The sequence below is a fragment of the Novosphingobium gossypii genome, from assembly GCF_050433305.1.
Taxonomy (GTDB): Bacteria; Pseudomonadota; Alphaproteobacteria; order Sphingomonadales; family Sphingomonadaceae; genus Novosphingobium; species Novosphingobium gossypii.
In genome coordinates, this window is record NZ_JBNPXM010000017.1 from 1 (window position 1) to 80,827 (window position 80,827).

The 80,827-nt window shown below is 65.2% G+C and carries 63 protein-coding genes and 1 pseudogene; 15 read left to right on the plus strand and 49 right to left on the minus strand.

Annotation, left to right across the window (positions count from 1 at the left end; translation table 11 throughout):
- Positions 1-395: 395 nt before the first annotated feature.
- From GGR40_RS20540 to GGR40_RS20550, 3 genes are all read right to left on the minus strand, one after another.
- Entirely contained in the window at positions 396-1,454 is a 1,059-nt protein-coding gene (locus GGR40_RS20540) for an LLM class flavin-dependent oxidoreductase (RefSeq protein WP_429278119.1), read from the minus strand.
- Positions 1,455-1,480: 26 nt separating this feature from the next.
- Positions 1,481-2,503 carry an alpha/beta fold hydrolase gene (locus GGR40_RS20545; RefSeq protein ID WP_429278120.1) on the minus strand — a complete coding sequence of 341 codons (1,023 nt, stop codon included), beginning with the start codon at positions 2,501-2,503 and terminating at the stop codon, positions 1,481-1,483.
- A 124-nt stretch (positions 2,504-2,627) separates the two neighbouring features.
- Complete coding sequence (locus GGR40_RS20550; protein ID WP_429278121.1) at positions 2,628-3,557, minus strand: LysR family transcriptional regulator; 930 nt, start codon at positions 3,555-3,557, stop codon at positions 2,628-2,630.
- An 80-nt stretch (positions 3,558-3,637) separates the two neighbouring features.
- Between GGR40_RS20550 and GGR40_RS20555 the strand changes: the two genes are divergently transcribed.
- Positions 3,638-6,097 (plus strand): TonB-dependent receptor, encoded by a 2,460-nt coding sequence (locus tag GGR40_RS20555; RefSeq protein ID WP_429278122.1) that lies wholly within the window; start codon positions 3,638-3,640, stop codon positions 6,095-6,097.
- Positions 6,098-6,201: 104 nt separating this feature from the next.
- Here the strand turns inward: GGR40_RS20555 and GGR40_RS20560 are convergent, their stop codons facing one another.
- Both GGR40_RS20560 and GGR40_RS20565 read right to left on the minus strand, forming a co-directional pair.
- On the minus strand, positions 6,202-7,230 hold the full coding sequence (locus GGR40_RS20560) for an alpha/beta fold hydrolase (RefSeq protein ID WP_429278123.1): 1,029 nt from the start codon (positions 7,228-7,230) through the stop codon (positions 6,202-6,204).
- Positions 7,231-7,332: 102 nt separating this feature from the next.
- On the minus strand, positions 7,333-8,217 hold the full coding sequence (locus GGR40_RS20565; protein WP_429278124.1) for a LysR family transcriptional regulator: 885 nt from the start codon (positions 8,215-8,217) through the stop codon (positions 7,333-7,335).
- A 224-nt stretch (positions 8,218-8,441) separates the two neighbouring features.
- Here GGR40_RS20565 and GGR40_RS20570 point away from each other — a divergent pair, with 224 nt between their 5' ends.
- Both GGR40_RS20570 and GGR40_RS20575 read left to right on the plus strand, forming a co-directional pair.
- Positions 8,442-9,734: an MFS transporter gene (locus GGR40_RS20570; protein ID WP_429278180.1), complete on the plus strand. Its 1,293-nt coding sequence runs from the start codon at positions 8,442-8,444 to the stop codon at positions 9,732-9,734.
- Between the two features lie 26 nt (positions 9,735-9,760).
- Positions 9,761-10,828: an LLM class flavin-dependent oxidoreductase gene (locus GGR40_RS20575; protein ID WP_429278125.1), complete on the plus strand. Its 1,068-nt coding sequence runs from the start codon at positions 9,761-9,763 to the stop codon at positions 10,826-10,828.
- Between the two features lie 485 nt (positions 10,829-11,313).
- On the opposite strand, the gene GGR40_RS20580 is transcribed toward GGR40_RS20575, so the two are convergent.
- From GGR40_RS20580 to GGR40_RS20590, 3 genes are all read right to left on the minus strand, one after another.
- Positions 11,314-12,351 (minus strand): IS110 family RNA-guided transposase, encoded by a 1,038-nt coding sequence (locus GGR40_RS20580; protein ID WP_429278126.1) that lies wholly within the window; start codon positions 12,349-12,351, stop codon positions 11,314-11,316.
- Between the two features lie 515 nt (positions 12,352-12,866).
- Complete coding sequence (locus GGR40_RS20585; protein ID WP_429278127.1) at positions 12,867-14,381, minus strand: S10 family serine carboxypeptidase-like protein; 1,515 nt, start codon at positions 14,379-14,381, stop codon at positions 12,867-12,869.
- Positions 14,382-14,412: 31 nt separating this feature from the next.
- Positions 14,413-15,651: an aminotransferase class V-fold PLP-dependent enzyme gene (locus GGR40_RS20590; RefSeq protein WP_429278128.1), complete on the minus strand. Its 1,239-nt coding sequence runs from the start codon at positions 15,649-15,651 to the stop codon at positions 14,413-14,415.
- A 178-nt stretch (positions 15,652-15,829) separates the two neighbouring features.
- Between GGR40_RS20590 and GGR40_RS20595 the strand changes: the two genes are divergently transcribed.
- From GGR40_RS20595 to GGR40_RS20615, 5 genes are all read left to right on the plus strand, one after another.
- Complete coding sequence (locus tag GGR40_RS20595) at positions 15,830-17,233, plus strand: S10 family serine carboxypeptidase-like protein (RefSeq protein WP_429278129.1); 1,404 nt, start codon at positions 15,830-15,832, stop codon at positions 17,231-17,233.
- Between the two features lie 170 nt (positions 17,234-17,403).
- Positions 17,404-20,454: a TonB-dependent receptor domain-containing protein gene (locus GGR40_RS20600; protein ID WP_429278130.1), complete on the plus strand. Its 3,051-nt coding sequence runs from the start codon at positions 17,404-17,406 to the stop codon at positions 20,452-20,454.
- A gap of 164 nt (positions 20,455-20,618) precedes the next feature.
- Positions 20,619-21,728, plus strand: a complete 1,110-nt coding sequence (locus GGR40_RS20605; RefSeq protein ID WP_429278131.1) for a pyridoxal phosphate-dependent aminotransferase — start codon at positions 20,619-20,621, stop codon at positions 21,726-21,728.
- A gap of 2 nt (positions 21,729-21,730) precedes the next feature.
- Positions 21,731-23,200: a S10 family peptidase gene (locus tag GGR40_RS20610; protein WP_429278132.1), complete on the plus strand. Its 1,470-nt coding sequence runs from the start codon at positions 21,731-21,733 to the stop codon at positions 23,198-23,200.
- Positions 23,197-24,495 (plus strand): APC family permease, encoded by a 1,299-nt coding sequence (locus GGR40_RS20615; protein WP_429278133.1) that lies wholly within the window; start codon positions 23,197-23,199, stop codon positions 24,493-24,495. Before GGR40_RS20610 ends, GGR40_RS20615 begins: the two co-directional genes overlap by 4 nt.
- Before the next feature lie 405 nt (positions 24,496-24,900).
- Here the strand turns inward: GGR40_RS20615 and GGR40_RS20620 are convergent, their stop codons facing one another.
- Both GGR40_RS20620 and GGR40_RS20625 read right to left on the minus strand, forming a co-directional pair.
- Complete coding sequence (locus tag GGR40_RS20620) at positions 24,901-26,979, minus strand: amidohydrolase family protein (protein WP_429278134.1); 2,079 nt, start codon at positions 26,977-26,979, stop codon at positions 24,901-24,903.
- A complete protein-coding gene (locus GGR40_RS20625) occupies positions 26,979-27,932 on the minus strand; it encodes an ornithine cyclodeaminase family protein (protein ID WP_429278135.1) in 954 nt (317 codons plus the stop codon). Before GGR40_RS20625 ends, GGR40_RS20620 begins: the two co-directional genes overlap by 1 nt.
- Positions 27,933-28,062: 130 nt before the next feature.
- On the opposite strand from GGR40_RS20625, the gene GGR40_RS20630 reads away from it, so the two are divergent.
- Positions 28,063-28,539 (plus strand): Lrp/AsnC family transcriptional regulator, encoded by a 477-nt coding sequence (locus tag GGR40_RS20630; protein WP_429278136.1) that lies wholly within the window; start codon positions 28,063-28,065, stop codon positions 28,537-28,539.
- A gap of 27 nt (positions 28,540-28,566) precedes the next feature.
- On the opposite strand, the gene GGR40_RS20635 is transcribed toward GGR40_RS20630, so the two are convergent.
- Together GGR40_RS20635 and GGR40_RS20640 are read right to left on the minus strand one after the other, a co-directional pair.
- Positions 28,567-28,761 carry an EamA family transporter gene (locus tag GGR40_RS20635; protein WP_429278137.1) on the minus strand — a complete coding sequence of 65 codons (195 nt, stop codon included), beginning with the start codon at positions 28,759-28,761 and terminating at the stop codon, positions 28,567-28,569.
- Between the two features lie 311 nt (positions 28,762-29,072).
- A pseudogene (locus GGR40_RS20640) lies at positions 29,073-29,606 on the minus strand (DMT family transporter); the annotation flags it as partial.
- Positions 29,607-29,626: 20 nt separating this feature from the next.
- On the opposite strand from GGR40_RS20640, the gene GGR40_RS20645 reads away from it, so the two are divergent.
- Both GGR40_RS20645 and GGR40_RS20650 read left to right on the plus strand, forming a co-directional pair.
- Positions 29,627-30,121 (plus strand): Lrp/AsnC family transcriptional regulator, encoded by a 495-nt coding sequence (locus GGR40_RS20645; RefSeq protein ID WP_429278138.1) that lies wholly within the window; start codon positions 29,627-29,629, stop codon positions 30,119-30,121.
- Positions 30,122-30,210: 89 nt separating this feature from the next.
- Positions 30,211-31,914: a M61 metallopeptidase family protein gene (locus tag GGR40_RS20650; protein ID WP_429278139.1), complete on the plus strand. Its 1,704-nt coding sequence runs from the start codon at positions 30,211-30,213 to the stop codon at positions 31,912-31,914.
- Positions 31,915-32,243: 329 nt separating this feature from the next.
- On the opposite strand, the gene GGR40_RS20655 is transcribed toward GGR40_RS20650, so the two are convergent.
- The 9 genes from GGR40_RS20655 to GGR40_RS20695 all read right to left on the minus strand — a co-directional run bounded on the left by GGR40_RS20655 (position 32,244) and on the right by GGR40_RS20695 (position 43,487).
- A complete protein-coding gene (locus tag GGR40_RS20655) occupies positions 32,244-33,539 on the minus strand; it encodes an MFS transporter (RefSeq protein WP_429278140.1) in 1,296 nt (431 codons plus the stop codon).
- 199 nt (positions 33,540-33,738) lie between these two features.
- A complete protein-coding gene (locus GGR40_RS20660; RefSeq protein WP_429278141.1) occupies positions 33,739-34,338 on the minus strand; it encodes a winged helix-turn-helix transcriptional regulator in 600 nt (199 codons plus the stop codon).
- Positions 34,335-35,711 carry an MATE family efflux transporter gene (locus GGR40_RS20665; RefSeq protein ID WP_429278142.1) on the minus strand — a complete coding sequence of 459 codons (1,377 nt, stop codon included), beginning with the start codon at positions 35,709-35,711 and terminating at the stop codon, positions 34,335-34,337. Before GGR40_RS20665 ends, GGR40_RS20660 begins: the two co-directional genes overlap by 4 nt.
- A gap of 50 nt (positions 35,712-35,761) precedes the next feature.
- Complete coding sequence (locus GGR40_RS20670; protein WP_429278143.1) at positions 35,762-36,949, minus strand: thiolase family protein; 1,188 nt, start codon at positions 36,947-36,949, stop codon at positions 35,762-35,764.
- Between the two features lie 24 nt (positions 36,950-36,973).
- Positions 36,974-37,954, minus strand: coding sequence for an aldo/keto reductase (locus tag GGR40_RS20675; RefSeq protein ID WP_429278144.1), 981 nt, complete (start codon positions 37,952-37,954; stop codon positions 36,974-36,976).
- 84 nt (positions 37,955-38,038) lie between these two features.
- Positions 38,039-38,458 (minus strand): MarR family winged helix-turn-helix transcriptional regulator, encoded by a 420-nt coding sequence (locus GGR40_RS20680; protein ID WP_429278145.1) that lies wholly within the window; start codon positions 38,456-38,458, stop codon positions 38,039-38,041.
- A 121-nt stretch (positions 38,459-38,579) separates the two neighbouring features.
- Entirely contained in the window at positions 38,580-41,687 is a 3,108-nt protein-coding gene (locus GGR40_RS20685) for an efflux RND transporter permease subunit (protein ID WP_429278146.1), read from the minus strand.
- Positions 41,684-42,634, minus strand: a complete 951-nt coding sequence (locus GGR40_RS20690) for an efflux RND transporter periplasmic adaptor subunit (RefSeq protein ID WP_429278147.1) — start codon at positions 42,632-42,634, stop codon at positions 41,684-41,686. Before GGR40_RS20690 ends, GGR40_RS20685 begins: the two co-directional genes overlap by 4 nt.
- A 229-nt stretch (positions 42,635-42,863) precedes the next feature.
- Positions 42,864-43,487 carry a TetR/AcrR family transcriptional regulator gene (locus GGR40_RS20695; RefSeq protein WP_429278148.1) on the minus strand — a complete coding sequence of 208 codons (624 nt, stop codon included), beginning with the start codon at positions 43,485-43,487 and terminating at the stop codon, positions 42,864-42,866.
- A 91-nt stretch (positions 43,488-43,578) separates the two neighbouring features.
- Between GGR40_RS20695 and GGR40_RS20700 the strand changes: the two genes are divergently transcribed.
- Positions 43,579-45,036, plus strand: coding sequence for an efflux transporter outer membrane subunit (locus tag GGR40_RS20700; RefSeq protein ID WP_429278149.1), 1,458 nt, complete (start codon positions 43,579-43,581; stop codon positions 45,034-45,036).
- A 412-nt stretch (positions 45,037-45,448) separates the two neighbouring features.
- Here the strand turns inward: GGR40_RS20700 and GGR40_RS20705 are convergent, their stop codons facing one another.
- From GGR40_RS20705 to GGR40_RS20715, 3 genes are all read right to left on the minus strand, one after another.
- Positions 45,449-46,699: a dicarboxylate/amino acid:cation symporter gene (locus GGR40_RS20705; RefSeq protein WP_429278150.1), complete on the minus strand. Its 1,251-nt coding sequence runs from the start codon at positions 46,697-46,699 to the stop codon at positions 45,449-45,451.
- A 92-nt stretch (positions 46,700-46,791) separates the two neighbouring features.
- Positions 46,792-48,255, minus strand: coding sequence for an amidohydrolase (locus GGR40_RS20710; protein WP_429278151.1), 1,464 nt, complete (start codon positions 48,253-48,255; stop codon positions 46,792-46,794).
- A gap of 81 nt (positions 48,256-48,336) precedes the next feature.
- Positions 48,337-50,670, minus strand: a complete 2,334-nt coding sequence (locus GGR40_RS20715) for a TonB-dependent receptor (protein ID WP_429278152.1) — start codon at positions 50,668-50,670, stop codon at positions 48,337-48,339.
- Positions 50,671-50,900: 230 nt separating this feature from the next.
- Between GGR40_RS20715 and GGR40_RS20720 the strand changes: the two genes are divergently transcribed.
- Positions 50,901-51,368: an RNA polymerase sigma factor gene (locus GGR40_RS20720; RefSeq protein WP_429278153.1), complete on the plus strand. Its 468-nt coding sequence runs from the start codon at positions 50,901-50,903 to the stop codon at positions 51,366-51,368.
- Positions 51,365-52,399: a FecR family protein gene (locus tag GGR40_RS20725; protein WP_429278154.1), complete on the plus strand. Its 1,035-nt coding sequence runs from the start codon at positions 51,365-51,367 to the stop codon at positions 52,397-52,399. Before GGR40_RS20720 ends, GGR40_RS20725 begins: the two co-directional genes overlap by 4 nt.
- 7 nt (positions 52,400-52,406) lie before the next feature.
- Here the strand turns inward: GGR40_RS20725 and GGR40_RS20730 are convergent, their stop codons facing one another.
- The 7 genes from GGR40_RS20730 to GGR40_RS20760 all read right to left on the minus strand — a co-directional run bounded on the left by GGR40_RS20730 (position 52,407) and on the right by GGR40_RS20760 (position 62,319).
- Positions 52,407-54,830 carry a TonB-dependent receptor gene (locus GGR40_RS20730; RefSeq protein WP_429278155.1) on the minus strand — a complete coding sequence of 808 codons (2,424 nt, stop codon included), beginning with the start codon at positions 54,828-54,830 and terminating at the stop codon, positions 52,407-52,409.
- Positions 54,831-55,168: 338 nt separating this feature from the next.
- The gene (locus GGR40_RS20735) at positions 55,169-55,513 is read right to left on the minus strand and encodes a hypothetical protein (protein WP_429278156.1); all 345 of its coding nucleotides are present in this window, start codon (positions 55,511-55,513) and stop codon (positions 55,169-55,171) included.
- Entirely contained in the window at positions 55,513-55,710 is a 198-nt protein-coding gene (locus GGR40_RS20740; protein ID WP_429278157.1) for a hypothetical protein, read from the minus strand. Before GGR40_RS20740 ends, GGR40_RS20735 begins: the two co-directional genes overlap by 1 nt.
- A gap of 151 nt (positions 55,711-55,861) precedes the next feature.
- Positions 55,862-56,980 (minus strand): purine nucleoside permease, encoded by a 1,119-nt coding sequence (locus GGR40_RS20745; RefSeq protein ID WP_429278158.1) that lies wholly within the window; start codon positions 56,978-56,980, stop codon positions 55,862-55,864.
- Between the two features lie 53 nt (positions 56,981-57,033).
- Entirely contained in the window at positions 57,034-59,499 is a 2,466-nt protein-coding gene (locus GGR40_RS20750; protein WP_429278159.1) for a TonB-dependent siderophore receptor, read from the minus strand.
- Between the two features lie 148 nt (positions 59,500-59,647).
- Entirely contained in the window at positions 59,648-61,177 is a 1,530-nt protein-coding gene (locus tag GGR40_RS20755; protein WP_429278160.1) for an adenosine deaminase family protein, read from the minus strand.
- Positions 61,174-62,319, minus strand: coding sequence for a purine nucleoside permease (locus GGR40_RS20760; protein WP_429278161.1), 1,146 nt, complete (start codon positions 62,317-62,319; stop codon positions 61,174-61,176). The genes GGR40_RS20755 and GGR40_RS20760 overlap by 4 nt, the downstream gene beginning before the upstream one ends.
- A 253-nt stretch (positions 62,320-62,572) precedes the next feature.
- Between GGR40_RS20760 and GGR40_RS20765 the strand changes: the two genes are divergently transcribed.
- Entirely contained in the window at positions 62,573-63,493 is a 921-nt protein-coding gene (locus GGR40_RS20765; RefSeq protein ID WP_429278162.1) for a LysR family transcriptional regulator, read from the plus strand.
- A 42-nt stretch (positions 63,494-63,535) separates the two neighbouring features.
- Here the strand turns inward: GGR40_RS20765 and GGR40_RS20770 are convergent, their stop codons facing one another.
- The 18 genes from GGR40_RS20770 to GGR40_RS20855 all read right to left on the minus strand — a co-directional run.
- Positions 63,536-63,715, minus strand: a complete 180-nt coding sequence (locus GGR40_RS20770; protein WP_429278163.1) for a DUF4269 domain-containing protein — start codon at positions 63,713-63,715, stop codon at positions 63,536-63,538.
- Positions 63,716-63,727: 12 nt separating this feature from the next.
- Positions 63,728-63,853 carry a hypothetical protein gene (locus tag GGR40_RS20775; protein ID WP_429278164.1) on the minus strand — a complete coding sequence of 42 codons (126 nt, stop codon included), beginning with the start codon at positions 63,851-63,853 and terminating at the stop codon, positions 63,728-63,730.
- A 253-nt stretch (positions 63,854-64,106) separates the two neighbouring features.
- Positions 64,107-65,375, minus strand: a complete 1,269-nt coding sequence (guaD, locus tag GGR40_RS20780; protein ID WP_429278165.1) for a guanine deaminase — start codon at positions 65,373-65,375, stop codon at positions 64,107-64,109.
- A 40-nt stretch (positions 65,376-65,415) separates the two neighbouring features.
- Complete coding sequence (gene xdhC / locus GGR40_RS20785; RefSeq protein WP_429278166.1) at positions 65,416-66,339, minus strand: xanthine dehydrogenase accessory protein XdhC; 924 nt, start codon at positions 66,337-66,339, stop codon at positions 65,416-65,418.
- On the minus strand, positions 66,336-68,642 hold the full coding sequence (gene xdhB, locus GGR40_RS20790; protein ID WP_429278167.1) for a xanthine dehydrogenase molybdopterin binding subunit: 2,307 nt from the start codon (positions 68,640-68,642) through the stop codon (positions 66,336-66,338). The genes xdhC and xdhB overlap by 4 nt, the downstream gene beginning before the upstream one ends.
- Positions 68,635-70,050: a xanthine dehydrogenase small subunit gene (gene xdhA / locus GGR40_RS20795; RefSeq protein WP_429278168.1), complete on the minus strand. Its 1,416-nt coding sequence runs from the start codon at positions 70,048-70,050 to the stop codon at positions 68,635-68,637. The genes xdhB and xdhA overlap by 8 nt, the downstream gene beginning before the upstream one ends.
- Before the next feature lie 7 nt (positions 70,051-70,057).
- Positions 70,058-70,390, minus strand: coding sequence for a hydroxyisourate hydrolase (gene uraH, locus GGR40_RS20800; protein WP_429278169.1), 333 nt, complete (start codon positions 70,388-70,390; stop codon positions 70,058-70,060).
- Positions 70,387-71,823: an FAD/NAD(P)-binding protein gene (locus tag GGR40_RS20805; protein ID WP_429278170.1), complete on the minus strand. Its 1,437-nt coding sequence runs from the start codon at positions 71,821-71,823 to the stop codon at positions 70,387-70,389. Before GGR40_RS20805 ends, uraH begins: the two co-directional genes overlap by 4 nt.
- The gene (gene uraD / locus GGR40_RS20810; protein WP_429278171.1) at positions 71,820-72,260 is read right to left on the minus strand and encodes a 2-oxo-4-hydroxy-4-carboxy-5-ureidoimidazoline decarboxylase; all 441 of its coding nucleotides are present in this window, start codon (positions 72,258-72,260) and stop codon (positions 71,820-71,822) included. Before uraD ends, GGR40_RS20805 begins: the two co-directional genes overlap by 4 nt.
- A complete protein-coding gene (gene hpxZ / locus GGR40_RS20815; protein ID WP_429278172.1) occupies positions 72,257-72,637 on the minus strand; it encodes an oxalurate catabolism protein HpxZ in 381 nt (126 codons plus the stop codon). Before hpxZ ends, uraD begins: the two co-directional genes overlap by 4 nt.
- A complete protein-coding gene (gene puuE / locus GGR40_RS20820) occupies positions 72,624-73,514 on the minus strand; it encodes an allantoinase PuuE (RefSeq protein WP_429278173.1) in 891 nt (296 codons plus the stop codon). The genes hpxZ and puuE overlap by 14 nt, the downstream gene beginning before the upstream one ends.
- The gene (locus tag GGR40_RS20825; RefSeq protein WP_429278181.1) at positions 73,511-74,692 is read right to left on the minus strand and encodes a pyridoxal-phosphate-dependent aminotransferase family protein; all 1,182 of its coding nucleotides are present in this window, start codon (positions 74,690-74,692) and stop codon (positions 73,511-73,513) included. The genes puuE and GGR40_RS20825 overlap by 4 nt, the downstream gene beginning before the upstream one ends.
- Before the next feature lie 43 nt (positions 74,693-74,735).
- A complete protein-coding gene (locus GGR40_RS20830; protein ID WP_429278174.1) occupies positions 74,736-75,998 on the minus strand; it encodes an allantoate amidohydrolase in 1,263 nt (420 codons plus the stop codon).
- A 31-nt stretch (positions 75,999-76,029) separates the two neighbouring features.
- Positions 76,030-77,607 (minus strand): gamma-glutamyltransferase family protein, encoded by a 1,578-nt coding sequence (locus GGR40_RS20835; RefSeq protein ID WP_429278175.1) that lies wholly within the window; start codon positions 77,605-77,607, stop codon positions 76,030-76,032.
- Positions 77,607-78,977, minus strand: a complete 1,371-nt coding sequence (locus GGR40_RS20840; RefSeq protein WP_429278176.1) for an NCS2 family permease — start codon at positions 78,975-78,977, stop codon at positions 77,607-77,609. Before GGR40_RS20840 ends, GGR40_RS20835 begins: the two co-directional genes overlap by 1 nt.
- Positions 78,974-80,305, minus strand: coding sequence for an AtzE family amidohydrolase (locus tag GGR40_RS20845; RefSeq protein WP_429278177.1), 1,332 nt, complete (start codon positions 80,303-80,305; stop codon positions 78,974-78,976). The genes GGR40_RS20840 and GGR40_RS20845 overlap by 4 nt, the downstream gene beginning before the upstream one ends.
- Positions 80,302-80,475 (minus strand): hypothetical protein, encoded by a 174-nt coding sequence (locus tag GGR40_RS20850; RefSeq protein WP_429278178.1) that lies wholly within the window; start codon positions 80,473-80,475, stop codon positions 80,302-80,304. Before GGR40_RS20850 ends, GGR40_RS20845 begins: the two co-directional genes overlap by 4 nt.
- Before the next feature lie 150 nt (positions 80,476-80,625).
- A partial coding sequence (locus GGR40_RS20855) for a hypothetical protein (protein WP_429278179.1) occupies positions 80,626-80,827 on the minus strand: 202 nt, incomplete at its 5' end.

The following is an 80,827-nucleotide window of genomic DNA, read 5'->3' on the forward strand; positions in this document are numbered from 1 at the left end:
ACGACCCTGCTCCCGGCATACAGCGATGGCGCCATGACGCTGAACATCAACTAGGCACAGAAAGGACTTGCTCTATGACGCGCGATTAGACGACCCTTCACCTTTTGTTGCCGTTCGACTGACAATTCTGCGCTCCTAAATGCGGTCAGTCAGCTTTGCGATTAGACATGCGCGGGCTCGGATGGATTCCGCCTTCTGGCCGCGGCCGCCCTATAACCGCGCCGTCGCTCAAACACATGATCGCGGTCTCTTATGAATGGCTGAACTTAAGCACCAAGCGCTTGCTTCCCGATCGAAGCTTGTTCGCCCTCAGCATCGGCGTTGCTTAGTAAGACGCCGGCTTGCCTCCCCTCCGGAATGCAACGGCGGAGATAGGGCATCCTACTGCGCAATGATCATGCGAAAGCTTCCCGCAGGCGCGGTATGAGTGACTGCCCCAGATACCGGGTATCTTCGATCGGCTCATAGCCGCTCAGGATGAAGCGGCTGATGCCTTGCGCACCATAGGCCATCAGCGCCTCGAATACCTGATCAATGCTGCCGATCAGGGAATTAATGGAGGGGCGACCGGTCGGCACCCGGCTCACACCGCTCCACATCCGGCCATCCAGGCTGTTGCGATTGGCATCGGCCAGGCCGCGCTCGATTGCTTGGCTGCGCGTTTCTCCAGGGAGAGTGAGAAAGCGCCCGTTGTCGACCACTTCTTCCATCAGTCGGCGCTGCATCGCATGTGCGCGTTCCCAGGCCTGCGCCTCCGTATCGGCAACAAGAACGCGGGTGGATATCAGGAAGTCCAGCGTGCGTCCGTACCGTGCGGCGGCGGCGCGCACGTCGGCGATCATTCCCCTGACCTGCCCGACCCCGACAGCCGGCAGTGCGTAGACATCGGCTACTTGCGCACCATGCTCCACGGCCACCGGGGACGAACCGCCCCAGAAGGTCGCTATATGCCCTGAAGTCGGACGGACGTGGGCAAAGGCGCCCTTAGCCTGATAGAACTCTCCATCGTGGTCGAAAGGTTCGGCTGACGACCATACCCTGCGCATCACGTCCACGTATTCGTGGCTGCGCCGATAGCGGACGTCCTTGGTCAGGAAATCGCCATCCGCCTGCATCTCGATGTCGTCGGCGCCGGTGATGATATGGACACCGCAGCGCCCGCCGCTCATCCGGTCGAGTATCGCGAACATGCGCGCAGCCATTGTTGGCGCTATGAAGCCCGGACGGTGCGCGATCATGAATGCCAGCTTCGTCGTCGCGGCTGCCGCCCACGTCGCGATTGGAAGGCTATCCGGTCGGTGCGCGCTGTTAGCGATGAGGACCCGGTCGAAACCGGCGTCTTCGTGGACCTTCGCGCAGTGGGCGATGAACTCCGGCTCGACTTCCTCGAAGCTCTTGGGGCGCAGGTCCGAGTACTCGTTCCAGTGCAGGATGCCGAGAATTTCACAGGCCATGATTTACTCGCTGCTGAAAGGGACGTCTATCGTTCGGAAGGAGGCGGCGCCTTGGGATGAACGGGCGTCACCGATTGCAGGTAGGCCAGCACGCTGTCCGCGAACCGTTCAGGCACTTCCAGCGGGGGATAGTGCCCAACATCGGGCATCATCAAAGTCGAGACTTGTGCGTGATGAAGGGCCTGCTGCAAGTCCGCTGCCTTTTTGGGGGGCAGGACCGGATCGCGCGCGCCCCACAACAGCAAGGTGGGTGCCGTGATCGCATCGAGCGCTTCCGCGACGCCTGCCGCGTCGTCCAGCGCTTCCACCATGGCGAGCCGGTCCGGCACCGGCTTTCGCCGGTTCATGTCATAGAATTGTGACAGCAATGCCGAAGAGGCCCGATCGGGTTCGCCGGTGTAAAAGCGGAAGAACGCCTGCCAATAGGATAGTGGGCGGTAGATCTTGCTCTTGCGTCCCTTCACGGGCGTCGACTGCGCGAGTTCGCGGGCAAGGTCGCGGCTGAGCGCAACGCCCTTGCCATCCGCCCGACCCATCGGCGTGTTGGACAGCACGAGGTGCTCGACCTTTTCGGGATGACGAGCGGCGAAGAAGAAAGCCGCGGCACCGCCGCTGGACACTCCCACCAAGGAAGCAGAGCGGACGCCCAGCTTGGTCAGCATCCTTTCCAGAACGATCACCGGGTAAAGCGGGCGGTCATAAAGCGTTTGCGGTGCAGGACCGGACAGTCCCATGTTCGGTTCGTCGTAGCGGATGACTCGATATCCCCTTGCCACCAGCCGAGGCGCTACATGGTCATAGGTCCGCAAAGATCCGCTGGACCCATGCAGAAGCACTATGACCGGACCCTTTCCCTCATCGATATAGTGAATGCGGGCATCTTCGATCTGGATGAAACGAGACTGCGGGAGGCGATAGCGTCTCTCCAGCTCGGCCTGTGTAAGATAGGCGGGCGACGGGGTTTGGGCAGCTGTCGCCGTGACGGGCAAAGACAGTCCTGCCATCAGCGCAAGGACGGGAAGGATATGCGGGAATGTCATTCGTCGCATTTGCTTTCATCTCCCTGCAGTCGGCCACGTCAGCCGATTAGGGAGCACGGAAAGCCGAGCGGTAATGAAAAGGTCGCTCGTGGCCATAGGTGGAATGCATGGCCTGCATTCGCGGTCCGAGCCGTTATGTGCCCGGAGCCATGCCCAGGGACAACTCGGTCCGGATCAACTCTGCAAGTTCGATCGCGATGGGCCGCAATGGCACGTCCGCACGATAGACCAGCCCGCAGGAGCGCAACAAAGGCATCCCTGGTACATCGAGCGCCCGCGTTCGGCTGCCTTTCATGTATTCTGCTGGCAGGACGCCCAGGTAATGTTCGGTTTCAATCATGGTGCGCATCATGGAAATGGAATCTGTCCGCAGTATCTGCGTCGGAAAGCCTGATCCACCGGCGGAGAACATGCGTCTGGCAGAGACGTCGGCATGATCGGAGTTGAGCACCACCCAAGGTTCGTGCACCAGACGATCGAAGCCGATCTGTCCCGCCACTCGGCTCAGCCGGTGATCAAAAGCCGCGTAAACGGCAGTCAGTGTGGTGAAAAGCCGTTCGAAAACGAGGCCTTTCTGCATGCGATCCAATGGCACCATCGCTGCCACAAGTTCGACCTTGCCTTCCATCATCATTGGCACAAGGTCCTCGATGAGGCCGGTCTTTAGGTGAATCGAGAGATTGGGTTGCCTGCTCGCGAATTTCGACAGGATGGGCGACATCATCAGTTCGGCCATATGGGTGCCGATACCTATGGTGATCTGGCCGCCAAGGCCTTTCGAAAGACGCGCAATTTCCGCCCGTGCATTATCTGCGCCTGCTGTCAGCGATTTGGCATATTCGTACAGTATCGAGCCGGCCACGGTCGCTGAAACGCCATTGTTACGGCGGATCAGAAGCGGTTCGCCAATGCTCTGTTCAAGCGCGTTCATGCTTCGGGTCAGGGCTGGCTGGGTCAGATGAACGGCTTTTGCAGCAGCAGAAAAGGACCGCTGATCCACAATGGCGATCAAGTGGCGCAATTGCCGCAGATCCATCAAGAACTCCTTGCTGGCCGCGCGCATGACAACCGGATCTTGCGCGAGAACGATAACTCGAAGTTATGGCCCCCCAATGAAAAGTCAATTGTGGCGGTTTTGACCCCATGACAGCCTCCCGCCAAGCCGCAAGATCGCGGTTAAGGCAAATTCAATCAGGGGGTCTCATGAGGAGATTTAAGCACCTAGCCGTCCATAATTTTGGCGCATGTACAACTACGGCTCTATTGGCCGCTGCATTATCACCGGCAGCGATGGCGCAAGTCGGCGCGGATCCGCAGGCGGAAAGCGGCACTGCCACCGATGGCGCGATCGTCGTAACTGCCCGCCGCCGTGAGGAAAAGCTGCTCGAAACGCCGGTCACGCTGTCGGTCATGTCAGCAGAGAACCTTGCCAAGCTGAACGTGCGCAACGTGCTGGACCTGCAAGCTTATACGCCCGGACTCTATGCTCAGCAGACAAGCTCTGGCCGCGTCGATCGCAGCTACAGCCAGATTACTATCCGCGGCGTCGCAGACCCGCTCAACCCCACGGTATCTGTCTTCCTTGATGGAACGCCGGTCAACTTTGACGTCATCAACAACCTTGGCAACGAAGTTTTACGTACCGAAGTGCTAAAGGGGCCGCAAAGCGCTGCATTCGGTCGGCAGTCCTTTGCGGGTGCCATCAACGTCGTGACCCGCGACCCCGGTGATGAGTTCAAGGGCGAAGTCGATGCGACCGTCGGCACGTATTCTCTTTATGACCTGCGTGCCAGCCTTGAAATACCAATCTCGGGCGATGCAGTGGCACTGCGCCTCGGCGGACGGATGTTCGGCCAGAACGGGCAGTACACCAATCCCTTCGACCAAAGCCGCCTGGGCGATCAGGAGACGCGGGTTGCCAGCGGCACTTTGGTAGTCAAACCCTTTGACGGACTGCGCCTGAAGGCATTCGGCATGTATCTGGAGGACAGCGACGGTGCGGGGCCAGGCGCGTTTTCCAGTCAGCGGCCCGTCAACACTTTCAACTGCAATGCTGGCGCGGCGCCAACGACGGTCAACAACTACTACTGCGGGAAAATCCCGCAGTTCCCGAGCAGTCAGCTTGGCCAGAATCCCGCGACGCCCGCCTTTATCAGCCAGGTCGTCAACAATTCGCTCGGCATCCTCAATCCGACGTACAAGGCGATCAACCAGCACGCCGGGCTTGAGCGCCGCGAGTTCGTGGGCAATCTGGGCATCGACTTCACCATTCCGGGGTCGGACATCGTGCTGTCTTCGCTAACCGGGTACAACAAGACCCGCTTCCAATCGAACCAGGACCTCGACGGTCGTGATACCAGCAGCCTTCCAAACAACATGGTGTCGACCATTCCGGGCTTCGTGAAGGACCCGTACATCAATTATCCAACCATGGCTATGTACCGGGAAGTCGCCGTCAGTCAGGAGTTCCGCATAACTTCTGGCGCGAACCAGCCATTCCGCTGGATGGCTGGCGTCAATTATTTCAATGTCGACAATCGCAGCTACACCGTTGCGCTTTATCCAAGCTCTATCCAGGTGTTCGGCGACGGTTCGCTCAATCGCCTGACGGACAAGAGCGTGTTCGGAAGCGCTTCCTACGACTTCTCATCACAGTTCACGCTGAACGTCGAGGGGCGTTACATTCAGGAGCAGCTCAAAGTCTTCTTCCGCAATCCCCAGACGCTGCGGACCAGTGGCAAGTATTCCCGCTTTGTGCCGCGCGTGTCGGCGCAGTACAAGTTCACTCCAGACCTGATGGGCTACGCAACTTACTCTCGCGGAATGAACAAGGGCGGATTCAACTTGTCGGTCCTGCCGCTCACGCCCGCTCAGCGGACTGAGCTTGAGCAGAAGTCGTCCGTCACTAACATCTACAGGCCTGCATTGATGGATAACTACGAGCTCGGCCTGAAGGGCGGCGTCGCCCGCCGGTTCACCTTCAGCGCTGCGGTCTTCTACGGAAAGTGGAAGGACCAGGCGATCACCAACACGGTGTCCGTAAGCAACACCGTCCCGGGGGCAGCGCCGATCTTCGTCGGCGTTACCCAGAACTCGGGCCGCAGCACGGTGAAGGGAGCCGAGATCGAGGGCAACTATCGCGCCACGGATCACCTGGACTTCAACTTCAATGCGGGCTACAACAAGGTTACGCTGAACACGACCATTCCGTGCGCCGCCTGCGTGGCGATCACCGGGCGGAACACGATCGCATCGGGGCAGCAGAACCCGGCGGCACCAGTGTTCACCAGCAACGTCGGTGCGGAATATTCGGGCGAGTTCGGTGCAGGCCATCGCTGGTTTGTCCGTGCGGACTATGCATACCGCAGCCGGATCTTCACCGATTACCAGAACATCGCCTGGATCGGCGATGCCAACCGGGTGAACATTCGTGGTGGCGTGACGCTTGGACAGTTCGACGTGCAGGTCTTCGTGAACAACGTGTTCAACGACGATGCCTATACCGGCGTCCAATCTACCACCAGCCTGCTGGGTGGCAATGCCGTCGTCCTTTCGATGCCGCTGAAGCGTAACGGCGGTCTGCGGGTGCGCACCAGCTTCTGATCGCGTCCCTCTGAGGGCTGTTTTCTGATTACCGGGAACAGCCCTGCTTCTTCATCGAGCGTGGCTGCAAATCGCCGGCGCGGCAGAGCAGGTTGCCGATAGCCTTATGGAGTATCGGCGGCTTTGCACTCTGGCGCGGCTTCGTTCTGAAACGCGTAGCCTGGGCCCGTCATGAAGTCTGCAAGGTCGCCCGCTGCCCGAGGGGCTTCCAGGGGAAGAAAATGCCCCGCGCCGGGATAAGCTATCAGGCGAGTTGGTGCCTTGGTTATAGTGGCCTGCACGCGGCAGGCGACGGACATTGGCAGCATCGAGCCTGCACCACCCCACAGGATCAAGGTCGGCACCCTGACGTCTGCAAGCTGGCCGCGGGTCTTGCGAGACCGCTGGCCATAATCGCGTGCTTCGAAGCGCAGACTTGACGTGAAGCGGTCCAGGGCCTGCGCGTTGCCGGGCTTGCGATGCATGTCGTAAGTCTCATCTATCAACTGGGGCGTCACCTTGGCGGGATCGGCGATGAGCCGATGCAGGAGATAGGAATAGAACGCGCGGGGCCGGTAAACCGGGCGGAAGACCCAGTTCTCCAGCTGCGCCATGTACCATGGGCTTTTGGGCTGGAGTTTTGGGGGTATCGGCACCAGCGGCGAATTGACCAACACCAGCCCCTCGATCTGATCCGGGTGTGCCAGCGCATAGCGCATCGATACAGCGCTGCCCGTCGATATGCCGCCGATAGCGAAAGTCTTCAGCCGATAATGCGCAGCGATCCCGGCAATAAGTTGCTCCACCCGTTGCGGGCTGTAGGCGCCCGAAGGGTCGGGGCCGGAGAGGCCATAAGGAGGCATGTCAAAGCGAATGACGCGCACTCGGCCCTTCATTCGCCTTACCCACGAATCCCAGATCCGTGCCGACTGGAAGTGTCCATGGACCAGCATCAGCACCGGCGCATCGCGCGGGCCGTCGTCCATGATGTGCAGTTCCACCCCGTCAATACGTACGTACCGTGACGATGGCTCCTGATACTTGGCCCGCAAGTCCTCCAGCGATATCGCGAACATGCCCGACCTGGCAGAGACTGCCAGTGCAATGACGGCGAGCAGTACAAGCCCGATACTACCGAAAATCCATCTGCGCATGCCCATACCCCCTTAGCTGGCGTTGATCCGATTATCGGCAGGCGCCTGCAGGCCGACCAATTGAAAATCCGACAAGGGCAATGCGTGAAACGTATGGCGTCACTATGCCAGGCCGCGTGTGATTTCTTCCAGCGAGAAGCGCAGCGCTCCGGTCATGTAGGCGCGGCGACGAGTGATCAGGCACAAGTCAGTGGTGATGGGCGGAATGTCTGTCTCCAGTTCCACCAAAACCTCATCGGCGGCCTGCTGATCTTCAACGCGCGTCATCATGATCAGCATGTCGCTTTCCAGCGCAATCATGCGCAACATGGTTGGGGCGACGCATCGCACGCGGATATTGCGAAAGACTTCCTCGCCGCCAAGCATCTGTCGGTAGTAATTGTCCGCCCCCGGCTGGTCGAGGATTGCCCAGGGCATGCATGCCAGCTCCTTGCGCGACACCTTGCCCTTGCGCGCGTAAGGATGCTCGGGCCGCACCATTACGGCCATGACGAGCTTCGCCACTGACTTGTAGCTCAGGTCGTGGACGTCAAGATCCGGGCGACCGAGATCGATGATCGCATCGAGTTCGCCGCGGCGCAATTTTGCCAGCTGAGAGTCCTGTACGTCATAATCCAGCGAAACGCGCAGGTCCTCTCGCAGCAGGGACAATCTGCCAATGCTGCGTGCCACTGGCGCCAGAAGCGCGCTCTCGCCCAAGCCCAGCCGGACATGACCCAGCCGTCCCGCCTTCATCGCCGACACATCGTCCTTGGCCTGCAACGTGCCGGCAATGATGCTGCGGGCATGCTCCGCAAAGGCTTCGCCGTAGCGCGTAGGCACCACGCCACCATGGCTTCTTTCCAGCAGATCGACCTTGAGCGTCAACTCCAGCATTCGAATACTACGCGAAAGCGTAGGCTGGGTGACGTTCTGGTCCCGCGCTGCCTGTGTCATCGACCCTGTATCTAGCGCTGCAAGGAAATGCCGCATCTGCCGCAACTGCATGGCCGCCTCCATAGAATTTCTGAATAGAGGAAGCGCTACATTGCATTGGCGCGCATAGCCCGGAACCTGCATCTGTTCGTCTGACAACCAAAGGAGGCGCGACAGGGATGCAGGGAAGTGGGACCGGCGCAGCAGCGGCAATCTCTACTGAACAGGGCATCAGTGCAGTCACGGTATCGGCGGGCGACCACGCGGCGGACGCGCCGCTGAGCCGGGGTCTGCAGATGGGCTGGGCTTTCGGCTCGGTCGGCAGCACGACGATCCTTTACGTCGTGAACGTCATGTTCCTCTACTTCATGGTGGCGCACCTGGGCATCGCACCTGCCATTGCAGGGTCGATCATGATGTTCGCACGCATATATGACGCCATCGCGGATCTGATGATCGGATACGGGAGCGATCGCACGAAAAGTCGCTGGGGTCGCAGGCGCCCCTGGATGGCGGCTGGCACATTGTTCGGTGCGATGGGCATGGCTGCCTTGTTCCTGCCCCCGCTGGCATCGGCATCGGGAGCTGTGACTGGCCAGATCGTCCTGGTACTGGTCCTGTTGTTCACCGGATATTCCACCTTTTCCATTCCCGCTTCCGCCATGGCGACCGAGATGACCACCAGCTACCAGGGCAGGACGTCCCTGATGGCTTACCGCACCTTCTTCATTCAGGTTGCAGGGCTGGTCGGCGCTTCGGCTGCGCCCGCAATGGTGGCCTGGGGCGGCGGGACCGGCAACGCCTATCTCGCCATGGGCATGGTGATGGCGGTGGTGGTTTTCGTAAGCATGGGAACCGCCGTGTTAACGACCTCTTCGGCCCGCGAGACCGTACGCACCGATCATGGCCTGCCCAGCAGCCAGCAGATCGTCAGCCTGCTTGGTAATCGGCCATTCCTCGTGCTCTTGGCGGTCAAGTTCTGCGGCTACATTGCCACAGCAGCCATGGGAGCTGCGGGCCTTTTCTTCATGCGCGACGTCGTGCAGCGCGGCGAGGCAGGCATGTCGCAATACGCCTTCATCAGCGCGATCACCGGCATGGCGTGCGTGCCGCTATGGCGCTTCATCGCGCGGCTCGGCCGTAAGGAGCACATTGCGACCGGCGCCTATCTTTTGCTTGCGACGACGAGCCTGAGCTGGGTCGTAGCCGGTCCCGCCGAAAGTGATGCGATCTTTTGGGCGCGCGCCGCCCTCACCGGGATCGCGACGACAGGCGGCCTGCTGATGGCCTTGTCGATGCTGCCGGACACCATCGAGCACGATTTTCATCGCACGGGCCTTCGGCGAGAAGGTGTTTATGCCGCGCTGTTCGAATTCTTCCAGAAAGGGGCCTTCGCCGTAGGCCCCTTCATCGTCGGGCTTTTTCTTAGCGCCAACGGGTATCGGGCTTCCACGGGTACCGCCATCGTGCAGGGACGCGATGCGGTCGACTCGGTGCGCCTGACCATGAGCGTGCTGCCTGCCCTGGCTTATGGCGCCTCAATCGTGCTGCTGCTCGGCTTCTATCGTTCCCCGCGATCCGAGGCCTGATCCTTTTCAACCAACAGGATATCTTCATGCCGATCGAAATTATCGGGACATTCAGCCATCGCGACTCATCGGAAAGCCATCCTGCGCCGATGGGGCAGGTTGATACCGACTTCATCCGAACCTTGACGCAGTCCTTCGAACGCAACGGTTTCGACCGCGTCCTGATCGCGCAGGCAGCAAGCTGGCCCGACGGCATCGTCTTCGCTTCGCACGTAGCCGCCTTCACCGAAAAATTGAAGTTCATGATCGCGCACCGTCCCGGCTTCATCGCTCCGACTATGGCCGCGCGCATGTTCGCCACGCTTGACAGGGTGAGCGAGGGGCGGGTAGGCGTTCACGTCATCTCTGCCCCTAGCGACACCGAAACGCAGGCCGACGGCGATTTCCTGACTCGAGACGAACGTCATTTGCGCAGTGGTGAGTACATCGAACTCATGCAGCGCGTATGGCGGGGCGAAACCTTCGATCACGAGGGTACATTCTTCCGCTTTCGTGGAGCGCACTCCGCCGTCATCCCGCAGCAGGACGAAGGGATACCGATCTTCTTCGGGGGTCTTTCGGAGAATGCCCTGACGGTGGCGGGCGCTCACGCAGATATCTATGCGTTCGGCGTCGACACTCTTGCGAACAGCGGTGCTTTGATCGACCGCGTCCGAAGTGAAGCCTCGCGCGCCGGTCGCGAGATCGACTTCTGCATGTCCACCCGCATAATCCTCGGTGAAACGGAAGAAGCCGCATGGGACAAGGCGGGCGAGGTCCTTGAGCAGGTGACGGCGTCCGTTGCGGACCTGGACCAACGTGGCCTGGCGCTCAGCACTCTTGGCAAGGCCGAACGGATCGAAGCGATGGCGGCTGAAGGCATGTTGCTGGACGACTGCTTGTGGATCGGCATTAACAAGGCGACCCGGTTTGAGAAAGCTGCAACAACGCTGGTGGGTACAGTGGAGCAGGTGTCAGATGCACTGATGCGCTACCATGCACTGGGGGTTCGCCGGTTCCTGATCAGCGGCTATTCTCTCCTCGACGATATCGTCGAGTTTGGCCGCACCCTCATCCCCGTCATGAGAGAAAAAGCGGAGAAAACATTCATCTAGGCCTAATCGGTCTTTTCGCCAGCGAGTTATCGATTCTTTTGCGACCGCTGAGGGATTAAATCCTTATACCTAGGTACGGAAGGTCCGTTATCCCGGCAGGTGGCGACCAGCTGGCGCCGTTCCGATGAGGAAGCAGCTATGTCCGCTCATGACCCTTGCAGCGGTTTCGACCGTCGACCCTTGTCGGTCATTCCGCCGCTGATTATGCGCTCCTAGGTGCGGACCGGCATCTGTGGATGGCTCCCGCGTTGCAAGTACAAATTGATGCTTGACGCTCGGTTGGTTGCAGTCATCTGTCCGGCCTGTTTTGCAGTCGGTAGAGACTGCTGGCCCTGATGGGGTTCGCGAGTTGGGTCCAATCAGCTTTGCAGGCTATTATGCCTCTGCCAGTCCTCGGGGTGTCCCAGCTCCCGGTCTGCCGGTATCGCCATCACATCGCATCGCGCTTACAACATCGTGAAGCTGATCTGCGTCAGCTAAGTCCGTTAGCCCTCTAATGCTGAGGCATGATGTGCTTGGTAGGTCTGACCGCGTGTCATGAGTGCCCATACGATGCGCGCCATCTTATTGGCCATAGCCACGGTCGCCACTCTTGCCGGCTTCCTCGCTAAGAGCGCAAGAAGGCGTGGATCTGCGGTCTGCGGTTTCGATTTGGCGTATCGGACCAGTGCGGTCGCGCCGATCACAAGCAACTGACGCAAATATTTGTCTCCCATTTTTGTGATCCGGCCGAGACGCTCTTTGCCGCCAGTCGAGTTCTGAAGCGGTGTCAGGCCAAGCCAGGCTGCAAACTGACGGCCTGATTTAAACTGGTGAGGGTCGGTAACGGACGCTGACAGGGCTGTAGCACCGATGGGTCCGATGCCTGGAATGGTGGACAACCGCCGCGCGACATCATCACTGCGTTGCAGAGCCGTGAGCGCCTTGTCGATTTCTCGAAGTCGAACATGGGTGTCGAGGGTTTGCTGAGACAGCATGGCGACGACCATCGTCGCCTCTGTCGGCAGACCTAAGTCAATCTCTCGATCGACAATTTGACGCCCCATGGACAGCGCCTTTTCAACACCTGCGGGAATCGCAATGCCAAACTCTGCGAGCGTGGCGCGTATCATGTTCACGAGTTGCGTCCGCTGCCCTACCAACAAACTCCGCGCGCGATGCAATGATAAAGCGGACTGCTGCTCGCGAGATTTAACAGCGACGAAGCGCATCGTGGGACGGGTTACGGCTTCGCAGATCGCCTCGACGTCGGCAGCATCGTTCTTGCCTCGTTTCACATAGGGTTTGACGTAGGCTGGCGGCATCAGACGTACCTTATGTCCAAGACCAACCAGTTCCCGCGCCCAATGATGCGACGTGCCGCATGCCTCAACTCCGACGAGACAGGGCGAAAGCTTGGCAAAGAACGGCAACAGCTGGGCACGGCGTAGCGTTTTGCGGACAAGCACATCACCTGCCGCATTAATGCCGTGAACTTGGAAAACATTCTTGGCCACATCCAGGCCGATCGTACTAATCTCCATGGCGGATGGCTCCTTTGCTCGGGTTTGCATGACAGCAACCCATCTTGGCACTTAGATGCCGTGAGCGGGAGCCATCCACCTCATCAGCTCTTCCCATTCAGAAAGCCTTGGACGGGCCGACCACGTCATAGCTGAAAGCCCGCTGCCTTGCGTTTGAAAGCCGCAACCGAACGGCAAATGTGGGCGCAAGGCGGCGATTGAGAGGTGTATCAAGCGACCGCGGGTATCCGACGCGTTGCAGCCGCTTTACCGTCGACTTTTATGAAACGCTTAGCAGCCGTTTTCAGCGCTCCAGGTGCGAACGGTCTGCAAACCTAGCCCTTCACCGGAAACCCTCTTAACTGGGACCGGCGTGGCCATTTACGATCGAAATGGTGACGAACATCCTACGCGCTTCTCGCGATCTAAGGCCATCTTCTGCCGGCATCCCGGAGGCTTCGGCGAAACGGGCAGAACTCCGCTCACTTGCTTACCTCCGGTGTGTCCGATTGATCGCCTATTCCTCAGGCGCCATGTTATTTCGATTGTTGAGACCTTAGCTTCAAGACAAAGCGATGTAGGTCGGCACTAAGATCGGCTAATCCCTTTTCATCCTCGAAAACGGAGTGCCCCGCCGCATAGTGCGCATACGTCACGCGATTGACTGGCACGCCGGCCTGCTCCAGCGCGAACTGCCCTGCATAGACTGGCGTGGTGATGTCGTAGAACCCGCCACCGGCGAAGACAATCAGGCCCGGTCGCGCTTCCATCGCCGCCTTCAGATAAGGCGCGAAGGACATCGCGCGATAACTGCCGCCATACTCCTTGTCCCAGTCCCACTTGAAATTGATGCCGAGGTTGAGGCTTCGATAGGCGCTCGGCGGCGCATAACGTAGCTCATCCTTGAGGTAGCTTTCGATCCCGGCGCTGGTGCCCGAGCCGAGCGACATCGACGGATCGTCGAACGGCGGGCGCAGGTTCGATTCCGCGATGGCGCGCGTCGCCCGGCCATCGAGCTGGCCGGTGCGCAGGCCCTTCTCAGCCAGCAGGTTCAGCATGAAGTCGTAGTTGTCGAGCCGCAGGTTCTTTGCGTCGATCGTCGCGGCGGGGATGCCAATCAACGCGGACATTCGCTCGGCAACCTGCCTGCGCTGGGCTTCCGGCAGCGACGGACCGCGCATCAGGGCGGAGGCATATTCGGTCTGGGCGAAGCTCAGCGCCTCGGCGTAGTGCTGGGCGACTGTGCGCCCTCCCCGGTCGATGGAGTCATGATACCAGGCGACGGCAGCGAAAGTTGGGAGGTGCATCGCTTCGGACAGCACCGGCCCGTCCGCATCGCCGATCGCGAGGGACAACAGTACGACGCCCGCAGGCAACGGCTTCTTCGCCTTCATGTCCTCGTTCAAGATCGCCAGCGCGCGCGAGGTGCCGTAGCTCTCGCCGACCAGCACGCGCGGGGAAGCGGTGCGGCCGTTGGCCTGCACCCATGCCTCGATCATCACCGAAACACCGCGAGCATCCCCGCCGACGCCCCAGTAGCCGGTGGCGTCCCGATTCTTCACCGGCATGCTTGCGCCCGTGCCGACCGGATCGATGAAGACGAGGTCGGCGATGTCGAGCATGCTGTGCGGGTTGTCCTCCAGATGCGCCGCATCACCCTTGCCGACCATGCGGCGAGGTCCCAGCGCCTGCATGTGCAGCGGCGAGGACGACGCGCCCGGCCCCCCGTTGAACACGAAGAGGATCGGGCGGGTTGCCGGGTCGCCCTTCACCTGCGCCACATAGGCATAGCTCACCGCCACCGCGACCGGCGCGCCGTCAGGCCCCGGCATCGGCAGTTCGGTGACGATGGCCTTGTAGGCCAGCTTGCGCCCTGCGATCTTCGCGGAGTGGTCAGTCACGACGACGCGGCTGGTCGCACTTTCACGCGAGACCATCGGCTCCATCGCGCGCAGGAACGCGGGCGACATCGGCGCATCGCCGTCCTGCGCGTGGGTCGCGATGGAGGTCGTCGCAAGGAGCATGGCAGCAATAACGGAGAAGTGGCGCATGGACGTTTCCTGCAAGAGCGGAGGATGAAGATCAGGCGCGCGGCAGCGCGGCGAGCAGGCGGTCGATGTCCTGTTCGTCGTTGAACACCGAAGGGCAGACCCGGAAGCGGTTGCGCGACAGGGTGATGCGCACGTTCGCGGCCTTCAGCGGCTCGGACAGCTTGGCATAGGCCCCCTCCAGCGCACAGGTGACGAGCGGCGTACGCGACCCTTCGGGAGTGGCGATGGCATAGCCCTTGTCCGCCAGCCCCTTGCGCAGCCGCGCCAGCAGCGGCAGGCGATGCGCCACCATCCGGTCTATGCCGAGGCCGAGGATGTAGTTCAGCGACCAGTCGAGCTGTGCTAGCACGGTATGCGAGCGGGTGCCGCCTGCGAACATCCCCTCCATGTCGCCGCGCGGCGTGGTGTCTGCGATGCTCTCGCCCGGCGGGTCGAAGGGATAGACATGCGGCGCGAACCCGGCGAGCTGGTAGTAGCCGAAATGGGTGCGCTTCAGCTTCTCGCGCAGATCGGCGCGAGCATAGAGGAAGCCCAGTCCGAAATCGCCCATGAGCCACTTGTAGCTGGCGCTCGCGGCGAAATCGACGCCGCTGGCGCGCACGTCGATGGGGATCGTGCCCGCCGCGTGGATGATGTCCGCATAGACGAGCGCGCCGCGCGCGTGGGCGATATCGCAGATGCGCTTCAGGTCGTGCTCGAACCCGTTGTAGGTCGATACGAGCGAGAGCGCGACGAGCCGCGTCCCCGACGTGATCGCCCGCTCGTAGGCCTCGACGGAGATGCGCCCGCCCTCGGGGCGGAGCCATGCCACGTTGACGCCCTGCCTCGCCAGTTCCTCGTAGAGATAGAACGAGCCGAAGAAGTGCAATGTATCGGTGACGATGCGCCCCCCGCCGCGCGGAAAGTCCAGGGCCTCGATCACCAGTTGCTCGCCCGCCGTGGTGCTCTGGACGAAGGCGAGTTCCTCCGGCGTCGCGTTGATGAGACGCGCGAAGTTCTCCTTCACGCGCTTCTCGACCTCGTCGGTGGGATAGTGCCCTTCCATGCCCACACGCTGGTCGAGATAGCGCTGCACGGCGGCGCGCGCACCCAGCGGGATCGGATGCATCGTGCCGCTGTCGAGATAGCCTGCCACGGACGGCGCAAAGGCGGCGCGGTCGGGGAACTGCACCGGCCTCGCAGCGACCGCCGCGCGTGCGGCGATCGGCACCATCGGCACCGCGCCCGCTACGGCCAGCACGCCGCGCCGTGTCATTCCTGTCGTTCTCATGCGCGCTTCCGTTTCCATCCTGATGCACACTAACCCGGTGTCGGCGAATAGATTTCACTTATGTTCGGCGCGGTGGGATGCGTTCGGATGCCCAAATCGTCCGAAACCACACGCCAACTGCGCATAAAAATGCCTCAGCCTCAAAGCTATCGTCTGCGCGAGATCCGGAGACCCGACGATGCTGCGACTGGCTGCAATTCCCGCCCTCATGATGGCCATGGCCGCACCCGCCCAGGTCGCACCCGCGTGCAAGGCGGATGCGGTCGAGACGCGGCACCATGCCGTGATCGGCGGCAGGCGCATCGACTATGCCGCCTGCGCGGGCACCCTGCCGGTCCGCAACCTCAAAGGCGAGGTGCGCGGGCGCGTGTTCTACACCGCCTATATCGCGCAGGGCCGCAAGCCGCGGCCACTCACATTCGTATGGAACGGAGGCCCCGGCGCGGACTCGCGGCTGCTGCATTTCCATGCACTCGGCCCCCGCGTGATCGCCAGGGGGCGCCTCGCCGACAATCCGGCAAGCCCGCTCGCGGTCAGCGATCTCGTCTTCGTCGATCCGATCGGCACGGGGTTCAGCCGAGCCGACACGCCGGACCATGCCGCTGATTTCTACGGCACACAGGCAGATATCGCCTCGATCGCCGGGTTCGTGACTGACTGGCGGAGCACCTACGGGCACACCGCCGCGCCGCTCTACCTCGCGGGGGAAAGCTTTGGCACCTGGCGCGCGGCGGGCGTGGCAGAGGCGCTGGTGTATACCGGCACGCCGGTCGCAGGCATCGCGCTGATCTCGGGCGGCATCCCGCTCGGCGACATGCCTGACCGGAACCTGATGCGCGCACTCTCGCTCGACAGCCGCATCGCCACCGCCCATGCGCTTGGACGCCTTGCACCGGGCACTGACCGCGCGAAAGTGCTGGCCGAGGCACGCCGGTGGGGGACGCAGGTCTATGCCCCCGCACTTGCCGCGCCCGATGCTTTGTCACCGGAGCAACGCGCCGCCGTGATCGCCGCGCTCGCCCGCTATCAGAGTCTCGATCCGGCCATCGTGGACGGCAAGACGCTGTGGGTCTCCCCGCGCCAGTTCCGCACCGCGCTGCTGGCGAAGGAGAAGAAGACGCTCGACACCTTCGACATGCGCCGCTCCGACCCTGATCCGGACGAGAAGGCGGAGAACGCGCTGGTGCTCAATTACTATCGCACAACGCTCGGCTACCGCGAGGGCAGCTATGCGGGGATCGACGCACCCGCATCGGATGCCGGAGCCGGGTGGCAATACGACCAGTCGCCGATCACGAAGGAGTCGCTCGCCCGCGCCATGGCCGGCGAAGGCCCGCCCAGCCCTTCGCAGCCGTGGACGCTGCGCGTGATGGAGAAGGCCCCCAAGCTGCGCACATGGGTGGCGGCGGGCCGGTTCGATTCCCTCAACAGCTGCGCAGGCAACGAAGCGACCATCGCGGCGCTGCCGAAGCCCGTCGCCACCCGTTTCGTGCTGCGCTGCTACGAAGGCGGGCACATGATGTATGAGGATGATCGCGAAACCCTTCGGTTCGGGCGTGAGTTTTCCGCGTTCCTCAATTGAGGCGCATAAATTTTGCACGTTAAAATGGATGCGCAACAAAAAACGCGCTAACGGGTGCGTCGACGCCGGTGCGAACGCAAAACTATTCCCGCGACCGCCGCTATCCTGACGGACAAGGAAACGCCGCGCCAATGCGGCGGCCTTCAGGGACAAATCCGGGGAATTCGGGCATGAAACTTCGCACGCAGACACGCACGCTTTTGGCTACAACCGCCCTTTCGGTCGCCGTGCTCGGTACGCCGGTCCACGCGCAGGATCTCGGCCCAGCAGCAGAGGCGGAGGCGGGCGTCGAGGGGGGCGAGGCCATCGTCGTCACCGGATCGCGCATCCGCCGCGCGCCCAACTCCGACGCTGCGCCGGTCCTTGAGGTCGGCCAGCAGCAGATCCTCGATCGCGGCTACGTCAGCGTCGCCGATGCCCTGAATGACCTGCCTTCCAACGTGCCGACGCTCAACCAGGCCGACGGTTCGGGCGAGTCGAGTGGCTCGGGCATCCAGTCGCCCAACCTCTTCGGCCTGGGTGCCGGACGCACACTGACCCTGCTCAACGGCCGCCGCATGGTGACGAGCAGCTCGGGCATCGGCGGTACCGACGGCGTAGGCGACGCGCAGGTCGATTCCAACATTCTGCCGCTCGGTCTGCTGGAGCGAGTCGAGGTCTATCAAGGCGGCGGTGCCGCGGTCTACGGTTCGGACGCGATCGCAGGCACGGTGAACTACATCCTCAAGAAGGACTTCACCGGCATCTTGCTGGACGGCCAGGCCGGTATCTCCGACCGGAACGACTATGGCACCCAGGCACTGCGTGGCACCGCAGGCTTCAATTTCGCCGAAGGTCGCGGCAACTTGGCGGTGGACGTCGGATGGTCGAAGAGCCCCTCGCTGCGCTTCGCCGACCGTCCGCTGTCGAATCTCGGCCGCCTGACGGTCTCGAACTCTGCCGATACCGGGCCCAGCGACGGTATCCCGTCGGTGAAGGAGATCTTCAACGCGGGCTTCTGGCCGTTCAACGGCAACGGCGTGATCTTCGTCGCGCCCGCACCGCCGCCGAATTTCCTGCTGCGCAACGGCGCGGGCAGCGCGCTCCAGTTCGGCACCGACGGCAGCGTCATCCCCTACAACCCCGGCACCATCCAGGGCATCCCCTTCGCGTCGAACGGCGAAGGCTTCCCCTATCAGGAACTGGCGGGCCTGCGCACCGGCGTCGAGCGCCTCACCGCCAACGCCATCGGCCACTACGACTTGACCGACCGCATCACCCTGTCGGCCGAGTTCCTCTACGCCAACACCAAGGGCCGCGAAATCCCGCAGGGCAACAGCCGCACCGTGCTGAACGGCGGCACGTATGCCGGGCCAATCTCGTTCACGATCAACAACGCCTTCCTGACCGACGAGGCCAAGGCCGCGCTGATCGCCGCCCGCCCCAGCTTCGCCAGTGGCGCGCCGCTGTTCCTGTCGAAGTACTTCTACGACCTCGTCCCCGATCCGGTGCAGACCTACAACACCGACACCTGGCGCGGCGCCCTGACGCTCGATGGCGAGTTCGACGTCGGCAGCCGCAACTTCTACTGGTCGGTCTCCGGTAGCTATGCCCGCGTTGATGGCAAGCAGCGCAGCTGGGAAGTCGTCAACAGCCGCTACAACAACGCGATCAACTCGGTCCTGTCCGGCGGACAGGCGGTCTGCGCCATCAACGCCGACGCCAGCACCGCCAACGACGACCCGAGTTGCGCGCCGATCAACCCGTTCGGTCGGGGCACCGTCAGCGATGCCGCGCGCAAGTACGTCAGCACCCGCGCCGGGCTCGACTGGACCAACGAACAGATCGACGTCCTCGCCACGCTGGGCGGCACACTGGTCTCCCTGCCTACGGGCGATGTGCAGTTCAGCGCTGCTTACGAGCACCGCGACGAGAAGGCCTCGTTCAGCCCGCTGCAGGCCAATCGTGACGGCGTGTTCGGCGACGGGTCGCAGCAGGTCGCCCAGTCCGGCAGCTACAACACCGACGAGCTTTCCGCCGAGCTGATCGTGCCGCTGATCGGTCGTGATTTCACGTTGCCGCTTGTCAAGCTGCTCGAATTCAAGGGAGCGTTCCGCTACGTCGACAACTCGTTCGCGGGCAAGGAGAACGTGTGGGATGCAGGCCTGCGCTGGGAAGTCACGGACGGCGTGACCCTGCGCGGATCGCGCAGCCGCAACTTCCGCGCGCCGACGCTGACGCAGCTTCTCGCGCCGACCAGCAGCACGATCAGCTCCGCCGGCTACGACCCGTGCGACGCGGACCGCATCAACGCGGGCGCCAACCCGACCGCGCGCCGCGCCAACTGCCTTGCGCTGTTCACCGCCAACCCCGGCTACGGCGTCGATCCTGATGGCACCGGCACTGGCCTGAGCGCGGCGGAACGTCTCGCCCGCTTCCAGAGCCCGGCGGAGAACTTCAACCGCACCAGCGTCACCACCGGCGGCAACCCGAACCTGCGCAACGAGATCTCGGACACGCTTACTTACGGCATCGTGCTCCAGCCGCGCTTCGTGCCCGGCCTCTCGATCAGCGCGGACCGCATCGAGATCGACCTGAAGGACGGCCTCTCGCCCTTCACGACGGAGGATTTCGCGGCAGCCTGCTTCGACGATCCGAACCCGTCGGACTCGGTGTGCGGCGCCTTCACTCGCCTTGCCGGGCCTGACGCGACGAGCATCGGCGGCACCATCGTTACCGGCACCACTACCACGTTCAACGCGGGCGTCGTCAAGTACCGGGGCGAGACCTATACGATCGACTACGCCTTCGCGCCGGGCGACCTGTTCGGCGGCAGCGATCTCGGCCGCCTGCGCCTGACCGCCAACGCCACGCACAACACGCTGCTCACCACCTCGGTGACGGGCACGACGTTCATCCGCACCGACGATACCTACCAAAGCCCCGAGTGGGTCGGTCGCTTCAATGCGGTGTGGGACAAGGGCCCGGTGCGCGTGAGCTACCAGCTCGACTACCTAGGCCGCACCCGCGCCGCCTATGACGCGACCATCGAGACGACGCCGAACCCGATCCTGAAGTCGAACATCGTTCACTCCATCTCGGCGCAGGTCGAGGCAGGGAACATGACCTTCCGGGCCGGTATCGACAACCTGACCGACAAGGCCCCGTCCTATCCGCAGATCGCCTATGGCGACATCCTCGGCCGCCGGTTCTTCCTTGGCGCGCGCATCAAACTGAAGTGACGCGCTTCGCCGCCCGGACGCCATGCCGGGCGGCGGTTCCCCATCCTGCATCGAACGGACGACAGACACCCCCCGCGATGACCCCGCCGGTGCCCTCCATACTCCCCCCCCTCCCCCCGGTCTCCGGCGAGGAGATCGGCTCGTACTCCCAGTGGGTACGCAAGGTGATCCGCGCAGTCCGGTCGGAGCGGAACCTGCTCGTCAGCCTGTTCGACAGCTCCGTGCCCGAGCCGGTGGACCTGCTGCGCCGGATCGTGATCGAGGAGTTCGCCGAGCCCGTAACCTCGCGCTACACTAGCGCTTTCAACGGCAACCCCTACGTCGTCGAGCAGCTCGCGCGGCGCTACGGCGTGCCGCAGGAGCGCGTGCTCTGCGCCACCGGCGCGACCGGGGCGCTGTCGCTGATCTACCGCGCGCTGGTGGGCCCCGGCGAATCCGTGCTGGTCGAAACGCCCGGCTTCGACCTGTTCCACACCATCGCGCAGACCAACCGCCTCGGCGTGGAGCAGTTCGCGCGCCGGGGTGACGGCTTCGCCATCGACCCAGACGAGGTCGCCGCGCGAATCACCCCGACGACCCGACTGATCGTACTGTCGAACCTCCATAACCCTTCTGGCATGGCGGTCGATCAGGACACTCTCCTTGCCATCGCCCGCATCGGCGAGGCGCGGGGCATTCATGTCGTCGTGGACGAAGTCTACGCCGCCTATGTCGATGCCGACGTGCGACCCGCCTCCGCCGTATCGCTCTCGCCCGCGATCATCGGGATCGACAGCCTGACCAAGTCCTATGGCCTCAGCACCCTGCGCTGCGGCTGGATCGTCGCCGACGAGGCCCCGATGCGCCGCATCCGTGCGCTGGCGGAGGAAACCGAGTTCGGCGTCTCGAACCTCGCTCACGCCGCCGCCGCGCTGGTGCTGGAGCGGCCCGAGCCGTTCGACACCTACCGCGACGAGATCATGCGCAAGGCGCGCCCGATCATCGAGAGCTACTACGCCCACTGGCGTGCCGAGGGTCTGGTGACGGGCGAACTGCCGCGCTTCGGCTGCATCGCCTTCCCGCGCCTCACCGGGATTGACGACACGATCGCCTTCTCCGAATGGCTCGCCGAGCGCTGCGGCGTGGTCGTCGCGCCGGGCGAATACTTCGGAGCGGCGGGGCACATCCGCATCGGCTTCGCCCGCGCACCGGCGGACGTGGACTACGGATTGCAGGCATTGACCGACGGGCTGGTACGCTACCGCGACCTGCTCGCAGCCAAGGGAACGAACTGAGCATGCGCATCTGCTGGCCCCTGACACTGGCAGCCATGCTGGCGAGCACATCGGTCGCCGCACACGAATCGCCTACGGTTGCGGCTAAGCTCGAAGGTCGCGCCGAGCAGACGATGAAGGTCGGCGGCAAGCGCCTTGCCTACACGGCGGAGGCGGGCACCTTCCCGGTATCGAGCGCGCCGGGCAAGACTGATGCTAGCGCGGGCTATGTCGCCTACGTGCGCAAAGGCGCGGCGGCGGACCGCCCCGTGCTGTTCGTGTTCAACGGCGGCCCCGGCGCGGCCTCGGCCTATCTGCAGATGGGTGCGCTCGGCCCGATGCGGGCGCATGTGCCGCAAGATCCCGCCGCGCCCTTGCCCGCCGGGCCCGAAGTCGCCGCCAACCCGGCCTCGCTTCTCGACGTGGCCGACCTCGTGTTCCTCGACCCGCCGGGCACCGGGTTCTCGGAGATCGCCATGGACGCGGACGCCACGTTCTACCAGTCGGTGAAGGGCGATGCCGACGCCGTGGCGCAGCTTGCCCGTGCCTGGCTGGCCGAGAACCGCCGCACGACCTCGCCGCTGTTCATCCTCGGCGAGAGTTACGGCACGATCCGCGCCGCCGCCATGGTGGACGCGCTCCATGCGCAGGATGCGGCGCTCAAGGTGCGCGGCGTGCTGCTGTTCGGGCAGGCGCTCAATATGATCGAGACGTCGCAGCGGCCCGACAACGTCGTGACCTATCCGGTCTCGCTGCCGACCCTCGCGGCGCTGGCCTGCTATCACCACAAGCGCCCCGCGCCCTGCGATCCCGCCGCGAGCGCGCAGGATGCCGCCGCGTTCGGCCCGGCCTATCTCGACGCGCTCTACAAGGGCCGTGTGCTGGACGAGGCTGCGCGCACGGCCGTCGCCGCGAAGCTGGCGGACCTCACCGGCATTCCGGCCGAGTTTTACCTCCAGCATGACCTGCGTATCTCCAAGGAGCGCTTCCGCGTCGAACTCCTCCGTACCGAGGGCAAGGTGCTGGGCCGCTACGACGCGCGCTACACCGCGCCGCGACCGGCAGATGCGGGCGAGATGGTCGGCCCCGATGCCTTCTCCGCCGTGTCGGACCTCTACGGCAAGGCCGTGATCGGCCAGCTTGCGAGCATCGGCGTCCAGAACCCCGAGCGTTACAAGGTGATTGCCCGCTTCCCCGGCGAATGGTCCTACGGCGCGGGTGACAGCCCGTTCAACGACTGGCCGTTCATGGCCCACCTCGAAGCCGCGATGGTCGCCGAGCCCAAGCTACGGCTCTTCGTCGGCACCGGTCTCTACGACTTGACGACGACGGTCGGCGCGGCGGACTACCTCTTCGCGCAGTCGGGCCTGACCGGCGACCGCTTCGTCAACTACCGCTATCCCGCCGGGCACGTCGCCTATTCGGACGACGAAAGCTGGCGCAATTTCGTGGCCGACATCCGCGCCTTCATCGCCGAGGGCGTGAAGCCGTGAGCGACGAAGGCAGTCTCGCCAAGGGCATCGACCTGTGGGGCGTCGTCGCGCTGGGCCTCGGCACGGCGGTCGGCGTCTCAATCTTCTCGGCCATCGCGCCCGCCACCGCCATCGCGGGACCGGCGATGCTGCTGTCGGTGCTGGTCGCGGCGCTGCCGATGTACCTCATCGCGGTGAGCTATGCCTTCCTCGGCTCCGCGCTGCCGATGTCGGGAGCGTCGTTCGCGTGGCCCGCGCGGTTCCTCCATCCCTCGCTCGGCTTCATCATCGGCTGGGCTCGGATCATCGCCAACATGGGGGCGATGGTGGTGCTGGCCCTCGTCCTCGTGCGCTACGGCTCGATGATCCTGCCGCTACCGGTCAAGCCCACGATGTTCGCGGTGCTGGTGCTGGCGCTGCTGGCCAACCTGTTCGGCGTCCACATCGCCGCGACCGTCCAGAAGTGGCTGCTCGGCGCGATGCTGATCCTATTCGCGGTGTTCATCGCCTGGGGCGGGAGCACGGCGGTCGACCTGTCGCGCCTTCAGCCCCTGTTTCCCAATGGCCTTCACGGCATGATCGCGGCGATGCCGCTGCTGATGGGCCTGTTCTTCGGCATCGAGGCCGCCACCGAAGCAGGCGCGGAAGTGGCGGACAGCCGCCGCGCCATCCCGCTCGGCATCGCGCTGTCGATCGGTTCGGCGACGCTGCTCTACCTTGCCGTCGGCTTCGTCGCGCTCGGCGTGATGGGCGCGCCTGCGCTCGGGGCCAGCGAGGCACCGATCCTCGATGCGGCCAAAGTCTTCATGGGTCCGATAGCGACGCCGCTGATCGTGTTGGCGGCAGTGCTGTCCATCGGCAAGTCGCTGAACGCCATGTTCGCGATGTTCAGCCGCAGCCTTTACGCGATGGGTACGGCGGGGATGCTGCCGTCCGCGCTGGGCCGCGTCCATCCGCGCTGGCAGACGCCGCACATTGCGCTGCTGGCGGTCTTCGCCATCGGCTGCGCGGGGCTGCTGCTGCCGATGGAACTGACCTTCCTGTTCCTTGCCGTGAACATCCCTAACTTGCTGAAGTACGCCAGCATCTGCCTTTCCGCCGCCCGCGTGGTGGAGCGGCACGACGACCTCTACGAAGCCGCCGCCTTCAAGTTCGCCCGCCCGACGATGCGCGCCTTCGCCTATGCGGGCGCGGCCTGCGCGCTGGCCCTCGCGCTGGTGGGGCTGGAAGCCGACTGGCGGCCCTATGCGCTACTCGGCGGCTGGGTACTGGCAGGCGCCGCGTTCCGCTGGCTCCATACCCGCGCCCAGGGCTGAGCCGGGCGAGAGGTTTACACGGTTTACACAGTCCAGAGGGAACACGCGTCGCCCTGAGGCCTGAATGTGCGCCTTGCACGCATAAGGCGACACATCGGGCGCACAAGGCGACACTCCCGGCGTACGAAGTGTCGCCTTGTGTAGTTCCGAGCGGGTCATGCACGGATGATACCCCGGCCGGGCTTCTGTATGAAAAAACCCGAGCCCCCTTTCGTCATTGCGAGCGCAGCGAAGCAATCCACGGTCGGCTCATGCCGCTGGATTGCTTCGCTGCGCTCGCAATGACGAAAGGGATGTGCAACGTACGGTCAACACCCCAACCGGAATGTCGGTGCGGGCCGTGAAATGCCCGCACCGACACCCGAACCGCCCTGCCCGATCACGCGGACAGGACGGTGGGACACCTCACAGAAATTCGTCGGCCGCGTCGTGGCTGTCGCCGCCGCTTGTGGTGGCGGAAGCGGGCTTTGCTATCGGCAGAGTGATCGCGGGGGCCTCGGCGAAGGGCTTCACGCCGAACGCCGGGTAGATCTCCGACGGGAAGTAGATCGTGCCGTCCTTCACCACCATGGCGATGCGGTGCAGTTCGGTAAGGTCGGCCAGCGGATTGCCCGGCAGCAGCAGGAAGTCCGCCCGCTTGCCACGTTCGATGGAACCCAGCTCCTGGTCGTTGCCCATGTAGCGCTCCGGCCCGATGGTGCCGATGCGCAGGACGTCGGCGGCGGGAATGCCCGCCTCGCCGTAGATCTCCAGCTCGCGGTGGACCGACAGGCCCGTGCCGTCGTCAGTGCCCGGCAGGAGCGTGACACCGCGATCGTGCAGCCGCTTGACCACGCGCTTCACCGCATCGAACGCGCCCTGATAGGCCGCATCGTCGCCCGGCGCCGTCAGCGGTGCGATGCCTTGGCGGCGACGGCGCTGGAGGCCAATCGGCAGATGATCGATGTAGCTCGCCACTGCCGGCGCGGGCTTGCCGTCGCGGCTGAGCATCAGCAGTTCGAGCGTCACCGCCGTGGGGTCGAGCGCGATGTGCTTCGCGACCATGGTGTCCAGCGTCGCCTTCACGCGCGGGATGTCGAGGTCCAGCCCCGCCGTGCGCCGCATTGCGGTAAGGCGCAGCGGGGTGCGGGTATCCTCCTTGATGTCGAGCACCCAGCCGAGCATCAGCTGGTTGATGTGGGTGATCTCGTCATAGCCCGCCGCGATCATCGCATCGGCATTGGTGAAGGCGGGGACGTGGCCGGTCAGCCCCATGCCCAGCCGCTTTGCCTCACGGGCGATGGCGGGCACCCACGCGGTGTTCATGCTGTTGTAGATCTTGATCTGCCAGTAGCCGCGCGCCGCATACCAGCGCACCGCGTCGAGCGCCGCCGCCTCGCTGTCCACCACGATGCCGTGGCGCGCCGAGTAGGGACTGCGGCCTTCGAGGAAGCCGTTGGCGGCGATGCGCGGCCCCGCAACCTCGCCCTTGCCGATGCGGTCGATCAGGCCGGGCAGGAAATCGTTGTGGTTGCCCATGTCGCGCACGGAGGTCACCCCCGCCGCGATGTAGAGCATCGCCGATTCCAGCCCGATGTGCGAATGCATGTCATGCAGGCCCGCGACCAGCGTGCCGCCCTCGCCGTCGATCAGCGCCTCCCCGAGAGTGGCGGGCTCGTCGAGCGGCTGGATGCCGGTGATCCGCCCGTGCGCGAAGACGACCGAGACCGGATCGCCCAGCTTGCCGCTTGCAGGATCGAACACCCGGACGTTGCGGATGCGCACCGGCGCATCGACATTATGGGCGAAGCGCTTCTGCAAGGCCGCGTAGCGCGCGGCGGTGAGGCTGGTGCCCAGTTCGTTGAGCGTGGGCACTTCCGCTTCGTGCCCTTCCCGCACCGTCGCGCCGCCGCTGTCGAGCGTGGCAAACAGTTCGCCCTTCGCGTCGAGCAGGATCATCTCAGGCGAAAGGTCGATGCCGCTGATCGAATAGGCCTGGTACTTGCCCTTGCCGATCGTCGCCGGGCCAAGCTTCTCGATGGCGAGTTCGCCGCCGGGCAACGCGGGCATCCGGCCGTCCGCGTCCTTGAGCAGCGCGCGGGCGTAGAGCCCCAGCGCCCACGGGCTCGCGTTCTGGCCGACGTAGAGCGCAGGACCGCTCGCCGCCGCCTGCTTCTCGCCCATGGAATCGGTCCAGCGAGCGGTGGCGCCATCGCGGGCGAAGCGTTCGTGGACTTCGCCGCCGAAGGTCGCCTTGCCGTCCAGCTCCCAGCGCAGCGGCAGCCCGTCGCGACCCAGCTCGATGCTTTCGCGCATGGTCGGGCCGCGGCCGTTGTTCTTGACGTCGTACTGGATGGTGACGCGGGTGCCCTGCACGTCGGCGTCGATGAAGCCGACCTTCTCGCCGTTGGAGACGACGCTGTAGCGCAGATGCTCGGCGTGGCCGGGAACGGCAACCAGCAGGGTCGAGGCGAACAGCGCGGCGCGCAGGGGCATACGGAACATCAGGCGAGCGAACTCTGGTAGAGGTGAGCGGCGGCGGCGAGGTCCTGCACCGCATGGCCGAGCGACTTGTAGACGGTGATGTCCCATTCGGAGCGGCGCCCCTTCACGCGGCCGAGCAGCACTTCGCCGATCTCCGCGACGATGTGCGTGTCGTCGATCAGGTCCTTCTCCCGTGCGACGATGAATTCGGCCGCCGCATCGAGCGCGGAGGCGCGGCTGTCGGCGACGTAGCGGCTGTTGACGACGAGCGCGCTGTCGACCTCGACCGGACCGGGACCGCTGGAGCCGACCAGATTGACGTGGACACCGCGCTTCAGCCACTCGCCTTTGAGCACCGGCTCCGACGCAGTGGTCAGGGTGCAGATCACGTCCGCCTCGCCCGCCGCCGCCGGCAGGTCGATCACGGCCTCGGCCTTGAGGTGGGCGTACTGCGCCGCTAGCGCCTCGGCCTTGTTCGGCGAGCGGCCCCAGATCAGCACCTGCTCGAAATCGCGCACCAGCGGCAGGGCCTTCAGATGCGTGTGCGCCTGCCCGCCGGTGCCGACGATCAGCAGCGTGCGCGCGTCCGACCGCGCCAGCGCATCGGTCGCCACGGCGGTCGCGGCGGCGGTGCGGATATGGGTGATCTCCTCGGCGTCGGCCACGCAGACCGGGCGGCCTTCCTCGGGCTCGAACAGCACGACAAGGCCTCGGTGACGCCGCGGGCCCAGCGAACGCGGATCGGCGAAGACGCTGATGGTCTTGGTGCCGAACATGTCGCGCTCGCCAAGCGCCCCGGGCATCTGGGCGAAGGTGCGACCCGGCCCCAGCGACAGCATCGTGCGCAGCAGCTGGCGCGTTTCCCCGCAGGACAGCGCCATCATCGCCTGGCGCACGACACGGATGCAATCGGGATAGGACAGCTTTTCGCGCACCGCCTCGCTGTCGAAGATCGTCAGCTCGTCGCGTTTCATCGGTGCCGTCCTTTCAATTCCCTGTGCGCACACGTTAGCCGCCGTTGCGGCGTAATGCTTGCCCGACTTCGCGCATTTGCCTAAGCTCGATGGCAATCCAATGCAGCGATGACAGGGATGACGCATAATCATGGCGGAAGCACTCGACCGGCTCGACCTCAAGATCCTCGACCGGCTGCAGATCGACGCCTCTGAATCGTCGAGCGAGATCGCCGAGCGAGTCGGCCTGTCGCAATCGCCCTGCTGGCGCCGCATCCAGCGGCTGAAGGAGGAAGGCTACATCAAGGCGCAGGTCGCCGTGCTGGACCGCGAGAAGTTCGGCGAAAGCATGTACATCTTCGCCCAGCTCAAGATGGGCCGCCTCAGCGACGAGGCGCGCGAGAGCTTCATCCGCGCGATCGAGGACATTCCCGAGATCACCGAGGCCTATACCCTGTTCGGCGAGATGGACGTGATGCTGAAAGTGCTCGCTCCCAGCATGGTCTGGTATCAGAACTTCACCTTCCGCCGCCTGCTGCGCTTGCCCGGCGTGGAGGACATCCGCTCCACCGCGACGCTGTCGGAGATGAAATGCACCCACCGGCTTCCGCTCCCTTCGGGGGCGTGAGCAAAGGGGAGAGGGTGCCCTTGTCGCCTAACGCCGCCTTCCCGACAGCACGAACCCTACGCCGACGAGGACGAACCCGCCCAGCCCGGCAAGGCTGATCCGTTCGCCGAGCAGGACCGCCGCAAACACGGTGCCGAATAACGGCATGAGGTAGAAGAACAGCCCCGCGCGCCCCGATCCGACCAGCGCGACGCCCCGGTTGAACAGGAAGAACGCCAGCACCGACGGTCCGAGCGCGAGGTAGCCGAGTGCCCCATTGCCCGCATATCGCCCAGCGGTAGCGGCGTGCCTGCGGCGATCTGGAACGGCAGCATCAGTACCGCGGCGGCGGCGAAGGAGAGGAACAAGAAGCTTGCCGGATGGATCGTCGGGCGACGGCGCAGCAGGGTCGCGTAGCAGGACTGCGAGAGCATCGCTGCCCCCGCCAGCAGCGTCCCCGCATTAAGCGCGCCGCCCGCGCCGGGCTTGGCCAGCACCACGAAGAGCACGCCGACCAGCGCGAAGGTCATCACGCCAAACTGCTGCATGCTGACCCGGTCGCGAAACAGCAGCACGCCGCAGGCGACGATGGCGGTGGGCATCGCCGACTGGACGAGCAGCGCCGATGTCGCGTCGGTCAGGCGCAGCGCCATGTAGGCCAGCGTGTTGCTCCCCGCGAGGCCGAGCGCGGCGAGCAGCAACAGGGCCAGCCAGCCCCGCCGCAGGACCGGAAGGTCGGCCCGCAGGTGCGGCCAGGCAAACGGCAGAGCGAGCGGCAGGGCCAGCGTCGAGCGCCAGAACGACAGGCTCACCGGCACCATTCCGGCAGGCAGCGCGCGGCCCAGCACGAAGTTGCTCGCCCACAGCGATGCGGCGAGCGTGAGCAGTAGATAGGGACGGTTCCAGAGCGCGGGCGCGGCGTCCGCCGGCGCATGGGCCTGCAACCGGAGCGTGTCGACCGGCATTGAATGGCTCTCTGTTAGGGAGTGCCACCATTCTACGCTGCACCGCACACAATTTCCGTGTGAACCGATGCCATTTCTCGGTGATATAGCACTACCAATGCATTTTAGTGGAATTATACGCATCGTCGTTGCAGGATGCTGCAATGCCCCGCTACCTCGACAGCTTCGATCTCCGGATTCTCGAATGCTGGCAAGAGCGCGGCGATATTGGGCCGGTGGAGATGAGCGAACTCGTCCACCTCTCCGCCTCGCAATGCTCACGCCGGATGCAGAGCCTGCGCGCGGCGGGGCACGTCTCTCGCATCTCCGCGGTGCTGCAGCCGGAGAAGCTGGGGATCGGCGTCAGTGCCTATGTGCTGGTCACGCTGCGCTCACACGAACCCGACTGGCTGGAGACGTTCAACCGCCGCATCGACGCGCTCGACGAAGTGCTCGAATGCCAATCGCTGACCGGGGAAGCGGACATCATCCTCAAGGTCGCCACGCGCGATCTTGCCAGCTTCAATACTCTGCTCGTGCGCGAACTCCTCGCCGCACCCGAGGTGGCGACCGCGCGGTCGAGCATCATCCTCGAAAACCTCAAGAGCACCACCGCCCTGCCGACACGCTTTGCGCGTGAAAAGCAGACACGCGCATAAATGATGCTCCGCAGCGCAACCGCGCGCGCCTCTACGCGACACCTTCGCCGGGTCTCGCCGATAGAGTGAGCAGCAGGAGGAGACCCGCCATGCCCGATCGCCGTATCGCCCTTTCCCTGCTCACCGCCCTGCCCGCACTGGCCTTCGCCCAGGCAGCAAGCGCCGCTCCGGAGCCTACGCTGCGCGTCACCCTCGCCCCCGCGAAGCCGGATGCGCAGCAGCACGTTCCCTACGTCGACGTGACGATGGTGGCGGAGGGCATGTCCCGCGCCGAGGGTGCGGCCCTTCTCCGCTTGCCCCTCGTCGCCAACACCGTCGTCACCAGCGGCGCCGCGATCACTGGCCTGACCGTGCGCGATGGTAAGGGCGCCCTCATCCCACGCATCGAGGATGTGGAGGAAGACGGCTCCAACCGAACCCGCTTTTGGCGCGCGCCGCGCGCCGTGGGTGGCGCACTGACCCTGCGCTATCGCGTCCCGATCGACGCCGCCGCGCCCCCGCTCGCGCTACCGCAATACGAGATGCGCACCGAACTCGGCGGCTTCTCGGCTGCGGGCAACGCCTTCCTGATACTCCCCGACGACGAGACCCCGCGCAAGACCAGCATCAAATGGGACTTTTCCGCCTACGGCGCCGGCGGCAAGGGCGCCTCCAGCCTCGGCGTGGGCGATGCGGCGAGCCGCACCGCACTGCCCTCAGGCAAGCTGGCTTCGATGTACTACATGGGCGGCCGACCGGGCATCTATCCGCCGGACAAGGACGGCTTCTTCGCTGCATGGCAAGGCGCGCCACCCTTCCCGATGGACCCGCTGATGACATGGGCCTCGGACCTGCATCGTTATTACGGCACGTTCTTCGGCTATGCCCCGCCCAGCTTCGGCGTGTTCGGCCGCACCAACCAACGTAATCCCGGCAGCGGCATCGGTCTGACTGAAAGCTTCGCATTCACGTTCAACCACACAACGAAGTCTGCTGACCTGCGCTCGCTGCTGGCGCATGAGATGCTCCACGCTTGGGTGAACTCGCTCGACGCCTCGATGGATACGGCGGGCGGGCTGGACAGGTCGTGGTTCGGAGAGGGGCTGGCAGTCCATTACCAGCGCCTGCTGCCCTACCGCGCAGCCCTAATCTCGGCCGAGGATTTCCTGGCGGACCTCAACGAGACGGCGGGCCGCTATTACACAAACATCAAGATCGCCGTGCCCAACGCCGATATCCCGGCGGGCTTCTGGCGCGACACCCGCATCCGCGTGCTGCCTTACGATCGCGGCTCGCTCTACTTCGCTGCCTCCGATGCGGCGATCCGCAAGGCCTCGGGCGGCAAGCGCTCGCTCGACGATCTGGTGCGCACGATGCTGGCCGAGCGCAGCGCCGGACGGCCGATGGACGAGGCGCTCTATCGCCGCCTGTTGAAGGCTGACCTCGGCGACGAAGGCCTCGCCGCCTTCGAGGCGATGCTGAAGGGTGGCACCGTGCTGCCGCCCTCGGACGCATTCGGCCCGCAATTCCGCCGCGTGGAAAAGCCGCTCAAGCGCTTCGACCTGGGTTTCGATCCCGCCTCGCTGCTGGCGAAGCCGAAGATTGTGAAGGGACTGATCCCCGGCTCAAACGCCGAGATCGCAGGGCTGCGAAACGGGGACGAAATTCTCAACACCTTCTCGCAGGACGGGCTACAGGGCGACCAGGAGGCATTCCTGACGCTGGACGTGAAGCGCGGCGAAGAGGAACTTCACCTGCGTTTCCAACCGCGCGGTGAGACGGTACTCGCCTATCAATGGGAAGCGGCGCGCTGATGACCCCAAGCAAGGCGGCGTTCCGATCGTCTACGTCCTTCTGTCTGATCCCGCCGGAAGGAGCTTACTTCTTCTTCCGGATGGGTTTTGAAAAGGAACGCAATTCAATCTGGTGGCTCGCCTTTTTGAAACAGCAGCGACGCCCGCCGACCCTATTCGGTCGCTCACAGTCAGATTCTAGATCCCCAAGTCCGGACGGTCTGGAATGCTGGCAGGCGGCGAACAACTCCGGTCACGTTGATGACCATCTGGAAGCGTCCAGAATCCGTCAAAAAGCGATCGTTCGTCAATCGCTGTGCGGTGGCCGGCTATTCTGGGCGAGCGCATATTTAAGCATCGGCGTACAACAGTTGATCGAGGTCGTCGCCGTCTGCGCTTCCTAAATTTCGGCTAAAGCCACCCATGAAAACAAGCGCCGCGAAGATGGCAAAGACACCGGCGAGCAGGAAGGCGGGCGTGTAGGTGCCGACCTGCTCGCGGATGATGCCTGCGCCTAAAGCCGCGACCGCGGCCCCTATCTGGTGAGCGACGAGAATCCAACCAAACACGATCGGCGCATCGCGCTCTCCGAAAGACTGGTTGGCGAGCTTGACGGTGGGTGGGACAGTAGCGATCCAATCAAGTCCGTAGAATACTGCAAAGATCGTCAGGCTGACGGTCCCAAAGTCTATGAACGGCAGCGCGATCAGCGAGAGCCCGCGCAGACCGTAATAACACGCTAGCAACCGCTTTGGATTGTAGCGATCGGTCAGCCAGCCCGAAGCAGTGGTGCCGATGAGGTCGAAGAACCCCATGAGGGATAGCAGACCTGCGGCAGCAACGGGAGCGATGCCATGATCGCCGCAAAACGCGATCATGTGCGTACCGACCAGGCCATTGGTGGTAAGTCCACAGACGAAGAAAGTGCCGGCAAGCACCCAGAAAACCGGGTGGCGGCCAGCCCTCATTAGCGCTTCGACCGCCAGCCATGGCGTTGCCGCTTGCTTCATCGGTTGAGAAGGAACGGTATTTCCCACCTCACCAAACCGCCGAACGCCGCGCTGCTCAGGGCGCTCGGGTACGAACATCATGACCAACGGAATCAGCGCAGCGCACCCTAAGCTGACCGCGAGCGCTACGGGCTTCCATGCGCCGCCTGCGGATAGCCAGGCCAGGAACGGCAGAAAAATGAGCGAACCTGTGGCAGTGCTTGCACTCAGCAAGCCCATGACGAGGCCCTGGCGTGTGGCGAACCAGCGATTGACTACAGCTGCTCCGAGAACGGACGCCACCGCGCCTGAGCCGATACCCGAAAGCACGCCCCAACTGAGCGTGTAATGCCAAGGTGCCGTCATCCACTGGCTGACGAAAGTCGACACGGCCATCAGGCCAAGGCCTGCGATCATGGTCCGCTTGATCCCAAAGCTCATCATGAGCGCCGCAGCGAAGGGGCCGACCAATCCATAGAGCAGGATGCCGAGCGCAGCTGAAAAGGAGATCGTCGCGCGATCCCATCCGAAATGCACTTCGAGCGGGATCATCATCACACCCGGCGCCGAGCGTAGTCCGGCAGAGAACAGAAGTGCAAAGAAAGTGATGGCGACGACAATCATCGCCGGGTGGAAGCGTCGGATAGAGGTGGTCATATTGTTGCTCGCGCAGGCAGTGCAGACTCGTGGCAGGTTGATCTATGCTCAGCGGCGTCCGTCATAGACATGCTGATATTTTCGCTCCCTGGCGCCGCGTAATGATGTCGTATAGCGGTTTGCGAGGTTTCTCGAACGAGAGCCCCGAGGCGACGCAGACCGATCAGGATACTGCGGCCATGATCGAGACTAGCAGAGGTCATGTCGCCTCGCTCCAGCGTTCCAGCACCTGTGCGATTACCTCGACGGCGGTATCGATCGCGGCCCGGTCAATTTGCCAATGGGTCATGCGACGCAGACGCCCGCCATAAGGACCGCTGGCCTTGATACCGGCAGATCCAAGCGCATCGACCACCGTGCCGGGATCCATTCCTGCTGGCAGTCCGTACCAAACCATGTCGATGTGGACGTCGTCCAGATCGACGACGAGCCCAGGAACCTCAGCCAACCTGCTCGCAAGATAGTGTGCGTTGGCATGATCGTCGCCAAGGCTGCCCTGCTCCAGTTCCCGCACGGATCTTACGACCCTGCGCAGCATCTGGCCCCGCATGGTCAATTTGTAGGCCCGTACTTCCGGCCGTGACGGTACCACCATCTCAATGAGCGCAAGCGCCTGCATCTCGGTCAGTCGCAGCGTCAGCATTTTCGCGCTGATACCCGGCAGCCGCCGCCGGATGTCGCTGAAACGCAGGGGCCCATTCGAAAGTGCATCGACAATGCGGAGCAGCCATCGCTTCTCGACGAGAGACAGGACATCTGCGGGATGTTCCCAGTGTTCGAAAGCCCTCTCCCGGATCATGCCCTGACCGCTTCGCCATCGGGACTGGCATCTTCTTCCCCAGCCCAGGGGCGCAGTCCCACGGGGATGAGAACCAGGAGACCGTATGCCGCCAGCGCCACGCTCATGCACACGAACAGGGCCGTGAGCGATCCGGTGTAGCGCAGGACGAGGAACCCTCCCCCCACCGCCACGATAAGCCGGGCGGTGGCGCCCGCAATCGGCCAGCGCAATCGCCCGGCAGCCTGCGACGCGAAATAGAGGGCAAGGCCGACACCGAAGAAGCCGTAGAACGGCCCAACCATGCGCAGATAGGCACTGCCGAGGCGCACGATCTGGGGGTCATGCGTAAACAGGCCCATCCACACCGCCGGAAAGGCGGCTGCGACGAGGCCGACCGTCTCCGACGCCACGAATGCCAAGGCCGCTCCCGTCAGCGCGATGCGGCGTGCGCAGGCGACCTGTCCCGCTCCCAGATTGGTGGCGACGAGCGCAATCAGCGGCGCGCCGATCCCGAACACGAGCGGGATCAGCAGGTACTCCAGGCGCACCCCGGTCCCGTACCCGGCCACCGCGGCCAGCCCCGCGCCCGAGGCGACGAGCGCCGTAGTCCCTGCGATAACGAGGTTCGTCTGCACCGAATTGAGCGCCGAAAGACCGCCCACGCGCAGCAGTCCGACGATCAGGTCGCGGCGCAGCCGCGCCCTCGCGAAACGGACGGGGTTGCGACCGCTCAGGATGTGCCACGCCATCGCCAGCGTACCCGCCGCGTAATAGACGACGAGCGCGGCGCCGCCCCCAGCGATGCCGAGCGCGGGAACCGGGCCGAAGCCGAAGATCAGCAGCGGCGAGACGGGGATCAGGAACAGCGCGCCGATGCACGTCACTAACGCGGGGAAGCGCATGTTGCCCGTCCCCCGGATCACGCTGGAAAGGCCGCTCATCAGCCACAGGAACACATTACCCGCGAAGACGACGTCCGAGTAAACGAGCGCGGCATGGAGGCTGGCGCCCTCCCCGCCCATCAGGCGGTATATGCGCTCGCCACCGAAGAGAAAGATCGCCGAGAACGCAAGGCCAAGCGCGACGTTGACGACCACGGCATGCAGCACGAGCGCGTCCGCCTCCATCTGCCTCTGACCGCCCAAAGCGCGTGCCACGGCCGACGATATGCTGCCGCCGAGGGCTCCAGCCGAGAACGTCGTCATCAGCATCAGCGCGGGGAATACGAGCGCCATGCCCGCCAGCGCGTCGGAACCCAGCTTCGCGACCCACCATGTCTCGATCAGGCCGGTCGACGCCTGCGTCAGCATGATGAGGACATTGGGCAGCGCCAGCCTCAGGATCATCGGCATGACCGGGGCATCGATCATCGCGCGGGTGCGCGCATCCATCTGCCGCACGGGGGACGGCATGGCAGTTTTCGGCAGGGCCGTCTGCACCGTCACAGCGCTTCCAGTGCGAGGGCGATGCCCTGCCCGCCGCCGATGCATAGCGTCACGATGCCCCGACGCAGGCCGTCGCGGCGCATGGAATGCAGCAGCCGCGTCGTCAGCACCGCGCCGGTCGCGCCGATCGGATGCCCATGAGCGATGGCCCCGCCCTCGACGTTGACGATGTCCTCGGGCAAGCTGAGTTCCTTGATGACCGCCAGCGGCACTACCGCGAAAGCCTCGTTGATCTCGACCCGCTCGACGTCGCCAAGGCTCCAGCCTGCGCGGTCCAGCGCCTGCCGCACGGCGGGGATCGGCCCTAGCCCGAACAGCCCCGGTTCGACCGCGGCGACGCCGTAGCCCGCCAGTCGCGCATAAGGCTCGACACCCGCGGCTTCGGCGAAGGCACGCTGCGCGACGACCACCGCGGCGGCCCCGCTGTTGAGGCCCGGCGCATTGCCCGCAGTGATTGTGCCGCCTTCCCGGAACGCGGGCTTAAGGCGGGCGAGTTTCTCCGCCGTCGTGTCCGGCCGGGGCGCCTCGTCGGCGGCGAACGCGATCTTGCCCGCCCTGCCGCCCGCGACTTCGAGCGCAAGGACCTCCGCATCGAACAGTCCGGCATCGCGCGCAGCGGCGAAGCGCTGCTGCGATCGCAGCGCGAAGCGGTCCTGCTCCTCGCGTCCGATCCCGGTAATGTCGATCAGCGTTTCGGTGTGCCAGCCCGAATGCTCGCCCGAGAAGGCATCGTGGAGCCCGTCGGTCAGCATGCTGTCGAATACCGCGCCCGGCCCCATGCGCAGACCCCAGCGCCCGCCTTCGAGCAGATAGGGCGCCCGGTCCATGTTCTCCATGCCGCCCGCGACCGCCGCCTCGATGCCGCCCATCGCGATTTCCTGCGCGGCGGAGAGGATCGCCTGCGCACCCGATCCGCACACGCGGTTGACGGTCAGCGCGGGAACCGAGACCGGCAGCCCGCCGCCAATCGCCGCCTGCCGCGCCGGGTTCATGCGGTTGCCCGCCTGGATGACATTACCCATGACGACCGAGCCCACGCGATCGGGCGTGAGCCCCGACCGATGCACGGCCTCGGCGATGACGGCAGCGCCGAGCGCCGTGGCAGAGGTGTCCTTCAGCGCTCCGTTGAAGGCGCCGATGGCGGTGCGCACCGGCTGCGCGAGCACGATTTCGGTACGGGACATGGCATTCACTCCGTTTGCTTGCAGTCAGGCGACAGCGGCTTCGCTGCGCCGCGGAGATGTGGGATCGAGCGCGCTGACCGCATCGAGGCGCGCGATCTGCTCAGGCGAAAGGACAAGGTCGACGGCGGCAAGATTGCTGCGCAACTGCTCCAGCGTGCGCGGGCCGATCAGCGGCACTGCACCATGCGTTCCGGCCCACGCGATGGCGACACGGTCGGCGGTCGTTCCCGCCTCCTCAGCCACCGCCAGCACGGAATCGAGCACAGCGGAGCGCTGGGCGCTGTTCTCCGGCTGGAAGACCCGACCGCCGAGCCCTTCGGCCCGGCCTGCCTCACCCTTGCGATACTTGCCGGTCAGCATCCCTCCGCCAAGCGGCGACCATGTGACCGCGCCCAGCCCGAGCGCCTTGACGGCGGGAAACAGGTCCGCCTCCGGCGCGCGGTGCACAAGGCTGTGTTCGAACTGCACGGCGGCCAGCGGCAGGCTGCGCGCGGCCTCCGCCAGCGTCACCGCCCGCGCGACGCGCCAGGCAGGGAAGTTGGAGAGCCCGGCGTAGAGAATCTTGCCTGCCCGCGCTAGATCGTCGAGCCCACGCAGGATCTCCTCCATAGGCGTCATCCCGTCGGGCTGGTGAACCCAGTAGAGATCGATGCGGTCGGTGCCGAGGCGCTGCAGACTGGCCTCCACCGAGGCGGCCACCGCCTTGCGGCTGTTGCCGAGGACGAGCCGCCCTGCATCGGGCGCCGCGCCCATGGTGAACTTGGAGGCTAGCAGGAAATCCTCGCGCCTGCCCTTAAGCATGCCGCCGAGAAGCTCCTCCGCCTCGCCGAACTGGTAGACGTCGGCGGTGTCGACGAAGTTGCCACCCGCATCCGCATAGGCGTTGAAGATCGCCTCGCTTTCGCGCGGATCGGCGCCGTGGCCCCAGCGGGTGCCAAAGTTGCCGGTGCCAAGCGCGATTTGCGCCACCTGCACGCCGGTGCGTCCGAATGTCCTGTACTGCATGGCGGTCTCCTGAAAATCGGAACTTGGGAAAAGTTATGTGTAATTGCACATTTTATCGCGCGGCGTTGCTGGCGGGCCGCATGGTCAGTCCTCGAAAGCGTATCTTTGCAGATCGTCGCGGAGCCGGGCAGCTTCCTGCGTGCCAACCTGCGTTTCGTAGGCCTCCTGCGCCGCCCGCCACAACGGCGCCGCCGCGGTCAGCCTGTCTCGCCCGGCTGCCGTCAGCGTCAGTACTATGCTGCGCATACCTTCGGGCTGATGCCGGTCGATCAGCCCTTCCGCCTCCAGCCGTGAGACGGCGCGCATCAACGTGGTGCGCTCCATCACCATGGCGTGCGCCAGTTCCGCGATCGTCATCGCCTCCCCCCGCGCGGTCACGGCGAGGATCGAGAACTGCGAGATCGATAGACCCGCCGGCGCAAGGTGCCGGTCGTACAGCCGCGTAAGCGCACGCGCGTGGCGGCGCGCGGCAAGGTTGTGGCAGGCGGAAGGTCCATCGGTCATGAGCGCGATGTAATGTGTAATTACACATGCACAAGGTATCTCTGGTAGGAACTTGTCTTTCGAAATGGTCGACCGAATGAACCCGCCCGGCCGCGTCTCGCTGACCGTCCGGGCCCCTCTTTCATGCCGGCAGGTGTACCTCCGGGCCCACTCGGTGCCGCTCAGTGCCGCTCTTCGGCGCGTCCGTCCGGATGCGGAACCAGATCGCGTAGAGGGCAGGCAGAAAGATCAGCGTAAGCACGGTTCCGCCCAGCGTTCCGCCGATCAGCGTGTAAGCCAGCGATCCCCAGAACACCGAGGTCGTGAGCGGAATGAACGCCAGGATCGCGGCGAGAGCGGTCAGGATCACCGGCCGCGCACGCTGCACGGTCGCCTCCACTACGGCATGGTATGGATCGAGCCCATCGGCCTCGTTGCTGTGGATTTGTCCGATCAGAATCAACGTGTTGCGCATCAGGATACCGGCCAGACCGATCAGCCCGAGGATAGCGTTGAAGCCGAACGGCTGGCCGAACAGCAGCAGCGTCGGCACCACGCCCACCAGTCCCAGCGGCGCGGTCGCCACCACCATCGCCATCGCCGAGAAACTGCGGACCTGGAAGATGATGACGGTCAGCATCAACGCGATCATGATAGGAAATACAGCCGCCAGCGCCGCATTCGCCTTGCCCGCTTCCTCGATCGCGCCCGCCGTATCGATGCGATAGCCGGGCGGAAGCTTGGCCTTCACCGGCGCCAGCGCCTTTTCCATTGCCATCGACACTTCCGGCGGCTGCAGCCCCTCCGCGATGTCCCCACGCACGGTGATCGTCGGCACCCGGTCCCGACGCCGCAGAATGGGATTTTCCATGCGGACTTCTAGACGACCGATCTGCGACACCGGCAAGTGCTGCCCCTCCGCACCGACGAGCGTGAACCCGCCGATTCGTGAGGGATCGAGCCGCTCTGCGCCGTTGCTGCGCGCCACGACATCGACAGTGCGAATATTTTCGCGCACCTGACTGACGGTGGTGCCGGTCAGGAAGAATTGCAGTTGCTCTGCAGCCTCCTGCGACGTTAGCCCCATTGCCCGCAGGCGATCCTGATCGAGCACGAAGTGCATCGTCGGCACCCGCTCGCCCCAATCGGTATTAACCTGCCGCATGTCGCCGCTCGCCTGCATCACCTGCTCGACTTCGGCGGCTATCTCCCGCACTTTGACGAGTTCCGGCCCGTTCACGCGGAATGCGACCGGGAACGGAGAGTACGGCCCGAACACCAGCTGCGTCGCACGAATCCGCGCTTCCGGGGCCAGCCCGTCCGCCGCCGCGCGCCGGATCCGGAGCTTCAATGCCTCGCGCGAGGCTTCATCCGGCGTACGGATCACGATCTTGGCGAACGAGGGATCCGGCAGTTCCGGGGCCATGGCCAGGAAGAAGCGCGGAGCGCCCTGCCCCACGTAAGCCGTGACGATCTGCGCCTCGGGCTGCTTGCGCAGCCATGCCTCGACCTTGGCGCTGGCGGCGCTGGTGCGCTCGATGCTGGTGCCTTCGGGCATCTGCACCTCTACCAGCACTTCGGGCCGATCCGAGGTCGGGAAGAACTGCTGCTTCACCGCGCCCATCCCGAACACGGCGATCACGAAGGCGCCGACGACAGCGCCCGCAACCGTCCACTTGCGCCGGATGACACCCGATAGGATGCGACGCAGGCGATTGTAGCGCGGGGTATCGTAGATGGCGTCGTGACCGCCCTTCACCCGCCCGATCTCGGGAAGCAGCTTGACGCCGAGATAGGGCGTGAAGGCGACCGCGACGATCCAAGAGGTGATCAGCGCGAAGCCGACGATCCAGAAGATGTTTCCGGCATACTCGCCCGCGCTGGACTTAGCGAAACCGACCGGCATCAGCCCGATCACGGTCACCAGCGTACCGCTCAGCATCGGCGCCGCGGTATGGCTCCAGGCATAGGTCGCGGCCTTTATGCGATCGAAGCCTTCCTCCATCTTCACCACCATCATCTCGATGGCGATGATCGCATCGTCGACGAGCAGGCCGAGCGCGAGGATCAGGGCCCCCAGCGTGATCCGGTCGAACTCGCGCCCGGTCGCCATCATGATGACGAACACCGTCGCCAGCGTCAGAGGCACGGCGGCGGCCACGACGATGCCTACACGCCAGCCCATGGAGATCAGGCACACCGCCATGACCACGGCGAGCGCGACGAAAAACTTGAGCATGAACTCACCGACTGCCTCCTGAATATTGACAGCCTGGTCGGTGACTTTGGTCAGCGAAAGGCCCAGCGGCAGTTCGGTGCCGATCTTGGAGACTTCCGCGTCGAGCGCCTTCCCGAGGGCCAGTCCGTTCCAGCGATCACGCTTGACGATACCGAGCAGCAGCGTCTGCTCGCCCTCGTGACGGACGATGAAGCTGGCAGGATCTTCGTAACCGCGCTTCACTTCGGCGATATCGGACAGGCGCCGCGTGCGGCCCTGCGTGACGATGGGGATAGCCCGGATCGCGTCGAGCCCGTCGAACGCGCCGTCGAGCCGCACCACGACCTGCGGCCCCTTCGCCTCGATCGAGCCTGCCGGTGTTACCAGATTCTGCGCGGCGAGGGCCGAGAGTATGTCGCGCGGATTGACGCCCAATGTCGCCAGACGTGCTTGCGAGAACTCGACAAAGATGCGTTCGGGGCGTTCGCCGACGATATTGACCTTTCGCACGCCGGGGACATGAAGCAGGCGCTGGCGCAGGGCCTCGGCCTCTCGGGCCAGAACGTGCAAGGGCTCCCCCCTAGCCTTGAGGGCATAGAGCGCGAAAGTGACGTCGGAATATTCGTCGTTGATCATAGGCCCGACGACGCCGCGCGGCAGCTTCGATGCCTCATCGACCAGCTTTTTGCGCGCCTGATAGAATTCTTCGGGTACATCGGCCGGTGGTGTCATATCCTTGAGCGTCAGCGTGGTGAAGGCAAGGCCGGGCCGCGTGAAGGTCTCGGAACGGTCGTACCATGAGAGTTCCTGCAGGCGCTTTTCCAGAGGCTCGGCGACCTGATCCTGCATCTCCTGCGCAGTGGCGCCCGGCCACGCGGTGACGACGGTCATGACCTTGACAGTGAAGGCGGGATCCTCCGCGCGGCCCAGGCTGAGGAAGGCTACCAAGCCGGCAATCGACAGTGCGATGATGAGAAACAGCGTGGTCGCCCGCTCACCGACGGCAAGAGCGGAAAGGTTGAAGCCGCTCATCGCGCTGCCATCCCACCCATGACGCGGACTTGCTCGCCATCGTGAAGCAGGTGCGCGCCCAGCGAGACGAAGCGCTCACCCGGTCGGACACCTCGGATCACGCGCACCGTCTCGCCACCGATCTCGGCGACCTGCACGGCTCGCCAACGGACCCGACTCGACTTATTGATTGTCCACACGCCCGGTCCTCGCCCCCGATCGTAAAGGGCACCGATCGGCACCTCGACACCGGACGATGCCCGGCCCCGCCCCAGATTTACCGTGACCGTAGAGCCGAGCGGGGCGCGAGCCGCAGCGCCATCGAGCACAAAACGCGCTTCGTATGTCCGGGTGCCCGGATCGGCGGCGTCAGACAACTGCCGCAACCGTGCAGTCGCCGTCGCGCCCTCGAACAGGCTGGCCTGCGCGGTGGAGCCGATGGACGGGCGCTGCGTTTCCGGCAGCGCGACCACCGCCTCGCGCGCACCGGCATGAGCAAGGCGAACCACGGGCTGGCCGGCACTGACGACCTGCCCCGGTTCGGCGAGCGTCTCGACCACCGTGCCATCGGCATCCGCGACAAGGACGGTATAACCGGCCTCGTTTCGTGACACCGAAGCCTGTGCTTCTATCGCGGCCAGCTGCGCCCTGGCTGCATCGGCATCGGCCTTGACCTTGTCGTAGGCCGATGCCGATACCGCGCCCGCGCCGACGAGATCACGATAGCGCCGCTCATCGGCAGCCGTGTGTAACGCAGCGGCGCGCGCAGCGCTCACGGATCCCTGAGACTGGCGCGCAGCCAGTACGTAGTCCGTTGCATCAATCCGCATCAACGGCTCACCACGACGCACCACCTGCCCGGTATCGACCAGGCGCACCACGACCTTTCCGGCAATGCGGAAGCCAAGGTCGCTCTGAACGCGCGAGGAGACCACTCCTGTGAAACTCTCTCCGTTGCCGTGGGCCATACCTGCAAGAGCTGTGCGTACGAGTGGCGGCTCGGTCCGGGGATCAGCTTCGGCATGACCGCATGCGGCGAGCATCAGAGGAAGTACAAGCGCCGCGACACGGGCGGCCGGATGGCGAAGGGAGATTGCGATAGCGGTCGACATGGCGAATCCTGCCTGAGGAAGTCAGGCCCGCAATTCTCATTCAAGTGACCATATTGTCAACTCGTCACAACGCACACGCCGCCTTTTATGGTGCGAGACTGCGCAGGACCAGGTTTACCACTTCGGTGGGGCCATCGGGCAGGCTGTCCAGCTTGTACTGAAGCATGACGGGGTTATGGAACGATTCCATCGCTTTCATGATGGCGCCGGCCGTCTCGTCCAGCGGCGTCTTGCGCTCGAACTCGCCGGCGGCGCGGCCTTCAGCCACGATCTCGCGGACCATCTGCTCCAGCGAGGCGCAATAGGCCTGGCACGAAGGCCACTGCTCGACCACGGAGTGAGTCGCAATCTCGTAGAGCTTCTGGTCGTCGAAGAACAACTCCGCGCTCGCGGTCACGATTGCCTTGAAGAATCGCCGCATTTTCTCGGTCGCAGGGCCGGCATCCGCGACCGCTGCCTGGGCCTGAGCCAGAAGGCGCTCCAGCGTCTTGGCGCAGATCGCCTGCCCGATCGCCTGCTTCGAATCGAAGAACTTGTAGACGTAGGCCTTTGAGAAACCGATCGCCTTGGCGAGGTCGGAAACTGTCGTCTTGTTGTAACCGTACCGGGAAAAGTGCGCTTCCGCGGCCTCCACGATCTGCTCGCGAATGGCGTGATCCCCAGGCCCGCGATGCCCGACGGCTAGCGTATCGAATGTCTCTTCAGTCATGACCGTGAAGATAGCGAATTGGTTCCCGATTGACAACGAGTGACCAATATGGGATATAAGTCACACCACTCATCCAGCCTGGATACCGCCCATGTTCTTGCGCGTCTGCGTCACCTTCTGCGCGCCGCTGGCGCTTGCCGGCTGCGCCGTCAGCCCCGATTATCATCGTCCGCAGTTCGCCCTGCCAGGCAAGTTCATCGGCTCGCCCGTCGTAGACCGGCCCATTGGAACGGAGGTTGGAACTGCCGATCTCACCCGCTGGTGGGACGGGTTCCATGATCCTCTTCTCAGCACCTTCGTGTCTCGCGCGCTCACGCAAAACCTCGACCTCGCTCAGGCCGTCGCACGGGCCGGCCAGGCGCGCGCGCAACTGGGAAGCGCGAACGCGGCGCTGCTGCCATCCGGCACCGCGACGGCCCAGGCGACCGCCGCACGCCAATCCAATAAAACCCCGCTCGGCCGCATTGCCAGCACCCAGCAGGGATACGACCGCGACGGCGAGCAGTACGAGGCAAATCTCGGCGCCAGCTGGGAGGTCGATCTGTTCGGGGGCCTGCGCCGCCGACGGGAGGCGGCACTGGCTGACTACCAGGCCGCCCTCGCCGGAACGTACGCAGCGCGTCTAATCGTCGAAACGCAGACGGCGGACAATTACGTTATCATCCGTGGTCTGCAGGCCCGGCTCGCGGTCGCACGCGATCAGGTCGAGACGCAGAGCCGTTTGCTGGGTACCGTGCGCCTGCAATACACAAAGGGCGTTGCGGCGGAATTACAGGTGCGGCAGGCCGAAGGGGCGCTCGCGCAAGTGGAAGCCACCCTCCCCGACCTTCAGGCCAATCTCGAACAGGCGATGAATGCTTTAGACGTGCTGCTGAGCGATGTGCCCGGCACGAACCGCCCACTGCTGGAGGCGGTACGGCCCGTCCCGCTGGCCCCTATGCTGGGCGATGCCGTGACACCGGCCGAACTGCTGCGTCGCCGTCCCGACGTGATCGTGGCCGAGCGCAGGCTGACGGCCAGCAACGCACGGATCGGCGCCGCTCTTGCCGAGTATTACCCGAGGCTCACTCTGTCCGGACTGCTGGGGACCGCCACGATGGGCACGTCCGGCCTGTTCACCGGCAATGCTCTCCAGGCCCAGAGTGCTGCCGGCCTGCGCTGGAGACTGTTCGACTTCGGCAGGATTGACGCCGAAGTCGCGCAAGCTCGCGGAGCCAAAGCAGAGCAGCTGGCCGCCTATCGCCTCGCCGTCCTGCGCGCCGCGCAGGACGTGGAAGACGCCCTGTCTGCACTGGCAGCGCGGCAGCGGCAACAGACCGTCCTGTCACGAGGCGAAGACTCGCTGGTGCGGGCTCGCACGGCATCGGCCGCCGCCTACAAAGGCGGCGTGGTCAGCCTCATCGAAGTGCTGGATGCCGATGCGCGGTTGCTTGCAACGCGCGATGCTCGGGTGCGCGCGCAAGTCGGTACTGCGCAGTCCGCGATCGCTTCATTCCGCGCGCTGGGCGGTGGCTGGGATCCTGAAGCGACCGCGTTGGCTGTCAGGTAGCCCAACAGTTCGTCTTCCTGCGCGATCACACCGTGGGCATACCCCGGCTAACCTTGACCTACATGAGCGTCGCTCGGACCCTGTCCTCTCTGCACCAGCAAGGTCGCCCAACGAAGCCGTTGTGCCCAGAGCAAACGACCCTTTCCAGCCGCTCAGCGCTCAAATTCCGCTACCCATGTGCAGACCTTCTGCTAATCCGGGAGGCCTCGATCAACCTTTACCGTTTACAGCCCCTGCAAGGAATGCCCAAATTCCGCTGGAAGCCATCATTCGGTGGCGACGATCGCTTCTATGGCCGCATGGCCCGAGTTATCGGTGAGTCAGAGCAGTTGGCCTTCGCCCGGGACCTTGCTGGACTTGTAGCGAGAGTAAAGTGCAGTCGAGCGGGCGCGGAGTTCTCCTCTCGTCTGTGCTAAACTGCGAATGCGCTCGCTGATCGTTCACCTTGGCGTTTAAGCTCCCACTTGCTGACCACCGCCGTCGCGATGGCATTGCCCAGTACGTTCGTGGCGGTGCGGCCCATGTCCATGAAGTGATCGACGGCAAGGATGAAGGCGATCCCTTCCACCGGCAGATCGAACTGCCCTAGCGTCGCCGCCACGACGACCAGCGACGCGCGCGGTACGGCGGCGATGCCCTTGCTTGTCACCATCAGCACCAGCAGGATCGTGATCTGCGTCATGATCGGAAGATCGATACCGTAAGCCTGCGCGATGAACAGCGTGGCGAAAGTGGCGTACATCATCGACCCGTCTAGGTTGAAGCTGTACCCCAGCGGCAGGATGAAGCTGTAGATGCGTCGGGGTACGCCGAACCGGTCAAGCTGCTCCAACATCTTCGGGTAGGCGGCCTCTGACGACGCGGTGGAGAAGGCCAGCAGCACCGGTTCGCGCACATGGCGCAGCAGCACGAATATCTGCCGCCCCAGAAACAGGCTCCCCGCGCAGATCAGCAGCAGCCATAGCGAACCCAGCGCGAGGTAGAACGATCCGACAAGCCTGCCGAACGTGGCCAGCACGCCGATCCCTTCGGTGGTCACCGCCGCTGCCAAGGCGCCGAATACGGCGAGCGGGGCCATTCGCATGACATAGCCGGTGACGGTCAGCATCATCTTCACCATCGCTTCGATCAGCGTGACGATGGGTTTGCCGTCCTCTCCGATCGCGGTAAGCGCTACGCCTACGAAGATCGAGAAGACCACGATCTGCAGGATCGAGTTCTCCGCCATCGCCTCCACCATGGACGTGGGGAAAACGTGCAGCACGAAGGCGCGGAAGTTCAGTGCCTGCGCATCAACCGCAGCCGCGCCGCCCGTGCGGACCAGATGCAGCCCTTCGCCCGGAGCCAGCAGGTTCACCAGAACAAGGCCCAGCGCCAGCGACAGGAGGCTGGCCGTCAGGAACCACGCCATTGCCCGCCCGCCTATGCGGCCCAGCGCTGTGCTGTCGCCCATATGTGCCATGCCTGCCACTAACGTGGAGAACACCAGCGGGGCGATGATCATCTTGATCAGATGCAGGAATACATCGGCAAGAAGGTGGAAGTAGCCCGCGACCTCCTTCGCCGTTTCGGGCATGTCGCCGACAAGCTGGTTTGCGGAAAATCCCGCGCAGACGCCGGAAACCATCCCGGCGACGATGAAAGTCGTCAGGCGACGTGACATAGGCAATTCTCTTCGGAAGAGGGGTGTTTAGAACCCCAAAAAAAGACCCGATTCCGCCGGAGTGGGCGGAACCGGGGTCAGGATGGGTCCGGTCAGTTCTTTGCGGCAGGGGCCTTGCGGTAATCCAGCGAAGGCGCCTTATCGCCGAGCAGCGAATGGTAGACGAAGTCCGCACCGCGCCGTTCGTCCAATTCCTTCTTCGCGGCGGCTAGCGTTTCAGGGCTTTGGAACAACTGGGCGGCAGTCAGGGCCAGAGTCTTGCTAGCAACTTCGGCGCCCTTGGTGCCGACGCTGGTGCCACTGGCGGCAACGGCCTGCCAGCTATGCGGCGGCGTGCCGGGCACCCAGGTGCCAGTCGAAAGGCCCGCGGTGGGCGTGGTGTAGCTGACGTCGCCGACATCGGTGGAGGCCGACATGATTTCGCCGCTGGAATAGGGTGCGACGCCCGATGCCTGCTTGCGGCCACCCTTGGGCAGCGTGGTGGCGATCTTGTCGATGAACGCCTGTTCCTCAGCCGTGTATGTGGGCAGCGGAACCTGCTTCAGGTTGTCGTACATCATGTGTCCCAGCGTATCGTTGGGCAACAGATCGAAGGTGCCGCCGATCTGGTCGTATTCCACGGTGGTGCCCGTGCCCAGCGCGGCGCCTTCAGCGGCCTTCCGCACGCGCTCCATGATATCGGCGACCTGCTGCTGGTCGGGGTGACGCACGTAGTAATAGACCTCTGCCGTATCCGGCACGACGTTGGGCGCTTTGCCGCCATCGGTGATGACGTAGTGAATGCGCGTTTCCTGCGGAACGTGTTCGCGCATCATGTTGACCATGTTGTCCATCGCCTCCACCCCATCGAGAGCGGAGCGACCACGCTCGGGCGCAGCGGCGGCGTGAGAGGCGAGGCCGTGGAAGCGAAACTTGGCGCTGACGTTGGCAAGGGCATGGCCCTGCATCGCGCTATAGCCGTCACCTGCGTGCCAGTGCAGCATGGCCGAGACGTCCTTGGTCAGACCCGAACGCACGAGGAAAACCTTGCCCGAACCGCCTTCTTCGGCGGGCGCGCCATAGACGCGCAACTCGCCCTTGATGCCGTGAGCGACCATCCAGTTCTTGGTGGCGATGGCCGCAGCCACCGAAGCCGCCCCGAACAGATTGTGGCCACAGGCATGACCGGCGATACCGTCGATCACGTGACGTTCCGGCCCTGCCGCCTGGGCAAGCCCCGGAAGAGCGTCGTATTCGGCCAAGATGCCGATGACCGGGCCGTCGCCGTACTTGTAGCTGGCGATGAAGGCGGTCGGCATTCCGGCGACACCGGCAGTCACCTTGAAGCCCGCAGCCTTCAGGTCCTTTTGCAACAGACCGGCGCTTTTCGTTTCCTGAAACCCGACTTCGGCCCAGGACCATATCTGCAACGCATTGCGCGCCATCGCGGGCGATCCGCGGTCGACTTCGGCAAGGATCGCCTTGCGGTCGGCGTCGGCCAGCGGTTCTGCCAGCGCGGGAGTGGCCGCCAGAAGTGCGGAAAGAGAAAGCAAGGCGGTACGAAGACGGGTTTTCATCGGGCTATATCCTCGTCGAAAGGGCACATCAAAGGAGTGCCTGCGCGGATCTCAAGGCGATTCGCGCAGGCAGTCAGGGGATCAACGCTTGCCGAAAGACATGCGCAGCTGGGCACCGAACACGCGCGGCTCGTTGTAGACGAGCGTGGTCGATGTCACCGAAGGCGTAACGACGCCACCGGCAGCAGCATAAGTCACGTCGAAGACGTTGCGCACGAAGAATCCCAGGTCGATGCCACGATCTTCAATGTTGTTGAAGTCCAGCTTCAGGTTGACGGTGTCGTAAGCCTTCTGGATGCCGTTGGTGTCCAGCGGGCGCTCCACGTACCAGACCTTGGTGCTGTGGAACCAGTTGGCGTTGAACACCATCTCGGCAAAGTTGCCCAGATAGGTTGCATAACGAGCGCCGCCGCCGATGGTCCACTTGGGCGTGTACGAGAACTTGTTGTTCACCGGGTTGTTGCCCAGCAGCGGGATGAAGGCCGTCGGCGCATCGTACTCGTCGTACTTGGCGTCGGTGTAGGCGCCGAAGCCGGACAGCGTGAAGCCGCTGGTCGGCGTGATCGAGAAGTCGAACTCGGTGCCCTTGATCGTCGCCTTGGCGGCATTGATGATCAGGCTTGCGGGGTCGTTGGCGGGGTTGCCGTCACCATCGAAGTCCGCGCCGGGGAAGATCGAGCGCTGGATGTTGTTATACTTGCTGGTGTAGGCCGCGATGTTGAAGCGACCCTTCACGCCGCCCAGTTCCCAGCTGCTCTTGATGCCCGCTTCGTAGTCGGTGACCTTTTCCGGCTGGAACGTCTCGAAACCGTCGAAGTAGGGCGACATGCCGCTCTGGTTGAACCCTGCCGAGCGGTAGCCGCGACGGTTGGTGATGTAGAGGAACAGGTCGTCATTGACCTTGTAGTCGAAGCCCAGCGTCCAGGTCGGGGCCTTGGAGCTTTCCGAACCGGTCTTGCCACCGCGCGTGGCGCAGGCGTCAGGGCCGATGCGATCCGCCGTGTCCAATGCCGCGACCGAGCAGCCGCTGGACTTGTCCCAGGTGTAGCGGAAGCCGCCGTTGAAGCGCAGACCTTCCACGAAACCGCCGAAGGCATAGCCGATCTGGCCGAACAGCGCCTTGCTGGTGGAGGTGTTGTAGTTTTCGTTGAAGGTGAAAGTGCGGCCCGGAATTACGGCGGAGTAAGTGGCGCTGCCGTTCACGCCGGTCGGGTCGCTCTTGAGGTAGAAGGCGCCCACGATCCAGTCCAGACGATCGTTCAGCAGCGATCCGAGGATCTGGAACTCGTTGGAAAGCTGTTCGACGTCGGTGCTGGAAACACCGTCATAGAGGCGCAGATATGTGCCATCCATGTCGCGGGCCGCTGCAACCTTGCTGCGGCGATAGCCGAAGATGTTCTTGAAGGTGACGTCACCCACTTCCAGTTCGGTGGTGTTGGCCACGCCCCAGAACGTGCGGTGCGAATAGGGAACGATGCTGGTGCTGACGTCGCGAACGCCTGCAGCCTGCTGTTCTGCAAATGCGATGTCGATGTCGCAACCGGCCACGCCGCAATCGAAGTACGGACGGTTCGCAGCCGTACGCGCAGTGCCGCCGCCGCTGACGGCAGGGTTCGGGTAGACGCCGTTGAGCACGGTGCCGGTGCCGTTTTCACGAGCGCGATACCAGTCGAACACGGTGGTGTTCTTCAGCCCGTCGACCGGCTCCAGCAGCAGCGAGGCGCGGAAGGCGTCGTTGTGGCGATCGTCAAGGTCGCCGCCGAGGCCGTGGTTCTTGGTGTAACCGTCACGGCGCGCGATCTGGCCTGCAACGCGCAGCGCTACGTGATCGTCTACGATCGGCAGGTTCACCGCGCCTTCAAAGGTCGTCTCGTTGTAGGAACCAAGCGTGATCTGGCCGTAGCCTGCAAGGTCGTAATCGGGCGCGACGGGGTACAGCAGCAGCGCGCCGCCCGTGGTGTTGCGGCCGAACAGGGTGCCCTGCGGACCCTTCAGCACCTGGATCGAGCTGATGTCGAACGTCGGCACGATGCTGCCCTCGTTCGGCAGCGGCACGTCGGCAAAGTACGTCACGACCGAAGGAGCCGACGCGCCTGCCGTCGCACGGCGCTGGCCGCGAATGACGATGGAGGGGGTATCGCGCGAGGTCTGCGGAGCGACGTTCAGGCCCGGCGTCGTGTACGTGAGGTCCTGCGTGCTGACGACGGCCTTTTCGCGCAGCATCTCGGAGTTGAACGCGGTCACCGAGACGGGGACGGTCTGGGCGCTTTCCTCACGGCGGCGTGCGGTGACGACGATATCGCCGCCGGGCTGGTCGAGCGATTGAGCCTGCGCTTCCGACTGGGCGTTGGCAGGCGTGGCGATGGCGAGAACGGTGGACGCGAGAAGCAGGGCCGACAGGCTGCGACAGGTCATTTTTTGTTACCCCATGTTTATGTCGACCTGTCCCTGATTTGCAGGCCGATACGAGCAAGACGCAGCCGATCGCGGATCATTCGCTTTGTATGAAAAAATATTCCGGGTGACGGCGATGGGGCGCGGCGGCTAAGGAAGCCGGGCATTCGACACGGAAGGCCGGACTCATTTTCTCGTTGCGCAGGACATCGCCGAACAGGCAGGAGCAGGCTCGTACCCACGCTCCGGACTTGTCTTCGCATGTGCCTGCCTTGCGCCGGTACATCGCCAAGCGCGCGCAGCCGGTGGATGTGGACGATCTGGTGCAGGACGTGCTGGTGCGCATGCATGTGCGCGGGCAGGCCGATCCCATCGCCAACGTGGAAGGCTATCTGTTTCAGGTCGCCGCCAGCGTTCTGACGGACCGCGCCCGCCGCGATACCGTGCGCCATCGCGGTGCCCATCACGAATTGACCGAAGCCTTCCATCCCATCGATGAACTGACGCCCGAGCGCGTGTTGCGCGGGCGTGAGGATGTGGACCGGCTGGCCAACGCGCTTGAGGAAATGCCCGAGATGACGCGCGATGCTTTCGTGCTCCATCGGTTCGAGGAAATGTCCTACGACGCGATCGGGGAGCATCTGGGCATCTCGACCAGCGCAGTGGGGCGCCACATCATGAAGGCCGTGCGCTTTCTGGCGGCGAGGGATCTGCCATGACCAAGGCGATAGACCCCCGGCCTTTCGACGCGCATGCGCTGGAAAAGATCGATTCCCCCGAAGCGACGGCTGCGGCCTATTTCAGTATCTTCCGTTCGCCCCGCGCGACGGAGCGGGATTACGAAGACTTCGAAAGCTGGCACGCCCGTGACGAGGCGAACCGTATCGCGTGGGCCAGCGTGGAGCGGGCGTGGGAAGGCTCTGCCGCGATGCGCACCGAGGCGCGCATTCTGGAAATCCGTGAGCGTGCACTGGCCAACCGCCGTGGCCGCAAGGCGTGGGTACGCCCTGCGATGGCGGCCTGTCTGGCGCTGGCGATGATGGGCGGCGTGGTGGCTGTTCAGCGGCACCGCGAAGCCTCTGCCCCGGTGGCGCAGGTGGTTGCCGACAGCCGTGTGATCTCAACCGGCGTAGGGCAGCAGAGCACGTTCCGCATGGCGGACGGCTCCGTGATCACCGCCAATACCGCCACCGCGCTGACCGTGGCGGAAAGCGATACGCGCCGCAGCACCACGATCCGCGAAGGCGAGGCATTCTTCGAAGTTGCCAAAAACCCGCGCAAGCCGTTCACGGTAATGGCAGGCGGAGTGATGGTGACGGCACTGGGCACCCAGTTCGCAGTGCGCTCGGTCGGGGGCAGGGTGGACGTAACGCTGGCCGAAGGGCACGTCCGCGTCGACATGCCCGCAGCCGATGGCCGCGCGGCGCAGTCCACGGTGTTACAGCCCGGACAGGAACTGGTCTGGAACGGTCGCAGCTATCGCACCGCCGCGGTGGAAGTGGAACGTCGGCTTGCATGGCGCAGCGGCGTCATCGATTTCGATCGCGTGCCGCTGGCGCAGGCCGTGGCGGAGATCAATCGCTACAGTCCGCAGGAGATCATCGTCTCCAGCCCGGCGATCGCCAGCCACCCCATCAGCGGCACTTTCCGCATCGGCGTGACGCGCGGTTTCCTTCAAAGTCTAGAACTGGCAGGGGTCGCGCGCGTGGAGAACGAAAGCGCTACCCGCGCGGAGCTTGTCGCGCCGTAAACGGCTTTCAGTCGAAATTGTAGCGAATGCGCAGCCCGATCGTGCGCGGCGGCCCCGGAATGATCGTCGCGGCTGTATAGGCCGGGTTCAGCGTACCGCCGCCGCTGGCGTAGAATCGGTTCGTCAGATTGCGCCCCCAAAGCTCGAAATCGACCGGAATTCCGCCGGGTCTGCGCCAGGTCACGCCGGCGCCTAATAGGCCGTAGGCGGATTGGCGGGCAAAGGCTTCGGTGGTTCGCTCGGCCAGGCGGACGCTGCTGACGTAGGCATAATCGGCGCTTATCCGAAGGCTACCTAGGGCATGCGGCAGCATCATCTCGTGCGACAGCGCCAGCGACCCGCTGAAGGACGGCGTGTAGGTAAACCGGTTGCGCAATGGATCGCTACCCAAAAGCGCCGTCAGAGCAGCAGGCGCATCGATCCGGGTGTAGCGCGGATCGATCCACGATCCTGTCAGTGTCAGACGAGTCCGTGCCCCCAGGTCGAATGAAAAATCACCGTCTAAGCCCAAGATCCGGGCATTGGCGCTATTGATGTAAAGCGTCAGCGGATCGGTCGCCAGATCGTCGTCGCCATCGAAATTGACGTCGGGAAACAGTGCGCGCTGCACGTCGTCATAAAGGCCTATGTAGCCCGCGACAGCATAGGAGCCGCTGATCCCGGCAAAGGTGAGACGCCCTTTCGCCCCCAGCTCGAAGTCGGTCAGCGTTTCCGGTTTGAAGGTCTGGAAACCCGCCAGCGTCCCACCCAGTGCAGGGGTATTGTAGCCACCGGAACGAAAAGCGCGGCGACTGGTGAGGTAGACGCTATGGTCCCCAAACTTGCGGGTCAGGGCCAAAGTCCAGGTCATTCGCCCCGACTGTGCCTGCGCGCTGGTGCCTCCTGCATCAAGGCATTCCCGTTCGGATAGCGGCGCGACGGTGGCGGATCGCAAGGCGCAGCCACTGCTCCGCTCTCCCGTATAGCGCAGCCCCACATCGGCGGTGGTATGCGCCGCTATCGGCATGGTGATCTGCCCGAAAATGGCAGCGCTGCGGAACGTCTGGTAACTGACCGCGTGCGACGGAGGGTTGTCTGGCCAGGTCAGGCGGGAGACGGTTTGGACCACCGGCCCGTCTGGCGCGCTCTCCAGATAGAAGGCTCCAGCAATGTAGCGCAATTTCCCGGTGTGCCCCTGAACCTGTAACTCCTCGGTCCATTGCCGCAATTGCGCGGAACTAACGGAATCATTGATCGAGAGCGGCGTCCCGTCGCCGTCGAGGGCATAACGCGTTCGGGTGCTGCGAATTCCGATGATGTTGCGGATCAGAAAATCGCCGTCGCCATATTCCGTCACGTTGCCGATGCCGCGAAACCGGCGCTGAAACGCAGGCGCGACGCTGGATTGAGACGTGCGCTGCCCCAGTGTTTTCTGCAGATCGAGGTAGCTGTCGATATCGCATGCCCCTCCCCCGCAATCGAAGTAGGGCGCGTTCTGCGCATTGCGAACGCTGCCGCCGCCGTAAACGCCGGCCAGGATCAGCGCAGCGCCCATCTCGTTGGCGTTCAGTAGATCGAACATTGTCGTCGAGCGCAACTGCCCTCCAGGGTCGAAGCGCAACACGGCGCGCATCGCGTCGCTGTGGATCGTATCAGTCCGTTCACCGAAACGCAGCCGCGTATAGCCATTTCGCCGCGCTCGCTGGCCAGAAATGCGCAAGGACAGACTTTGCGAGACGGAGCTTTCAGTCGCGCCCTCCAGCCGGTTTAGCCCGTAGTTTCCAGCCTCCCCTTCGATATAGGACGGCACGCCGGAACCAGGCTGAACCGACTTCAGCAGTACCGCTCCACTGGTTGCATTGCGGCCGAAAAGGGTGCCTTGCGGTCCTCGAAGGACTTCTGCCGATGCCATGTCGAACAAGGGCGACAGGGCAGCCTGATTGGGCAGGGGCGCTTCGTCCTGATAGACGACCAGCGGCAGGCGGTTCTCGTCGCTGATCGATCGGCGTTGGCCGCGCATCACCAGAAGCGGGGTGGCGCTGCTGGTCTGTCCGGTGGCAACGAAGCCGGGAGTGATCCGCGCCAGATCAGCCAGCGTCCGTACCGCGCCCTGTGCCAGCGCCGTTTTGTCGAGGTGAGTGGCCAGCAGCGGCACATCCAGATCGCGCTCCGGACGGCGACGTGCGGAAATGACGATTTCTGGTGCCATTTCGACCGGGGGCGAGGATATCCGCAGCGGTTTGCGCATACCCGGCTGGGCTTTGACGATCAGGTAGACGCCGGGGGCCACGACGCGGACAGTTAGCCCCATGCCTTTGATCATCTGGGCGAGCGCTTCGGCTGCCGGAATCTGGCCATGTACGGCGTGCGTGCGCCGCCGTTCTGCTCCCGGTGCACTCAGTAGGATTTCGATTCCCGCTTGCCGCCCCAGTATGGCGATCGCGCGGGACAACGGCTGCGCTGGGACATTCAGCTCAGGCGCTTGCGTTCGCGCGCTGATCCCTGACGAAGTAAGAACTGCGGCCGCACTGATGGCTTTCGCTACGCAAGCACGCAAACCGATGTCTTCCCGGCGATCAAATTATGGAACTTCCCTGTTAGCGCGAAGCTATCGGGTTTGCTGCCTTGCTTCAAGGTAAAGCCAATGCCGCAGGGAAAAAGCACTTTGGTTTTAACCGACTTTGTGCATTAGCTCTTGCCCGCTTTTCGCAACAAGGTGAACGCCGAGCGCCGTAATTGATGCTACCTGCGGCTTGCGATGCCGCTCACCGTCGGTCATCATCGCCCAGATCATGTGAGCAGGCCGATCAGCACCAAGGTCGTGGACCAGATGCCCGGCCCGAAAGTGTTCGCTCTCAGAGTCACGACCACCACCACGCCTGCCAGCAGCCAGGTTTTCCAGACTCCGAAGGCGGGCGTGCCGAAGGTTGGCACTTCGCTTGCGGCACACTGGATGCCGATCCGCATCAACGACAGCGCGATCATCAAAACCACCAATCCGGTAATTAGCAATGGCAGGGCAAGGCGGATGCGCCCCACGAACAGGCTGAGGAAGGCATCCAGGCCGCCGACCAGCGCCGCCCTCACCAGGCCCGCTATCACCTGCGGGCCCTGTCCCGCTACGATCAGGATCATCACCGGATGTAGCTGAAGCAGGTGCTGTGAACGAGCGACAGCCGCGCGCCGATCGCGGCCAAGCACAGGCCCAGCATCTGCAACAGCGTGGCGATGCCAGCGAGCAGCATGGCCGTCTGGATCAGGTAGACCATCTGCGGTGCTTCGCCCGATTTGAACCCGAACCCAGCGGCGCCGGCGATGATGATGCCGGGCATGATGTTGCTGACGAGCATCGCCAGCACAGCTGGATGCCCAGCGACACGGCGGTGACACACGCGGGAAGCCTGTACGGATCGCGCACCCGCAGGCCGGCGGGTCTCGGATGCGACCCTAGTTCACGCCCTGCGCCGTGCAGCGACGTGGCCATCAGGGCGTCGCGGCGGCGTAGCGGTCCCAGTTGCCCAGCAGTTCGTCGACCACCACTGAGCCTACGGTGTAGAGGTTCTCCACCGAAGCCTCCAGCCCGGCATACCCTTCGTTCTCGCGCAGCAGGTAGGTTGCGGCGTCGACATCCGGCGGGGGCATCGTGAAGTTGGAACCGGCACGCACCACCAGTACGCGGTCGCGGTCGGCGCGACCGATGTTGTCGAGGTAGGTCACCGCCTGCATCACGCCGGTGTCCTCCATCGCGGAGGTCACGAACTCGCCCTTGCCCTCGCTCCAGTAGCGGACCCAGTCGTTGGCCCAGTCGGTCAGCTTCTCGCCGTGCCAAAAGGTCATCGCCGAAAGCGTGTCACCCTCCAGTACGAAGGGCGGCTCTTGCGCACGGGGATAATCGGTGAACTTCGCGCGTTCCGCTGCGATGGCAGGGCTGTCGGGCAGCTCGACGTTCTTCGTGAGGTCGAAGGCCCATTTTTCAAGGCTGGGGTTTATCCGGTAGACTTCGCCGCTCGACGTGTCGGGCGTGCCCTTCATGTCGTTGGGCCCTCTGGTGTTGCGCGCGAAATATCCGGTCTTCCAGTCGGCGGGAATTTCCCGCGCGTCGATCTCGTGCGCCAGGTCCCCGTCGACGACGTAGCGCGCCCAGGCCACCGATCCGATCGACGCGTCTTCGGGGTCGATCCCGGCAATGCCCGCCACCAGCCAGTAGGACTTGTCTAAGGCGAACCGCTGGTCGAGGCCAAGGGCCATGATTGCGGCGGTGGACCGGGCCGTACCGACGCCCGTCACCATGCCCAGTACCTGCGTCTCGGGATTGTACCACAGATCGTGGAAGCCCTGCGGAAAGGGAATGCGCTGGGTCAGCCCGCGACGGGTCTTCCACAGCTGGAACTCTCCGGCAACGTCGCCTTCGTCCTGTCCGATCTCGAACAGGGACACGACGACGACCTTGACCGGCAACGGGTGAGCGCAGGCTGCCCCCGGATCGCAATCGGCCACAGAAGGGGCGGGCACCGGATCGGCAGCCGATGCCGCCACGGGCGTGAGCGCGCAAGCGGACACGAGGGTGCCCGCCAGAATTGTCGCGAGCGTCGGAAAGTGCATGGGATAACCTCTCATGATTGCGGGGCGCGAGGGGCCGCGCCCCGGTGCGTCTGTCAGAACTTGTAGGTGACCGAGCCCTGGAAGCTGCGTGGCAGCTCCGGCAGCACGATGGTTGCACCGAAGATGTCGGGGAAGTTGGCCCGGAAATACTTCTCGTTCGTGGCGTTCTTGACCACGGCGCGCAGCAGCCACGGGCCGGTTTCGTAGGACACCGAAAGGTCGACCTTGGTGTAACCCGGCAGCTTGATCGACTGGAACTGGCCGGAGTAGGTCGAGTCCACCTTCACCACGCTGGCGGCCAGTGCCAGCCCCATGTCGAAGGCGTAGGTGCCGGTCAGCGAGTAGAGATCGGTCGGGATGCCCGCGCGGCGCGACTTGCTGCCGGTGATCGGGTAGAGGCCCTGCAACTGCCCCCCGAACCACAGCGACTGGTCGGTGACGTTGACGAGATCGCCCGCGCCGAAGAAGCCGAACAGCGAACCGTTGGTGTCGGCGGTGATGTTGCGGACCTTCGTGCGGGTGTAGGCACCCGTCAGCAGCAGGTGATCGTTGACGGACCAGCGCGCCTCGGCCTCGAGCCCCCGGGTCTTGACCGCCTGGTTCACCGTAATCGACTGGCGGTTGTAGTCGGTGCGTTCCTGCTGGTAGACCGACACCGCCGCGTAAAGACGATCATCCAGGAACGATCCCTTGACGCCCGCTTCCTTCAGCTTCGTGGCCGAGATGAAGGTCTTGTCCCGGATCGCCTCGGCATAGACTTCGGCCCCCTGCCCGACAATCATAGTCGATTGGCGCGATATCGTGACATAGGGGATGATGCCGAAGGGCAGCTTGTACGAAGCACTGGCCGTCCACGACCATGCTCCATCGCTGCCGCTGGCCGAAGTGGCGCCAAGGCCCGCTACCGTTTCCGGAAGCATGTAGGCGGTCAGATAACGCGATTTCGCCTTGATGTGATCGTAGCGTCCGCCCGCCGTGATATCAAGGCCGAAGGCGAAATCGAGATCGACGAGCGCCGCGATAGACGTGTCGGTATAGTCGCCCTTCACATAGTTCGAATAGCCGCAGTCCGCCTCGGCGCCGGGCTTGCTGAAGTCGCAACGCGTGGCCAGCAGGCGTGACGACGCCGGGGTGTAGCCCTGCGTGAGGTCGACGCGGTTGAAGTATTCGAACGTGAAGTCGTCCGCATGTTCGAAATTGGTGTAGCGGATCGAGGGCGACACCTGAATCGAGAACTTGCCGGCGTCGGTCTGCAGATCGTACTGGGCGACGATTTTGTTTTCGAACACATAGGAATCATGGAATTGAGAGAACCCGTAGGCGTTCTCGTTCATGTTCTCGTAGCTGTCGTAGAACGCCTGGTTCTTGATCGAGAACGGGCCATCGTCCTTGAAGATGAGGTCGGCGTAAAGCGTGGTCGCCTTGTTGTGCAGGCCGTCGTCACGCCCGGTCAGCGTCTTCTTTCGGCTCAGCTTGGTGGTGCCGGTATTTTCCAGCGCAAGCTCGGGATAGGCGCTGGTCAGGCAGGCATCGGTGAACGAGGCGGGCGAAACGCCGCCGCCACCGCAGCCGAACGTGCCGAACACCGCAAGGCTGCCCACCTGGTTGCGGATCTCCCCTGCCGACATGTAGCCATCGCCGTTGCTGTCGAGAGACTGCGCGTTGCCCGTGATGTAGGTGCCGTTGTCGACCAGCGCCTGAGTCAGCCGGTTCCAACCGCCGTTCTGGACGCCCTTGTAGTTCTGGTACATGCCACCGAACTCAAGCCGCAGGCTGGGCGTGATGTCGGTGTCGAACGAGGCCTGCAGCACGTCGTTGCGAGTGGATACGTGGTCGTAATAGCTGCCGGAATCCTCGATTTCGGCAAAGACGCTGTAGCCGAACTCCTGCGTGCCGATCCGGCCTGGGCCGCGGATCTCGGCCTTGAGGTTGTTCTTCGACCAGCTGCCACCGGTATAGGTGATCTCGCCCTCGGGAGAGGACAGGTACGATCCGCCTTGCGCGCGTGCGGACTTCGGCACGAAGTTCATGTAGCCGCCGGTCTTGGACGGGCCGAAGATCGGCGAGGACGGGCCGCGCACGATGTCGATGCGTTCCGAAGCGCCGATCGGTGTGGGGTAGTTGCCCGGATTGTCCAGACGGCGCATACCTCGGTAGTAGACCTCGCCCGGAGTGCCGCGAATGTCCAGCGCGCCGCCGACGCCGAAGAAGGAGTTGGTGAACGTGCCGGGCGCCTGCGCGACAAGGTCGTAGATGTCGGTGATGCCGAAGCGCTCCATCTGCTCGGCACTGATCGAGGATGCGGAGCGGGGCGTTTCCACCAGCGTCTTGTCGAACCCGAACACGGTACCGACGTTCTCGATCGGAAGTGCACCCAGCGAGCCGGTGACGACGATTTCCTTGCCTTCCTCGGGTGTCTCTTCAGCGGCTACCTGCGCTAGGGCCGGCGTGGAAAGCGCGGTGCAGCAAAGCAGTGCGCCTGCAGCCATGACCGACCGGCGCGCGGTGAAACGGATCATTTCCCTCATGATTGTACCCCCTTGTTCCGGCGGAAGCGGCCCTGTCCGTTCCGCCGTGTGCTGTTGTGTCCCCCTTCCCGGCATCCTCTTTCAGTCTGTTCGGTGCACCGTTGCTTGACGGTCGCATCCACGGATCGCAGCGGGAAACTCAGTTCCCCCCTGCGCCCTGCTTGCTCCTGAACCGGTCCAGCGATTGCTCGAACCGGGTGAAGTTGGTTTCGAGACGCGCCTGCAGGCGGGCCTTCTCGTTTCTGGCAAGGAACGCCTTGCAGGCGCCAGCGGCGAAGTCCGTGGCGCACGGGGTCACTGGCTGGCCATGGCGGCGGCCTGCCCACAGGCTCTCGCCCGGAGCGAAGGCATATTCCAGGCTGTTGCGCGCCAGTTCCTTGAGATCGGTGTAATGCAGACCCTGCTGCTGCACGGCGCGGACATGTTCGTTGGTCATGTCCGAACGCAGGATGCCCTCGTCGTCGGTGGAGAGCATGACCGGCACGCCCATCGAGCGGTACAGATGCAGCGGGTGCACCCCGCCCTCAACTCCCAAGATCACCGCATTGCTGGTGAGGTTGATCTCCACCGCCACCCCTTCGCGCGCCATGCGGGCGAGGGTTTCGGGCGCGTCGAGTTCATACGCGATGCCCACACCGTGGCCGATGCGCCGGGCGCCTGCGGCCACCGCCTTGCCGATGTGATCCTCAAGATCCCTGGGCGGCACCAGCCCGAGCGCCAGTTCGCCTGCGTGCATGGTGACCTTGACGCCGGGGTACTTCGCTTCGAGGAAACGGAACATCGCCATGTGCAGGTCGTAGTCGCGCAGGGCGACGGGATCGTCCTCGGGCATGACGATGTTGACGCCGACGTAGCGCGGGTCCTTGTCCGCCAGCACGAACCCGGCCAGCATCGATCGCCACGCCCCCTGCGGCGGCAGTCCGCGCATGGCCGAATAGAGATAGCGCATCGCCACCCCGCACCCCGGATCGGCGGCCTTCGTCCCGCAGCCAAGGCGCTGCTTCGCGGCGGCTTCCTCGGCGTCGACTTCGGCCATGGCCGGGGCGACCAGCGCCTGAGCCGCGGGCAGGTCGCGCCGGTAGGCGGCGGCAAGGCCCTGCTCGTCCAGCGGCGCATCGGGGGCAGACAGCATGAACGGCGTCGTGCCGTCCGGATTGTGCATCAATTCGACGTAGAGCAGGTTGTTGCGCGCCGCGCTGGCAAAAGCATCGGCAAGCCAGCGCGCGTCCTCTCCATCGGCGGCGGGGCCGAACTTGCGGAAGCTGGAGAAGAACTGGTTGTGTCCCGAGACCAGTGCCGGGCCGACGCCCTTCTGGAAGCCGCGCGTCGAAATCGCGTCGATCAGCTTTGCATACGTGAACGGATCCTTCTCGGCCATCGGGCCGATCCGGAGCTCGACAGGGCATGGGCCCGGCACGATGCGGGTGATACCGGCGTCGGCGCACATCCCTTTGGCAGCGGCGACTTTCAGAATATCCTCGGCATAGGCCGACCCGCCCAGGTGATTGTGCAGGTCGCCGCCCTTGGGCATCGCCTGCAGGAACACGCGCAGTCGACCGGCGTTGCCCGCAACTTCGTCCAGCATGGCGGACGCCGCCGCCTCGTCCGCATGGGCGGGGGGTGCCAGAAGGGGCAGCGTCGTCAGCAGCGTGGAAAGCAGGCGTTTCACTCGACAGGTGCCTTGGGGATCGCGTTCTCGTACTTGTCCCAGTGCTTCAGCAGTTCGTGGACGACAGGCGCGCCGACCAGATAGTTGGCCTCGAACGCGGCTTTCTGGCCCGCACCTTCGTTGGCGACGCTGTCCACGGCGGCAATGCCCGGCGGCGGCATCGAGGGGTTCGAGCCGGTGCGCAGCACCATCACCCGGTCGGGATCGACCAGACCCTGCTTGGCCGCGATCAGGATCGAGCCCTGCTGGATCTGGCTTTCCATGTTGGTCATCGCGAAGCGGCCCTTGCCGCCGGTCCATAGTTTTACCCAGTCGCGCGCCCACTGCGTCCGGCCGGGGCCATGCCAGTAGCGCATCCCGCCCAGCGTCTCGCCCAGCAGCACGAACGGCGGCTTCTGCGCGTTGGGCCAACCCTTCCAGCGGGCACGATCGGCCTGCAGTTCGGGCGAATCCGGGATCTTCACGTCCTTGCTGAGCCCATAGGCCCAGTAGGCCAGTCCCTGGTTCAGTTCCGCCGACATCGCCAGCTTGCGCGTGTCGGTGAAGCCGGCGAAGTCCTCGGTCGCCTTGGGCAGCATGTTGGGCCGGTCGGCGCCGATGGCGAACAGGCCGTAGGGCCAGTCCTTCGGCACCTCGCGGTCGTCGAACTCGCGCAGCTTGTCGGCATCGACCACCCAGCGCGACCAGGCCGCACTGCCCACCGAGGCCAGTTGCGGATCGACGCCGGAAATGCCGGTGAACAGCCAGTACGTCTTCGTGAAATCGAAGCGCGGGTCCATCAGCAGCGCGGTCAGCTGGTCGGAAACGCTGCCTATCATCGTGTCCGGGCTGCCCCAGACGATGCCGTAGAGGCCGTCCCTGTTGCGCAGGAGCGGGTGCAGCGCCCCCTTGACCGGGATCACCTCGTCGAGATGCTCGCGCTCGGCCCAGGCCTGGAACTCTCCGGGGGCGTCGCCCTTGTCCTCGCCCGGCTCGAAAGTGGCAACGACGATGACCTTGACCGGAATCGGCGTGACTTTGGGCAATTCCGGCAACGGCGGCTCTGCCGCCACGGCAGCGGGGGCCAGCATTCCCGCAACGGCGGCAAGCGCCAGCGCACGCAGGGAAGCCCGGAAGGGCCGGCCGGATCGAATCGCAGTCATGTCTAAGTCAAACCCCGAGAAAATGGGGGCGCGCCGGCACCGAACTTGGTGGTTCAACCCATGCCGGCGCGCCCTTTGCCGAAAGTGCGCCTCTGCCGGTACGCGACTGCCCGGAAGGGAGAGATCGAGCACCCGCTTCCGGCGGATCGCACCTTTCGGTATTGCTCACTGTGGTAAGACACAGGAGATGGTGCTAGCAAACGCAATGAATCCCACACTGCGTTGCAGAAATTAGAGCAGGTCAGATTTCACCATGCCCGCCTTTTCCCGTTTCCTGCGCTATTTCATGGTTGTCGGTCGCCACGGTTCGATCCGCAAGGCGGCGGACGAACTGAACGTGTCGGCCTCTGCCATCGCGCGCCAGATCCTCAACGTCGAGGCGGACATCGGCACCCCCCTGTTCGAGCGGCTGCCCACGGGCCTGCGCCTGACCGCTGCCGGAGAGGTCATGATGGCGGCGGGCAACCGCTGGCAGAAGAACATGCAGGACGTGCGCGCCCAGATAGAGGATCTGCGCGGGTTGAAACGCGGCCACGTAGATTTCGCCATCATCGACGCGCTGGCCAAGGGCTACATCCCCGCGACCATCCGCTCCATCCAGCAGCGCTATCCCGGCATAACCGTTGGCGTGAAGGTCCAGGCTAACGACGAAGTGCGCAAGGCGGTGGCCGAGGGCGAGGTCGACTTCGGCATCCTGTTCGAGCCGCATAGCTATCGCGACCTGACGGTGCGCGCCTTCGTCGAAGTGGCACTGGGCTTCGTCACCCCGCCCGGCCACCCGCTCGGCCACCAGCGCGAGGCGCGCTTTTCCGCCGCCACCGGCGAACCACTGATCGTGCCTTCCGACGGCCTTGCCATCAGCCAGCAGATCGCGGTGCTGGCCGGGGCAACCGGCATGGACATGAGCCGCATCGCCATTTCCGACAACATCCAGATGATCGCGTCGCTGGTGCAGGAAGGCGCAGGCGTGGCCATCCTTTCGTCGCTTGACGTCATCACCGAAGTGAAGCGCGGCCAAGTAGCGTTCACGCGCATTTCGGACGCGCTGCTTCGGCCGATGACACTGGCTCTATGCGTCAATACCGCGCGCACCCCGTCCTACGCCGCCAGCCTTGTCCTGTCCGAGATCGAGAACGGATTCGCGGGGCTGAGCTACGCGGAAGCGATGTTGTAGACCGCCACTGCAACCCAGGCTGGTCCACGCTGCATCTTACCCCTATTTCAAGGCAGCGTGCGCAGATGGGGCTTCGACAAAGTCCAACAAGGCTGCATAAGAATCGCCTGCAAGTCTCAGAAAATGCGCAAAGGTTGGCTCGGTCTTCATGCCGGCCCGCCGGGCGGCGATGATGGCATCGCGGAACGGCGCACCCCGCTTGGCCAGAAGTCGCCGCTCCACCTCGAAATGTCGTCAGCCGACCTGCGAATCCATCGGTACGGACGATCCGAACACCTCGAACGGAACACCGTGCGTGGAGAACGCGGCCACGACGGCGCGCTCGCCAATCATCCACTGATGCATCCTGAAGTCGGGCACGGCTCCGAAGCCATCCCCACTGCGCGCGCAAAGGTTTGCGCCTCGGGCGCGTGACACAGCACGTCCATGTCGCTGCCGGGTACGTCGATACCCAGCGGAAACCTCCCCCCGAACGCGCGGATAGAAGGCTGTCAGCACGACCAGCACTTCGCTCCGCTCCAGCGCGATCTGCCAGTGCGAACTCACACTCCTGCGTAGGCATCTAGCTTTTCCAGATGCCGTTCCACCACCTCGATGTGAAGGTGGAGATCGGTCACGGTGTCCTTTTGTACGCGCATTCGCCCATCACGTAAGTGCTGGCAATGGCACGCTCGTCCCCCAGAATCTGAAGAGTGAACAGCCGCGTGGCAAGGTCTGCGTTGACGGTGCGGCGTGCCATCAGCGACGTGGCGGCGCTGTCGAGCACCACGAAGTCAGCCTCCTGCCCTACCTCCAGCGCGCCCACGCGATCCTCGATATGAAGCAGGGCGGCGCTGCCTGCCGTCGCCAGATAAAGCGCGCGGAACGGGTCCAGCCGGTCTTCGCGCGCCAATGCTGCCTGATAGGCAAGGCCTGCCGTGCGCAACATGGAGAACGTCGTCCCTGCCCCCACGTCGGTGCCCAGCCCCAGCCGCAGGGCATGGCGCTGCGCCTGTCCGAAATCGAAATGCCCCGACCCCAGGAACAGGTTCGACGAAGGGCATACCGCCACCCCCGCGCCGCTCTGGTGCAGCCGCCTGCAGGCGCGGTCGGACAGGTGGACGCCGTGTGCGAAGACCGAGCGCGCCGTCACCAGCCCAAACCGGTCATAGACATCGAGATAATCCGCGCTGTCGGCAAAGCGCGTCGCGACTGCAGCGATTTCGTGCAAGTTCTCCGACAGATGCGTGTGCATCAGCACGTCCGGATGCTCTGCCAGCAGGGCGCCGGCATCCGCCAGCTGCGCATCGCTGGATGCGAGCGCGAAGCGCGGGGTCACGGCATAGCCCAGCCGCCCGCGCCTCTTCCAGCGGCGGATCAGCGCCTCCGTCCCGGCTCGGCCCGAAGCCACCGTGTCGTTCAGGCCATCCGGCCCGAGGTCCATCAGCACCTTGCCCGAAATGATCCGCATGTTGCGCGAAAGCGCCGCTTCGAACAGGGCATCGACCGACTGCTCGTGAACCGTCGGAAACACCAGCGCACTGGTGGTGCCGTTGCGCAGCAGTTCATCGAGGAAGAAGGGGGCAACATCGTCGGCATGGGCCTTGTCGACGAAGGCTTTCTCTGCCGGGAAGATGTGCCTGTCCAGCCAGTCGAGCAGCTGTTCGCCGTGCGATGCGATGCTGTCGGTCTGCGGGTAATGGACATGCGCGTCGATGAAGCCGGGCACTACCAGGCCGGGCAGCACTTCGGGTTCGGGAAAGCTGTCGGCCAGGTCCGCGTAGGCCCCGCGCGCGATGACGATGCCGTCCTCGACCGCCAGCAGCCCGTCGGATTCGTGGCGCACCGCGTCGGGGGAGTCGTGGGAAACGGAGAGCAGTTCGGCACGGTAGGTGCGGATCATCTTGCCCTCTCCGATCCCGGGAGAACCACGGCGGCGTTCATCACGTCCCTCTCAATTGCAGAAGCTGCGCGCAGACGGCGATGGCGATCACGTCCGGCTCTTTGCCGAAGACGCCGGGCACGCCGATCGGCGCGGTCAGGCGAGATAGCGCCTCGGGTAAAATCCCGTCCGCCTTCAGGCGCGAATTGAACCGGGCGATCTTGGTCGACGAGCCGATCAGACCGACGAAGGCAGGCAGGATTGGACGCCCCAGCGCCGCCAGCGTCAGGTGATAGTCCAGCGGATGGTCATGCGTCAGGATCAGTATCGCCGCATCGTCAGGCGCTTCGGACACGCAGGCGGCGATGTCCTCTTCTGCCACCATGGACACGCCATCGATACGGCCCTGTTCGGGGCGGGTGTCGAACCAGGCGAGTTGCAGCGGCAGGCCGGTCATATGCCGGGCGATCGCCTGCCCGACGTGGCCGGCACCGAACAGGTAGACCGGACGCGGTCGCTCGCCCACCGGCTCGACGATGCGCGTGCCCGGCAGTGGCTTGTCGCCACGGGCAGACTGGCGGGTAGCGGTCTCCCGCTCGAACACCGCGCGCGCGAGGGCGTCCGGCTCAAACCGGGTGGAGAGCATCCGGCCCGGTTCCGCATCGTGAAGCCAGTCGAGCGCCTGCGGGTCGATCCGCTCCACCAGCAGCCGCACGCGCCCGCCGCAGCACTGGCCCAGCAGCGGGCCGAGCGGATAGTCCTGCACCCGCCACGTGCCGGGCGCATGGCACAGCATGGCGCGGGCCTGATCCACCACGCGATACTCCAGCTGGCCCCCGCCGATGGTGCCTTGCTGCCCATCGGCAGTCACCAGCATCCGCGTGCCCGCCCCGCGCGGCGCAGAGCCTTCGCTGGCCAGTACGCTGACCATTGCGGTGGGCACCGCCGGGTCCAGCCGCCGCAGCCAGCCGATCCACTGCGTCATGCCGAGAACGCCGTCACGGCCTGAAGGATACGCTCCGGCGTGCAGGGCGCGTCCAGCTGCGGCAGCGCGCGCCTGCCCGGCGCGGTGGCCGCCACCGCACGGTTGAGCGCAGAGAAGACCGAGATCGCCAGCATGAACGGCGGCTCGCCCACAGCTTTCGACCGATTGATGGTCGGCTCCACGTTCTCGCCGTCCCACAAGGCGATGGTGAAGTGCCGGGGACGGTCGGAGGCGGTAGGGATCTTGTAGGTGGCCGGGCTGTGCGTCAGCAGGCGGCCCTTATCGTCCCACACCAGTTCCTCGGTCGTAAGCCAGCCCTGCCCCTGGATGAACCCGCCCTCGATCTGGCCGAGGTCGATCACCGGGTTCAGCGACCGGCCCACATCGTGGACGATGTCCACCGCCAGCACCCTGTGCTCGCCGGTCAGGGTGTCGATCACGACTTCGCTCACCGCCGCGCCATAGGCGAAATAGTAGAACGGGCGGCCCCTGAACACGGAGCGGTCATAGGCGATCCCCGGCGTCGCGTAGTAGCCGGTGGAGGACAGCGAGACGCGCCCCATGTGCGCCTTTCGCGCCACTTGCGCGAACGTCAGCATTTCCGACCCGACGATCACGCCGCCGGGGGTGAAGTGCACCTCGCCCTCCTCCAGCCCGTAAGTGCGGGCCAGGAATTCGCTCAGCCTGTCGCGGATGGTGACGGCGGCGTTGTGCGCGGCCATGCCGTTGAGGTCCGCGCCCGAACTGGCCGCCGTGGCCGAGGTGTTGGGCACCTTGTCGGTCCGCGTCGCGGTATGGCGGATCGTCTCCAGCGGCACGCCGAAGACGTCCGCCACTACCCGCGCCACCTTGACGTAAAGGCCCTGCCCCATCTCGGTGCCGCCGTGGTTCACCTGGATCGACCCGTCGGCATAGACATGCACCAGCGCGCCCGCCTGATTGAGGTGGGTAGTGGTGAAGCTGATGCCGAACTTCACCGGCGTCAGCGCGATGCCCTTCTTCAGCACCGGGCTGGACGCGTTGAACGCCTCGATCGCCCGCGCGCGCTCGTCATAGCGTGACGATGCGCGCAGCGACGCGATGATCTGCGGCGCCACGTTATCGGCCACGGTCATGCCGTAAGGCGTCGTGTCGCGCCCCGGGCCGTAAAGATTGGCCACGCGCACGGCGAGCGGGTCCAGACCTAGCGCGGCGGCGACGTCGTCCACCACCCGCTCGATCGCCAGCATCCCCTGCGGGCCGCCGAAGCCGCGAAATGCCGTGGCGGAGACGGTGTTGGTCTTCAGCCGCTCCGACACCACTTCGACATCGGGCAGGTAATAGCAGTTGTCCGAATGGAAGATCGCGCGGTCGTTGATCGCGGGCGACAGATCCACCGTCGCGCCGCAGGCCGACGCAAGGCGCAGCGACAGCGCCAGAATGTGGCCTTGCTCATCGAAACCGACGTCGTAGACGACTTCGAAGGGGTGGCGCTTGCCGGTCATGACCATGTCGTCGTCCCGGTCGGCGCGGAACTTGGCGGGGCGGCCCGTCCTTGCCGCGACCAGCGCGGCGGCGGCGGCGAACAATGCCGCCTGCGTTTCCTTGCCGCCGAAGGCCCCGCCTATGCGGCGCACTTCCACCGTTACGTCGGCAGAGGAGACATGCAGCATGTGCGCGATCAGGTGCTGCACTTCGCTGGGGTGCTGGGTCGAGCACAGGACGTGCATCTGCCCGTCCTCCCCCGGCGTGGCGACGGCGATCTGCCCTTCGAGGTAGAAGTGGTCCTGCCCGCCCATCGCGAACCGGCCCGAACGGCGGTGGGGCGCGGTGGCAAGCACGGCGGCGGCATCGCCGCGCGCCATGTGCTGGGCCGGCTCGATGTGGGAGTTCGCCTCGCGGGCCTGATCGATGGTGATCGCGGCGGGCAGCGGTTCGTACTCCACCCTGCCCAGCCGTGCGGCCGCGCGTGCGGCGCGCTGGCTGGTGGCGGCGACGAGGAACAGCGACTGGCCCTGCGTGATGACTTCGCTATCGGCCAGCAGCCGGTCATCGCCCGCCACCGGGCTGACGTCGTTCGCGCCGGGAATGTCGGCGGCGGTGAAGACGGCGACCACCCCCGGCGCGGCGCGCACGGCAGCAAGGTCCATCGATATGATCCGCGCATGCGCCTCGCTCGACTGGCCGAAGGCGAGGTGGAGCATGTCCGCAGGTTCGCCCAGATCGTCGATGTAGCGCGCCTCTCCGGCAACGTGCAGCCGGGCGCTATCGTGGGCGTGCGAGGGTTTGGGCACCACCTTCCAGGCGGGATCGCGTTCAGCCATCGAGCGCCTCCATATCGAGCACGGAAACCGGCACACCCTGCGTGCGCAGCCACAGACGGCGTAGCAGTCCGGCGGCGACATTCAGGCGATAGTCCGCCGATCCGCGTACATCGGTCAGCGGCTGGTAATCGCCGCGCAGCGCTTCGGCAGCGGCCATAAGCGTCGCTTGGGTGAAGGGCTGGCCGAGCAGCGCGGCCTCGCAGGCGCCGGCGCGTTTGGGCGTTGCGGCCATGCCGCCGAAGGCGATGCGGGCGAATTCGATCACACCATCCTTCACATCCAGAAAAAAGGCGCCGCAGACCGCCGAAATGTCGCTGTCGAACCGGCGTGACAGCTTGGCGATGTGGATCACGGCGTCGGGGCCGGGGCGTGGAATGCGCACGGATTCCACGAACTCTCCCGGCGCGCGGTCCTGCTTTCCGTACGCGACGAAGTAATCCTCCAGCGGCATCGTTCGGCGCCCCCCGGCGCTGCGCAGCGTCAGCTCCGCGCCCAGCGCGATCAGTGCAGGCGGCCCATCGCCGATGGGGGAACCGTTGGCGATGTTGCCGCCCACCGTCCCGGCATTGCGGACCTGCAGCCCGCCGATCCGCCGCACCAGTTCGCCAAGGTCGGGATGCAGCCGCGCCATCGCCGCGTGGGCATCGGCATAGCGCAACCCGGCGCCAAGCGTCAGGGCATCTGCGGTTTCCTCTACGGTCTGGAGGTCGCCAACGTCGCCCAGGAAGATCACCGTGTCCAGCGTGCGCAGGCCCTTGGTCACCCACAGGCCAACGTCGGTGGCCCCGGCGACGAGGCAGGCGTCGGGATGCTCTGCCAGCAGGGTGGCGACTTCCTCTGCCGTGTGCGGGGCGAACCAGCGGCGGCCCTGCCACTCACCCGATGCACCACCGGCGATGGCCTTGAGCGCGGACAGGGTGGCGGCATCGTCCTGCGGGTAAGGCCCGGCGCCTTCCCCCGCCGCAAGGATGGGGCCGTAGCCGGTGCACCGGCACAGGTTGCCCGCGATCACGTCGGCCACCGGCAGGTCGCTGCCCCGCGCACCGATGCTTCGGCCATGAAGCGACATGACGAAGCCCGGCGTGCAGAACCCGCATTGCGAACTGCCGTTGCACGCCATCGTTTCCTGCAGGGGGGTGAGGGTATCTGCGGTTTTCAGGCTCTCAACCGTCATCACCGCCTTGCCGTGCAGCATGGGCAAGAACTGGATGCAGGCATTGACCGCGCGCCACGCCACAGCGTTGCCTTCGGGCGAGCCGACCAGCACCGTGCAGGCACCGCAATCGCCCTCGGCACAGCCTTCCTTGGTGCCGGTGCGGCGCATCGTGTAGCGCAGGTGATCCAGGACCGTCGCCCGGGGATCGACCCTGTCCAGTTCGACCGTCCGGCCATCGAGAAGAAATGTCACGCTCAAGTCAGCTGCCCCGATATGTCGAATAGCCAAAGGGAGAGACCAGCAGCGGCACATGATAATGCCCCCCCGCATCGGCGATGCCGAAGTCGATGGAGACATGGTCGAGGAACGGCGGCTCGGGTAGCTCCACGCCCTTCTCCCGGAAGTACGCGGCGACGGCAAAGGTCAGGCGATAGGTTCCTACCGGCAGCGCCGGCAGGCCGGGGCAGCGGCCATCGGCGTTCGTCTCGCCGGTGAACAGGATCGTGCCGGACCCTGTTTCCAGGCACAGGGATATGCCCGTGGCGGGCGATCCGTGCGTGGTGTCGAGGACGTGGGTGGACAGGCTGCTCATGCATCTACCTTCAGCGGCCATTGGCCCAGGAATTCATGTTCGTCATAGGCGAGGAAGTCGGCCACCAGCGCGGCGCGGTCGTCGAGGAAGAGCTGGTCGGCGATGCCCTTCACCAGCCGGGGCAGCGCATTGTGCAGGCCCGACAGCGCGGAAGCGGACAGTCCCAGGCTGACTAGCGCGGAATAGTTGAACGCGAACAGGCCGTGCAGCGGCGCACCGTCCACCCCGTCCTTTGGCAGGAACTCGAAGGCCGGGCCCAGATAGGGATGCGCGTCGATCAGGGCGTTGGGCCTGCCCGGCGGGGTCACCCGGTCGGCCCAGCGGGCGATCAGATGCGCCACATCGGTCAGTTCGGGACGCAGCCCCGGATCGCTGAGCAGGCCGGTGGAGATGACCACGAAGTCGAAATCGTGCGTGCCATGCAGTGTGGTGACGCGGACCCGCCCGTCCTGCTCCTGCACGTCCAGCCACGGCGCGCCAAGGTGCAGGGCAAAGCCCGGCCATGCGGCGGCGCGTTCGAACGTGTCGTTCGTCGGCGGCTGGTTGTGGCCCAGGAAGGCATCCATCGCGGCGTACTTGGTCTGGTCGTCCAGCGCCGGATAGCGGGCGGTGAAGCCCACGCGCTCCATGAAGCGGATGGGGTTGATGCGCGGCAGTTCCTTTCGCCGCATGAACACTTCCGCAGCGGCAACGCCCTGCGTCAGCGCGAAGTTGGCGTTGTCGAACGCCGATGCGCCGCCGCCCAGAACGCCGATGCGCTTGCCATGAAGAGCCGCGAAGTCGATCGGCTCGCTGGTGTGCGCCCACAAATGGCGGGGCAGGTTGTCGCGCACGACCGCCGGGGTGTGCCATTCCCCGCCGCCCTGGATGCCGGTTGCCAGCACGACCTTGCGCGCCAGCGCCACGCTGCCATCGGCAAAGTGCAGGCAATGGACGCCGTGCGCCACCACCGGCTCTATCCGCAGCAGCCGGGCGCCGTTCTCCGCCGGCAGGTCCAGCACGCGGCGATACCAGCGCAGATACTCCATCCAGTCGCCGCGCGCGATCTTGTCCACCGCGGCCCACCCGGCGGCCCCATGCTGCGCTTCCCACCATGCGCGGTACGTCAGCGCGGGCACGCCGAAATCGATGGGGTTGAGGTGCTTGGGCGTGCGCAGCGTGACCATCCGCGCGTAGGTTTCCCAAGGCCCCTCGAAGCCGGCCTCGTTCTCGTCGAAGATGCGCACGTTGGTCACGCCTTCGCGCCGCAGGCCCAGCGCGGCGGACAGGCCGCACTGGCCGCCGCCGATCACCGCGACGTCTAGCACCGGGGCACCGTCCACATCACGCGGGCGCACCCATTCCGGGCGGGCGAAGCCGATCAGCTCCAGTTCGCGGGCAAGCTGCGCTTCCAGTGTAGCCAGTCCCGATGCAGGCCCGATGGCGTCGGTCATGCCTTGTCCTCCAGCCGCAGGCGGACGATCTCACCGATCTGCTCCAACGCGGCGGCGATCTCGGTCTCCCGATCATGCGTCAGCCGCCGCTCCATCGCTGCCAGGATATCCGCCTTGTCAGTCAGGCGCACGCAAATGATGAAGGGAAAGTCGAACCGTGCTCGATAGGCCGCGTTCAGGCGGTGGAACGCGGCATATTCGTCAGGCGTCAGCCGGTCCAGCCCGGCGCTGGCCTGCTCGGCGGCGCTGGCGTCGGTCAGGTTACGGTCGATCGCGGCCTTGCCCGCAAGCTCGGGGTGCGCGCGGATGAGGGCCAGCTGCTCTTCGCGCGTGGCAGAATGCAGCACGGCCATCAGATCGGCATGACGGTCGCCCGAGGCGGGGCGCGCGTCCGCCCGTTCCTCCACCCACGGACTGTGTTCGAACAGGGCGGTCACGAGGTGCTTCCTTCAAGGCTGACATGTGCGGAGACGACCTTCCACCCTTCGGCAAAGCGCACCCACGATTGCGTCTGGCGGCCCCTGCGATCCGAGCCTTCGCGGAAGAACTCGGCGTCGGCGGTGGCGAAAGACTCTCCATCGACGGTGATCGCCACCCGCCCCAGCCTGCGCTGCGGAGAGCCGCCGCGTCCCTTGCGGAAGGCGCGGATCTCCTCGATCCCGTACAGCACTTCGCCCACGCCATAGCGATTGGTGGTGGGGGCATCGTGGAACAGCGCGTCCATCGCGGGAATGTCGTCCGCCATCAGCGCGCGTTCGTATGCGTGGAACGCGGCGGTGACTTCGGCCAGCAGCGCGGGGTCATCGATGCGCATGGGGATGCACCTCCATCCAGTGGCGGGCGATGTCGATGCGCCGCGCGACCCAGGCATCGCCACTGTCCATCACATGGTCGAGGAACCGCGACAGCCAGCGCGCCCTGCCCGGCTTGCCGGCAATCCGCGCGTGGAGGCCCACCGACATCATCCGCCCGCCCTCCTCGCGCAGCTGGTCGAAGGTATCGCGCATGTGGCGAAAGAACTGCTCGCCCTCCGTAAAGCCGTTGAGCGCGACGATCTTCATGTCGTTGACGTCGAGCGTATAGGGCACCACCAGCTGCGGCCTGCCATGCCGCGTGTCCCAGTACGGCAAGTCGTCGGCATAGCTGTCCGCGTCGTAGGCGAACCCGCCCTCCTCGGCCACCAGCCGCGCGGTGTTGGGCGACGTGCGCCCCTGATACCAGCCCAGCGGGCGCGATCCGGTCAGCCGCTCGTGCAGGGCGATGGCCTCTGCGATGTGGGCGCGCTCCACCGCTTCGGGCTGATACTGGTAATCGATCCAGCGCAGGCCGTGGCTGGCGATCTCCCAGTCGGCGGCCAGCATCGCCGCGACCGCGTGCGGGTTCATCTCCATCGCCTTCGCCACGCCGAACACGGTGACGGGCAGGCCGCGCTGGGTGAACAGCCGGTGCAGGCGCCAGAACCCGGCGCGGCTGCCGTATTCGTAGAGGCTTTCCATCGCCATCGCCCGGTCGGGATGGCTGGCCGCGCCGACCATCTCGGACAGGAACGCCTCCGAACCCTGATCGCCATTGAGGACGGAGTTTTCCGCGCCTTCCTCGTAATTGACGACGAACTGCACCGCCACGCGCGCACCGTTTGGCCACTGCGGGTCGGGCGGCGTAGGCCCATAGCCGATGAGGTCGCGCGTCATGCGTCCCACGCCGCGATGGCCGCCGGAACGGCATCACCCACGGGCAGCGCGAAGCCCTGCATCGCCAGGCACGATTCCAGCGCCGCCAGCGTCAGCAGCACCTTGTGCTTCATCGCGTTGTAGCCCATCGCACCGATGCGCCAAATCCGGCCCTGCAGGGGTCCGAAGGCGGTGCCGATCTCTATCTCGAACAGGTCGCGCATGGCCTTGCGCACGGCCTCGCCGTCCACGCCTTCGGGAATGTAGACCCCGGTCACGTTGGTCATGCGATGGCGGTCGTCGCCGAAAACCGTCAGCCCCATGGCGCGCAGGCCCGCAGTCATCGCACGTCCTGCGCTAGCGTGGCGGGCATAGCGCGCCTCCAGTCCTTCGCCCAGCGCGATGCGGGCGCATTCGCGGGCGGCGTAGAGCATCGAGGTCGCCTCGGTGTGGTGGTTGAGGCGCTGTTCGGACCAGTAGTCCATAATCATCGCCAGATCGAAGTAGTTGGAGCCGATGCGCGGCCCCGCCCCGTCCAACGTGGCGGCGCTGCGGATGCCCTGCTCCACGTGGCGGCGCCTGCCGATGTGCTCTGCGGCGCGGTCGGACAGCGTGATTGGGGCCGAGCCGGAGGGACCGCCAAGGCACTTCTGCAGGCCGCCGGTGACGACATCGACGTCCCAGCGGTCCGCCGCCAGTTCCATGCCGCCGATGGTCGCGGTGGCATCGACATAGGACAGCGCGCCCGCTGCCCGGCACAGAGCGCCCAGGCCCTCCAGCGGCTGTGCCATCGTGGTCGAGGTATCGCCGTGGATCGTCGCCACGACCTTGGGGTGGACGCGGGCGATGGCCTCGGCGATGCAGTCCAGCGGAACCACCTCGCCCCAGGGTGCCTCGACCGTTTCGATGACTGCGCCGATACGCTGCAGGATCTCGGTCAGCAGCAGGCCGAAGCGGCCGAAGTTCACCACCAGCACCACGTCGCCCGGCGCCACGAGGCTGACCAGCGCCGCCTCTATCCCGGCGCGCGCGGTGCCGTCGACCAGCATCGTCCACCGGTTCTGCGTCCCGAAGATCGGGCGGTAGAGCGCCATGACCTGATTCATGAACCCCGTCATCTCGGGGTCGAACTGGCCAAGCAGGTCGGCGCTCATCGCCCGCAATACGCGGGGATGGGCGTTGATCGGCCCCGGCCCCATCAACAGGCGCTGGGGCGGGTCGATCTCTCCGAAAAGCTGCGGATCAAGTGCGGCTGACAAAGCTCTCTCCCAAGCGGTCTATGAAGCCGAGCATCACCTGCAGCGCAATGTGCGCGTCGGCAGGCTCCACATGCTCTGCCGGATTGTGGCTGATGCCCTCGCGGCACCGGATGAACAGCATGGCGGTCGGGCACAGCGCGCCCATGTTCATGGCGTCGTGCCCGGCACCCGACACAAGCCGCCGCACCGGCTGCCCGGCAGCGGCCATGGCAGCGTCCAGCATGTCCATCAGCGCAGGTTCGCTGGGGCTGGCGGCAAGGTCGTGGATACGTTCGATGGCGAAATCGAGGTCGCGCGCGTCGGCGATTTCCCGAATCCGTTCACGGATCGCTTCGGCCACGGCATCGCGGCGGCTTTCCGCGGCGGAGCGCACGTCGATGGTGAAGCGCACTTCGCCGGGGATCACATTGGGTGCGCCGGGCAGCGCCTGGAGCACGCCCACGGTGGCGACGACGTCGGAATTGTGCCCTCGCGCGATCTGCTCCACGGCCAGCACCATCGCCGCCGCGCCCGCCAGCGCGTCGCGGCGCAGGCGCATCGTGGCGGTGCCCGCATGCCCGGCCATGCCCCTGACGGTGACGGCATGTCGCAACTGCGCGGCGATGCCGGTGACGGTGCCGACCGCCAGCCCGTCCGCCTCCAGCACCGGCCCCTGCTCTATGTGCGCCTCCAGATAGGCCAGCGTGGTGCCCGGCGCGCGCACGGCAGTCAGGTAATCGCCAAGGCGATCGGGCATGGTGACGAGCGCCTCCGCCAGCGTCACGCCTGCCGTATCCGTTACGTCGAGCGCGGCGGCATCGAGCGTCCCCGCCACCGCCCGGCTGGTCAGCATGGCGGCGGGAAAACGCGATCCTTCCTCGTCCCCGAAGGCGTAGACCTCGATCGGGAACGGCAGGCGGCGCCCCTGCGCATGCAGCGCGGCGACGGCCTCTATTCCCAGCATAATGCCCAGCGGCCCGTCGTAGGCCCCCCCGTCGCGCACGGAATCGAGGTGACTGCCGATCACCAGCGCGGGCGCATGGCCAAGATGCCCGTCATAGCGGCCCACCAGATTGGCGGCGGCATCGACATGGACGCGCATCCCGGCGGCTTCCATCCACCCGGCCACGGCCTTTTGCGCGGCGGCGTAGGCAGGCGTCAGGTATGCGCGGAACAGGCCGCCTTCCATGTCGCTGTAGGGCGCCGCGCGCAAGGCATCGCACCGCGCCACGGCCCGTGAGCCGCTGGGGGTGTCTGCGCCGGTCATGCGGAATTGCCGGTGCGACAAGGCGCGTCCCTCACCATCCCGCCGCCTCGCCATCGCTGCGCGGGTCCGTGGCACCCTGGAACGAGCCATCGGCAAGGCGCACCACCGCGCCTGCATGGCCCATTGTCGCGGTCATGGGGCCGACCCGCTCGACATCGTGGCCTGCGGCGGCCAACTGCGCATAAAGCGCGTCGTCGAAGCCGTCCTCCAGCTTGAGCGAGGTGGTCGCATCGCCCCAGGTGCGGCCCAGCAGCCAGCGCGGGGCGCTGATGGCGGCCTGCAGGTCCGTGCCGAAGCGGGCATAGCGCGTGAACAGCGCGGCCTGGGTCTGCGGCTGGCCCTCCCCGCCCATGGTGCCATAGGCCATGACACGCCCGTCGCCGAACACCGCCAGCGCAGGGTTCAGCGTATGGAACGGCTTGCGCCCCGGCTTCAGCGCATTCCAGCCGGCTTCCGCCAGCCGGAACGAACTGCCCCGGTTTTGCCAGGTGATGCCCGTCTGCGGCAGCACCAGCCCCGATCCGAACTCGAAATAGGTGGACTGGATGCAGCTGACCACGCGTCCGTCGGCATCGGCGGCGCCGAACCAGCAGGTGTCGCCCCACTGCGGCGGCTGCGGCCATTTCAGCGCCCGCGCCGGATCGATCCGCGCCGCCAGCGCGTCCAGCGCGGCGGGGTCAGACAGCAGCGCCTGAAAATCGAAGTCGGTGTAGGCCGGATCGCCCACGTGGACATCGCGCAGCAGGAACGCCTGCTTGGTCGCCTCCACCAGACCGTGAACGTGGTTAAAGCCGTCGGGCGCATCTGCCTTCAGCCGGTCGAACAGCGCAAGGATCAGCAGCGATGCAAAGCCCTGCGTCGGCGCCGCCGCGTTGTAGAGCGCAGCGCCGCCGATCACCGTATGCAGCGGGTCGGGCCGGGTTGCGCGGTGCGCGGCAAGGTCCGCCGCCGATACCGGGCTGCCCAGCGCCTCCAGATCCGCCGCAATCAGCGCCGCCAGTTCACCGGTGTAGAGATCCTGCAAGCCGTTGGTGGCCAGCGTGCGCAGCGTCTGCGCCAGAGCCGGCAGGCGCAGCACGTCGCCCTGTGCCAGCGGGCGGCCCTGCGGCTCGAACGTGGCGGCATAGGCGCCCGGCTGAACGCGCAGTTCGTCGCCCTTGGCCGCAGCGATGGCCGCTCCGCCGCTGGTGACGGGAACACCCTTCTCGGCATGCTCGATCGCGTCGCGCAGCAGGCGCCCCAACGGCAGCGCGCAATAGTCCGCCTCCAGCGCCGCCGCCCAGCCAGAGATCGTGCCCGCCACCGTGTTGGCCGCAAGGGGTCCGCGCGCCGGCACCGCATCCAGTCGGGCATAGAGCGACAGGTCTGCCGTTGCCGCAGCGCCGCCGCAGCCGTGGATCGCGTGGACGGTTCCGTCCGGCTCGCGGATCACCCAGAAGCCGTCGCCGCCGATCGCGGTCATGTGCGGATAGACCACCGCCAGCGTCGCGGCGATGGCCACGCAAGCCTCCACCGCATTGCCGCCGTCAGCCAGCACATCGCGCCCGGCCCTGGCCGCAAGGTGATGCGGCGCAGTGGCGATGCCGTTCGCGGAGGTAACCGTCAGCATCACGCCCCGCCCATCCAGACGAAGCGGGCGACGAACAGCAGCGCCAGCACCAGCACGAACCCGTCCTTGCGCGTGATCGTGCCGCGCGCGATCTTGAGCAGGACGTGGGCGGTGATGCCGAACGCCAGCCCGTTGGCGATGGAGAACGTCAGCGGGATCATCGCCACCGTCAGGAATGCGGGGATCGCCGCCAGCGGGTCTTCCCATTCCACCTCGGTCAGCGGCAGCAGCATCAGGCCGCCGACGATGATGAGCGCCGGGGCGGTGGCCGCCAGCGGGATCACCTGCACATAGGGCGCGACGAACATCGTCGCCAGGAACAGCACGCCGGTGACGATGGCGGTCAGGCCGGTGCGCCCGCCCTCCTGCACGCCCGCCGCGCTTTCGACGTAGCTGGTCACGGTGCTGGTGCCCGCCATCGACCCCACCATAGTCGCCACCGCATCGGTGACGAGGATGCGGTTGAGGCGCGGGATGCGTCCGGCGGCGTCCATCAGCCCGGCCCGCTTGGTCACCGCCACAAGGGTGCCGATGTTGTCGAACAGGTCGACGAACAGGAACACGAACAGCACCTCGACCAGCCCGAGGCCATGCTTGCCCGAAAGGCCGAAGACACCGCCGAGGTCCAGCTGGAACGCGGTGCCGGTCAGCGCCGCAAGCGAGTAAGGCTCCGGGTTCACCGTCACCATCCCGGCCATCCAGCCGACCAGCGTGGTCGCCACGATGCCGACCAGTATCGCCCCGCGCACCTTCCATACGGACAGCGCGCCGATCACCACCAGCCCGAACAGCGCCAGCGCCGCACCGGGAGCCTTGAAATCGCCCAGCGCCACGAACGTCGCCGGGTTTGCAACGACGATGCCCGCACTCTTCAGCCCAATGAAGCCGATGAACAGGCCGATCCCCCCGGCCACGGCCGCGAACAGGTACGGCGGGATCGAATTGACGATCAGCTGGCGCACGCCCGTCAGCGTCAGCAGCAGGAACGCGACGCCCGAGATGAACACGCAGCCCAGCGCCACCTGCCAGGGCACGCCCATCTGCTGCACCACGGTGAAGCTGAAATAGGCGTTGAGGCCCATGCCCGGCGCCAGTGCCAGCGGCGTGTTCGCCACGCAGCCCATCAGGATCGAGGCGAAGGCCGCCGCAAAGCACGTCGCCGCCGCCACAGACGCGACCGGCATCCCCGCGCTGCCCAGAATCGCCGGATTGACGAGCACGATATAGGCCATCGTCAGGAACGTGGTCACGCCCGCCAGCACTTCGGTCCGCACGGTGGTACCGCGCGCTGTGAGCGCGAAACGGCGGTCCAGCCTGCCGGCGGGTGCCGCCTCTGCGCCATCGAGAGTGGTTGCGGTCTGCGTAGTCACGCCATTAGCCTTTCAGCCGCCGCCTGCGGCATGGAAAACCCGATGGTCCCGTTCGCTTCCAGCATGGCGGCGAAGGCGAACAGGTCAGGCTCTCGCCCGGGACCGCCGATCAGTTGGAGCCCGATCGGCAGCTTGCCGGGGCGGTAAAGCGGAACCGCCAGCGACGGCAACGCCGTGAACGTGATCGGCTGGGTGTGAATGCCCAGATCCGCCCGCGCCGGGGACAGCGCGCCGTCGATCAGGATGCGCGGGTCGGCAATGGGCGGTGCGAACGTCGGCGTGGCGGGCGCCAGCAGGACATCGAAGTCGGCCACGAGCGCTTCGATGCGGGTGCGGTATTCGGCGCGGAATGCCTGCGCTTCTTCATGGAGCGCGTCGGGCAGCAGGACACCGGCCAGCAGCCGGTCGCGCACTTGCGGGTCGAAGCCCATCGCGTTCGCCGCCAGCGCCTTGCGGTGCAGCGTGCCGCCTTCATAGGCGGTGATGAGGAACGCGGCGGAGCGGGCGCGCGCGATCTGCGGCAGTTCGATCAGCGGCGCGTCGGGGGCGATGGCGTCGATCGCGGCAAGCTGTGCGCTTTCCGCATTGTCGCGGAAGCGCCCGCCCAGACGCGCGATGCGAAAGTCCCGGCGGGGCGGAACATCACGCCCGCCCAGCACCTGCCAAAGCAGCGCCATGTCCTGCGCGGATCGGGTAAACGGTCCGATGTCGTCGAAGCTGTGAGCGAAGGGGAATACACCCCCCAGCGGCAGCGCACCGTGCGTCGGCTTCAGGCCGTACAGTCCGCAAAGGCTGGCCGGCACCCGGACCGATCCGTTGGTGTCCGACCCCAGAGCAAAAGCGAGCGACCCGGCCGCGACGATCGCCGCCGAGCCGCCCGAGGAACCGCCTGCAAGGCGGGAGGGCTCGTGAGGATTGCGGGTCGTGCCGTAGGCCGCGTTGATCGTCGCGAAGCCATAGGCGAACTCGTCCATGTTCAAGGTGGCAAGGCACACCGCACCGGCGGCCTTCAGCCGGGCGACGGCCTCTGCATCGGCGGCGGCGGGGGACGCATCGGCATAAAGCGTGGAGCCCGCCGTGGTCGGCAGGCCTGCCAGGTCGAACAGGTCCTTGACGCCGTAAGGCACGCCCGCCAGCGGCCCAGGATCGCGCCCGGCGGCGACCAGCGCATCGACGGCATCCGCCTCTGCCAGCGCGCGCTCATGAAGGATGCGGGTGACCGCGACATGCGTATCCGCCGTCAATGCCGAGATCGCCCGCTCCGCCAGCGCGCGCGCCGAAATCGTGCCGGCACGCACGGCAGCGGCGATCTCCACTACGCCCTTCATTCCCCCTCCCCCCGCATGATGCGCGCGTGACGGGCAAGCAGTGCCAGGTTGGCGGCAACGCCGGGGGCGCATTCCGGTAGGATCGGCAGGCTTTGCGCAGCGGCGGCCATCAGGATCTCCGCGTCGCCCTGCGGCACTTGGGGTCGGGGGGGGACGGAATGTTCGGGCATGATCTCGCGCAATTCGAAAAGGGGCAGGCAGACTGCGCTGGGCCAGCGGAAATCTCCCCGCCCGGCGCTGCTATCCTACTGCCCCGCCCGCCCTGCGCGATCAAACGCAATGATGGGAACGGATCGTTGCTAAATTTAGAGCACGTGCAATCAGCTTAGTACCATCTTGGCTTTGGTTGAGACTCTACGACCGCCCTTCTCATTCGAAGAATTCCTAGCGAACGGCAGGATCGTCCAAAACACCACCCGATCGCCGTCGGTAGAGTCAGGAAGTGGCGCGGTGTCGTGCGGCGCGCCTGTGGGGCTTGCCAGACGATCCGTTTCCACTCCCTGCTCATCGAACCGGACGTGC

Excerpts from the sequence above, each read along its gene's own strand:
- GGR40_RS20540 (WP_429278119.1), bottom strand. The coding sequence starts at position 1,454 with ATGGCCTGTGAAATTCTCGGCATCCTGCACTGGAACGAGTACTCGGAC.
- GGR40_RS20545 (WP_429278120.1), bottom strand. The coding sequence starts at position 2,503 with ATGCGACGAATGACATTCCCGCATATCCTTCCCGTCCTTGCGCTGATG.
- GGR40_RS20550 (WP_429278121.1), bottom strand. The coding sequence starts at position 3,557 with ATGCGCGCGGCCAGCAAGGAGTTCTTGATGGATCTGCGGCAATTGCGC.
- GGR40_RS20555 (WP_429278122.1), top strand. The coding sequence starts at position 3,638 with ATGACAGCCTCCCGCCAAGCCGCAAGATCGCGGTTAAGGCAAATTCAA.
- GGR40_RS20560 (WP_429278123.1), bottom strand. The coding sequence starts at position 7,230 with ATGCGCAGATGGATTTTCGGTAGTATCGGGCTTGTACTGCTCGCCGTC.
- GGR40_RS20565 (WP_429278124.1), bottom strand. The coding sequence starts at position 8,217 with ATGCAGTTGCGGCAGATGCGGCATTTCCTTGCAGCGCTAGATACAGGG.
- GGR40_RS20570 (WP_429278180.1), top strand. The coding sequence starts at position 8,442 with ATGGGCTGGGCTTTCGGCTCGGTCGGCAGCACGACGATCCTTTACGTC.
- GGR40_RS20575 (WP_429278125.1), top strand. The coding sequence starts at position 9,761 with ATGCCGATCGAAATTATCGGGACATTCAGCCATCGCGACTCATCGGAA.
- GGR40_RS20580 (WP_429278126.1), bottom strand. The coding sequence starts at position 12,351 with ATGGAGATTAGTACGATCGGCCTGGATGTGGCCAAGAATGTTTTCCAA.
- GGR40_RS20585 (WP_429278127.1), bottom strand. The coding sequence starts at position 14,381 with ATGCGCCACTTCTCCGTTATTGCTGCCATGCTCCTTGCGACGACCTCC.
- GGR40_RS20590 (WP_429278128.1), bottom strand. The coding sequence starts at position 15,651 with ATGAGAACGACAGGAATGACACGGCGCGGCGTGCTGGCCGTAGCGGGC.
- GGR40_RS20595 (WP_429278129.1), top strand. The coding sequence starts at position 15,830 with ATGCTGCGACTGGCTGCAATTCCCGCCCTCATGATGGCCATGGCCGCA.
- GGR40_RS20600 (WP_429278130.1), top strand. The coding sequence starts at position 17,404 with ATGAAACTTCGCACGCAGACACGCACGCTTTTGGCTACAACCGCCCTT.
- GGR40_RS20610 (WP_429278132.1), top strand. The coding sequence starts at position 21,731 with ATGCGCATCTGCTGGCCCCTGACACTGGCAGCCATGCTGGCGAGCACA.
- GGR40_RS20620 (WP_429278134.1), bottom strand. The coding sequence starts at position 26,979 with ATGTTCCGTATGCCCCTGCGCGCCGCGCTGTTCGCCTCGACCCTGCTG.
- GGR40_RS20625 (WP_429278135.1), bottom strand. The coding sequence starts at position 27,932 with ATGAAACGCGACGAGCTGACGATCTTCGACAGCGAGGCGGTGCGCGAA.
- GGR40_RS20630 (WP_429278136.1), top strand. The coding sequence starts at position 28,063 with ATGGCGGAAGCACTCGACCGGCTCGACCTCAAGATCCTCGACCGGCTG.
- GGR40_RS20645 (WP_429278138.1), top strand. The coding sequence starts at position 29,627 with ATGCCCCGCTACCTCGACAGCTTCGATCTCCGGATTCTCGAATGCTGG.
- GGR40_RS20650 (WP_429278139.1), top strand. The coding sequence starts at position 30,211 with ATGCCCGATCGCCGTATCGCCCTTTCCCTGCTCACCGCCCTGCCCGCA.
- GGR40_RS20655 (WP_429278140.1), bottom strand. The coding sequence starts at position 33,539 with ATGACCACCTCTATCCGACGCTTCCACCCGGCGATGATTGTCGTCGCC.
- GGR40_RS20660 (WP_429278141.1), bottom strand. The coding sequence starts at position 34,338 with ATGATCCGGGAGAGGGCTTTCGAACACTGGGAACATCCCGCAGATGTC.
- GGR40_RS20665 (WP_429278142.1), bottom strand. The coding sequence starts at position 35,711 with ATGGATGCGCGCACCCGCGCGATGATCGATGCCCCGGTCATGCCGATG.
- GGR40_RS20670 (WP_429278143.1), bottom strand. The coding sequence starts at position 36,949 with ATGTCCCGTACCGAAATCGTGCTCGCGCAGCCGGTGCGCACCGCCATC.
- GGR40_RS20675 (WP_429278144.1), bottom strand. The coding sequence starts at position 37,954 with ATGCAGTACAGGACATTCGGACGCACCGGCGTGCAGGTGGCGCAAATC.
- GGR40_RS20680 (WP_429278145.1), bottom strand. The coding sequence starts at position 38,458 with ATGACCGATGGACCTTCCGCCTGCCACAACCTTGCCGCGCGCCGCCAC.
- GGR40_RS20685 (WP_429278146.1), bottom strand. The coding sequence starts at position 41,687 with ATGAGCGGCTTCAACCTTTCCGCTCTTGCCGTCGGTGAGCGGGCGACC.
- GGR40_RS20690 (WP_429278147.1), bottom strand. The coding sequence starts at position 42,634 with ATGGCCCACGGCAACGGAGAGAGTTTCACAGGAGTGGTCTCCTCGCGC.
- GGR40_RS20695 (WP_429278148.1), bottom strand. The coding sequence starts at position 43,487 with ATGACTGAAGAGACATTCGATACGCTAGCCGTCGGGCATCGCGGGCCT.
- GGR40_RS20700 (WP_429278149.1), top strand. The coding sequence starts at position 43,579 with ATGTTCTTGCGCGTCTGCGTCACCTTCTGCGCGCCGCTGGCGCTTGCC.
- GGR40_RS20705 (WP_429278150.1), bottom strand. The coding sequence starts at position 46,699 with ATGTCACGTCGCCTGACGACTTTCATCGTCGCCGGGATGGTTTCCGGC.
- GGR40_RS20710 (WP_429278151.1), bottom strand. The coding sequence starts at position 48,255 with ATGAAAACCCGTCTTCGTACCGCCTTGCTTTCTCTTTCCGCACTTCTG.
- GGR40_RS20715 (WP_429278152.1), bottom strand. The coding sequence starts at position 50,670 with ATGACCTGTCGCAGCCTGTCGGCCCTGCTTCTCGCGTCCACCGTTCTC.
- GGR40_RS20725 (WP_429278154.1), top strand. The coding sequence starts at position 51,365 with ATGACCAAGGCGATAGACCCCCGGCCTTTCGACGCGCATGCGCTGGAA.
- GGR40_RS20735 (WP_429278156.1), bottom strand. The coding sequence starts at position 55,513 with ATGATCCTGATCGTAGCGGGACAGGGCCCGCAGGTGATAGCGGGCCTG.
- GGR40_RS20740 (WP_429278157.1), bottom strand. The coding sequence starts at position 55,710 with ATGCCCGGCATCATCATCGCCGGCGCCGCTGGGTTCGGGTTCAAATCG.
- GGR40_RS20745 (WP_429278158.1), bottom strand. The coding sequence starts at position 56,980 with ATGCACTTTCCGACGCTCGCGACAATTCTGGCGGGCACCCTCGTGTCC.
- GGR40_RS20750 (WP_429278159.1), bottom strand. The coding sequence starts at position 59,499 with ATGATCCGTTTCACCGCGCGCCGGTCGGTCATGGCTGCAGGCGCACTG.
- GGR40_RS20760 (WP_429278161.1), bottom strand. The coding sequence starts at position 62,319 with ATGACTGCGATTCGATCCGGCCGGCCCTTCCGGGCTTCCCTGCGTGCG.
- GGR40_RS20765 (WP_429278162.1), top strand. The coding sequence starts at position 62,573 with ATGCCCGCCTTTTCCCGTTTCCTGCGCTATTTCATGGTTGTCGGTCGC.
- guaD (WP_429278165.1), bottom strand. The coding sequence starts at position 65,375 with ATGATCCGCACCTACCGTGCCGAACTGCTCTCCGTTTCCCACGACTCC.
- xdhC (WP_429278166.1), bottom strand. The coding sequence starts at position 66,339 with ATGACGCAGTGGATCGGCTGGCTGCGGCGGCTGGACCCGGCGGTGCCC.
- xdhB (WP_429278167.1), bottom strand. The coding sequence starts at position 68,642 with ATGGCTGAACGCGATCCCGCCTGGAAGGTGGTGCCCAAACCCTCGCAC.
- uraH (WP_429278169.1), bottom strand. The coding sequence starts at position 70,390 with ATGAGCAGCCTGTCCACCCACGTCCTCGACACCACGCACGGATCGCCC.
- GGR40_RS20805 (WP_429278170.1), bottom strand. The coding sequence starts at position 71,823 with ATGACCGACGCCATCGGGCCTGCATCGGGACTGGCTACACTGGAAGCG.
- hpxZ (WP_429278172.1), bottom strand. The coding sequence starts at position 72,637 with ATGCGCATCGATGACCCCGCGCTGCTGGCCGAAGTCACCGCCGCGTTC.
- puuE (WP_429278173.1), bottom strand. The coding sequence starts at position 73,514 with ATGACGCGCGACCTCATCGGCTATGGGCCTACGCCGCCCGACCCGCAG.
- GGR40_RS20825 (WP_429278181.1), bottom strand. The coding sequence starts at position 74,692 with ATGGGGCCGGGGCCGATCAACGCCCATCCCCGCGTATTGCGGGCGATG.
- GGR40_RS20830 (WP_429278174.1), bottom strand. The coding sequence starts at position 75,998 with ATGACCGGCGCAGACACCCCCAGCGGCTCACGGGCCGTGGCGCGGTGC.
- GGR40_RS20835 (WP_429278175.1), bottom strand. The coding sequence starts at position 77,607 with ATGCTGACGGTTACCTCCGCGAACGGCATCGCCACTGCGCCGCATCAC.
- GGR40_RS20845 (WP_429278177.1), bottom strand. The coding sequence starts at position 80,305 with ATGAAGGGCGTAGTGGAGATCGCCGCTGCCGTGCGTGCCGGCACGATT.
- GGR40_RS20850 (WP_429278178.1), bottom strand. The coding sequence starts at position 80,475 with ATGCCCGAACATTCCGTCCCCCCCCGACCCCAAGTGCCGCAGGGCGAC.